General features: G+C 53.8%; 116 protein-coding genes and 2 tRNA genes (2 of these 118 only partly in view). 45 read left to right on the top strand and 73 right to left on the bottom strand.

Annotation, left to right across the window (positions count from 1 at the left end):
• From flgK to flgB, 10 genes are all read right to left on the bottom strand, one after another.
• Positions 1 to 1,515, bottom strand: partial view of a flagellar hook-associated protein FlgK gene (flgK, locus tag OGY62_RS13185; RefSeq protein WP_115626606.1) — the 5' portion only. The gene continues 120 nt to the left of window position 1, outside the view; only the first 1,515 of its 1,635 coding nucleotides appear in the window; it begins with the start codon at positions 1,513 to 1,515; the stop codon falls past the left edge of the window.
• Between the two features lie 64 nt (positions 1,516 to 1,579).
• The gene (flgJ, locus tag OGY62_RS13180; RefSeq protein ID WP_286460071.1) at positions 1,580 to 2,530 is read right to left on the bottom strand and encodes a flagellar assembly peptidoglycan hydrolase FlgJ; all 951 of its coding nucleotides are present in this window, start codon (positions 2,528 to 2,530) and stop codon (positions 1,580 to 1,582) included.
• Positions 2,530 to 3,627 carry a flagellar basal body P-ring protein FlgI gene (locus tag OGY62_RS13175; RefSeq protein WP_012132841.1) on the bottom strand — a complete coding sequence of 366 codons (1,098 nt, stop codon included), beginning with the start codon at positions 3,625 to 3,627 and terminating at the stop codon, positions 2,530 to 2,532. Before OGY62_RS13175 ends, flgJ begins: the two co-directional genes overlap by 1 nt.
• 12 nt (positions 3,628 to 3,639) lie before the next feature.
• On the bottom strand, positions 3,640 to 4,338 hold the full coding sequence (gene flgH, locus OGY62_RS13170) for a flagellar basal body L-ring protein FlgH (RefSeq protein ID WP_024130441.1): 699 nt from the start codon (positions 4,336 to 4,338) through the stop codon (positions 3,640 to 3,642).
• A 54-nt stretch (positions 4,339 to 4,392) separates the two neighbouring features.
• The gene (flgG, locus tag OGY62_RS13165; RefSeq protein ID WP_012132843.1) at positions 4,393 to 5,175 is read right to left on the bottom strand and encodes a flagellar basal-body rod protein FlgG; all 783 of its coding nucleotides are present in this window, start codon (positions 5,173 to 5,175) and stop codon (positions 4,393 to 4,395) included.
• 13 nt (positions 5,176 to 5,188) lie between these two features.
• Positions 5,189 to 5,944 (bottom strand): flagellar basal-body rod protein FlgF, encoded by a 756-nt coding sequence (gene flgF / locus OGY62_RS13160; RefSeq protein ID WP_012132844.1) that lies wholly within the window; start codon positions 5,942 to 5,944, stop codon positions 5,189 to 5,191.
• 20 nt (positions 5,945 to 5,964) lie between these two features.
• Positions 5,965 to 7,170: a flagellar hook protein FlgE gene (gene flgE, locus OGY62_RS13155; protein WP_012132845.1), complete on the bottom strand. Its 1,206-nt coding sequence runs from the start codon at positions 7,168 to 7,170 to the stop codon at positions 5,965 to 5,967.
• A 26-nt stretch (positions 7,171 to 7,196) separates the two neighbouring features.
• Complete coding sequence (flgD, locus tag OGY62_RS13150; protein ID WP_012132846.1) at positions 7,197 to 7,895, bottom strand: flagellar hook assembly protein FlgD; 699 nt, start codon at positions 7,893 to 7,895, stop codon at positions 7,197 to 7,199.
• 11 nt (positions 7,896 to 7,906) lie between these two features.
• Entirely contained in the window at positions 7,907 to 8,311 is a 405-nt protein-coding gene (gene flgC, locus OGY62_RS13145; protein WP_012132847.1) for a flagellar basal body rod protein FlgC, read from the bottom strand.
• Positions 8,312 to 8,314: 3 nt separating this feature from the next.
• Positions 8,315 to 8,731: a flagellar basal body rod protein FlgB gene (flgB, locus tag OGY62_RS13140; RefSeq protein WP_012132848.1), complete on the bottom strand. Its 417-nt coding sequence runs from the start codon at positions 8,729 to 8,731 to the stop codon at positions 8,315 to 8,317.
• 157 nt (positions 8,732 to 8,888) lie between these two features.
• On the opposite strand from flgB, the gene flgA reads away from it, so the two are divergent.
• From flgA to flgN, 3 genes are all read left to right on the top strand, one after another.
• A complete protein-coding gene (gene flgA / locus OGY62_RS13135; protein ID WP_049010759.1) occupies positions 8,889 to 9,548 on the top strand; it encodes a flagellar basal body P-ring formation chaperone FlgA in 660 nt (219 codons plus the stop codon).
• A 92-nt stretch (positions 9,549 to 9,640) separates the two neighbouring features.
• Positions 9,641 to 9,934, top strand: a complete 294-nt coding sequence (gene flgM / locus OGY62_RS13130; RefSeq protein WP_058668998.1) for a flagellar biosynthesis anti-sigma factor FlgM — start codon at positions 9,641 to 9,643, stop codon at positions 9,932 to 9,934.
• Positions 9,935 to 9,938: 4 nt separating this feature from the next.
• A complete protein-coding gene (gene flgN / locus OGY62_RS13125; RefSeq protein ID WP_286460069.1) occupies positions 9,939 to 10,358 on the top strand; it encodes a flagella biosynthesis chaperone FlgN in 420 nt (139 codons plus the stop codon).
• Positions 10,359 to 10,890: 532 nt separating this feature from the next.
• On the opposite strand, the gene murJ is transcribed toward flgN, so the two are convergent.
• The 4 genes from murJ to rimJ all read right to left on the bottom strand — a co-directional run bounded on the left by murJ (position 10,891) and on the right by rimJ (position 14,834).
• Entirely contained in the window at positions 10,891 to 12,426 is a 1,536-nt protein-coding gene (gene murJ, locus OGY62_RS13120) for a murein biosynthesis integral membrane protein MurJ (protein WP_049011711.1), read from the bottom strand.
• A gap of 240 nt (positions 12,427 to 12,666) precedes the next feature.
• On the bottom strand, positions 12,667 to 13,590 hold the full coding sequence (locus OGY62_RS13115; RefSeq protein ID WP_286460067.1) for a Gfo/Idh/MocA family protein: 924 nt from the start codon (positions 13,588 to 13,590) through the stop codon (positions 12,667 to 12,669).
• A gap of 1 nt (position 13,591) precedes the next feature.
• Positions 13,592 to 14,239 (bottom strand): YceH family protein, encoded by a 648-nt coding sequence (locus tag OGY62_RS13110; RefSeq protein ID WP_230011307.1) that lies wholly within the window; start codon positions 14,237 to 14,239, stop codon positions 13,592 to 13,594.
• A gap of 10 nt (positions 14,240 to 14,249) precedes the next feature.
• A complete protein-coding gene (gene rimJ, locus OGY62_RS13105; protein ID WP_024130443.1) occupies positions 14,250 to 14,834 on the bottom strand; it encodes a ribosomal protein S5-alanine N-acetyltransferase in 585 nt (194 codons plus the stop codon).
• A gap of 360 nt (positions 14,835 to 15,194) precedes the next feature.
• Between rimJ and mdtH the strand changes: the two genes are divergently transcribed.
• From mdtH to OGY62_RS13055, 10 genes are all read left to right on the top strand, one after another.
• Entirely contained in the window at positions 15,195 to 16,403 is a 1,209-nt protein-coding gene (gene mdtH, locus OGY62_RS13100; RefSeq protein ID WP_012132860.1) for a multidrug efflux MFS transporter MdtH, read from the top strand.
• A 63-nt stretch (positions 16,404 to 16,466) separates the two neighbouring features.
• A complete protein-coding gene (gene grxB, locus OGY62_RS13095) occupies positions 16,467 to 17,114 on the top strand; it encodes a glutaredoxin 2 (RefSeq protein WP_286460066.1) in 648 nt (215 codons plus the stop codon).
• A gap of 122 nt (positions 17,115 to 17,236) precedes the next feature.
• Positions 17,237 to 17,797, top strand: coding sequence for a lipoprotein (locus tag OGY62_RS13090; protein ID WP_024130445.1), 561 nt, complete (start codon positions 17,237 to 17,239; stop codon positions 17,795 to 17,797).
• 103 nt (positions 17,798 to 17,900) lie between these two features.
• Positions 17,901 to 18,944: a dihydroorotase gene (pyrC, locus tag OGY62_RS13085; protein WP_286460065.1), complete on the top strand. Its 1,044-nt coding sequence runs from the start codon at positions 17,901 to 17,903 to the stop codon at positions 18,942 to 18,944.
• Between the two features lie 78 nt (positions 18,945 to 19,022).
• Positions 19,023 to 19,268 carry a DNA damage-inducible protein I gene (gene dinI, locus OGY62_RS13080; protein WP_012132864.1) on the top strand — a complete coding sequence of 82 codons (246 nt, stop codon included), beginning with the start codon at positions 19,023 to 19,025 and terminating at the stop codon, positions 19,266 to 19,268.
• Positions 19,269 to 19,556: 288 nt separating this feature from the next.
• The gene (gene bssS, locus OGY62_RS13075; protein ID WP_012132867.1) at positions 19,557 to 19,811 is read left to right on the top strand and encodes a biofilm formation regulator BssS; all 255 of its coding nucleotides are present in this window, start codon (positions 19,557 to 19,559) and stop codon (positions 19,809 to 19,811) included.
• A gap of 194 nt (positions 19,812 to 20,005) precedes the next feature.
• Complete coding sequence (solA, locus tag OGY62_RS13070; protein WP_286460064.1) at positions 20,006 to 21,124, top strand: N-methyl-L-tryptophan oxidase; 1,119 nt, start codon at positions 20,006 to 20,008, stop codon at positions 21,122 to 21,124.
• Positions 21,125 to 21,174: 50 nt separating this feature from the next.
• Entirely contained in the window at positions 21,175 to 21,288 is a 114-nt protein-coding gene (locus tag OGY62_RS13065) for a YceO family protein (protein WP_047457560.1), read from the top strand.
• Positions 21,289 to 21,550: 262 nt separating this feature from the next.
• Positions 21,551 to 22,123 (top strand): cytochrome b, encoded by a 573-nt coding sequence (locus OGY62_RS13060; RefSeq protein ID WP_012132871.1) that lies wholly within the window; start codon positions 21,551 to 21,553, stop codon positions 22,121 to 22,123.
• Positions 22,120 to 22,695 (top strand): YceI family protein, encoded by a 576-nt coding sequence (locus tag OGY62_RS13055; RefSeq protein WP_012132872.1) that lies wholly within the window; start codon positions 22,120 to 22,122, stop codon positions 22,693 to 22,695. The genes OGY62_RS13060 and OGY62_RS13055 overlap by 4 nt, the downstream gene beginning before the upstream one ends.
• Positions 22,696 to 23,064: 369 nt before the next feature.
• Here the strand turns inward: OGY62_RS13055 and trhO are convergent, their stop codons facing one another.
• Positions 23,065 to 24,117: an oxygen-dependent tRNA uridine(34) hydroxylase TrhO gene (gene trhO, locus OGY62_RS13050; protein ID WP_012132873.1), complete on the bottom strand. Its 1,053-nt coding sequence runs from the start codon at positions 24,115 to 24,117 to the stop codon at positions 23,065 to 23,067.
• Between the two features lie 218 nt (positions 24,118 to 24,335).
• Between trhO and OGY62_RS13045 the strand changes: the two genes are divergently transcribed.
• The 3 genes from OGY62_RS13045 to OGY62_RS13035 all read left to right on the top strand — a co-directional run bounded on the left by OGY62_RS13045 (position 24,336) and on the right by OGY62_RS13035 (position 27,097).
• Complete coding sequence (locus OGY62_RS13045; protein WP_047457570.1) at positions 24,336 to 25,256, top strand: Kdo(2)-lipid IV(A) acyltransferase; 921 nt, start codon at positions 24,336 to 24,338, stop codon at positions 25,254 to 25,256.
• A gap of 164 nt (positions 25,257 to 25,420) precedes the next feature.
• Positions 25,421 to 26,641 (top strand): multidrug efflux MFS transporter MdtG, encoded by a 1,221-nt coding sequence (gene mdtG / locus OGY62_RS13040; RefSeq protein ID WP_286451616.1) that lies wholly within the window; start codon positions 25,421 to 25,423, stop codon positions 26,639 to 26,641.
• 81 nt (positions 26,642 to 26,722) lie between these two features.
• Positions 26,723 to 27,097 carry a MysB family protein gene (locus tag OGY62_RS13035; protein ID WP_012132878.1) on the top strand — a complete coding sequence of 125 codons (375 nt, stop codon included), beginning with the start codon at positions 26,723 to 26,725 and terminating at the stop codon, positions 27,095 to 27,097.
• Here OGY62_RS13035 and OGY62_RS13030 read toward each other — a convergent pair whose 3' ends face one another.
• From OGY62_RS13030 to mdoG, 3 genes are all read right to left on the bottom strand, one after another.
• Positions 27,098 to 27,325, bottom strand: coding sequence for a YceK/YidQ family lipoprotein (locus OGY62_RS13030; protein WP_286460062.1), 228 nt, complete (start codon positions 27,323 to 27,325; stop codon positions 27,098 to 27,100).
• A gap of 124 nt (positions 27,326 to 27,449) precedes the next feature.
• The gene (mdoH, locus tag OGY62_RS13025) at positions 27,450 to 29,978 is read right to left on the bottom strand and encodes a glucans biosynthesis glucosyltransferase MdoH (RefSeq protein ID WP_200075399.1); all 2,529 of its coding nucleotides are present in this window, start codon (positions 29,976 to 29,978) and stop codon (positions 27,450 to 27,452) included.
• Positions 29,971 to 31,506: a glucans biosynthesis protein MdoG gene (gene mdoG / locus OGY62_RS13020; RefSeq protein ID WP_077956924.1), complete on the bottom strand. Its 1,536-nt coding sequence runs from the start codon at positions 31,504 to 31,506 to the stop codon at positions 29,971 to 29,973. Before mdoG ends, mdoH begins: the two co-directional genes overlap by 8 nt.
• Before the next feature lie 271 nt (positions 31,507 to 31,777).
• Here mdoG and mdoC point away from each other — a divergent pair, with 271 nt between their 5' ends.
• The gene (gene mdoC / locus OGY62_RS13015) at positions 31,778 to 32,938 is read left to right on the top strand and encodes a glucans biosynthesis protein MdoC (RefSeq protein WP_012132882.1); all 1,161 of its coding nucleotides are present in this window, start codon (positions 31,778 to 31,780) and stop codon (positions 32,936 to 32,938) included.
• Positions 32,939 to 32,956: 18 nt separating this feature from the next.
• On the opposite strand, the gene OGY62_RS13010 is transcribed toward mdoC, so the two are convergent.
• The 6 genes from OGY62_RS13010 to csgB form a co-directional block, all read right to left on the bottom strand.
• Complete coding sequence (locus OGY62_RS13010) at positions 32,957 to 34,387, bottom strand: phospholipase D family protein (protein ID WP_286449642.1); 1,431 nt, start codon at positions 34,385 to 34,387, stop codon at positions 32,957 to 32,959.
• Positions 34,380 to 34,913: an O-acetyl-ADP-ribose deacetylase gene (gene ymdB / locus OGY62_RS13005; RefSeq protein WP_047457580.1), complete on the bottom strand. Its 534-nt coding sequence runs from the start codon at positions 34,911 to 34,913 to the stop codon at positions 34,380 to 34,382. The genes OGY62_RS13010 and ymdB overlap by 8 nt, the downstream gene beginning before the upstream one ends.
• A 97-nt stretch (positions 34,914 to 35,010) precedes the next feature.
• The gene (locus OGY62_RS13000; RefSeq protein ID WP_047457582.1) at positions 35,011 to 35,334 is read right to left on the bottom strand and encodes a YmdA family protein; all 324 of its coding nucleotides are present in this window, start codon (positions 35,332 to 35,334) and stop codon (positions 35,011 to 35,013) included.
• Between the two features lie 156 nt (positions 35,335 to 35,490).
• Positions 35,491 to 35,823, bottom strand: coding sequence for a curli assembly chaperone CsgC (gene csgC, locus OGY62_RS12995; RefSeq protein WP_024130449.1), 333 nt, complete (start codon positions 35,821 to 35,823; stop codon positions 35,491 to 35,493).
• A gap of 60 nt (positions 35,824 to 35,883) precedes the next feature.
• On the bottom strand, positions 35,884 to 36,339 hold the full coding sequence (gene csgA / locus OGY62_RS12990; protein WP_024130450.1) for a curli major subunit CsgA: 456 nt from the start codon (positions 36,337 to 36,339) through the stop codon (positions 35,884 to 35,886).
• A gap of 40 nt (positions 36,340 to 36,379) precedes the next feature.
• Positions 36,380 to 36,835 (bottom strand): curli minor subunit CsgB, encoded by a 456-nt coding sequence (gene csgB / locus OGY62_RS12985; protein WP_024130451.1) that lies wholly within the window; start codon positions 36,833 to 36,835, stop codon positions 36,380 to 36,382.
• 769 nt (positions 36,836 to 37,604) lie between these two features.
• Here csgB and csgD point away from each other — a divergent pair.
• Genes csgD through csgG form a run of 4 tightly spaced genes read left to right on the top strand, consistent with a single transcriptional unit; the run spans position 37,605 to position 39,957 of the window.
• Positions 37,605 to 38,255: a biofilm master transcriptional regulator CsgD gene (csgD, locus tag OGY62_RS12980; RefSeq protein WP_012132891.1), complete on the top strand. Its 651-nt coding sequence runs from the start codon at positions 37,605 to 37,607 to the stop codon at positions 38,253 to 38,255.
• A gap of 4 nt (positions 38,256 to 38,259) precedes the next feature.
• Complete coding sequence (gene csgE, locus OGY62_RS12975) at positions 38,260 to 38,655, top strand: curli production assembly/transport protein CsgE (RefSeq protein WP_012132892.1); 396 nt, start codon at positions 38,260 to 38,262, stop codon at positions 38,653 to 38,655.
• Positions 38,656 to 38,680: 25 nt separating this feature from the next.
• On the top strand, positions 38,681 to 39,097 hold the full coding sequence (csgF, locus tag OGY62_RS12970; protein ID WP_012132893.1) for a curli production assembly/transport protein CsgF: 417 nt from the start codon (positions 38,681 to 38,683) through the stop codon (positions 39,095 to 39,097).
• Between the two features lie 26 nt (positions 39,098 to 39,123).
• Complete coding sequence (csgG, locus tag OGY62_RS12965; RefSeq protein ID WP_024130452.1) at positions 39,124 to 39,957, top strand: curli production assembly/transport protein CsgG; 834 nt, start codon at positions 39,124 to 39,126, stop codon at positions 39,955 to 39,957.
• 117 nt (positions 39,958 to 40,074) lie between these two features.
• Here csgG and OGY62_RS12960 read toward each other — a convergent pair whose 3' ends face one another.
• From OGY62_RS12960 to ghrA, 4 genes are all read right to left on the bottom strand, one after another.
• Positions 40,075 to 40,557, bottom strand: coding sequence for a DUF1097 domain-containing protein (locus tag OGY62_RS12960; protein WP_065422796.1), 483 nt, complete (start codon positions 40,555 to 40,557; stop codon positions 40,075 to 40,077).
• Between the two features lie 101 nt (positions 40,558 to 40,658).
• Positions 40,659 to 41,213 (bottom strand): TorD/DmsD family molecular chaperone, encoded by a 555-nt coding sequence (locus tag OGY62_RS12955; RefSeq protein WP_012132896.1) that lies wholly within the window; start codon positions 41,211 to 41,213, stop codon positions 40,659 to 40,661.
• Between the two features lie 23 nt (positions 41,214 to 41,236).
• Complete coding sequence (locus OGY62_RS12950) at positions 41,237 to 41,974, bottom strand: phosphatase (protein WP_286460060.1); 738 nt, start codon at positions 41,972 to 41,974, stop codon at positions 41,237 to 41,239.
• A gap of 86 nt (positions 41,975 to 42,060) precedes the next feature.
• Positions 42,061 to 42,999, bottom strand: a complete 939-nt coding sequence (gene ghrA, locus OGY62_RS12945) for a glyoxylate/hydroxypyruvate reductase GhrA (protein WP_286460059.1) — start codon at positions 42,997 to 42,999, stop codon at positions 42,061 to 42,063.
• Positions 43,000 to 43,234: 235 nt separating this feature from the next.
• On the opposite strand from ghrA, the gene OGY62_RS12940 reads away from it, so the two are divergent.
• A tRNA-Ser gene (locus tag OGY62_RS12940) sits at positions 43,235 to 43,322 on the top strand.
• 386 nt (positions 43,323 to 43,708) lie between these two features.
• Here OGY62_RS12940 and phoH read toward each other — a convergent pair.
• From phoH to OGY62_RS12925, 3 genes are all read right to left on the bottom strand, one after another.
• Entirely contained in the window at positions 43,709 to 44,497 is a 789-nt protein-coding gene (phoH, locus tag OGY62_RS12935) for a phosphate starvation-inducible protein PhoH (protein WP_012132901.1), read from the bottom strand.
• 562 nt (positions 44,498 to 45,059) lie between these two features.
• Positions 45,060 to 46,568, bottom strand: a complete 1,509-nt coding sequence (gene putP / locus OGY62_RS12930) for a sodium/proline symporter PutP (protein WP_024130454.1) — start codon at positions 46,566 to 46,568, stop codon at positions 45,060 to 45,062.
• Positions 46,569 to 46,725: 157 nt separating this feature from the next.
• Positions 46,726 to 46,992, bottom strand: a complete 267-nt coding sequence (locus OGY62_RS12925; RefSeq protein ID WP_286460058.1) for a hypothetical protein — start codon at positions 46,990 to 46,992, stop codon at positions 46,726 to 46,728.
• Between OGY62_RS12925 and putA the strand changes: the two genes are divergently transcribed.
• Both putA and OGY62_RS12915 read left to right on the top strand, forming a co-directional pair.
• Positions 46,991 to 50,953: a trifunctional transcriptional regulator/proline dehydrogenase/L-glutamate gamma-semialdehyde dehydrogenase gene (gene putA / locus OGY62_RS12920; protein ID WP_286460056.1), complete on the top strand. Its 3,963-nt coding sequence runs from the start codon at positions 46,991 to 46,993 to the stop codon at positions 50,951 to 50,953. The two genes, OGY62_RS12925 and putA, sit on opposite strands and share 2 nt — an antisense overlap.
• Before the next feature lie 127 nt (positions 50,954 to 51,080).
• On the top strand, positions 51,081 to 51,476 hold the full coding sequence (locus tag OGY62_RS12915; protein ID WP_071258246.1) for a lysozyme inhibitor LprI family protein: 396 nt from the start codon (positions 51,081 to 51,083) through the stop codon (positions 51,474 to 51,476).
• Here OGY62_RS12915 and rutR read toward each other — a convergent pair.
• On the bottom strand, positions 51,473 to 52,111 hold the full coding sequence (gene rutR, locus OGY62_RS12910) for an HTH-type transcriptional regulator RutR (RefSeq protein WP_012132906.1): 639 nt from the start codon (positions 52,109 to 52,111) through the stop codon (positions 51,473 to 51,475). The two genes, OGY62_RS12915 and rutR, sit on opposite strands and share 4 nt — an antisense overlap.
• A gap of 201 nt (positions 52,112 to 52,312) precedes the next feature.
• Positions 52,313 to 52,486 (bottom strand): con-10 family general stress protein, encoded by a 174-nt coding sequence (locus tag OGY62_RS12905; RefSeq protein ID WP_012132907.1) that lies wholly within the window; start codon positions 52,484 to 52,486, stop codon positions 52,313 to 52,315.
• A gap of 385 nt (positions 52,487 to 52,871) precedes the next feature.
• On the opposite strand from OGY62_RS12905, the gene wrbA reads away from it, so the two are divergent.
• Together wrbA and OGY62_RS12895 are read left to right on the top strand one after the other, a co-directional pair.
• Complete coding sequence (gene wrbA / locus OGY62_RS12900) at positions 52,872 to 53,468, top strand: NAD(P)H:quinone oxidoreductase (protein ID WP_047457630.1); 597 nt, start codon at positions 52,872 to 52,874, stop codon at positions 53,466 to 53,468.
• A 20-nt stretch (positions 53,469 to 53,488) separates the two neighbouring features.
• Entirely contained in the window at positions 53,489 to 53,716 is a 228-nt protein-coding gene (locus OGY62_RS12895; RefSeq protein WP_047457633.1) for a YccJ family protein, read from the top strand.
• 36 nt (positions 53,717 to 53,752) lie between these two features.
• Here OGY62_RS12895 and agp read toward each other — a convergent pair whose 3' ends face one another.
• The 14 genes from agp to OGY62_RS12825 all read right to left on the bottom strand — a co-directional run bounded on the left by agp (position 53,753) and on the right by OGY62_RS12825 (position 67,905).
• Positions 53,753 to 54,994: a bifunctional glucose-1-phosphatase/inositol phosphatase gene (agp, locus tag OGY62_RS12890; protein WP_115609397.1), complete on the bottom strand. Its 1,242-nt coding sequence runs from the start codon at positions 54,992 to 54,994 to the stop codon at positions 53,753 to 53,755.
• Positions 54,995 to 55,115: 121 nt separating this feature from the next.
• The gene (locus tag OGY62_RS12885; RefSeq protein WP_000874189.1) at positions 55,116 to 55,601 is read right to left on the bottom strand and encodes a hypothetical protein; all 486 of its coding nucleotides are present in this window, start codon (positions 55,599 to 55,601) and stop codon (positions 55,116 to 55,118) included.
• Positions 55,602 to 55,625: 24 nt separating this feature from the next.
• On the bottom strand, positions 55,626 to 56,111 hold the full coding sequence (locus OGY62_RS12880; RefSeq protein WP_012132911.1) for a TlpA family protein disulfide reductase: 486 nt from the start codon (positions 56,109 to 56,111) through the stop codon (positions 55,626 to 55,628).
• Positions 56,098 to 56,793, bottom strand: a complete 696-nt coding sequence (locus OGY62_RS12875; RefSeq protein WP_000117262.1) for an ABC transporter ATP-binding protein — start codon at positions 56,791 to 56,793, stop codon at positions 56,098 to 56,100. Before OGY62_RS12875 ends, OGY62_RS12880 begins: the two co-directional genes overlap by 14 nt.
• A gap of 4 nt (positions 56,794 to 56,797) precedes the next feature.
• Positions 56,798 to 57,928 (bottom strand): ABC transporter permease, encoded by a 1,131-nt coding sequence (locus OGY62_RS12870; protein ID WP_000729219.1) that lies wholly within the window; start codon positions 57,926 to 57,928, stop codon positions 56,798 to 56,800.
• Entirely contained in the window at positions 57,918 to 59,201 is a 1,284-nt protein-coding gene (locus OGY62_RS12865) for an ABC transporter permease (protein WP_110494356.1), read from the bottom strand. Before OGY62_RS12865 ends, OGY62_RS12870 begins: the two co-directional genes overlap by 11 nt.
• Before the next feature lie 2 nt (positions 59,202 to 59,203).
• The gene (locus OGY62_RS12860; RefSeq protein ID WP_199971447.1) at positions 59,204 to 60,583 is read right to left on the bottom strand and encodes a Fe-S-containing protein; all 1,380 of its coding nucleotides are present in this window, start codon (positions 60,581 to 60,583) and stop codon (positions 59,204 to 59,206) included.
• A gap of 103 nt (positions 60,584 to 60,686) precedes the next feature.
• On the bottom strand, positions 60,687 to 61,214 hold the full coding sequence (locus OGY62_RS12855; protein ID WP_012132914.1) for an iron transporter: 528 nt from the start codon (positions 61,212 to 61,214) through the stop codon (positions 60,687 to 60,689).
• Between the two features lie 40 nt (positions 61,215 to 61,254).
• Positions 61,255 to 63,141 (bottom strand): FTR1 family iron permease, encoded by a 1,887-nt coding sequence (locus OGY62_RS12850; RefSeq protein ID WP_012132915.1) that lies wholly within the window; start codon positions 63,139 to 63,141, stop codon positions 61,255 to 61,257.
• 349 nt (positions 63,142 to 63,490) lie between these two features.
• Positions 63,491 to 64,306, bottom strand: coding sequence for a Na(+)-translocating NADH-quinone reductase subunit C (locus tag OGY62_RS12845; RefSeq protein ID WP_286460054.1), 816 nt, complete (start codon positions 64,304 to 64,306; stop codon positions 63,491 to 63,493).
• A 182-nt stretch (positions 64,307 to 64,488) separates the two neighbouring features.
• Entirely contained in the window at positions 64,489 to 64,995 is a 507-nt protein-coding gene (locus OGY62_RS12840) for a protein disulfide oxidoreductase (RefSeq protein ID WP_012132917.1), read from the bottom strand.
• Positions 64,985 to 65,608: a DsbA family protein gene (locus OGY62_RS12835; RefSeq protein ID WP_286460053.1), complete on the bottom strand. Its 624-nt coding sequence runs from the start codon at positions 65,606 to 65,608 to the stop codon at positions 64,985 to 64,987. The genes OGY62_RS12840 and OGY62_RS12835 overlap by 11 nt, the downstream gene beginning before the upstream one ends.
• Entirely contained in the window at positions 65,605 to 67,491 is a 1,887-nt protein-coding gene (locus OGY62_RS12830) for a cytochrome c biogenesis protein CcdA (protein WP_286460052.1), read from the bottom strand. The genes OGY62_RS12835 and OGY62_RS12830 overlap by 4 nt, the downstream gene beginning before the upstream one ends.
• Positions 67,492 to 67,539: 48 nt before the next feature.
• On the bottom strand, positions 67,540 to 67,905 hold the full coding sequence (locus tag OGY62_RS12825; protein WP_047457658.1) for a hypothetical protein: 366 nt from the start codon (positions 67,903 to 67,905) through the stop codon (positions 67,540 to 67,542).
• 229 nt (positions 67,906 to 68,134) lie between these two features.
• Between OGY62_RS12825 and cbpA the strand changes: the two genes are divergently transcribed.
• Both cbpA and cbpM read left to right on the top strand, forming a co-directional pair.
• Positions 68,135 to 69,055 carry a curved DNA-binding protein gene (cbpA, locus tag OGY62_RS12820; RefSeq protein ID WP_286460050.1) on the top strand — a complete coding sequence of 307 codons (921 nt, stop codon included), beginning with the start codon at positions 68,135 to 68,137 and terminating at the stop codon, positions 69,053 to 69,055.
• A complete protein-coding gene (gene cbpM / locus OGY62_RS12815; protein ID WP_047457663.1) occupies positions 69,055 to 69,360 on the top strand; it encodes a chaperone modulator CbpM in 306 nt (101 codons plus the stop codon). The genes cbpA and cbpM overlap by 1 nt, the downstream gene beginning before the upstream one ends.
• A gap of 139 nt (positions 69,361 to 69,499) precedes the next feature.
• Here cbpM and OGY62_RS12810 read toward each other — a convergent pair whose 3' ends face one another.
• Positions 69,500 to 69,841, bottom strand: coding sequence for a HigA family addiction module antitoxin (locus OGY62_RS12810; protein WP_012132926.1), 342 nt, complete (start codon positions 69,839 to 69,841; stop codon positions 69,500 to 69,502).
• Between the two features lie 87 nt (positions 69,842 to 69,928).
• On the bottom strand, positions 69,929 to 70,234 hold the full coding sequence (locus OGY62_RS12805; protein WP_012132927.1) for a type II toxin-antitoxin system RelE/ParE family toxin: 306 nt from the start codon (positions 70,232 to 70,234) through the stop codon (positions 69,929 to 69,931).
• Positions 70,235 to 70,462: 228 nt separating this feature from the next.
• Between OGY62_RS12805 and OGY62_RS12800 the strand changes: the two genes are divergently transcribed.
• Positions 70,463 to 71,569 carry a 4Fe-4S binding protein gene (locus OGY62_RS12800; protein ID WP_112002286.1) on the top strand — a complete coding sequence of 369 codons (1,107 nt, stop codon included), beginning with the start codon at positions 70,463 to 70,465 and terminating at the stop codon, positions 71,567 to 71,569.
• Between the two features lie 33 nt (positions 71,570 to 71,602).
• On the opposite strand, the gene OGY62_RS12795 is transcribed toward OGY62_RS12800, so the two are convergent.
• The 6 genes from OGY62_RS12795 to OGY62_RS12770 all read right to left on the bottom strand — a co-directional run bounded on the left by OGY62_RS12795 (position 71,603) and on the right by OGY62_RS12770 (position 77,187).
• Positions 71,603 to 72,379: an ABC transporter ATP-binding protein gene (locus OGY62_RS12795; RefSeq protein WP_012132930.1), complete on the bottom strand. Its 777-nt coding sequence runs from the start codon at positions 72,377 to 72,379 to the stop codon at positions 71,603 to 71,605.
• A complete protein-coding gene (locus tag OGY62_RS12790; protein WP_199971443.1) occupies positions 72,379 to 73,149 on the bottom strand; it encodes an ABC transporter permease in 771 nt (256 codons plus the stop codon). Before OGY62_RS12790 ends, OGY62_RS12795 begins: the two co-directional genes overlap by 1 nt.
• On the bottom strand, positions 73,146 to 74,153 hold the full coding sequence (locus tag OGY62_RS12785) for a taurine ABC transporter substrate-binding protein (protein ID WP_012132932.1): 1,008 nt from the start codon (positions 74,151 to 74,153) through the stop codon (positions 73,146 to 73,148). The genes OGY62_RS12790 and OGY62_RS12785 overlap by 4 nt, the downstream gene beginning before the upstream one ends.
• A gap of 28 nt (positions 74,154 to 74,181) precedes the next feature.
• Positions 74,182 to 74,901: a cysteate racemase gene (cuyB, locus tag OGY62_RS12780; RefSeq protein WP_110494362.1), complete on the bottom strand. Its 720-nt coding sequence runs from the start codon at positions 74,899 to 74,901 to the stop codon at positions 74,182 to 74,184.
• Entirely contained in the window at positions 74,898 to 75,911 is a 1,014-nt protein-coding gene (cuyA, locus tag OGY62_RS12775; RefSeq protein ID WP_012132934.1) for a D-cysteate sulfo-lyase, read from the bottom strand. The genes cuyB and cuyA overlap by 4 nt, the downstream gene beginning before the upstream one ends.
• A 253-nt stretch (positions 75,912 to 76,164) precedes the next feature.
• A complete protein-coding gene (locus OGY62_RS12770; RefSeq protein ID WP_286460048.1) occupies positions 76,165 to 77,187 on the bottom strand; it encodes a malate/lactate/ureidoglycolate dehydrogenase in 1,023 nt (340 codons plus the stop codon).
• Between the two features lie 242 nt (positions 77,188 to 77,429).
• Here OGY62_RS12770 and OGY62_RS12765 point away from each other — a divergent pair, with 242 nt between their 5' ends.
• The 3 genes from OGY62_RS12765 to OGY62_RS12755 are packed head-to-tail and all read left to right on the top strand — an operon-like array spanning position 77,430 to position 80,139.
• The gene (locus OGY62_RS12765; protein ID WP_012132938.1) at positions 77,430 to 78,437 is read left to right on the top strand and encodes an ABC transporter substrate-binding protein; all 1,008 of its coding nucleotides are present in this window, start codon (positions 77,430 to 77,432) and stop codon (positions 78,435 to 78,437) included.
• 21 nt (positions 78,438 to 78,458) lie between these two features.
• Entirely contained in the window at positions 78,459 to 79,301 is an 843-nt protein-coding gene (locus OGY62_RS12760; protein WP_047457691.1) for an ABC transporter ATP-binding protein, read from the top strand.
• Positions 79,273 to 80,139, top strand: coding sequence for an ABC transporter permease (locus OGY62_RS12755; protein WP_115609407.1), 867 nt, complete (start codon positions 79,273 to 79,275; stop codon positions 80,137 to 80,139). Before OGY62_RS12760 ends, OGY62_RS12755 begins: the two co-directional genes overlap by 29 nt.
• A 54-nt stretch (positions 80,140 to 80,193) precedes the next feature.
• On the opposite strand, the gene OGY62_RS12750 is transcribed toward OGY62_RS12755, so the two are convergent.
• The 7 genes from OGY62_RS12750 to pgtC form a co-directional block, all read right to left on the bottom strand.
• Positions 80,194 to 81,300, bottom strand: a complete 1,107-nt coding sequence (locus OGY62_RS12750; RefSeq protein ID WP_012132941.1) for an acyltransferase family protein — start codon at positions 81,298 to 81,300, stop codon at positions 80,194 to 80,196.
• Between the two features lie 93 nt (positions 81,301 to 81,393).
• Positions 81,394 to 81,972, bottom strand: a complete 579-nt coding sequence (locus OGY62_RS12745) for a PhoP regulatory network YrbL family protein (protein ID WP_012132942.1) — start codon at positions 81,970 to 81,972, stop codon at positions 81,394 to 81,396.
• Positions 81,973 to 82,136: 164 nt separating this feature from the next.
• The gene (locus OGY62_RS12740) at positions 82,137 to 84,191 is read right to left on the bottom strand and encodes a TonB-dependent copper receptor (RefSeq protein ID WP_115181745.1); all 2,055 of its coding nucleotides are present in this window, start codon (positions 84,189 to 84,191) and stop codon (positions 82,137 to 82,139) included.
• Between the two features lie 84 nt (positions 84,192 to 84,275).
• Positions 84,276 to 84,716, bottom strand: a complete 441-nt coding sequence (locus OGY62_RS12735; protein WP_248623302.1) for a DUF2946 domain-containing protein — start codon at positions 84,714 to 84,716, stop codon at positions 84,276 to 84,278.
• A 125-nt stretch (positions 84,717 to 84,841) separates the two neighbouring features.
• The gene (gene pgtA, locus OGY62_RS12730; RefSeq protein ID WP_286460043.1) at positions 84,842 to 86,089 is read right to left on the bottom strand and encodes a two-component system response regulator PgtA; all 1,248 of its coding nucleotides are present in this window, start codon (positions 86,087 to 86,089) and stop codon (positions 84,842 to 84,844) included.
• A complete protein-coding gene (pgtB, locus tag OGY62_RS12725) occupies positions 86,079 to 88,073 on the bottom strand; it encodes a two-component system sensor histidine kinase PgtB (RefSeq protein ID WP_371320446.1) in 1,995 nt (664 codons plus the stop codon). Before pgtB ends, pgtA begins: the two co-directional genes overlap by 11 nt.
• An 11-nt stretch (positions 88,074 to 88,084) precedes the next feature.
• Positions 88,085 to 89,317, bottom strand: coding sequence for a phosphoglycerate transport regulator PgtC (pgtC, locus tag OGY62_RS12720; RefSeq protein ID WP_172962719.1), 1,233 nt, complete (start codon positions 89,315 to 89,317; stop codon positions 88,085 to 88,087).
• 394 nt (positions 89,318 to 89,711) lie between these two features.
• Between pgtC and pgtP the strand changes: the two genes are divergently transcribed.
• Complete coding sequence (gene pgtP / locus OGY62_RS12715; RefSeq protein WP_024130464.1) at positions 89,712 to 91,103, top strand: phosphoglycerate transporter PgtP; 1,392 nt, start codon at positions 89,712 to 89,714, stop codon at positions 91,101 to 91,103.
• Positions 91,104 to 91,238: 135 nt separating this feature from the next.
• On the opposite strand, the gene OGY62_RS12710 is transcribed toward pgtP, so the two are convergent.
• A tRNA-Ser gene (locus OGY62_RS12710) sits at positions 91,239 to 91,326 on the bottom strand.
• A 370-nt stretch (positions 91,327 to 91,696) separates the two neighbouring features.
• On the opposite strand from OGY62_RS12710, the gene yccA reads away from it, so the two are divergent.
• Together yccA and tusE are read left to right on the top strand one after the other, a co-directional pair.
• Positions 91,697 to 92,356, top strand: coding sequence for an FtsH protease modulator YccA (yccA, locus tag OGY62_RS12705; RefSeq protein WP_012132952.1), 660 nt, complete (start codon positions 91,697 to 91,699; stop codon positions 92,354 to 92,356).
• A gap of 90 nt (positions 92,357 to 92,446) precedes the next feature.
• Positions 92,447 to 92,776: a sulfurtransferase TusE gene (tusE, locus tag OGY62_RS12700; protein WP_012132953.1), complete on the top strand. Its 330-nt coding sequence runs from the start codon at positions 92,447 to 92,449 to the stop codon at positions 92,774 to 92,776.
• Here the strand turns inward: tusE and yccX are convergent.
• Positions 92,773 to 93,054: an acylphosphatase gene (yccX, locus tag OGY62_RS12695; protein WP_012132954.1), complete on the bottom strand. Its 282-nt coding sequence runs from the start codon at positions 93,052 to 93,054 to the stop codon at positions 92,773 to 92,775. The two genes, tusE and yccX, sit on opposite strands and share 4 nt — an antisense overlap.
• Positions 93,055 to 93,148: 94 nt before the next feature.
• Here yccX and rlmI point away from each other — a divergent pair, with 94 nt between their 5' ends.
• Positions 93,149 to 94,339 (top strand): 23S rRNA (cytosine(1962)-C(5))-methyltransferase RlmI, encoded by a 1,191-nt coding sequence (rlmI, locus tag OGY62_RS12690; protein ID WP_049008455.1) that lies wholly within the window; start codon positions 93,149 to 93,151, stop codon positions 94,337 to 94,339.
• A 57-nt stretch (positions 94,340 to 94,396) separates the two neighbouring features.
• Entirely contained in the window at positions 94,397 to 94,714 is a 318-nt protein-coding gene (gene hspQ, locus OGY62_RS12685) for a heat shock protein HspQ (protein WP_012132956.1), read from the top strand.
• A gap of 60 nt (positions 94,715 to 94,774) precedes the next feature.
• Here hspQ and OGY62_RS12680 read toward each other — a convergent pair whose 3' ends face one another.
• Positions 94,775 to 95,188, bottom strand: a complete 414-nt coding sequence (locus OGY62_RS12680) for a CoA-binding protein (protein ID WP_049008447.1) — start codon at positions 95,186 to 95,188, stop codon at positions 94,775 to 94,777.
• Positions 95,189 to 95,361: 173 nt separating this feature from the next.
• On the opposite strand from OGY62_RS12680, the gene OGY62_RS12675 reads away from it, so the two are divergent.
• Both OGY62_RS12675 and mgsA read left to right on the top strand, forming a co-directional pair.
• Complete coding sequence (locus OGY62_RS12675; RefSeq protein WP_012132958.1) at positions 95,362 to 96,024, top strand: DUF2057 family protein; 663 nt, start codon at positions 95,362 to 95,364, stop codon at positions 96,022 to 96,024.
• 115 nt (positions 96,025 to 96,139) lie between these two features.
• Positions 96,140 to 96,598 (top strand): methylglyoxal synthase, encoded by a 459-nt coding sequence (gene mgsA / locus OGY62_RS12670; protein WP_012132960.1) that lies wholly within the window; start codon positions 96,140 to 96,142, stop codon positions 96,596 to 96,598.
• Positions 96,599 to 96,629: 31 nt separating this feature from the next.
• On the opposite strand, the gene helD is transcribed toward mgsA, so the two are convergent.
• Positions 96,630 to 98,684, bottom strand: coding sequence for a DNA helicase IV (helD, locus tag OGY62_RS12665; RefSeq protein WP_101744358.1), 2,055 nt, complete (start codon positions 98,682 to 98,684; stop codon positions 96,630 to 96,632).
• Between the two features lie 123 nt (positions 98,685 to 98,807).
• On the opposite strand from helD, the gene OGY62_RS12660 reads away from it, so the two are divergent.
• Both OGY62_RS12660 and yccS read left to right on the top strand, forming a co-directional pair.
• Positions 98,808 to 99,254, top strand: a complete 447-nt coding sequence (locus tag OGY62_RS12660; protein WP_012132963.1) for a YccF domain-containing protein — start codon at positions 98,808 to 98,810, stop codon at positions 99,252 to 99,254.
• An 18-nt stretch (positions 99,255 to 99,272) separates the two neighbouring features.
• Positions 99,273 to 101,420, top strand: a complete 2,148-nt coding sequence (yccS, locus tag OGY62_RS12655; protein WP_047463712.1) for a YccS family putative transporter — start codon at positions 99,273 to 99,275, stop codon at positions 101,418 to 101,420.
• On the opposite strand, the gene OGY62_RS12650 is transcribed toward yccS, so the two are convergent.
• On the bottom strand, positions 101,389 to 102,012 hold the full coding sequence (locus tag OGY62_RS12650) for a TfoX/Sxy family DNA transformation protein (RefSeq protein WP_047457713.1): 624 nt from the start codon (positions 102,010 to 102,012) through the stop codon (positions 101,389 to 101,391). The genes yccS and OGY62_RS12650 overlap by 32 nt on opposite strands.
• Before the next feature lie 216 nt (positions 102,013 to 102,228).
• Between OGY62_RS12650 and sulA the strand changes: the two genes are divergently transcribed.
• The gene (gene sulA, locus OGY62_RS12645) at positions 102,229 to 102,738 is read left to right on the top strand and encodes an SOS-induced cell division inhibitor SulA (protein ID WP_012132966.1); all 510 of its coding nucleotides are present in this window, start codon (positions 102,229 to 102,231) and stop codon (positions 102,736 to 102,738) included.
• 355 nt (positions 102,739 to 103,093) lie between these two features.
• The gene (ompA, locus tag OGY62_RS12640; protein WP_047463714.1) at positions 103,094 to 104,140 is read left to right on the top strand and encodes a porin OmpA; all 1,047 of its coding nucleotides are present in this window, start codon (positions 103,094 to 103,096) and stop codon (positions 104,138 to 104,140) included.
• Between the two features lie 74 nt (positions 104,141 to 104,214).
• Here the strand turns inward: ompA and matP are convergent, their stop codons facing one another.
• Positions 104,215 to 104,667 carry a macrodomain Ter protein MatP gene (gene matP, locus OGY62_RS12635; RefSeq protein ID WP_012132968.1) on the bottom strand — a complete coding sequence of 151 codons (453 nt, stop codon included), beginning with the start codon at positions 104,665 to 104,667 and terminating at the stop codon, positions 104,215 to 104,217.
• Between the two features lie 185 nt (positions 104,668 to 104,852).
• Here matP and OGY62_RS12630 point away from each other — a divergent pair, with 185 nt between their 5' ends.
• Positions 104,853 to 106,613 carry an AAA family ATPase gene (locus OGY62_RS12630; protein WP_101744357.1) on the top strand — a complete coding sequence of 587 codons (1,761 nt, stop codon included), beginning with the start codon at positions 104,853 to 104,855 and terminating at the stop codon, positions 106,611 to 106,613.
• Positions 106,614 to 106,681: 68 nt separating this feature from the next.
• Positions 106,682 to 107,200, top strand: a complete 519-nt coding sequence (fabA, locus tag OGY62_RS12625) for a bifunctional 3-hydroxydecanoyl-ACP dehydratase/trans-2-decenoyl-ACP isomerase (protein WP_012132970.1) — start codon at positions 106,682 to 106,684, stop codon at positions 107,198 to 107,200.
• 142 nt (positions 107,201 to 107,342) lie between these two features.
• Here the strand turns inward: fabA and rmf are convergent, their stop codons facing one another.
• From rmf to OGY62_RS12600, 5 genes are all read right to left on the bottom strand, one after another.
• On the bottom strand, positions 107,343 to 107,510 hold the full coding sequence (gene rmf, locus OGY62_RS12620) for a ribosome modulation factor (RefSeq protein WP_012905338.1): 168 nt from the start codon (positions 107,508 to 107,510) through the stop codon (positions 107,343 to 107,345).
• A gap of 256 nt (positions 107,511 to 107,766) precedes the next feature.
• A complete protein-coding gene (gene pqiC, locus OGY62_RS12615; protein ID WP_012132972.1) occupies positions 107,767 to 108,330 on the bottom strand; it encodes a membrane integrity-associated transporter subunit PqiC in 564 nt (187 codons plus the stop codon).
• Positions 108,327 to 109,967 carry an intermembrane transport protein PqiB gene (gene pqiB, locus OGY62_RS12610; protein ID WP_047457720.1) on the bottom strand — a complete coding sequence of 547 codons (1,641 nt, stop codon included), beginning with the start codon at positions 109,965 to 109,967 and terminating at the stop codon, positions 108,327 to 108,329. Before pqiB ends, pqiC begins: the two co-directional genes overlap by 4 nt.
• A gap of 4 nt (positions 109,968 to 109,971) precedes the next feature.
• On the bottom strand, positions 109,972 to 111,225 hold the full coding sequence (gene pqiA / locus OGY62_RS12605) for a membrane integrity-associated transporter subunit PqiA (protein ID WP_047457723.1): 1,254 nt from the start codon (positions 111,223 to 111,225) through the stop codon (positions 109,972 to 109,974).
• A 14-nt stretch (positions 111,226 to 111,239) separates the two neighbouring features.
• Positions 111,240 to 112,174, bottom strand: partial view of an ABC transporter ATP-binding protein gene (locus OGY62_RS12600; RefSeq protein WP_024130472.1) — the final stretch only. The gene runs 973 nt beyond the window's last position; only the last 935 of its 1,908 coding nucleotides appear in the window; its start codon lies beyond the right edge, outside the window — the gene reads right to left on this strand; its stop codon occupies positions 111,240 to 111,242.

Genomic DNA, 112,174 nt, shown 5'->3' with positions numbered 1-112,174 from the left:
GGAAATCGATTGCTGCTGGTTGTACAATTGAGTCACGACATTGCCCTGCGCCGTGCTGCTGGTTTTCAACGTGGCGGTTTTGTTCCCCACATCGCTGACCAGCGTCGCGTAAGCATCATTAAAGGACTTATTGCCTACCGTTTTCTGGGTTTGTAAATCCAGCAGTGCCTGACCGTTACGGTTATCACTTTCACCCGCATCAGCATCAGAGGCCATTGCGATTTTGGATTCATCAGTCACCAGTACGTTCATGTTCACAATGGCATCGCTAACCGGCTTCAGGGTAAAGCTGTCATTCACATTTGCCCCTGCCCCGACCGTCACTTCCAGCCCGTCAAACGTCAGTTTCCCGTTGGTTTCAACCGCCTTAAAGCTGGTGTTGTCTGACAAGCGCGTGACCTGCCAGTCCTGACCATCAAATACCAGCTTATAATTGGTAGCCTGTACTGCGGAACTGTCGGTGACTTCCGCAGACAAGGTTCCGCTACCCGTATTTTTCGCATTACTCAATACGGACGGTTTACCGATGGAAAAGAAGTCCTCGCCCTGATCGCCATTGGCATCATATCCCTGTTTATGCTGGGCATTAAACGCTTCGGCAAAGGCCAGCGCCAGCTGGTTGAGGGTATTGCGAGTCTGATCCAGATCCTGAGAGCGGAACGTCAGCAACCCGCCAAGCGAGCCGCTATTGAGCAATTTTTCTGGAATTTCAACGTTTCCGGCAGTCGCATCAACATAGGCGACCGTGGTGCGTGACGGATCGGCGCTGGACGGCACCGCGGCCAGTTGACGAGCACTGCTGCCCTGCACCAGGGTATAGCCATTCGCCATCGTCAGGTTATAGGTGCCGCCGTCCTGGACGCTAACTTCCACACCAACAATCTGGTTCAGCTCACTCACCAGTTGGTCGCGTTGGTCGAGAAGATCGTTCGGTGAAGCGCCCGCGCCCACCCCGGTCAGACGGGAAATCTGATCGTTCAGGCTGGCGATCTGCTTCGTGTAATTATTGATCTGCTCAACGCTGGAGCCAATGGCAATATTGACCTGCTTATCCTGATCGCGCAGGTACTGATCGGTCGTTTTAAACTGGTTTACCAGGCCGTCGGCTTTACCGATAAGCGCCTGACGCGCCGCCGGATCCTCCGCGTTGCTGACCAGCGTTTGCAGGCTGGAGAAGAAATCCTGCAAGGAGGTCGAAATTGAGCTGGTGGTACTGGAGAGCAGGTTATCAATTTTCGACATTTGCTCATACCGCACGGTCAAACCACTGCTCTGATTCTGCGCTGCGCGTAACTGATTGGTAATAAAAGAATCATACTCACGCTGTACGCCAGAAACGTAGACGCCATTACCGACCCAACCGCCCGCTCCCAGCGTACTGTTGGCCTGCGCCATAATCGTCGTCTGTCGGGTATACCCGGCAACGTTATAGCTGGAGATGTTATTACTGGCAGTATTTAACGCAGCCTGGGCTGCGCTAAGTCCGCTCATGGCGTTGTTAATTAAGCTGGACATGGAGGTTCCTTGTAATCCTTCAATACTGGTTATTATCGGCAGCAGGTTTCTGGACTTGAGCTATTTAAAAGAGATTGTCGAGATTCGCACTGTACGTTTTGCTCACCTTGTCGCTCATGGATTTCAGCTGTTGAATCATGTTGGTTAATTTACGCGCATAGTCAGGATCGGTTGCATAACCGGCATTTTGTAACGCCTGTGCGCCCTGTTCAGCGGTAGACGCGGCGGTCACCGCGGCATAGCGCGGGTTACGGGTCAGCAGCCCCACATAATCCGATAGCGCCTCCAGATAGGAGCTGTAAACGCGGAATTTCGCTTTTACCTTCTTCGCTTCGCCGTTCTCATATTCGGTGGTGGTGATCTCTGTTACCGGCCCCTTCCAGTTGGACGAGGCCTTAATACCAAACAGGTTAAAGCTCGGCTCGCCATTTTCACGGCGGATCTGTCGCTGACCCCATCCCGACTCCAGCGCCGCCTGCGCCAGAATCAGATGATGCGGCACGCCGCTTTGTTCACTTGCCAGGCGTGCCGGAAGCGAAAGCTGGGCCAGGAAGTCTTTGCTGTCGCCGGACAGCGGCTCATCATTATTTTCCGGCGCTTTTGGCATCGCCTTACGCACCAGCTGCGTCAGCGCCTGATTTTGATAGCTGGTCACCGTTTCCAGAGGGAACTTCATTGGCACCTGCGGCGCGTCTTCCGCAGGCTGCGTCTGCCCCTCGGTCATCTGCCTGACCATCATCTCCGCCAGTCCCAACCCTTTACCGGCGGTCATCTGCTGCGCAATCTGCTGGTCATACATGCTGGTGTACAGTCGCGTTTGATCGCTGCTGAATATGCCGTCTTTCGGCAGCGCTTCACGCATGCTTTTCAGCATCATCTGCACAAACATCCCTTCAACCTGACGAGCGACCGGGCGGATATTCGCCGCCGGATCTTGCCCCGCTTTGGCTTTCAGCTCATTGAGCGATTGCGCATCCCAGGCCGCGCTGGCCAACAGTTTGCTGTCACCAATCATCAGATAATTTCCAGTTTGGCGCGCAGACAACCCGCGCTCTGCATGGATTGCAGGATGGACATCAGATCCATCGGCGTGGCGCCCAGCGCATTCAGCGCGCGGACGACGTTGTTCAGGTTGGCGCTGGAACGGACGCTTTGCAGCGAACCGCCGCTCTGACGTAAATCAATCTGCGTTTGTGGCGTGACGACCGTCTGCCCCCCGCCAAACGGCGTGTCCGGCTGGCTGACGTTCGCCTGGCGATTCACCGTTACGGACAAATTGCCTTGCGCGACGGCGCAGCTGTCCAGCGTCACTTCACGGTTCATCACCACGGAACCGGTACGGGAGTTAATCACCACCTTCGCGTCCTGTGGTGTGACGTTCACCTCCAGATTCTGGATATCCGCCAGGAAACGGACCTGCGAGCTGTTGCCGCTGGGTACGCGAACCTGAATCGTGCGCGCATCCAGCGCGGTCGCACTGCCATAGCCACGGGCGCGGTTGATGGTGTCAGTGATCTGCTGCGCCATTGCGAAGTCTTCGTTGTTCAGTTGCAGATTGAGGGTATTTCCGCCGCCAAACTGGCTGGGCAGCTCGCGTTCAATAATTGCGCCATTGGTGATACGCCCGCCATTGAGCTGGTTAACCTGTACGCTGCTGCCGCCCGCAGACGCCCCTGCGCCGCCGACTAAAATATTTCCCTGCGCCAGGGCATACACCTGGCTATCGACCCCTTTCAGCGGCGTCATCAGCAATGTACCGCCGCGCAGACTTTTCGCGTTCCCCATTGAGGACACCACCACGTCGATCGTTTGCCCCTGGCGACCGAATGCCGGAAATTGCGCAGTGACCATTACCGCCGCAACGTTTTTCAACTGCATATTGGTGCCCGTCGGGACGGTGATCCCCAACTGAGACAGCATGTTATTCAGCGTCTGGGTGGTAAAGGGCGTCTGGGTCGTCTGGTCGCCCGTCCCGTCCAGGCCGACCACCAGCCCGTAACCAATCAGCGAGTTTTCCCGCACCCCCTGCACGCTGGTCAGATCCCGAATACGATCGGCATGCGCCAGGGTGGTTGCCAGTATCAGTACAATTCCAACAAGAGATTTAAACACTGGAGACCTCGCTTACATCGGCGACAAGTTAAGGAAGAAACGTTGCAGCCAACCCATATTTTGCGCCTCGTTGATATAGCCGTTGCCGACATATTCAATGCGCGCATCCGCAACCTGTGTTGACGGAACGGAGTTGCTGCCGCTGATGGTGCGTGGGTTCACGACCCCGGAGAAGCGGATGAACTCAGTGCCCTGATTAATGGCGATCTGTTTTTCACCCACGACGTGTAAATTGCCATTTGCCAGTACCTGATCGACGGTCACGGTCAGCGTGCCGCTAAAGGTATTGCTGGCGTTCGCGCCGCCTTTACCGTTGAAGGAGTTCCCGCCAGAGGCTTCCATATCTGCACGCGCGTTGCCGAACAATCCCTGCAAATAACGAGGAACCGTATCAAAGCCGAAGTTGGTTTTACCATCACGGCTGGCATTGGCGGAGGAGCTCTTACTGGCGCTGACGTTTTCCTGCAATACAATCGTCAGCGTATCGCCGATATTGCGTGGACGTCGGTCTTCAAACAGCGGCTGATAGCCATAGTTGATCGGCTGCGCAGACTGAAAAATGGAACCATTCGCCACCGGAGTCGGGCCCGGTATGGGCTGTGCAGTGGTCGCGCCCTGCACGAGCGGTGTGGAAGGTATCCAGGCACATCCTGTCAGTGAAACCACCAGCAGGGCCATAATCGGGTAATGGTGCGCAGCGTATTTTTGCATTGCCTTCATCTTCAAAATCAGTGTGCCGGTGAGGTTTCCCTCACCGGACGACACTTAGAGTTGCGTCAGTTTTTGCAGCATCTGATCGGTAGTCGATACCGCTTTGCTGTTAATTTCGTAAGCGCGCTGAACCTGGATCATATTCACCAGTTCTTCCGCCACGTTTACGTTAGAGGTTTCGACATAGCCCTGATACAGCAGACCCGCACCGTTAAGCCCTGGCGTACTCTCATTCGGCGCACCCGAGGATTGCGTTTCGGTGTACAGGTTTTCACCAATGCTTTCCAGACCCGTATCGTTCATGAACGTGGTCAGGTTAAGCTGCCCCACCTGTACCGGCGCGGCCTGCCCCTGCTGAGTTACGCTTACCACGCCATCGCGACCCACGGTGATGCTCAGCGAGTTCGCCGGAATGGTGATCGCTGGCTGTACCTGGAAGCCGCCCGCCGTGACCAGTTGGCCATTCTGATCCACCTGGAAAGAACCGTCACGGGTATAAGCAGAAGTGCCATCCGGCAGCATCACCTGAAAGAAGCCCTGCCCTTTGATGGCGACATCTTTACTGTTGTTGGTCTGAGACAGGTTACCCTGACTATGCAGACGCTCGGTGGCGACCGGGCGAACGCCCGTACCGATTTGCAGACCAGAAGGTAAGGTCGTCTGTTCTGACGACTGCGCGCCAGGCTGACGAATCGTCTGGTACAGCAGGTCTTCAAACACCGCGCGTTGACGCTTAAAACCATTGGTGCTGACGTTTGCCAGGTTGTTGGCAATCACATCCATGTTGGTTTGCTGCGCGTCCAGGCCGGTTTTGGCGATCCATAATGAACTGATCATAAAATGTCCTGTATTAACTCATCGACAGCAGTTGGTTAGCGCGCCCGGCATTGTCATCCACGCTGCTGATAACCTTCATCTGCATTTCAAAACGGCGGGCGTTAGCGATCATATCGCTCATGGCGGACACCGCATTCACGTTACTGCCCTCCAGTACGCCAGACATCACGCGAATGGACGGGTCAGCCTGCAACACCGGGCCACGCGCAGCCTGTGTCGCCGCGCTTAAACGGAACATACCGTCATCGCCGCGTTGCACTTCGCTGCCAAGCGCTTTCACCAGCTTCAGACGTCCTACCGGTGCGACGGTATTGGCCGGATCGCCAGGGTTAAGCGCAGAGATAGTCCCGTCTGCCGCGATAGTGATTTCTGAACCTTCAGGAACGGCAATCGGCCCGGCTTCACCGATAACCGGATGCCCCTGAATTGTCAGTTGCCCGGTCGGGTCTACCTGAATGCTGCCGTTACGGGTGTATCCCTCGTTACCATCAGCGGTCTGAACAACCAGCCAGCCATCCTGTTGCAGCGCCACATCCAGCGGGCGCGAGGTGTAATCCATCTGCCCGGGCGTCATATCGGCTCCCGGCGTGGACGCAGCCACCAGCGTACGCGTCGGTAAAGAGAGACCTTCCACCGGCACCGCGCGCAACGCATTAAGTTGCGCACGAAAACCCGGCGTGGAGGCGTTCGCCAGGTTGCTGGCCGTCACCGCTTGTTGATTAAGCGTCTGACTGGCCGCGCCCATGGCGGTATATATTGCGTGATCCATTAAGCCATCCCGTCAGGCGCTTAGCGCAGGTTAACCAGGGTGTTGAGGATCTGATCCTGGGTTTTGATGGTCTGCGCGTTTGACTGATAGTTACGCTGCGCGACGATCATATTCACCAGCTCTTTACTCAAATCCACGTTTGAGGATTCCAGCGCGCCGTTGGTCAACTTACCGAAGTTACCCGTACCCGCCGTACCAAGCAGCGCAACGCCTGAAGCCTGCGTCGCCGCCCAGACGTTATCGCCCTGAGAAGCCAGACCTTCATTGTTGGCGAAGTTAGCCAGCACGATCTGCCCCAGAACCTGCGTTTGTTCGTTGGAATAGTTACCCACTACGGTGCCGTCATCGTTGATCTGATAGCTCACCAGATCACCCGGCTTATAGCCGTTCTGGTTGGTCGCGACGATGTTGTTCGCACCAGTGTTCTGCTGCATGGAGTTCAGGAAGCTCAGGGAGAAAGAGGCTGGGTCCGCACCATTAATTGCGCCAGTGACGATATTGGCGGAACCACCAGAAACCAGCATCCCGTTTTCATTGAATTCCATCGTGGTAGACAACGTCGGCGTCGCGGTTGGATCGCTGCTGTCCATGGTGTGAACTTCCCAGGTGTTGTCCTGCGTCTTAACAAAGAACACATTCACATCATGGGCATTACCCTGACTGTCAAAAACGGTAACGGTACCCTTTTTGTTGTAGGAATCCGCATCGCTCGGATCAAACGGCGTTTTCGACGGCAGTTCATCGCTGGAGTTAAGGTTGATCTGCATAGACGCCGTGGTAGTCGCCTTCGCGGCCATCAGGGTGTTCGGGATGGTGATCGGGCCTGGGTTGGCACCCTGCTGGATCGTCGGCGGCGTTCCGGTTGCCGGATAGCCGGTCAGTTGCAGCCCCTGCATGTTAACCAGATTGCGGTTCTCATCCAGTTTGAACTGGCCGTTACGGCTGTAGAAAACGGAGCCGTTGCTGTCAACCAGACGGAAGAAACCGTTCTGGCTAATCGCGACATCCAGACCACGCCCGGTGTTGGTGGTAGTGCCGTCGGTAAAGTCCTGGGTAATCCCGGCGACTTTAACGCCCAGGCCCACTTTGGAGCCCGCGAACATATCAGCAAAAGACGCCGTACCGGATTTAAACCCGTAGGTGGCGGAGTTGGCGATGTTATTACCAATAACATCGAGGTTGGTCGCTGCTGCGTTCAGACCGCTGACCGCTTGAGAAAAGGCCATGACTTACTCCTGATAAGTGTAAAGGCTTAAATGATCTGCCGTACTTCGTCGAGTGTGGTGGTTCCGTAGGTCCCTAAATCCAGGGTATTACCGCTACTGTTGCGGATAACCCCCTGAACCAGCGCAAACTGAAGCGGTTGCGCCACAAGCTGCGTACTGCCGTTGCTGGCGGCGATCGCGACGTTATAGGAACCGTTTGGCGCGCTTGTGCCATCCTCCAACGTACCGTCCCAGGTAAAGGTATGAACGCCAGCCTTCAGCTCGCCGATATTGATCGTGCGCACCACCTTGCCGTCTTTGTCGGTAATGGTGGCGGTGACTTTATCCGCTGCCTGCTGCAACTCCACGCCAAACGGCGTCGTGGTGATGGTCGCGCCCTCTTCGGTGCCCGTACCGGCCAGAATGGTGGTGCCGGGGATCATGACGCCATGACCAATCAGGGTGCTGGCCTGTAGCGACTGGCTGTTGTCGATCTGCCCGGAAATCGCGCCCAGCGTGGTGTTCAGTTTTTCAATTCCGCTAACGGTGCTGATCTGCGCCAGTTGCGTGGTCAGCTCGTTGTTTTGCAGTGGGTTGGTCGGGTCCTGATTCTTCAACTGCGCGACCAGCAATGTCAGGAAGCTGCTTTGTAAATCACTCGCGCTGCTTCCCGTCAGCGAACTGCCACTGCTGGTGGATGCGACTCCCGAGTTGGTCGAGTCATTCATATTTACGGCAATAGACATACGCGCCTCCTTTACTGGCCTAATGTCAGCGTTTTAAGCATCATGCTTTTCACGGTATTAAGAACTTCGACGTTTGCCTGATAGCTGCGCGAGGCTGACATGGTGTTGACCATTTCACCGACCACGTCCACATTAGGCATTTTTACGTACCCATTGGCGTCCGCCAGCGGGTTGCCAGGCTCATACACCAGTTTGTCCGGCGCCTGACTTTCAATGACGTCCGCCACTTTTACCCCACCGGTTGCCGCCCCTGGCGCCGCGTCTACCTGAAAGACCACCTGTTTAGCGCGATACGGTTGACCGTCCGGCCCGGTGACGCTATCGGCGTTCGCCAGGTTACTGGCCGCCACGTTAAGACGTTTGGACTGCGCGGTGAGCGCCGACCCGGCAATATCAAAAATGTTTAACAGCGCCACGAATTAGTTTCCTCCCTGTAGCACATTCATCATGCCTTTGATTTGTCCACCCAACACGGTGAGGCCCGTCTGGTATTTCAGACTGTTATCCGCAAACTGCGTACGCTCGCGGTCCATATCGACGGTATTGCCATCAAGGGACGGCTGGTCAGGAATACGGTAGAGCAGATCCACCGAAGGAGACGCGACGGTCTGGGCCGGAATGTGTTGTGCAGAGGTGAGCTTCAACGCGATCCCGCCGGTTTCTTCCCGGCCACGCACCATGACTTTTTTGAGTTCGCTGGCGAAATCCATATCACGCGCCTGATACCCAGGGGTGTCGGCGTTAGCGATATTGGCGGCCAACACCTCCTGGCGTTGAGCGCGCAGATTCAGCGCTTCCTGTTGAAAACGTAAGGCGGCATCGAGCTTATCGAGCATATCTCCTCCGCAAATGACAAAATTCAGCCGACAGCTTAAATCCCATCACGCGCGCGTTATCGCCGGAATAAACGCAAAATGCGTCGCTATTTGTTGCGTTGATGCTTGTGGTACGCAGGTAGAATCCTGTCATTGCTTAAACTGGCGGGAAGTGACGATGCAAACGTTAAAACGTGGAATAGCGCTGCTGGCGCTGCTGTTCAGCCCCCTGACGATGGCCCAGGATCTGAATGCCCAGTTAACGGACTGGTTTTCTCAGCGTCTGGCAGGGTTCAGCGATGACGTCGTCGTCACGATCCGCACGTCGCCCAATCTGTTGCCGAATTGCGAACAGCCCGCGCTGAGCGTAACCGGAAGCGCGAAGTTATGGGGGCATGTGAACGTACTGGCGCGCTGCGCGAACGAAAAGCGCTATCTACAGGTAAATGTACAGGCAACGGGGAATTACGTTGTTGCCGCGGCCCCCGTCGCCCGTGGCGGTGCGCTTGGCCCGGCTAACATCACGCTAAAACGCGGACGGCTGGATCAGCTTCCCCCGCGAACCGTCCTGGACATCAACCAGATTCAGGACGCCGTCAGCTTGCGCGACCTCGTTCCCGGGCAGCCAATACAGCTCAGTATGTTGCGCCAGGCATGGCGGATAAAAGCCGGTCAGCGCGTTCTGGTGGTGGCGAGCGGCGACGGATTTAGCGTCAATGCGGAAGGCCAGGCACTGAACAATGCCGCCGTCGCGCAAAACGCGCGCGTACGCATGTTGTCAGGCCAGGTCGTGAGTGGAACCGTCGATCCTGATGGGAATATTCTTATTAATCTATAATGAGTTAAAGATTTTGTAGTGGCTGCCGATAAATAATCAACCAATGATGATAGCTGGCTGCTACAGCGTAACCCCTCGATGAGGATAAATAAATGAGCATTGACCGTACCTCACCTTTGAAGCCCGTTAGCACTGTCCAACCGCGCGAAACCAGCGATGCGCCGGTACAAAAAGCGCGTCAGGAAAAAGCGTCAACCACGACCAGTACCAGTGTGAAGTTAAGCGATGCTCAGGCGAAACTGATGCAACCCGGCACCGGCGATATCAATATGGAGCGCGTGGAAGCCCTGAAAACGGCGATTCGTAACGGTGAGTTGAAGATGGACACCGGTAAAATTGCAGACTCGCTGATCCGCGAGGCGCAGAGCTACTTACAGAGTAAATAAGCGTATGACTCGTCTGTCAGAAATTCTGGATCATATGACGGCTGTCCTCAATGACCTGAAAAAGGTGATGGATGCCGAGCAGCAGCTCTCCGTAGGTCACATTAACGGTAGCCAGTTACAGCGTATTACAGAAGAAAAAAGCTCTTTACTGGCGACGCTGGATTATCTGGAGCAGCAGCGCCGTCTTGAACAAGATGCGCAGCGTAACGTTAATGATGATGTCGCCAGGCGCTGGCAGGCGATTACGGAAAAAACGCAGCATTTACGCGATCTCAACCAACATAATGGTTGGCTGCTGGAAGGGCAGATTGAACGGAATCATCAGGCGCTCGACATGCTGAAACCGCATCAGGAACCGACGCTGTATGGCGCGAACGGTCAAACCGCCTCTCCCCACCGTGGCGGGAAAAAAATCTCTATCTGATTGCCGGATGGCGGCTACGCCTTATCCGGCCTACACGATTACAGAACAACCCTGTAGGCCCGGTAAGCGGCAGCACCACCGGGCAATTGCCGTAATCCGGCCGACACAATCACAGAACAACTCTGTAGGCCCGGTAAGCGACAGCGCCACCGGGCGATTGACCGTAATCCGGCCGACACAATCACAGAACAACTCTGTAGGCCCGGTAAGCGACAGCGCCACCGGGCGATTGGCCGTAATCCAGCCGACACAATCACAGAACAACCCTGTAGGCCCGGTAAGCGACAGCGCCACCGGGCAATTGCCGTAATCCAGCCGACACAATCACAGAACAACTCTGTAGGCCCGGTAAGCGACAGCGCCACCGGGCAATTGGCCGTAATCCGGCCGACACAATCACAGAACAACTCGTATGCCCGGTAAGCGACAGCGCCACCGGGCAATTGGCCGTAATCCAGCCGACACAATCACAGAACAACCCTGTAGGCCCGGTAAGCGGCAGCGCCACCGGGCGATTGGCCGGATAGAGGCTCTATGCCGTCCGGCGAGTAAATTCCTTCACTTTAAAGCCCAACACCGCCAGCGCGGCGAAATAGGCGGCAATCCCCACAACCACAACCGCCATCAGTCGGGCCAGACGCCACAGCATTGTCCCTTCTGACCACTCAGGCATAATATGCAACATGCCAACCAGCGCGGCGGACATCACCAGCACGGAAATCACCAGGCGGGTCAGGAACCACGTCCAGCCCGGCTGCGGAGTAAAGATTTTCTGTTTGCGCAGTTGCCAGTACAGCAGCGACGCATTCAGACACGCCGCCAGACCAATAGACAGCGACAGACCGGCATGCTTCAACGGCCCGATAAACGCCAGGTTCATCAACTGAGTCATGATCAGCGTCACAATGGCGATTCTGACCGGCGTTTTGATATCCTGGCGCGAGTAAAATCCCGGAGCCAAAACTTTCACCACGATTAAACCAATCAGACCAACGGAATAGGCCACCAGCGCGCGCTGGGTCATCGACGCATCAAAGGCGGTGAACTTGCCGTACTGGAACAGCGATACCGTCAGCGGTTTGGCCAGAATGCCCAGCGCGACGGCGCTCGGCAATGCCAGCAGAAAACACAGACGCAGCCCCCAGTCCATCAGACGGCAATACTCATCATGATTGCCGCTGGCAAAACTTTTAGACAGTGAAGGCAGCAAAATGGTGCCCAGCGCCACGCCCAGAACTCCTGACGGGAACTCCATCAGTCGGTCAGCATAATACATCCAGGAGACCGAACCGGAAGCCAGAAACGAGGCGAAAATGGTGTTGATGATCAGAGATATCTGGCTTACCGAAACGCCGAGGATCGCCGGGCCCATTTGCTTCACAACGCGCATCGCGCCTGCGTCACGAAAATTGATGCGCGGCAATACCAGCATCCCAATTTTCTTCAGATGAGGAAGCTGGTAAACCAGTTGCAGCACGCCGCCCACCGTCACCGCCCAGGCCAGCGCCAGTACGGGAGGATTAAAATACGGCGCGGCAAACAGCGCAAAGCCGATCATACTGATGTTCAGAAATGTGGGCGCAAACGCAGGAATCGAGAAACGGTTCCAGGTGTTGAGGATCGCGCCCACCAGCGAGGCCAGCGAAATCAGCAGAATATACGGAAAGGTGATTTGCAGCAGTTTGGTGGTCAGGGCGAATTTATCAGCGGTATCAGCAAAACCCGGCGCGGTTACCATAATCACCCACGGCGCGGCGAGCATACCGGCCACCGTCACCACGGCTAACGCCAGAGTCAGCAGCCCGGAGACATAGGCGACAAAAACCCGGGTCGCCTCTTCGCCCTGCTTGCTCTTGTATTCTGCAAGGATCGGCACAAACGCCTGGGAAAATGCCCCTTCGGCAAAAATGCGCCGCAACAGATTCGGTAACTTGAATGCCACGAAAAAGGCGTCGGTCGCCATCCCTGCGCCAAAAATTCTGGCGACAATCGCGTCACGCGCAAAACCAAGCACGCGCGAAAACATGGTCATCGAGCTGACGGCAGCCAGCGATTTTAATAAATTCATCAGTGTTGTATTCCAGACCCTGGAGCAAAACCCTTGCATGGCCGACCGCAGGCCGGATAAAGGCGTTTACGCCGCCATCCGGCAATATCGCTGTGCCTGATAACCACGTAAAAACGTCTTATCAGGCCGACAGAACGATCCACGGTTTGCCATCATTCTCTGTCAGAAAGAGGTGTTATTTTGAGTTGGCATATAGTACCTGGATTATGATGAATTACTACAGCCAGATGTTACAGGGCGTTATTCGCTCATTGCCTCGCGCCAGAGTTTCTCTACGACGCGCTGCGCCAGAATTGCCTGTTCGTCCGCCGTTTCAGGAACCGTCTGATTTTGCACGCATTCAATAAAATGACGGGCGCATCCGGCAAATCCACGTTGTTCCTGGGTTGTCTGCCAGCCCGGAATGGGTTTATGCACCACGCCCTGACCGCGTTCCTCGCGCCATTCGCGCATGTCCGTCACATCAAACAGGCCGCCGTCCGTCACCGCCTGCACACATTCACGCTGACTCCCGGCGCGACGGTGCATACTGGTGGTGATTTGCAACTGATCCGCCCCAAAATGGTGCTCGGCATACAGCATCTCACCAAGATCGTTGGTCTGCAACGTGCCGCCGTTCAGTTGCGCCTTGCCGTCCGTCAGCCACAGCGCGGTGTCCACAACGTGCAGGTAGTCATCCAGCAGCGTGAAACGCAAATCATGCGGCCCGACGCTGTCCGTCCGGTGTTTATCCATACGGACAGAAGCGGCGGCGCCCAGTTGCGCTTTCAGATCGCGGTAGAGCGGAGCGAAGCGTCGGTTAAACCCGACCATTAGCGTCAAATTTTTGCGCGCGGCCAACGCCACCAGCCGTTCCGCATCGCGCAGGTTTTCCGCCAGCGGTTTATCGACGCAGACATGAACCCCGGCATTGAGCAGTTCGCTCACCACCTCATAATGCGTCGCCGTGCTGGAGTGGACGAAAATGGCGTCGCAGGTTGACGCCAGCGCTGGCAACGACTCAACGTACGGCATCCGCCAGCTTTCACAAATGCGCAGCGCCTTATCCCGCGAAGGAGACCAGGCCCCCTGTAGCGTCCAGTCGCCGGATGCGCCCAGTACGGGCAACCAGGCTTTTTGGGCGATCCCCCCTAACCCAACAACACCGATACGTAATTTTTTCACGTTAGTCTCCCAGGTGCGCCAGGAGCGAATCAAGGCGCTGTTTCAGTTCCGCGACTTCGCCTTCCAGCGCCTCAACGCGCGCATGCAGATCGCCCGACGCCGCCTGCGGCGCGTCATCTGAACTCACCGGTTCATCGACTTCGCCGCAAAACAGGTGCATATACCGGCTTTCACGCTTACCCGGTTCGCGCGCCAGGCGCACAACGTAAGGGCCATCGTCACGGGCGGCAAGCTGTTCCAGCGTCGTTTCCACTTCTGCCATATCGCTGAATTCATACATGCGGGATGCACGGCTGCGCAGTTCACCTGGCGTCTGGGCGCCGCGCAGCAGCAGCGTAGCGATCAGCGCCACCTCCGCCGGACTCAGTTTAAGATTGCCAAACTCGGAGTTGCAGAAGCGCTGTTCATATTTGGTGACGCGATTGCCGAAGCCGCTCACCGTTCGCAGAAAATGGCGTTTCACTAAGTTATCAAGCTGTTCCTGCACCTCATGTTCCGATAAGTTCATTACCGGTTCACGGTTGGTTTTTTGATTGCAGGCGGTAACCACGCCGTTAACCGAGAGCGGGTACTGCTCCGGCGTTGTCACCTGTTTTTCCAGCAGGCAGCCAATCACTCGCGCTTCAGTGGCGGTTAGTTCGTATTTCATCGTCCTCTCCTTAGCGACCGGGGGTCCATTCAGTCGTCGTCAACGCCGTCAGCACATGATCGCGCCACTGTCCGTCAATCAACAGGTAATCTTTCGCATACCCTTCTTTTTCAAAGCCGAGTCGCGCCAGCAAGTCGCCGCTGCGCTTATTATGCGGCATATAGTTCGCCATAATACGGTGAATATGTTGCGTACGCTGCATATAGCGAATCGCCGAGGTTAAGGCCTCATACATCAGCCCCTGCCCCTGCCACTTTTGTGCGATGGAGTATCCCAGATAACAGGCGTGGAATGAGCCACGCACCACGTTAGAAAAATTGGCCACGCCGATGATCTCTTTCTCTTCCGGGTCGAGCAGCGCGAAATAGAACGCTGAGCCCTGTTTATGAAACTCGGCGATCATGCTCAGACGCGCCTGCCAGCCCGAAGGATAGCAGTGGCTTTCATCACGAACGGGTTCCCAGGGTTTTAAAAAATGACGATTTTCCGCGTAATAATCGGCCAGACGCCAGGCATCACGCTCATGTACTAAACGCACAACCAGACGGTCGGTTGTTAAGCGTACTTTTGGCACGTTACTGCGATAGCCAAACATTCTATACCTACTCCTTCCCGTAACGTCTTCACACCCTGATAACGTTACTATACCTGCGCCTGTACGCTCTGTGAAAAGTGCAAATCGTCATTTTTTGGCTTATTCACACATTTTGATGAAAACTCTCTATCAAGATGGACTTTTGATAAAAAAATATTGTCCCGGCAAAGGTGGGAAAAAACGCGCCGACACCGCAGAATAGAAGGTGCTCACCTTTTAAACTCAACAGAATTCGAGTTGCAGGACGGCGGCAAGCGAATCACTCCCTGAAAGCGCACAGAAATACGTGGCCGGGGAGCGCTAACGCCGCCGACGCGCCTGCGACGTGAAGGATGACGAGTGTCTTTCCCGGGAGGGGAAATGTCGCGTGTCTCGCAGGCCAGGAACCTGGGTAAATATTTCCTGCTCATCGATAATATGCTGGTCGTATTAGGCTTTTTCGTGGTGTTTCCACTGATCTCCATTCGCTTTGTCGACCAGATGGGCTGGGCGGCATTGATGGTCGGCATTGCGCTCGGACTGCGCCAGTTCATCCAGCAAGGGCTGGGCATTTTTGGCGGCGCGATTGCCGACCGTTTTGGCGCGAAGCCAATGATTGTTACCGGGATGCTTATGCGCGCAGCCGGATTCGCGACGATGGGGATCGCCCATGAGCCCTGGCTGCTCTGGTTTTCCTGCTTTCTTTCCGGGCTTGGCGGCACCCTTTTCGATCCGCCGCGCTCTGCGCTGGTCGTCAAGCTGATTCGCCCTGAACAACGCGGTCGTTTCTTTTCGCTGTTGATGATGCAGGACAGCGCGGGCGCCGTGACTGGCGCGCTATTGGGTAGCTGGTTGTTGCAGTACGATTTTCGTCTGGTATGCGCGACGGGGGCGGTACTGTTCGTTTTGTGCGCCGCGTTTAACGCCTGGCTGCTTCCGGCGTGGAAGCTGTCAACGGTGAAAATCCCGGTACGCGAGGGCATGGGGCGCGTCATGGCGGACAAACGGTTCGTGACTTACGTACTGACCCTGGCGGGATACTACATGCTGGCCGTACAGGTGATGCTGATGCTGCCCATCATGGTCAATGACATCGCGGGATCACCGTCCGCCGTCAAGTGGATGTATGCGATCGAAGCCTGCCTCTCGCTGACGCTGCTCTACCCAATCGCCCGCTGGAGCGAGAAACGTTTTCGCCTCGAGCACCGCCTGATGGCCGGACTGCTGCTGATGTCGCTCAGTATGTTGCCTGTCGGGCTGGTCGGTAATTTACAGCAGCTCTTCACGCTCATTTGCACGTTCTATATCGGCTCGGTCATTGCGGAACCGGCGCGTGAAACGCTCAGCGCCTCGCTGGCCGATGCGCGGGCGCGCGGCAGCTATATGGGCTTCAGTCGACTGGGTTTAGCCATTGGCGGCGCGATAGGGTATATCGGCGGAGGATGGTTGTTCGATATGGGGAAAGCGCTGCAACAGCCTGAACTGCCCTGGATGATGCTTGGGGTAATCGGAATCATGACCTTTCTTGCGCTCGGTTGGCAATTCAGCCACAAACGGACGCCACGCGGCATGCTGGAGCCAGGCGCCTGATTTGATACCTGCTTTCATCTCCTCCATACTGAAAGAGAACCGACAGTTAAATGGAGGAGAAACGTGAAGCTTTATATTTACGATCACTGCCCTTTCTGCATCAAAGCCCGCATGATTTTCGGCCTGAAAAATATTCCCGTTGAGCTAAACGTCCTGGCAAACGACGACGACGCAACGCCCACCCGCATGATCGGCAAAAAAATGGCGCCCATTCTGCAAAAGGACGACAGCCGTTATCTGCCCGAAAGTATGGATATCGTCCATTATGTGGACAACCTTGACGGCAAACCCTTGCTGATCGGAAAACAGAACCCCGCGATTGAGGAGTGGTTACGCAAAGTTAACGGTTACGCCAATCGCCTGCTCCTTCCGCGTTTCGCAAAATCGGCATTTGATGAGTTTTCCACGCCGTCGGCGCGGAAATACTTTACCGAGAAAAAAGAGGCCATGATTGGCGACTTTGGCGAAAATCTGGCGCATTCCAGTGGGCTCATCAAAAACATCAGCGACGATCTGCGCGCGCTGGATAAATTGATTGTGCAGCCCAATGCCGTGAACGGTGAACTGTCTGAAGACGATATTCATTTGTTCCCGTTATTACGTAACCTGACGCTGGTCGCAGGCATAAACTGGCCAACCCGGGTCGCTGATTACCGTGATAACATGGCAAAACAGACGCAAATCAACCTGTTATCGTCTATGGCCCTCTAATGCTTGTGGGTGGAGGCGCCATGCCGCCACCCTTTCAGTTTTTTCTGCTGGTGCGCGGCGTGCTGGTGCCACATGCTGCTTTGTGTCAGGATTACGACACGGGCATCATGTTGAGGAACCCCATGAAAAAGATTGTCTTTGCCGCTGCATTGTTGGTTAGCGGCCTGTTGGTTGGCTGCAACCAACTCACGCAGTACACGGTAAGCGAGCAAGAAATTAATCAGGCGCTTGAAAAACGGAATAATTTTTCCAAAGACATTGGCTTACCGGGCATCGCGGATGCGCATATTGTACTGACGAATCTCAGCAGCCAGATTGGCCGGGAAGAGCCCAACAAAGTCACGCTAACCGGTGATGCGAACCTGGATATGAGCTCCCTGTTTGGCAGCCAGAAAGCCACCATGAAACTGAAGCTGAAAGCGCTACCGGTCTTTAACAAAGAAAAAGGCGCGATTTATCTGCAAGAAATGGAAGTGGTGGATGCAACCGTAACGCCGGAAAAAATGCAATCGGTGCTGCAAACGCTGATGCCTTACCTGAATCAGTCGTTGCGTAATTATTTTAATCAACAACCGGCCTACGTTTTGCGTGAAGACAGCAGCAAAGGCGAAGCGCTGGCGAAAAAATATGCCAAAGGCATAGAGGTTAAACCGGGCGAAATCATCATCCCGTTCACCGACTAACGCACCAGGGCGCATTTGCGCCCTTTTTTTCGTGCAAACGAAAACGTTTCCGCTTATCCTTGGTTTCCGGCAAAAATGACTATCCCCCAGCCGGAGCATATTAATGACTGCACCATCCCAGGTTTTAAAGATCCGCCGCCCAGACGACTGGCACGTTCACCTTCGCGATGGCGACATGTTAAAAACTGTCGTGCCTTACACCAGTGAAATTTATGGCCGCGCGATAGTGATGCCGAACCTGGCGCCGCCTGTTACGACGGTCGATGCGGCCATCGCATACCGCCAGCGCATTCTTGATGCCGTTCCTGCCGGGCATGACTTTACCCCACTGATGACCTGCTACTTAACGGATACGCTTGATCCTGATGAGCTTGAGCGCGGATTCCGCGAAGGCGTCTTTACCGCAGCAAAACTCTATCCGGCCAACGCGACCACCAACTCCAGCCACGGCGTCACCTCTGTCGATACGATCATGCCGGTACTGGAGCGCATGGAAAAACTCGGTATGCCGTTGCTGGTACACGGCGAAGTTACCCATGCTGATATCGATATTTTTGACCGCGAAGCGCGGTTTATTGAAACGGTGATGGAGCCGCTGCGCCAGCGTCTGACGGCGTTGAAGGTCGTGTTTGAGCACATTACCACCAAAGATGCCGCAGAGTACGTTCGCGACGGCAACGAGCTGTTAGCCGCCACCATCACGCCACAGCATCTGATGTTTAATCGCAACCATATGCTGGTCGGCGGCATTCGCCCGCATCTGTATTGCCTGCCGATCCTCAAACGTAACGTCCACCAGCAGGCCTTGCGTGAACTGGTCGCCAGCGGATTTAGCCGCGCCTTCCTCGGTACCGACTCCGCGCCGCACACCCGTCATCGGAAAGAAACCAGCTGCGGCTGCGCAGGCTGCTTTAATGCCCCGACGGCGCTTGGCAGCTACGCTACGGTCTTTGAAGAGATGAACGCCCTCGCGCATTTTGAAGCGTTCTGCTCACTCAATGGGCCACGGTTCTACGGCCTGCCGGTCAATGAAACCTACGTTGAACTGGTACGCGAAGAACAGCTCGTCCCGGAAAGCATCACGCTTGCCGATGACTCACTGGTGCCCTTCCTGGGCGGCGAGCGCGTACGCTGGTCAGTAAAATAATAAAAAAAATGTGGCCAACTGTTGTAAGCCGGAAAGGTTAACTGTATAAATACACAGTATATTCAACAGGGGGCCATTATGCGTATTGAAGTCACTATAGCGAAAACGTCACCTTTGCCTGCTGGCGCGATTGACGCGCTGGCTGGTGAACTCTCCCGCCGTATCCATCACTCTTTTCCAGATAACGCGGGCAATGTTGTCGTCCGTTATGCCGCAGCCAACAATTTGTCGGTCATTGGCGCGACAAAAGAGGATAAAGAACGCATCAGCGAAATCCTACAGGAAACCTGGGAAAGCGCGGATGACTGGTTCGTCAATGAATAAAAAATGATATGCAGTAATGTTCGTTTTTGCCGGGTCGCCCCGGCTTTTTTATTTGCGCAACTGGTCGCTTTTTAATCCATTACTCAAAATAACTGCACAACATGCCAAAAAAATATGAATAACATGCTGTTTTATTGTGCACATAATTCTTAAAAAGAAGAAATTTATTCTGTCACCCTTTAAATTTCCAGTGAATAGCCTTATTTATTGATATACTGAAGTTGCTTCAGAAAAAACACGCATTGAACCTCGAAAACCGTTGTCTTGTAACACGTATTAGGGGGCATAATGGAAAAGAATAATGAAGTCATTCAGACTCATCCGCTTGTAGGATGGGACATCAGCACCGTTGACAGCTATGATGCGCTGATGTTGCGTTTGCACTACCAGACCCCGAATCGCCCTGACCCTGATGGGACTGAAGTTGGTCAGACGCTCTGGTTAACCACCGATGTTGCCAGACAATTTATTTCGATATTAGAAGCAGGCATCGCCAAAATTGAATCTGGCGATTACCAGGAAAATGAGTATCGCCGTCATTAACGTGACGCGACCCCTCCACCCAAAGGCACCTTAAAAGGTGCCTTTATCGTTTCATACTCTCAATAATTCCACTGACAGAAAGTCGGCCGACAAACGCGCCGCCGCGACGGCAATCCGAAAGTATGACGAGTATAACTTGTATATCTCAATTCACTTATTTACCCTGCAATAATCGCGATAGCAGAGAGAAGCTGATGAAATACGACTTAATCATTATTGGCAGCGGTTCCGTCGGCGCCGCAGCCGGATATTATGCCACTCGCGCCGGACTGAAGGTTCTGATGACAGATGCCCATATGCCGCCACATCAACAGGGCAGCCATCACGGCGATACCCGGTTAATCCGCCACGCTTATGGCGAGGGTGAGAAATACGTTCCTCTGGTGCTGCGTGCGCAAACGTTATGGGAAGAGCTTTCAACGCATAATGAAGATCCCATCTTCGTTCGCTCCGGCGTCATAAACCTCGGCCCGGCGGACTCGCCATTTCTGGCGAACGTGGCGCACAGCGCACAGCAATGGCAGTTAAACGTTGAGCAACTGGATGCCGCCGCCATCATGGCGCGCTGGCCTGAAATTCGCGTCCCTGACAACTACATTGGCCTGTTCGAAACGGACTCCGGTTTTCTGCGCAGTGAACTGGCGATCAAAACCTGGGTTCGCCTTGCCGAAGAGGCTGGCTGTGCGCAGCTCTTTAACTGCCCCGTCACTGCCCTTCACCACGATAACGACGGCGTTACCGTTGAAACCGCTGACGGCGAATACCGCGCGAAGAAAGTGCTGATCAGTGCCGGTACATGGGTACAGGCGCTGGTGCCAGAAGTCCCCATCCAACCCGTTCGTAAAGTTTTTGCCTGGTATCAGGCTGACGGGCGCTACAGCATGAAAAATAACTTCCCGGCGTTCACTGGAGAACTCCCGAACGGCGATCAGTATTACGGTTTTCCCGCCGAAAACGACGCATTAAAAATAGGAAAACACAACGGTGGTCAGTTGATTCACTCACCGGAAGAGCGCAAGCCGTTTGCCGCCGTCGCCAGCGATGGTTCCGAAGCGTTCCCCTTCCTGCGCACTATCCTGCCCGGCATTGGCTGCTGCCTGAACGGCGCCGCCTGTACCTATGATAATTCCCCGGATGAAGATTTTATTATCGATACATTGCCGGGACATGATAATACGCTGATCGTCACCGGTCTGAGCGGCCACGGCTTTAAGTTCGCCTCGGTATTGGGCGAGATTGCCGCCGATTTCGCACAGGGTAAATCGCCGGCTTTTGACCTGACGCCATTCAAACTGAAGCGCTTTACGCAATAATGACCCAATGGCCTCGCAAACGGGGCCGTTTCTTTTTGAGGAGTCAGGCTGTGCGTCGTATTTTTCACTATCTGATCAATAATATTCGTGAGCATTTTATGCTCTACGTTATTTTATGGTCGCTGCTGGCCATCATGGACATTATTTATATCATGTTCTTTTAATTTATTTCAGCTGACAAAAATTGACAAAACCTGAGATTACTCTAACTTTCATTGTAATAATTTGACCAATAAGAAACCTCCCGCCCTCCTGCCCCATATAGATAAAACCGCTAATCACCTCGAATCTTCTGACGCACAATGACAAATTCAATCAATTTTATTGAAATAAAAACAAATATCGCCAGGATTGTTATTTATTAGTTGCATTAATGTCTCTAACAGGTCATTTTCATTCTCTCCTGAAATATCCATTGGTGTGTTTATGCAATTCAAAAATACTCCTCAGCGCTATGGCGCCATTTCTGTATTGCTTCACTGGCTGGTCGCCATTGTTGTATACGGCATGTTTGCCCTGGGTTTATGGATGGTGACGCTCAGCTATTACGATGGCTGGTATCACCAGGCGCCGGAATTGCATAAAAGTATCGGCATCCTGCTAATGATGGGGCTGGTTATACGTGTTTTCTGGCGTTTCGTCTCACCACCGCCAAAGGCGCTGAAAAGCTATTCACGCCTGACCCGTCTGGGTGCGGCGGTGGGCCACCTTGCGCTGTATCTTCTGCTCTTCGCCATTGTGATCAGCGGCTATCTGATCTCAACCGCCGACGGCAAACCGATCAGCGTGTTTGGGTGGTTTGACGTGCCCGCCACGCTGGCCGACGCGGGCGCTCAGGCCGATCTTGCCGGTAGTCTGCACCTGTGGCTGGCCTGGAGCGTTGTGATTTTGTCTGTTCTGCATGGGCTAATGGCCCTGAAGCACCATTTCATCGATAAAGACGACACCCTGAAGCGTATGCTGGGGAGATCGTCGCCTGACTATGGAGTTGAAAAATGAAAAAAAGCCTGCTGGGACTGACTTTTGCTTCCCTGTTATTCACCACTGGTTCTGCAATCGCGGCAGACTATAAAATTGATAAAGAGGGACAACACGCCTTCGTTAACTTCCGTATCCAGCACCTGGGTTACAGCTGGCTGTACGGGACGTTCAAAGATTTCGACGGGACATTTACCTTCGATGAAAAAAATCCGGCTGCGGATAAAGTGAACGTCACCATTAACACCAACAGCGTTGATACCAACCATGCAGAGCGTGATAAGCACCTGCGTAGCGCTGATTTCCTGAACGTGGCGAAATTCCCGCAGGCGACGTTTACCTCGACCAGCGTGAAAAAAGATGGCGACGAGCTGGATATCACCGGCGACCTGACGCTCAATGGCGTCACCAAACCGGTCACGCTGGAAGCGAAGCTGATCGGCCAGGGTGACGATCCGTGGGGCGGGAAACGCGCGGGCTTTGAAGCGGAAGGTAAAATTAAGCTGAAAGACTTTAACATCACTACCGACCTCGGCCCTGCATCGCAGGAAGTCGATCTGATTATCTCGGTGGAAGGCGTACAGCAGAAGTAACGAATGCCGGATGGCGGCTTCGCCTTATCCGGCCTACAGCAACACACATTGTAGGCCCGGTAAGCAAAGCGCCTCCGGGCGTGATGCCGGATGACGGCATTGCCTTCAGCACATATTGTAGGCCCGGTAAGCGGAGCGCCACCGGGCGCAATGCCGGATGACAGCGTCGCCTTCAGCACATATTGTAGGCCCGGTAAGCGGAGCGCCACCGGGCGCAATGCCGGATGACAGCGTCGCCTTCAGCACACATTGAACGCCCGGTAAGCAAAGCGCCACCGGGCGTAATGCCGGATGACAGCGTCGCCTTCAGCACACATTGAACGCCCGGTAAGCAAAGCGCCACCGGGCGTAATGCCGGATGGCGCTACGTTATTCCGCCGGGTCGGGAATGCCCAGTTGGGTATTCAGGCGGCCACGCGATTTATTGAAGATTTTATTGCCATTTTCACGGCCAGCGCGGCGACGGCGCTGTTCCTCTTCCGGCAAACTGCTCTCTTCACAGCACAGCTCGCTACAGCAGCCTTTAAACTTCTCGGCGCAAGCCGGGCACTGAATAAACAGCAGATGGCAACCATCATTTTTACAGTTGGTATGGCTGTCGCACGGAGCGCCGCACTGGTGACAATGCGCGATAACCTCATCAGAGATCCGCTCTCCCATGCGCTCATCAAACACAAAGTTCTTACCAATGAAACGCACCGGCAGCCCCTGCTCGCGCGCCTTACGCGCGTACTCAATGATGCCGCCCTCAATGTGCCACACTTTGTTAAAACCGTTATGCTTCATCCAGGCGCTGGCTTTTTCACAACGAATACCGCCCGTACAGTACATGACGATTTTCTTGTCTCTATGCTCCTGCATCATTTCAACAGCTTTCGGCAACTGCTCGCGGAACGTGTCAGCCGGAATTTCCAGCGCATTTTCGAAATGCCCCACTTCATATTCGTAGTGGTTACGCATGTCGATAAACACGGCATCAGGATCGTCCAGCATGGCGTTCACTTCCGCCGCTTTCAAGTACTCGCCAACGTCGCTGGCATCAAAATTCGGATCGTCGATACCATCGGCCACAATCCGCTCGCGTACTTTCATACGCAACACCCAGAAGGACTTACCGTCATCGTCCAGCGCAATATTCAGACGCAAGCCGTTTAATGCGGGATCAAACGCATACAGCTGCTCACGAAACGCCGCGACCTGACTTTGCGGCACGCTGATCTGTGCGTTAATGCCTTCACGCGCCAGATAAACGCGACCAAAAACATTCAGCGAGGTAAACATCTGGTACAACGCGTCGCGCGTGCTCTGCGGATCGACGATCGTGAAATATTTATAAAAAGAGATGGTCGTGCGCGGTTCCGTTTCAGCTAACATCCGGGCTTTAAGCGCATCGTTCGAAATGCGGTTGTGTAACACTGGCATGGTGTACGTATCCTGCAATCAGTAAAAATGAAATCGGGCGGCATCATAAAGCAAACATCGCCAATTTACATCCACACATTTTGCGCTACATTTCATTCTTCATACTAAGAAATTAACAACAATTGCCGCTTTTATCGTCGTTCTCCAACCACAAATTTTTGCTGTACACGAAAAAATGCGACAATACAGGGAATTGCTCGTTTACAGACAGGATAGAGATGACGAATTTACCTAAGTTCTCCGTTGCGCTACTGCATCCACGTTATTGGTTAACCTGGCTGGGTATTGGTGCTCTTTGGTTGGTCGTGCAATTGCCCTACCCGGTGATTTACAAACTGGGTTGTGCAATGGGACGTCTGGCGTTGCGTTTTATGAAGCGCCGCGCCCGCATCGCCTATCGTAATCTTGAATTGTGCTTTCCGCAGATGAGCGAGCAAGAACGCCACCAGATGGTGGTGAAGAACTTCGAGTCTGTCGGGATGGGCGTGATGGAAACCGGCATGGCCTGGTTCTGGTCCGACCGCCGTATTTCACGCTGGACAGATGTCAGCGGCGTTGAGCATATCCGCGACGTTCAGGCCCGGGAGCGAGGGATTCTGCTGGTTGGCCTGCACTTTCTGACGCTGGAGCTGGGCGCGCGCCAGTTTGGTTTGCAACAGCCTGGCATTGGCGTTTATCGTCCGAATGACAATCCGTTGCTCGACTGGCTACAAACCTGGGGACGTATGCGCTCCAACAAATCGATGCTCGATCGCAAAGACCTGAAAGGCATGATCAAAGCGCTGAAAAAAGGTGAAGTGGTCTGGTATGCGCCGGATCATGACTATGGCCCGCGCGCCAGCGTGTTTGTCCCGCTGTTTGCCGTGGAACAGGCCGCCACCACGTCAGGAACCTGGATGCTCTCCCGAATGTCCAACGCCTGTCTGGTGCCGTTTGTTCCGCGTCGTAAACCCGATGGCAAAGGCTATGAGCTGATTCTCCTGCCGCCGGAATGCTCACCACCGCTGGATGACGCCGAAACCACCGCAGCCTGGATGAACACGATCGTAGAGAAATGCATCATGATGGCGCCCGAGCAATACATGTGGTTGCACCGCCGTTTCAAAACGCGTCCTGAAGGTATGCCTTCCCGTTACTGATTCATCAGGTGCAGCCGGGCGACGGTTGCACCTTCTCAATCGCCTCTTTTAGCTTTAAAAGCTACTCACATTGCCGCCCTCAGCAGGCAGGCGCATAATAAGAGAGTATTGCCTTATTTTTATTCTGATGATAGCGCAAACAGCGCATCACACTGCGGATCGCTATGTCACCCTCTGATGTCCCCATAAACTGGAAACGCAATCTCACCGTAGCCTGGCTGGGCTGTTTTTTGACCGGCGCGGCGTTTAGCCTGGTGATGCCATTTTTACCCCTCTACGTTGAGCAGCTCGGCGTAACGGGCCACAGCGCGCTGAATATGTGGTCGGGGCTGGTTTTCAGTATCACCTTCCTGTTTTCCGCTATTGCCTCGCCTTTTTGGGGCGGGCTGGCCGATCGCAAAGGGCGAAAGATCATGCTGCTGCGTTCAGCCCTCGGCATGGCGATAGTTATGCTGCTGATGGGGCTGGCGCAGAACATCTGGCAGTTTCTGCTCCTGCGCGCATTGTTAGGTCTGCTCGGCGGATTTGTGCCAAACGCAAATGCGCTTATCGCCACTCAGGTGCCGCGTAATAAGAGCGGCTGGGCGTTAGGAACGCTTTCTACTGGCGGCGTCAGCGGCGCGTTGCTCGGCCCTCTGGCGGGCGGATTGCTTGCCGACCAGTACGGATTACGCCCTGTCTTTTTCATCACCGCCAGCGTGCTGTTGGTCTGTTTCTTACTGACGCTCTTTTTTATTCGCGAGCGTTTTCAGCCTGTCAGCAAAAAGGAGATGTTGCACGTCCGGGAGGTCGTTGGCTCACTAAAAAACCCAAAGCTGGTTTTGAGTCTGTTCGTCACCACGCTGATCATTCAGGTTGCAACCGGATCGATCGCGCCTATTCTGACGTTATATGTGCGAGAGCTAGCCGGTAACGTCAGCAATATCGCATTTATCAGCGGAATGATCGCCTCGGTGCCCGGCGTGGCGGCGTTGCTCAGCGCGCCCCGGCTCGGCAAACTGGGCGATCGCATTGGCCCCGAAAAGATCCTGATTACCGCCCTGATTATCTCTGTCCTGCTGCTGATCCCGATGTCATTCGTACAAACGCCCTGGCAGCTTGGCGTGCTGCGCTTTTTACTTGGCGCGGCGGACGGCGCCCTGCTCCCTGCCGTACAGACTCTGCTGGTCTATAACGCCAGCAATCAGATCGCCGGGCGCATCTTCAGTTACAACCAGTCATTTCGCGATATTGGCAACGTCACAGGCCCGTTAATGGGGGCGGCTATTTCTGCCAGCTACGGTTTTCGCGCCGTGTTTTGCGTCACCGCAGGCGTCGTGTTGTTCAACGCAATTTATTCGTGGAACAGCCTGCGGCGGCGCAGAGAGACCCTCGCGGCAAAATGATTTTTGCGCTTTCATACTTGCAAAACCGGAGAATCAGCTATTCTTTCCCTGAATACCTCATCAAATCAAAGGGAGACAGTGATGACTATGTACGCCACGCTGGAAGAAGCCATTGATGCAGCCCGTGAAGAGTTTCTGGCTGACAACCCGGAACTCGAACAAGATGAAGCCAATGTTCAACAACTCAATATCCAGAAATACGTGCTACAGGATGGCGACATCATGTGGCAAGCCGAGTTTTTTGCCGATGAGGGCGAAGAAGGCGAATGTCTGCCAATGCTGAGTGGCGAAGCGGCGCAAAGCGTCTTTGACGGCGATTATGATGAGATAGAGATTCGTCAGGAGTGGCTGGAAGAGAACACTCTGCATGAGTGGGATGACGGTGAATTTCAGCTCGAGCCGCCTCTGGATACCGAAGAAGGCCAGACTGCGGCGGATGAGTGGGATGAGCGTTAACTACTCATAAGGGCCGTGGTGTATATCCAGCGGCAGCAGCAGCGTATCAAAAACCAGTGAAAACGGCAGATCGAGAACCGTGACATAGCGCCACGCGGAATCCCGGACATCCCACTGCACGCCGGGATAGTATTGATTGCCGTGCCCTTGTCCGGGGATCGTCCTGCTAATGATGCTGCCGCACCCGCTCAGAAGTAGCGCCATTATGCCAACCACGATTATTCGCACCGGATACCTCATTCGTCGTTTTGTTCAGTATAAAAAAATACCGGCAGCAGGCCGGTATTTTCAGATAATTGTCAGCGCATATTTGTCGGCCCGATAAACGCCACGTTTATCAGGCCGCTACGGCTTACTTCTTCCGCAACGCCAGTGGGTTCAGATTGATACCCTGATAGTAGTTAACCCACGATGAGTATCTTTCCGGTGAATTCCAGACGCGATAGTGTAAACGCGCCATCGTCACCGGATCGCTCAACAACACCAGACGGCGGTCGCGATTCAGTTTTTCCGGCGTTTCATTCAGCGCCTGCTCCACATGGCGGTCGCGCGCAATCTCCAGCACCTTACTGGCGCGGTGACGGGCCGTAGCCATCGCCGTAGCCAGCGCGTTAAACGACGGGTTAAACACCGCGTGCATAAAGCCGTCATCCAGCGTGCGATTGCGGTTCATCGCCAGGTACTTGTCAGTATCCACCAGCACCTGCGGCGGGGAATACTCTTCCGGGATGAGGAACAGTTTCCAGCGTTTGGTGCGCAAGCCCACCGTTGAACGGCTGGAAACCACGGACACAAACGGCGACAGGATCAGCGAGAAAACAATCGGCGCCAGCCAGAACAGGAAACGTAAATCCAGCCAGGCCATGCCAACCGCCCATACCAGGCCGAGCAGCAGCTGGGAACCGTGACGCATGAAGGCTTCACCCCACGGGGTAGAGTCATCGTCACGCTGCGGTGAATTCCAGACCACTTCCCAGCCGAGGAATGCGCTCACCACAAACACCGTGTGGAACAACATGCGTACCGGCGCCAGCAGCACAGAGAACAGCACTTCCAGCAGCAGCGACAGCGTTACGCGCACAAATCCGCCATACTCTTTTGTGCCCTTACACCAGATGAGCATAATACTCAGCAGCTTCGGCAGGAACAGCAGCACCATCGTGGATGCAAACAGCGCAATCGCCAGCTCGGGGCGCCACTGCGGCCAGACCGGGAACAGCTGGCGCGGTTGCAGGAAGTATTGTGGTTCGGTCAACGCATGAACCACCTGCAAGGCGGTGGAAAGCGCCAGGAACATGAACCACAGCGGTGCCGACAGGTAAGACATAACCCCCGTCAGGAACACCGCACGGTGAACCGGGTGCATTCCTTTCACCAGGAACAGGCGGAAGTTCATCAGGTTGCCATGACACCAGCGGCGGTCACGCTTAAGTTCATCCAGCAGGTTCGGCGGCAGTTCTTCATACGAACCCGGCAGGTCGTAGGCAATCCAGACGCCCCACCCTGCACGACGCATTAACGCCGCTTCCACGAAGTCATGCGAGAGGATGGAACCCGCGAACGATCCTTCGCCCGGCAGCGGCGCAAGCGCACAGTGTTCGATGAATGGCTTCACGCGAATAATCGCGTTGTGGCCCCAGTAATGCGATTCGCCTAGCTGCCAGAAGTGCAGCCCGGCGGTAAACAGCGGGCCGTACACGCGGGTAGCAAACTGCTGGCAACGCGCATACAGCGTATCCATACCGGACGCTTTCGGCGACGACTGGATGATCCCGGCATTCGGGTTCGCTTCCATCAGACGTACCAGGCCGCTCAGACACTCGCCGGTCATCACCGAGTCAGCGTCCAGCACCACCATGTAGCTGTACTGGTTGCCCCAGCGACGGCAGAAGTCATCGATATTGCCGCTTTTGCGCTTCACACGACGGCGGCGACGGCGATAGAAAATCTGTCCTTCGCCCTGCACTTCAGCAATCAGCTCCATCCACGCTTTTTGTTCCGCCACGCAGATATCGGGGTTGTAGCTATCGCTCAGGATATAGACGTCGAAATGTGCTGCGTTGCCGGTGGCTTTAACCGATTCCCACGTAGCGCGTAGCCCCGCGAACACGCGGTCAACGTCCTCGTTGCAGATAGGCATAATCAACGCGGTACGGTGCTCTGGATTCAGCGGCTCATTTCCCACCGTTGACGCCGAAATACTGTATTTATCGCGGCCAATCAGCAGTTGCAGGAAGCCCATAAGCGCGGTCCAGAACCCCGCAGACACCCAGCAGAACAGCACGGCGAACAGGATCAGGATGCCGGTTTGCAGCACATACGGCAGCAGTTGCATAAAGGAGACCCACAGATCCTGCCCGATCATGTCGGCAGGATTAATGAGCGCCCAGCCCTGATAAGGAAGAATGGTCTTCATATACCAGGTCGCAACCACCGTCTGCGCCAGCGTCAGCAGCAACAGGATGTAGCGGCGGATTGTCCCGACGGTACGCCATTTTTGCTCGTTCTCCTGCTCTTCTTTCGTCAGGCGGGAGAGATAACGCGGCGTCACGTCCCGGCCGCGCAAGCGATCCCAGAAACGACCCAGCGGGTTGGTGCGCCAGGGATCGGGGAACATAGAAGAACGCGTCGCTTTCGGCATTGCCTGCAACTGATCGCGTCCCTCATCATCCTTAATCAGTTGCCCTTCGGCCAGCGAATCCGGCCAAGCCTGCTCAAGGCGCGCTTTAACAGATCCCTGCGGTGAATCGTCTTCTCGCGAGTAAGCTCGATGCTCAACATCCAGCGCCTCATGGACGGCGCGGATGTCCGTTTTCGGCAGCGCCGCTTTCTCACTGTCTGAAAGCGGCATTGCGTCAATATACTCAGTTGTCTTATTCATTGGCAGGTAACTGGTAGCTCCAGGTTTCACTCAACGGCTGATCGGCATTCACCAACGCAGCACGCATTTCAGTGGTTTTCTTCGCGTCTTTCACTTTTACGCGCAGCGTCAAACGCCAGCCTTTCGTCACCGGGTTATAACGCACTGAGTTCTCAACGATTTCACCGTTATCGCCAATACTGGTTTGCGCCGTGACAGGGGTATCCTGCGGCAGCTTTTTCATATCTGTGCCGACAAAATCCACGACGAAGGCGATGGTGCCGTCAGGCTGGCGAATCAGGTTAGACTGTTTGACATCGCCCGTAGAGCGACGCGTCTGCTGAACCCAGGCATTCTCCGGCGCATGAAGTTTCTCTTCATCGCGGGTAAACGTCATGGTGTACTTGAAGTTCATCTCTTTGCCTGCTTCAGGCAGTTGATCCGGCGTCCAGTAGGCCACGATGTTATCGTTAGTTTCATCGTTGGTCGGAATTTCCACCAGTTCGATTTTCCCTTTGCCCCACTCGCCTTTCGGCGTGATCCAGGCGCTTGGGCGCAGGTCGTAACGATCGTCTAAATCTTCAAAGCGCGAGAACTGGCGGCCGCGTTGCAGCAAGCCGAACCCTTGCGGGTTTTCCATCGCATAGCTGCTCACCGCAAGATGTTTCGGGTTATTCAGCGGGCGCCAGATCCATTCACCGTTGCCCGCATGGATAGACAACCCGTTAGAGTCGTGCAATTCCGGGCGATAGTTGGTTGCCGGAGACGGCTGGTTCGGCCCAAACAGGAACATGCTGGTTAACGGCGCAACGCCCAGTTTACCGACTTTATCACGCAGGTAGACTTTCGACTGAACGTCCACCACGGTGTCACGCCCAGGGATGATGACGAAGCGGTATGCCCCGGTCGCACGCGGGGAATCGAGCAACGCATAGATGGTCAAACGTTTGTCAGTCGGTTTTGGACGCTCAATCCAGAACTCGCGAAAGCGGGGAAATTCCTCACCGGAAGGCAGCGCGGTATCAATCGCCAGACCACGCGCGGAAAGACCATAGACCTGGCCTGCGCCAATGACGCGGAAATAGCTGGCACCGAGCATGCTGACGATTTCATCGTTTTTGTCTTTGCTGTTGATCGGGTACAGCACTTTGAACCCGGCGAAGCCGAGGTCTTTGACGGTGTCTTTATCATGCTGAACATCGCCAAAATTGAAATAGTCCGGGTTGTATTTGATTCTTTTTACCGTCGTCGCGGTAACTTCGTTGATCCTGACCGGTGTGTCGAAGTACATACCCTGGTGGTAGAACTCGAGTTTGAATGGGGTCTTGATATTGCTCCAGTACGCTTTATCACGGTTAAACTGGATCTGCTGATAGTCCGCATATTTCATGTCGCGGAAAACGGAGGGCAAGTTACTTTTCGGCGCCTCATAGCCTTTACCGGCTAAGGATTGAGCTTGTTTTGCAACATCATCGATGGTGAACGCCCAACTCGACGATGTGTACAGCGTTAACATTACCGCCGCGCCCAACCAACGCATTTTCATCATTTGTCGTTTATGTTTCATAATAAGTAAGCACTTCCCCCTTTGTGTGCTTATATCGATCCGATCCATTTTAATGGATAATCAGGCAATCCGACAACTGAATCCCGGCTTTGTTCAGCGCGCTGGCTCATGGATTAAGCAGGTTTTGCTCCTGTTTTCACTTTGCGTGCTTATCCTGGAGACAGGTTGTTGGACTTCGTGTAGGGTTGCCCCCGAATGTAAACATTATTCGTCCCAGGGATAAGACGAAAAGTCTGAGAATATGTATCTATCTATGAATCCAGTACCTCCACAGCGTGAATATTTTCTTGACTCCATCCGCGCCTGGCTGATGTTGTTGGGGATCCCCTTTCATATCTCGTTGATCTATTCAAGCCATACCTGGCATATCAACAGCGCAGAGCCCTCATGGTGGCTGACCCTGTTTAACGATTTTGTCCACGCATTTCGCATGCAGGTCTTTTTTGTTATTTCCGGTTATTTTTCGTACATGTTATTCCTGCGTTATCCATTAAAACGCTGGTGGAAAGTGCGTGTTGAACGCGTAGGTATTCCTATGCTGACGGCCATTCCTTTACTCACCTTGCCGCAATTTATCATGCTGCAATTTGTCAAAGGAAAAACCGAGAACTGGCACACGCTTTCTTTGTATGAGAAATACAATACGCTGGCCTGGGAATTAATTTCTCATCTGTGGTTTTTATTAGTGCTTGTTGTATTAACAACCCTGAGCATGTGGGCATTCAGCCAAATCAAAAAAAGCGCGGAACGCACAACGAAGCCGTTATTCGCCGCCGTTTCGATGACCAAATTGACGCTTATCTTCTTTATCCTTGGCGTCGGTTACGCCGCGCTGAGACGCGCCATTTTTATCATTTATCCCTCTATTCTTAGCGATGGCATGTTCAATTTCGTCGTCATGCAAACGCTGTTTTATCTCCCTTTCTTTATCCTGGGCGCGCTGGCATTCATCAACCCGGCGCTGAAAGCGCTGTTTACCGTACCGTCACGCGGATGCACGCTGGCTGCGGCGCTCGCCTTCGTTGCCTACCTGCTGAACCAGCGTTATGGCAGCGGCGATGCCTGGATGTATGAAACAGAATACGTCATTACCATGCTGATGGGATTGTGGATGGTTAACGTGGTCTTTTCGCTGGGCCACCGTTTACTTAATTTCCAGTCCGCTCGCGTCACCTATTTTGTGAATGCATCGCTTTTCATCTATCTGGTGCATCATCCACTAACGCTGTTTTTCGGCGCGTATATTACGCCGCATATTACGTCGAATCTGCTGGGTTTTTTATGCGGGCTGGTCTTTGTTATCGGTATTGCGCTGGTCCTGTATGAACTGCATTTACGGGTTCCCGTACTGAAATTTTTATTTTCGGGCAAACCCGCGGTTAAACGTGATAACAGCAAGGCTGTCGCCAGTTAAGCTGCCCGCTGAAGGACGTTAAAGCAGCCATTCGACGGGCAAGACAGACGCCAGTCGCACCAGAACCCGCTTCCAGAATCCTGTGGCGGGTTCTTTTTTCAGTACCACCTCGTCACGCAGGTGGCGATCAACCCAGTTAATTCTTCCCCAACGATCCAGCCGCAGTTGCCAGGCGTCATCACGCTGGCTCTGCATAAAACGGTTATGAATCAGCGTTGCCAGCGTTTCGCTTTCAATCACAAACCCCATTTCGGTATTGAGTAACGTCGATCGGGGATCGAAATTGAGCGAACCGATAAAAACCTTATTCCCGTCAATGCTGAAGGTCTTCGCATGCAGGCTGGAGCCTGAGTTACCGGTTAAACCACGATCGTGAAGTTCAGCCGCATGCCCGTTAGTGGGTTTAAGCTCATAGAGCTCAATGCCGTAGCGCAGAAGTTTTTTACGCCACCGCGCATAGCCCGCATGGACGACCGCCACATCGTTCGCCGCCAGTGAATTGGTAAGAATCGCGATCCTGACCCCTTTTCTCACCAGTTGCAGCAGTTGCGCGACGCCCGCCCGGGTGGGGACAAAATAGGCGGAAATAATGTCGATACGTTCCGTTGGCGACCCCATCACATCGAACAGGCGTTGCGGCAGAAGCGAATGACGCTGCGCTTTCCCCTCGCCTTTTAAAGGATCGTCGCTGAGCAAACGGGTTTTCGCCCATATCAGCGGTAAAGCGCCGCGATCAAGATGGGACATAAAGTGGCTGGTTTTCAGCTTATGCAAATAGCGGCGCGTAATGTCGTCGTTGTACCAGGAATCCGGTAAGTCAATGCGTCGGGTGATTTCCTGCTCAGACAGCGACAACACTTTTTGCAGCGTTGAAACCGATTTGCAGTGCCAGTAACGTTCAAAATCATCCGCCACGTCTTTTACGACAGGGCCAATCGCCATCACGTCGAGATCGGAAAACAGCGGCTCTTCACCTACGCCAAAATAGGCATCGCCAATATTCCGCCCGCCGACAATGGTGACTGCGCCATCTGCCGTATAGCTTTTATTATGCATACGCCGATTAAGCCGGGCAAAGTCGGTTAAATACCCCAGCGCGCGCAGCATACGAAAAGAGAAAGGATTAAACAGGCGCACTTCGATATTGGGGTGGCTATCCAGCAGTTGCAGCGTATCATCAAGCCCCGGCGTGTTGTTATCATCCAGCAGCAGGCGAACATGAACGCCGCGCTTTGCCGCCGCCAATAATATCGAAAACAGCAGGCGCCCGGACATGTCGTCCTCCCAGATGTAATACTGCACATCCAGGGTGCGCTCAGCCATTTCCGTTAATCGATAGCGTGCGGCAAAGGCATCCAGGCTGTCATCCAGGGCGAGAATGCCGCATTCGCCGGGATGACGTTCACACAGCGGGGTAACAGCGCGCTCAAGTCGGGTCAACTCACTCATCACCTTGTTGGGTCAGTAATCGCTCGTAAAGTCGGGCAGTTTCTTCATCATAACAGACAAAGTATACCTGCTCAGGTAGCGCGTGGCGGGCAAGAAAATCCGCGACCGTATTGACCGCTATCTCTGCGGCGGCGGGGCGTGGGTAGCCGTAAGCGCCGGTGCTGATCGCCGGAAACGCGACAGACCGGTAGCCATTGGCCAGCACCAGTTGCAAACTGTTGAAATAGGCATCTTCCAGGAGCTGGGATTCGTTGTGATCGCCGCCACGCCAGACGGGCCCCACCGTATGGATCACCGCTTTCGCCGGCAGATTGCCTGCCAGAGTGATGACCGCGTGTCCTGCCGGGCACTCGCCCTGCTGCTGCCTGACTTTTTTGCAGGCTTCCAGTAGCGCCGGACCCGCTGCACGATGAATCGCGCCGTCAACGCCACCGCCCCCCAGTAATGAAGCGTTGGCGGCATTAACAATCACATCTACCGTGAGTTGGGTTATGTCGCCATGTTGTACATGAATACGCGATTTCATAGATCCCCCTTACCTTAGCCTATAGCCTAAGTGTACAGCAGGGCTTTCAATGAAATCGCGTTTTTTAATCGAACGATTTTATCTCTGACAGATGCGTTTATTGGTATTCAATACTCATAATTGCCAGACGTTGTTGCGGATCGAGATAGTTGACTCTCACAGATGCAATTTGTCGAAGGCTTTGCGGGGCGGTTGTAACCTGTTGCAGGGTAAAACGGTTAGTTTTCATCTGGCCATTATTCACGCATGTCATGTCAATATTTTGCTGCCGGGCACTGACCTCACAGGGAGGTTCGACAATCTGACCACGAAAATGAATAACGCCGCCGGTAGTGATTTGTTGAGCTGTAACAGAGGAAGAAAAGAGAATGCAGACGCCAAGGCCTGCTCCGAGGATATTTTTCGAACACAACGCAAACATACAATAGCTCCTCAATGATCAATCATACTTGAAGGATCGGAGTTTTCCTTCCACTGCGACGCTCGCGGTGAACGGAAACGACGTTGTTGCCTCTCTATAATTCATAGAACAGTAATCCATCCCCTGCCACAAACAATCACCAAATAAATCAAATGATTAAGATGATTTCTCAGGAGATGGCCATTGCTGCGACAAATGCAACGACTGCCCGTCGGAAACGGTAACGATAATTTTTACCGAGTCCTCCGGGGAAATATTTAAACTGAGTTTCGTTAAATCAATGGGTTGATTAGCGGGCAAAGAAAGGGTTGTTTTCTGCTGTGTACGGCTTTGCCCTCCTTTCCCATCACGAACGGCAAAAATTTGGACTTCGCACACGCAGGGTTTACTGAGCGTAACCTGGGGGACAATGGTGTAAATTTCACCTTGTTGCGTGGTATTAAATGTAATCTGGCTGGAGAGCGCGGCAAGGAGTAATAGCGTATTCATCATATCCTCACGAAAAAAAACAGGGCTTTCGCCCTGTTTATTATGAGTACCCGACCTGAATCAGTACTGGTTAGCCGTGGCGTTGTTGCCGAAGCCGACCTGAGTAACCGATACCTGGGAGTCGGACGCAGTCTGGTTAACCAGCGCGCCGTTGCGGCCACCAAACTGGCTCACAACGATATCAGAGTTTTTGGCATTCCACTGATCGATAGTCGCGCTGTTTCTGTACCCATTCTGGGTCAGGTCAATGCCGCTGTTGTCAGCGCCCTGGCCTACGTCTGCGCCGTTACCATGACCATATTGTTTGATGGACAGATCTGATTTACGAGCATCGCTTTGCAGAGCAAGAGCAGAGTTTGCGCTACCGTACTGGAAAATACTCAGGGTAGATTCAGGGCCGGAATTATTACCGCCATTATTATGACCGCCGCCACCGCCCCACTGCGGAACAACACCTGCCAGAGCACTGCCAGAAACTACGATTGCTGCGAATGCTGCCACTTTTAAAAGTTTCATGGTAAACCCCCATCGGATTGATTTAAAAGTCGTCATGGTATTAACGTTGCGTAACGCGAATAGCCATGCGCGACTGTCTCTGCACTACAACTGCTGTTTTTTGCGTACCGTACTGCGTAATATCTGCTTTATTACCAGAACCTTTCTGAATAATCATTGCAGTATTACCATAAGAGCCTTGCGATATACTTGCATCATTGGCGTAACCCGCCTGATCAATATATGCAAGGTTATAAGCTCCTGACTGGTCAATCTTCGCCCGGTTATTTCCGCCTTCTTGTGAAATAACAGATAAAAGTTTTGAGCCGTCCTGGCGTGTTTTTGCACTATTATGAGTGCCCTTTTGACCAATAATGGCTGCCTGATTAAATGAAGACTTGCTTAATTCATTTACCGCAAAATTATATTCCGCATTTGCCAGATCATAACTTGTCGCGGCTGCAATCCCAGGCGCACCCAGTATTGTTAACATCATAAATAACAATTTGTTTTTCATGTTGTCACCCTGGACCTGGTCGTACATTACGTTAATTTAAAAGCATTTCAATTTGACTGTTAACGCGATTCGTTTTTTGTTAACGCCGCGTTACGATGAAGAGTATGTCCGTGGAAACATTTTAAATAACTCACCCGCGAGTGGTATTTTGATATTCAGCGTCACACCAAAGTGCTAATTCACTGTTGACTCCACTGTTATTTACGAAAAATTTATTTTCTTATCTGTAGCGGGCTAAACATTTCTGCCAGTGAGAGGGAAAAACCGTTTTCTGCATATCATTATGCGTTTCTCCGGGCATCACACTGCATCGCCGTCACAACTCGTGACAAACATCATTTTTTTCTCACTAAAAATGTCCAAGCGGCCCTGAGTCGAACGTTTTAAAATTAACTTGTCAGAAAAACTCAAAAATAATTTTAAATTATGATTTAAAATCAATCAGTTATTATAATTTGTATGATTTTTTAAATCTATGCAATAACAGCAACATGTACAACTTTTCTATCAAATCTAATCTCTAAAAAATCCACGCATTAACATATGAATATATAATTTTACATTTTGTTACAAGTTTAACACTTGCTTTAAGGTTTGTAATGACTAGATTGAAATCAGTTGTAGTCCATCTGTTTTAATATTTTTACCCTTTTTGGGTCGATGTTTTATTTCTACACACAGCAGTGCAACATCTGTCAGTACTTCTGGTGCCTCGTATTTTAGCTGAGGCAGCTGTCAGATGTGCGACTAAAAAAAGTGGGGTTTCATCATGTTTAATGAAGTCCATAGTATTCATGGTCATACATTATTGTTGATCACAAAACCATCTTTGCAGGCCACTGCATTATTGCAGCATTTAAAGCAATCACTGGCTGTTACCGGAAAACTACATAATATTCAACGTTCTCTGGATGATATATCCGCCAGCTGCATTGTTTTACTGGATATGATGGAAGCGGATAAAAAAATTATCCATTACTGGCAAGACAATTTGAGTCGGAAAAACAACAATATCAAGACGTTATTGTTGAATACTCCCGACGACTATCCCTTCCGTGATATTGAAAACTGGCCACATATCAATGGCGTGTTTTACGCAACGGAGGATGAAGAACGTGTCGTTAACGGCTTGCAGGGGATCCTGCGAGGCGAATGCTATTTTTCGCAAAAGCTGGCCAGTTACCTGATCACCCATTCAGGGAACTACCGTTACAACAGCACGGAATCAGCGCTTCTCACTCATCGTGAAAAAGAGATCCTCAATAAACTGCGAATCGGCGCCTCAAACATTGAAATCGCCCGCTCGCTTTTTATCAGCGAGAATACGGTAAAAACACATCTTTATAATCTTTTCAAAAAGATAGCTGTTAAAAACCGTACTCAGGCGGTCTCGTGGGCAAACGATAACCTCAGGCGATAAAGCCATGAAACGCTATCTGACCTGGATTGTGGCAGCAGAATTACTGCTTGCCGCAGGGAATCTTCACGCTGCGGAAGTTGAAGTGGAAGTTCCCGGACTCTTAACTGACCATACCGTCTCATCAGTCGGCCACAATTTTTATCGCGCCTTCAGCGACAAATGGGAAAGTGAGTACACAGGCAATTTGACCATCAATGAAAGACCCAGTGCGCGTTGGGGAAGTTGGATCACGATAACGGTAAATCAGGACGTTATATTCCAGACTTTTTTATTCCCAACGAAAAGAGACTTCGAGCGAACCGTTGACTTCGCGCTGGCGCAAACTGAAGAAGCATTAAATCGTCGGCAAATAGATCAAACGCTATTAAGCACGAGTGATTTAGCGCGCGATGAATTCTAAAATATGATTTAGTCTGGAGGCTGCCATGCGTGTCAAACATGCAGTAGTTATGCTCATGCTTATTTCACCATTAAGTTGGGCCGGAAATATGACATTCCAGTTCCGAAATCCTAATTTTGGTGGAAACCCAAATAACGGCGCATTTTTATTAAATAGCGCTCAGGCACAAAACTCTTATAAGGACCCAAGTTATTACGACGACTTCGGGATTGAAACCCCGTCTGCCCTGGATAACTTTACGCAGGCTATTCAATCGCAAATCCTTGGCGGATTGCTGACGAATATTAACACCGGCAAACCAGGCAGAATGGTGACCAATGATTTTATCATTGATATCGCCAACCGGGATGGGCAACTGCGACTTAATGTCACGGACAGGAAAACCGGGAAAACCTCGACGATTGAAGTGTCAGGTTTGCAAACACAGTCAACCGATTTCTAAGCCCCAGCTACCAAAGGACAATAATCATGCAGCGCTTACTTATTTTGGTTGCAGTATGTTTACTGAGCGGATGCTTAACCGCCCCGCCTAAAGAAGCCGCGAAACCGACATTAATGCCTCGTGCGCAAAGCTATAAAGATTTGACGCACCTGCCGATGCCAACGGGTAAGATTTTTGTCTCGGTTTATAATATTCAGGATGAAACGGGCCAGTTTAAACCTTATCCGGCGAGTAACTTCTCGACTGCCGTTCCGCAGAGCGCCACCGCGATGCTGGTGACTGCGCTGAAAGACTCCCGCTGGTTTATCCCGCTGGAGCGTCAGGGACTGCAAAACCTGCTGAACGAACGCAAAATTATTCGTGCAGCGCAGGAAAACGGCACGGTAGCTATCAATAACCGAATCCCGCTTCAGTCCCTCACCGCCGCGAATATCATGGTGGAAGGGTCGATTATCGGTTACGAAAGCAACGTGAAGTCAGGCGGGGTCGGCGCGCGGTACTTCGGTATCGGTGCGGATACGCAGTATCAGCTTGACCAGATTGCAGTAAACCTGCGCGTGGTTAACGTCAGCACCGGCGAGATCCTCTCTTCGGTCAATACCAGCAAGACCATCCTTTCCTATGAGGTGCAGGCCGGGGTGTTCCGCTTTATTGATTACCAGCGACTGCTGGAAGGTGAAATCGGCTACACCTCTAATGAACCGGTGATGCTGTGTCTGATGTCAGCGATTGAAACGGGCGTTATCTTCCTGATTAACGACGGGATCGATCGCGGCCTGTGGGATTTGCAGAACAAAGCGGAGCGTCAGAACGACATTCTGGTGAAATACCGCCACATGTCCGTACCGCCGGAATCCTGATATTTCGCCAACCGTAGAATGCCCGATGGCGCAGGCTTATCGGGCCTACAGCAGGCAGGATAAGTTTGCGCCATCAGGATTGACATCATATGAGCGTGGGGGAAACCTCACGCTTTTTTATTTGCTGACCGCCGTCGGCGAAGAATCTCTTACCCGACGAGACGCCAGCCACAGCCCGCTATTTTTCATCGCATAGCCAAACACGAGTCCCAGCGCCAGCGAAGGCAGAACCAGTCGCCAGTCCCCCTGCCCTGCAAACGTCGCGCATGCGCCGATAAAGGTGCCAGGCACAAAAGAAAGCAACAGTTGCTTCGCCTGAACGCACATCAAAAACGCGACGATTCCCGTCATGACGTAACTGACGATCTCCAGATGCGGAGCCAGCGCGCTGCCGTGAATAATCACCAGCGCCCACACCACGCCGCTCAGGAGCGTACATGCAGAAATCAATAACCCTTTCAGGCCGCCCTGCGGGCAGGCAAAATAGGCCGTACAGCCCAGAAAACCCGCCCAACTGAGCAGGCCAAAGGAAACGGCCACCCATCCCCAGATACCGGAGAGAATGCCCGTTGTGATTGCAATGGAGATAAGTATATTCATGCCGCGCATCATAGCAGAAAAGCGGCATACGAATGAGATCACGCACACATTTTATGCAAGGAAATTAATCACGTTGCACAACAAAGTGACTATGATCACATTTACTCTTCAGCGCCTTCCTGTAACTCATCCCACATTGCGCCGATCGCATCGCGCGTCAACGGCGCCATCGTACGCCAGAATGGCGTCGCGGCATGGGCTTCCACTTTGCCAAGGAAAGTACCGCACCAGGGAAGCAGGTATTCAATAAACAGCGTTTCCAGCGCTTCGCTCTCATCTTCAGCAGACTGATCCTCCAGCCAGGAGGCGGCCAGCAGCAGCGTACCGATATGGTCGGCAGGGGTATCCGCCAACGGCATACCGCGAGCGGAAAGAAACGCGCGAACATCGGATTCCTTCGCCCCTTCCACCCAGGCGCTGCGATAAGGCGACACGGCGCACTCGTCACCGACAAACAGCGCATTGTAGTCTGCCGCCAGTTGGGTCATGTCGCAACTTTTCTGCAACCGCGCCAGAAGCTCATCCTGCTCCAGCGGCCAGCTTGCCGACAATTTACCCTCGCGGATCAGCGTAAACAGAGGAACCAGCAGAGGGTCCTGCGGTTGGCGGTAATACAGCGATCCCAGCACACGACACAGGATAGAAAACTCATTCATTGATATATTCCAGTTATCAGCAATTAAAGTTCAGCAAACTCCGGGATCGGCGCCATACCGCGCGATTCCAGAAATCTCAGTAAGCGTCCTGGCGAAACGTTTAAAACGCGTTCTTCCGGGAAATCCACTTCATCCAGGATCTTCCGGCATTCGGCAAATTCACCGAGTGTAAACGCAGTATGGGAATCCGACCCTAACGCTACCCATCCGCCAGCGTCACGCACGGCTGCGGCCACCGCGCGGCAATTATCTTCACTGCCTTTGCGCGAATGCAGGAATGACGAGTTATTGATTTCCAGCGCCACCTGGTATTTAGCCGCCGTCTGCGCAATCGCGGTGATATCGACAGGATACTTCGGGTTACCCGGATGGCTGATAATATGCACATTTCCGCTGGCCATCGCGGCAATCATCGCCTGGGTATTGGTCTCTTTATCGTGCGGCGCGAAAACCGGTTCATGGAAACCGGCGATAATCACATCCAGCGAGTTCAGCATCGGGCCCGTGCAGTCAATCTCGCCATCGATATTCTTGATGTTGGCTTCAATACCGCGAAGAATGCCCACCCCGTCAACCAGACGCGGCCAGATACGCATGTTGATAAAGTGCCAGTGATGCGGAGCATCGGCCATATCCGGGCCGTGATCGGTAATGGCAAAGAGCTTAATACCTTTGCGTTTTGCTTCGGCAATATAATCGTGCAAGGTACTGTATGCGTGGGTGCTGGCGACGGTATGCATATGCAAGTCAACGGGATACATAACTCACTCCTGTAGTCGTTTTCCGACAAGGATAGCAGGTATCGTCGCCATTTATTAGTCGAAACCCGGCGCTAACCGGGTTGTCATCAGTAGCCGCGAACGCGATCGACCTGACCCGTCACGGATTCGCCGCGTTCCAGATGCGTAATGGTGCGCGAAATATAGTCCACGGCTTCCGCCGGGCGGGTGACGGCGGCAATGTGCGGCGTCATCGCCACGCGAGGGTGTTGCCAGAGCGGACTCTCTTTTGGCAACGGCTCGCGGCTGAAAACATCCAGCATCGCCCCTTTGAGTTTTTCGCTATTCAACGCGGCAAGCAGATCGTCCTCATTAACATGCACGCCACGCGCCAGGTTAAGCAGGTAAGCGCCATCCCGTAACTGACTGAGCAAGCCGGAATTGATAATGCCCACCGTCTCCGCCGTATTTGGCAGCAGGTTGATCAGCACCCTTGTTTGATTCAGGAATGCGCCTAACTCCTCAGCTCCCGCAAAACTCTCTACGCCAGGCCAGGATTTACGGCTACGGCTCCAGCAGCGAAGCGGGAATCCCCATGCCTGGAGCGCTTCAGCGACTTTGGCGCCCAGCACCCCCGCCCCCATAATACCGACGGTGAATTCATCGCGATCATATTCCGGCAGCGGCTGCCATGTTGACTGGTTTTTCAGCGCCTGATAATCATCGAAACGGCGGAACCAATGCAGCACCTGGCTCACGGCATACTCCTGCATTTGCAGGCCCATGCCGGTATCTTCCAGGCGGAACAGCGGGATAGAGGCATCCAGCATTTCCGGGTGCGCTTTGAGCTTACTCAGAATGGAATCCACACCTGCGCCAAGCGCAAATACGGCTTTTAGCTTCCGTCCTTCAAGCATCTCCACCGGCGGATGCCACACGAGCGCATAATCCGCAGGTTCGTTATCACCGGGTTTCCATTCACGAATATTCGCGCCGGGAATCGCCTTTGCCAAAGCGTTAAGCCACCAGGCCGTATCGAAGGTCGGGTGATAGAACATTATCTCCATGTTGACTCCTGAGTGTTGTTATGCGGAATTTACTCGCACTTATTATCATCATTTTCATAGGGATCATCAGCATAACAAATTTAGAGATGCTGGCAAAAAAAGCAGTTTCCGCTTATTTAAACTGCATGTTGATTGAAGTTTGTGTAATTGCACGATTTTTTAGAAAAGGTGATTGACGCCGGGGGCGTATTTCCCTAAATTAGCGCCCGTTCCAGCAACACTGGAACGACAATATGGTGAGGTGTCCGAGTGGCTGAAGGAGCACGCCTGGAAAGTGTGTATACGGCAACGTATCGGGGGTTCGAATCCCCCCCTCACCGCCATATTCAGAAAAAGAGCTCGTACGAAAGTACGGGCTTTTTTTTTGCATGTTGCACGCGCTGTGGGGGGATGAGAACCCACGACCGGGGTTCGACAACTGGCGGCAGCCAGTTGGACAGACCGCGAACGCAGAGAGCGGGCTGCCCGCAGGGCGAGCGAAGCGAGTCAATCTCCCCCTCACCGCCATATTCAGAAAAAGAGCTCGTACGAAAGTACGGGCTTTTTTTTCGCATGTTGCACATTCTATCCGGCTGACAAGAACACCCCAGGACCGGTAAGCGTTAGCGCCACCGGGCACCCGCACATCGCCGGATGGCAGCGCAAGCGCCTTATCCGGCCTACAAAAAAACAAAGCCCGGTTTCCCGGGCTATGAGATCTGACGACGCTTCAGTTGTAGGCATGAAGGGTTCGTTGGCACAATGCCGAACGCACGCAGTCGTCTTTATGGAAACGGACAATACCTATCATCTCATCTTCTTCAAAGCGAGCTAACGCATCACTTAACCCTGATTGAACATGAGCCGGTAAATCGCACTGGGTAATGTCGCCATTTACGATAACCGTCACGTTCTCCCCGAGGCGCGTTAAGAACATCTTCATTTGCGCAGCAGTCACATTCTGAGCCTCGTCAAGAATGACGACTGCATTTTCAAATGTACGTCCGCGCATATAGGCGAACGGCGCGATTTCCACCTTACCAATCTCAGGCCGCAGGCAGTATTGCATAAAAGACGCGCCCAGGCGTTTCACCAGCACGTCATAGACGGGCCGGAAATAAGGCGCGAACTTCTCGGATATATCGCCTGGTAAGAAGCCGAGATCTTCATCGGCCTGCAAAACCGGACGGGTAACAATAATCCTGTCTACATCTTTATGTATCAGGGCCTCTGCTGCTTTTGCCGCACTGATCCAGGTTTTTCCACACCCGGCTTCGCCAGTGGCGAAGATCAGTTGTTTACTCTCGATAGCATTCAGGTAGTGCTCCTGAGCCTCATTTCGCGCTACGATTGGTGTGGCGTCACGGCTATCACGCGCCATGCCTATCGCTTCTACGCCGCTCATCTGCACAAGCGAGGTGACCGATTCTTCTTCACGTTGTTTGTGGCTACGCGAATCCCGTCTCAGCACACGTTTTGCTTCACGACGAGCTTTGATCACTGCTTTTTGTCTTCCCATGGATAGCACCTTGAGTTGTTGGTATACATCACACGCGCCGTTGGCGGCACGATTATGCGCACGAACATCTGAGGGTTGGCTTCCTTGTAAGCCATAGCTTGCTTTTTGAAAAGACGCCCTACACGGCTACGCGCACCGAATACGGCGTCAGTAACAGGGATAAAAAGAGGAAGTGAGAGGAATTTAGCGGTGACGACAGGGCTACCGGAGGAGAGGCATCCGCATAAGTTATTGCTGTTACTGCGAAAAACGTGTCCAGTGCAGGACCTTACCATTCGCGATCTCCATAGTGAAAAGTGTCATCACTGCCGGGAACTACCGCTATTACGTATTAGTACAACATAATTTATCATTAATGCAACAACATATTTACCATGCATTAACTAAAGTTCCCCTTTGCACTGGCAATAGTCTCTTACAGAGATATTACAAAATTATTTCACCCGAACGCTCATAGTAAAAATTAATACTTTCATTCATCGACATACAGAGAAACACGCCACAATTCTGAATAAAAAGCCCGCGCATGGCGGGCGATGAAAGTAAACGGGCAGCGGTCAGATTACTCTGCCTGTAAACGCGACGGCGGTGCGGAGTGGTAATACGCATCCGCTTTCGCAAAACGTTCTTGCATAGCTGACGACGGCGCTTTGCCCAGCAGGCTAAAGACCACAATCCCGATGCTGCCGAAGATGAAGCCAGGGATGATTTCGTACAGATCCAGCCAGCCAAACTGCTTCCAGACAATAACCGTCAGCGCCCCGATAACCATTCCGGCCAGCGCGCCGTTACGGGTCATACGCGACCACATCACCGAGAACAGCACGACCGGGCCAAACGCCGCGCCGAAGCCCGCCCACGCATAGCTCACCAGACCGAGCACGCGGTTTTCAGGGTTAGCAGCCAGCGCGATAGACACCAGCGCAACCACCAGCACCATAATGCGCCCTACCCATACCAGCTCTTTCTGGCTCGCGCCTTTACGCAAGAAGGCTTTATACAAATCTTCGGTAATCGCGCTGGAGCACACCAGCAGCTGGCAGCTTAACGTCGACATCACCGCCGCGAGAATAGCGGACAGCAGAATACCGGCAATCCACGGGTTGAACAGGATTTGCGCCAGTTCAATGAACACACGCTCCGAGTTCTGGTTCACCGCTCCGGCCAGTGCCGGGTTATTGTTAAAGTAAGCAATGCCGAAGAAGCCGACAGCCACCGCCCCCGCCAGACACAGGATCATCCAGCTCATACTGATGCGACGCGCGTGCACGATGCTGTGGTGAGAATCCGCCGCCATAAAGCGCGCCAGAATATGCGGTTGACCAAAGTAGCCCAGCCCCCAGCCCATCAGGGAGATAATGGCGACAAAGTTCAGCCCCTTGAGCATATCCACATTCTCAATGCTCTTTTGTTTAATCACTTCCAGGGAGTCACCAAAACCGCCGACGCTGATGATCACCATAACAGGCGTTAGAATCAGGGCGAAAATCATCAGGCTGGCCTGGACGGTGTCGGTCCAGCTCACGGCCAGGAAGCCGCCAATAAAGGTGTAGATAATGGTGGCTGCCGCCCCCGCCCACAGCGCGGTTTCATAGCTCATGCCAAAGGTGCTTTCAAACAGACGCGCCCCTGCCACAATCCCCGATGCGCAATAAATGGTGAAAAACAGCAGGATAACCAGGGCAGAGATAATGCGCAGAACGCGACTTTTATCTTCAAAACGCCCGGTAAAATAATCCGGCAGAGTCAGGGCGTTATCATTAAATTCAGTGTGGACGCGTAAACGTCCCGCCACCAGTTTCCAGTTAATCCATGCCCCTAACGTCAGACCAATCGCGATCCAGCTTTCAGAAATCCCCGACAGGAAAATCGCCCCCGGCAGACCCATCAGCAGCCATCCGCTCATATCAGATGCGCCAGCGGATAATGCCGTCACAAACGGCCCAAGGCTGCGGCCGCCGAGAATATAGTCATCAAAGTTTTTGGTCGAACGCCATGCAATAAACCCTATCAATATCATGCCAAAGATATAGACACAAAACGTCACCAACATCGGTGTGCTAATAGCCATCAAAAGTCTCCAGATTTTATGTGCCGGCAATAATAAGAGCTGCCGTTTTATACCCTGCCGGAACGTGGCAATGGTGTTTATGTTTACCAGGGCGACCGTATCCTGCCGGAAGCGGTGGTCATTCACAATCGATTTAACACATCATTTACATCAAATTTTATTCGGGTGGGATACTATTTTTCCCCAGGTTGCACTCTCTCACATTTTTTAAGGTTGCACCTTTCAAAAGTGTTAACTGCCGCAGAGAAAAAGATTTGGTTATTGTTTTTATCCCATCCAGAAGCGTCTCTTCTTTTAACATTTCATTCATTTTTAAGCTTGCAAGGCAGGTCACATTTAACGAGGTTGCACAAAGTTGCAACATGGTGGATATTTCTCGATAACTATCAGCAGCACATATCAGAACAACAGGAGTAGACGGCATGGGAACCACCACGATGGGGGTTAAGCTGGACGACGCGACGCGCGAACGTATTAAAACAGCAGCAACACGAATTGATCGCACCCCACACTGGCTGATCAAACAGGCAATCTTTAATTATCTGGAAAAACTGGAAAGCGACGAGGCGTTACCGGAGTTGCCCGCCCTGCTGGCTGGCGCCGCCAATGAAGGCGATGAGTCAACCGCACAGCAGGAAGAAAACCACCAGCCTTTCCTTGAGTTTGCCGAGCAGATCCTGCCTCAGTCGGTCTCCCGCGCCGCGATTACCGCAGCTTACCGTCGCGCCGAAACCGATGCGGTGCCGATGTTAATGGAGCAGGCGCGTCTGCCGCAGCCGGTGGCTGAGCAGGCCCACAAGCTGGCCTATCAACTGGCGGAGAAACTGCGTAACCAGAAAACGGCCAGCGGTCGCGCCGGGATGGTGCAGGGGCTGTTGCAGGAGTTCTCCCTCTCCTCGCAGGAAGGCGTCGCGCTGATGTGCCTTGCGGAAGCGCTGCTGCGTATCCCGGATAAAGCGACGCGTGACGCGCTCATCCGCGACAAAATCAGCAACGGCAACTGGCAGTCGCATATTGGCCGCAGCCCGTCGCTGTTTGTTAATGCCGCCACCTGGGGTCTGTTGTTTACCGGCAAGCTGGTCTCTACCCACAACGAAGCCAATCTCTCTCGCTCGCTGAACCGGATTATCGGTAAGAGCGGCGAGCCGCTGATCCGCAAAGGCGTGGACATGGCAATGCGCCTGATGGGCGAGCAGTTCGTCACCGGCGAAACCATCGCCGAAGCGCTGGCGAATGCGCGTAAGCTGGAAGACAAGGGCTTTCGCTACTCCTACGATATGTTAGGCGAAGCGGCGCTGACCGCTGCCGATGCGCAGGCTTATATGGTTTCGTATCAGCAGGCTATTCACGCCATTGGTAAAGCGTCTAACGGACGCGGAATTTATGAAGGGCCAGGGATCTCCATCAAGCTTTCCGCCTTGCACCCGCGCTACAGCCGCGCGCAGTATGACCGCGTGATGGAGGAGCTGTATCCGCGCCTGAAATCACTGACGCTGCTGGCGCGTCAGTATGATATCGGCATCAACATCGACGCCGAAGAAGCTGACCGTCTGGAAATCTCCCTCGACCTGCTGGAAAAACTTTGTTTTGAGCCGGAACTGGCTGGCTGGAACGGCATCGGTTTCGTGATTCAGGCTTATCAGAAACGCTGCCCGTTTGTGATTGATTATCTGATTGATCTCGCCACGCGCAGCCGTCGCCGCCTGATGATCCGCCTGGTGAAAGGCGCGTACTGGGACAGTGAAATCAAACGCGCCCAAATGGACGGACTGGAGGGATACCCGGTTTACACCCGCAAGGTCTATACCGACGTTTCTTATCTGGCCTGCGCGAAAAAACTGCTCGCCGTACCGAATCTGATTTACCCGCAGTTTGCGACCCATAACGCCCATACTCTGGCGGCGATTTATCAACTGGCGGGGCAGAACTACTATCCAGGCCAGTATGAATTCCAGTGTCTGCACGGCATGGGCGAACCGCTGTACGAGCAGGTCACCGGTAAAGTGGCGGATGGCAAACTCAACCGTCCGTGTCGTATTTATGCCCCGGTCGGCACGCATGAAACGCTGCTGGCGTATCTGGTGCGCCGCCTGCTGGAAAACGGCGCTAACACCTCCTTCGTTAACCGTATTGCCGACGCCACGCTGCCGCTGGATGAACTGGTCGCCGACCCGGTGGAGGCCGTGGAAAAACTGGCGCAGCAAGAAGGGCAAACCGGCTTGCCGCATCCGAAAATCCCGCTGCCTCGCGACCTCTACGGACAAGGCCGGGAAAACTCCGGCGGGTTGGATCTGGCTAACGAACACCGTCTGGCTTCCCTCTCCTCCGCCCTGTTGAACAATGCGCTGCAAAAATGGCAGGCCAAACCGATGCTGGAACAGCCGGTCGCTGACGGAGAGATGACGCCGGTGATCAACCCGGCAGAGCCGAAAGACATCGTCGGCTACGTGCGCGAAGCCAGCGCTGCGGACGTTGAACAAGCGCTGCAAAACGCGGTTAACAACGCCCCTATCTGGTTTGCCACGCCACCGCAGGAACGCGCCGCCATCCTGCAACGCGCAGCGGTATTAATGGAAGGCCAAATGCAACAGCTGATTGGCATTCTGGTACGCGAAGCCGGGAAAACCTTCAGTAATGCCATTGCAGAAGTACGCGAAGCGGTGGATTTCCTTCACTACTACGCCGGGCAGGTACGCGATGACTTTGATAACGAAACGCATCGTCCTTTAGGCCCGGTCGTTTGTATCAGCCCGTGGAACTTCCCGCTGGCCATCTTCACCGGACAAATTGCCGCTGCGCTGGCGGCGGGCAACAGCGTCCTGGCGAAACCGGCGGAACAAACGCCGCTGATTGCCGCTCAGGGCATCGCCATCTTACTGGAAGCTGGTGTTCCGCCGGGCGTAGTGCAGTTGCTGCCCGGCCAGGGTGAAACCGTTGGGGCGCAGTTAACCTCCGATGAGCGCGTACGCGGCGTGATGTTTACCGGCTCGACCGAAGTCGCCAGCTTATTGCAGCGTAACATCGCCACCCGTCTGGATGCGCAGGGTCGCCCGATTCCGCTGATTGCGGAAACCGGCGGGATGAACGCCATGATCGTGGACTCCTCCGCCCTTACCGAACAGGTGGTTGTGGATGTGCTGGCATCTGCGTTTGACAGCGCCGGGCAGCGCTGCTCGGCGCTGCGCATACTGTGCTTGCAGGATGATATCGCCGACCACACCCTGAAAATGCTGCGCGGGGCAATGGCGGAATGCCGCATGGGCAATCCGGGCCGTCTGACCACCGACATTGGCCCGGTTATCGATAACGAAGCCAAAACCAATATTGAGCGCCATATTCAGGCGATGCGTACGAAAGGTCGTCCGGTATTCCAGGCCGTACGTGAGAACAGCGATGATGCGCGCGAATGGCAAACCGGCACCTTTGTTCCGCCAACGCTGATTGAGCTGGAAAGTTTTGATGAGCTGCAAAAAGAGATCTTCGGGCCGGTGCTGCATGTGGTGCGTTACACGCGTAATCACCTTCCCGAACTGATTGCGCAGATCAACGCCTCCGGCTACGGTCTGACGCTGGGCGTACATACCCGAATTGACGAGACCATTGCGCAGGTCACCGGTTCAGCGCACGCAGGCAACCTGTACGTCAACCGTAATATGGTCGGCGCGGTCGTGGGCGTCCAGCCATTTGGCGGCGAAGGCTTGTCCGGCACCGGGCCGAAAGCGGGCGGTCCGCTCTATCTCTACCGTCTGTTGGCAAATCGCCCGGAAAACGCGCTGGGCATAACGCTTGCCCGTCAGGATGCGGACTACCCGGTAGATGCCCAGCTTAAAGCCGCGCTGACTCAGCCGCTTAACGCGCTGACCGAGTGGGCGGCGGATCGCCCGGCTTTGCATACGCTCTGTCAGCAGTTTAGCGAGCTGGCGCAGGCCGGAACCCAGCGTTTGCTGCCTGGCCCTACCGGTGAGCGCAATACCTGGACGTTACTGCCGCGTGAACGCGTATTGTGTCTGGCTGATGACGAGCAGGACGCTCTGGTGCAGGTCGCCGCCGTAACAGCGGTCGGGAGTCTGATTTTGTGGCCGGACGATGCCTTCCATCGCGAACTGGCGAAGCGCCTGCCTGCTGCGGTTTGTGAACGTATTCAGTTTGCGAAAGCGGACACGCTGACTTCGCAGCCGTTCGATGCGGTGATCTTCCACGGCGATTCCGATCAGCTACGGGCGCTGTGCGAGGCGGTAGCCGCCCGTGACGGCGCGATCGTGTCAGTACAGGGCTTTGCCCGTGGTGAAACCAATATCCTGCTGGAGCGTCTGTATATCGAGCGCTCGCTCAGCGTTAACACCGCTGCGGCAGGTGGTAACGCCAGCCTGATGACAATTGGTTAAGGCTGTGGTTAATTAAGGCTTTAGAAAATGCCCGGTGGCGCTACGGCTCACCGGGCCTACAAAACACATTTGTAGGCCGGATCAGGCAAAGCCGCCATCCGGCAATGTTTTAGAGCCAGAGGGAAGTATGAAGCGAATTATATTCACATGCGCTGCGCTGCTACTCAGCGCTCCGGCACTGGCCGATGACTGCGCCAACGCCAGCACGCAAATGGAGATGAACACCTGCGCCGCCGCGCAATTTCAAACCGCCGATAAAAAACTCAATGAGACGTACCAGAATGCGCTAAAACGCGCCGAACCGCCGCAGCGTGACTTGCTGAAAAAAGCGCAAATCGCCTGGATTGCCCTGCGGGACGCCGACTGCGCGCTGGTCAGTTCCGGCACGGAAGGCGGCAGTATACAGCCGATGATCGCCAGCCAGTGCATGACGGACAAAACGGACGAACGCGAAGCGTTTTTAGCTTCGCTGCTGCAATGTGAGGAAGGTGATTTGAGCTGTCCGTTGCCGCCAGCCGGTTAACGTACGCGAATGCCTTCAATAATCATCCGCTGTACGCTTTCGACCGTTTGATTGAAAAAGGCTTCATCACGCAGCGTTGCGCCCGTTACCGCTTCGACCTGAGGCGCAAAATCGGCGTAATGCTGCGTTGAAGCCCAAATCATAAAGATCAGGTGATGCGGATCGACGGGCGCCAGTTTTCCACTGTTTACCCATCCGGCAATCAATGCTGATTTTTCGTCAATCAGCGCCTTCAAATCCCCGGTCAGTTCTTCCATCAGCAACGGCGCGCCCGCCAGCATCTCCATGCAAAAAAGCCGGGAAGCCTGCGGATAATCACGGGAGACCTCCAGTTTAAGACGGATGTACTCTTTGATCGCCACCAGTGGCGCGAAGTCTTCACGAAAGGCCTTTAACGGCGCCAGCCAGATATCAAGGATTTGCCGCAGTACGGCGACATAAAGCGCCTCTTTCGACGGGTAATAATAGAGCAAATTGGTTTTGGACACTCCCGCCTGCTCAGCCACCTGCTCCAGACGTGAACCATGAATACCGTACTGGGAAAACGTGTTTAATGCAGCGGTTAAAATCGCCTGGCGCTTGGCGCTGACGGCCTGTGAACGTTTACCTGTTTTTTTCTCTGCGCGTTGAACCATGCGCCCTCTCCTTGTTTTATTGCCGCCAGGATACCGTGGCAACGGCGCTTTTTTCTTTTTGAACGTCAGGACGCTTAGTTTGCGTCGCCTGCGGCGACACTTCAATCTTACGGACAAAAAAACCGCCGGAGGAACCGGCGGCGGTGGCATCATAACGTTTACCAGCGGCATGCGCTAAACATTATGGCGTTAACTTACAGGCTAGCTGTTACGGTTACCGTGACTGCTTTTGCCCCCTTTTTTGCCTGCTTCTGATGCACGCTGCGGGTCATTCTTAAAGTTGCCCCCGCTGTGCTGGCCACCTTTACGACCTGCTTCTGATGCTCTTTCGCGGTCTTCCGCAAAATTACCGGAACCGCCCCGATGGTTTGCCATTACTGACCTCCGTCATAGATTAGACATCATATTGCATCGGTGTTGAGGAAGATCTCCTCACGCGGCATATGGCAGACGCCACAATTATTGCCACGCGGAACTAAGCTTAGCGAAGTTACCCCGGCTGACCAGTAAATCGTAATATTCTGCAACAGGTTCGTCAGGGGGACAGGAATAATCCCCCCAGGAAATCAATAAGCCTCTCTTATGGTTAAAGAAATCCGAACGGCGAAAAATGTATCATTTTGCAACAAAAACGACGCTGATAAATCTTGTTATAAATCAAAGAAATGGTTGTGATATTTGCACTCTCTCCAGGACGTCATATCTTTAAATAGAGGTAGCGAATCGCTACGGACACGGTTAACTCGAGGAGTAGTGCAAAATGGCAAAAATTCTGGTGCTTTATTATTCCATGTACGGACACATCGAAACCATGGCGCATGCGGTGGCGGAAGGGGCAAACAAAGTGGACGGCGCAGAAGTCATTATCAAACGCGTACCGGAAACGATGCAGCCTGAAATCTTCGCAAAGGCCGGAGGTAAAACACAAAACGCACCAGTCGCAACCCCGCAGGAACTGCCTGATTACGACGCCATCATTTTTGGTACGCCGACGCGCTTTGGCAATATGTCAGGCCAGATGCGCACCTTCCTGGACCAGACGGGCGGTTTGTGGGCATCCGGCGCGCTGTATGGAAAACTCGCCAGCGTATTCAGCTCGACAGGCACCGGCGGCGGTCAGGAACAAACCATTACCTCAACCTGGACCACGCTGGCTCACCACGGCATGGTGATTGTCCCTATCGGTTACGCCGCGCAGGAACTGTTTGACGTCTCGCAGGTTCGCGGCGGTACGCCATACGGCGCCACCACAATTGCCGGGGGCGATGGTTCACGCCAGCCAAGCCAGGAAGAACTTTCTATCGCTCGCTATCAGGGTGAATATGTTGCAGGTCTGGCAGTAAAACTCAACGGCTAATCTTCAACAGGAGGATTCGAATGCCAACTCAAGAAGCGAAGGCTCATCACGTCGGCGAATGGGCAAGTCTGCGTAATACATCACCAGAAATAGCCGAAGCCATTTTTGAAGTCGCGAAGTATGACGAGAAACTGGCTGAAAAAATTTGGGAGGAAGGCAGCGACGAAGTGTTGCTTAAAGCCTTTGAGAAGACGGATAAAGATTCGCTATTTTGGGGCGAACAAACCATCGAACGTAAAAATGTCTGACCTTTTCTCCCCCGCCTGCGCGGGGGAGAACCTCTGCTATTTTGCCGCGCTGTTCAACACGTTATCGAACTTATCAAGAGGACAGAAGCCGTTTGCGTCTATCGGGCATCCTGCCAGTTCCAGCGTGACGCGCTGCGCCGGTGATTTCAGCGTCAGGACGTCCGCGTTACGCAACTGCTGCGAGCTCTGATACACATACTCGATTTTCATCAGGTCGCGATTGCCTTTGCTGTCATGCCAGCGCTGGAACACAATCTTGCCGCCAATCGGGGTGCGTTCATACTGATCGTGCAGCTGGTAGGGTTTGAAATCCAGCGCCGTCAGCAGCGAAGCAATATTCGAGTCATGCCCCACCAGAACGGTAATTTTCGGCGCGCTGCTACGGTCAGTCACCAGCGCTTTATCAATATATTTGACCAGCGGTTTGGCGACGTTGCGCGCCACTTCACCCGAGGTAAACAGGCTGTCCTGATACCCGTTCTTCAGCTTTGACAGGACTTTCCACTGCTGATCGGATTTAATCTCGCCCCAGGCGACCTGGTCCATCGGGAAGCCTTCGTAGTATTGCAGCGTAAACGCATCCACCAGCGAGTTGCCGACTTTCAGCGGCCCCGAAACGCCAGGCTCCTCCTGATACTTCGCGCTAAAGGCGTCTTTGGCTTCGGTCAGCGAACACTGCTGTTTTTCTTTGCAGGACGGTGAATCTTTGTAGTCCGTCATCTGCGCCAGCAGTTGATAGCTGTCGTCAAGCTGCATCTGGCTGCGCTCTTTTTCCATCGCCTGCACCGCTTTCTGACTAAACGCTGCGGAGTCATCGGTGATCACCGGATTAAACGTTGGGTCCATCGTGCCCATTTTTTCCTGATGATGTACCGGAATGTCGCACCCAGGAAAAGCGCCTGTGATAAAGAATTGTGCCGTCGCAACGGTGCGTTGCAGACTGTTGGCATAGGTATATACCGTGTCCGGCGTCGGGCATTCGCCTGACGTGACCATCCCCTGCTCCGCCAGCCATTCTCGCATGTAGTGGCCCATATAAATTTCCAGCACACCGCCTTTCGTGGTGAGCTGCCCGCCGGGCACATCCCACTCCGGCCACTGATTCGGCGTGGACTGCTCCAGCACGCTGCCATTATTGGCCAACGGCGCGCGCAAGTTGTGTCGGCTCATCATCAACACTTGTTGCAGTTGATAACCTTCCGGCGTTGTCTGCGCTTGCGCGGCGGACGACAATAAAACAGCCCCTGCCACAGCGGCGGCGAGTATCAATTTTTTCATCCCTACAACCTCTTGTTGTTATCAATCCTCATAGAGTGTGACAGAAATATGACATTTTTCCGGGAACGGTTTCGCAAAACGGAAGATTCCAGAAGATAACCGGCAGGTCAGCGTGTTCCGGTTATTCCGAGATAAAAACCTCATACTTAATATTGCGGGCGCAATAAAAAGTGCCATCCGTCAGATACAGTTCACGAAATCGCGTGTTATCAGAGATGTTGTCCAGCAGGGAACGTTCCGTATCGACAAATTCTTTTTGCACGCGGTAATGAACGGCGTTCTCCGTTTCAAAAGAGACATATTCCGTAGTGGCGTAAGGCTTATTTTTTGATTTCACGTACACGATATATTGCACGGTACTGGCCGTCAGCCCCGTTTTCGCCGCGATCTCTTTGAGACTCAACGTCTCAGAGGCATAAAGCGCCTGAACCTGCGCTATGCGTCGGTGATTATACGCCGTCACCCGAAGGCTCAGTTTCAGCCGATAGGCCATATTCCGCACGGCGGTAATATTGGTGTGAAGCAGTTGCGCTATCTGCTCTGTCGTGAGGATGCCCGCGTTTTCCCGCAGAATCGCAAGGCTTTCGTCGTTCCAGATAAATGCCATTGGGTATCTCTCCGTACGCGTCGTTCATCGCGCCGCCAGGCGCGCAAACGTGGCCTCTAACTCTGGCGGCTTACGCATACCCTGGTGTAGCTCCAGAACGCGTCCTTCGGGGTCAATCAGTACGGAGGTCGGCGTGCCGATCACCTGATAACGTTCCTGGGTAATGTTGAGCTGATCGCGCACCACCGGATAGGTTATCTGATGCTTTGCCAGCAGATCGTTAATCCTGACCGTTTCAGGGTCGGTATTGACCGCCACAACCACCACTTTATCGCCCCATTTTTTGCTCAGCGCTTCCAGCGTGTCCATTTCCGCCAGACACCCCCCGCATCCCGCAGACCAAAAATTCAGGTACACCGCCTTTCCTTGCCAGCGTTCAAGGCCTGACTCCTGGCCTTGCAGATCAAACGCCGCCAGCGCCGGGGCCGGTGCCCCGACCGCCAGCTTTTCTTCTTTACACCCGCTTATCAGGATCGCCGCCGCGAGTAGCAGCACATTATGCCAGCGCATGTTGATTGGCCTCCTCACCCAGATATTTACCGTGTTGCAGCCGCAGAATACGGTCGGCAAACTGCCCAAGCGCAGGGTTGTGCGTCACCATCACAATCGTGCGCCCCTGACGATGCAGATCGGTGAGCAGATCCAGCACCCGCTGCTCATTCTCTTCATCCAGGTTGCCCGTCGGTTCATCCGCGAAAATAACCGGCGGTTCGTTGACCAGCGCCCGGGCGATACACACACGCTGCTGCTCACCACCGGAAAGCTGGCTCGGCAGGTGCGTCACACGATGCCCAAGCCCTACCTGTTCCAGCACCTTCCTCGCCGCCGCTTCATCCACCACGCTGTGGTAATGCTGGGCGAGCATGATGTTTTCCAGCGCAGTTAAGAACGGGATCAGATGGAACTGCTGAAATACCAGGCCGATTTTCTCGGCACGAAAGCGACGCCGCCCCTCTTCATCCAGCGCGGCGGCATCGGTGCCGTCAAGAAACACCTGCCCTTCCGTCGCCGTATCAAGGCACGTCAGAATATTCATCAGCGTGGTTTTACCAGAACCAGAAGCGCCCATAATGGCGACAAATTCACCCTGCGCAATGCGCAGATTAATGTCATCCAGGGCGGTAACGTCACCGAACCGTTTGTATAAGTGGCGGGTTTCGATCGCCACCTGAGGGATATGCGTAACGGACATGGCGCTACTCTCCTTTCAGCACTTTAGCAGGCTCGACGCTTACCGCGCGTCGCACCGGAACAATCGCCGCCAGAATGGCGACCAGTAAAGACAACACCAGAGTAATGGGCAACACCGGCAGACGCAGCGAAATGGCGGCATTAAACACCGTTAATCCCAACAGTTGCGCCAGCAAATATCCCAGTACCCAGCCGCACGCCACCGCCGCCAGCGCGATGATGCTGGTTTCCAGCAGAATTTGCCGCACAATATCGCCGTTGCTGGAACCAAGCGCTTTTTGCAGCGCAAACTCGCGCGCCCGCTCGCCGACAATCGCCATCAGCGTGGTATTCACGCACAGCGAAGAGAGCGCCAGAATCACGATCGAGACCAGTCCCATCAGACCTTTAATTTTATCCAGCACCTGCCCTTCGGAAGCAGAGACCTTACGCACCGGACGAATCTCCAGGTCAGGATACTGCGCCTGCAACCGGCTGGCGTAGTTCTCCACCTGGCCGACATCGTTACTGACGCTCAGCAAGCCGTGGCTGATTTTGCCCGGCTGATGCAGCCAGGCCTGCGCCACGTCGAGGCTGACGATCAGCATGTTGTCCGTCGCATCGCCAGACTCCACAATGCCTTTAATCTGCAAATTCTTACGCTGATTGTGATCCACCAGCGTGATGCTGTCGCCCGGCTGCACGTTAAGGCGCTCCGCCAGTTTGACGCCGATCATTGCATTACGGTCGTCAAAGCTGACGCCAATCCAGCTACCGGTGACCTGCCAGTACGGCACCAGTTTTTGCAGCGACTCGAACCACACGCCAACCATCACCACTTTTTCCAGCTCGGTACGCGCCATGCCGTACAACCACGGACTGGCGCCATGCACCAGCCCCTGCGGCGCCTGATCGAGAATGCTCTGCAACTCCTGCTGCGGCATACTGGAACCGTGCCCCGGCCCGATGTAAAAATTCGCGCCGAAGGTGCGCAGTTCTTCGCTCATTTTGGTATTAATGTCGAACCAGACGGCAGAAAGCGCCGTCACGATCGTCGCCCCCACCATCAGCGCGGCAAACACCACGCTGACCCGCTGAAAACGCAGACGCAGCGCCCGCCACACCAGCAGCCAGAGCATGGTACGTTTAGCGGCCATACAGCACCTCCACAGGATACAGTCGGGCGATCCGCCGGGCCGGGAACCAGGTGCCGATCAACGCAATCAGTACCGCAATCACCAGTACGCACGGCACCACGATCCAGGCAAAATTAAGCGGCGCGTCGAAGAGCATGACGCCAATCGCTTTCGCCAGCCCCCACCCGGCAATACATCCCAGCGCGCCGCCAGCCAGCCCGCTGGACGCCGCTTCCAGGTAGAACAACAGCATAATTTGCCACTGTCGCGCACCCAGCGCCTTCATCAAACCGATCTCTTTGGCGCGTTCCATAATGGTGCTGGTCATCAGCGAGGCGATCCCCATTGCGGAAGCCGCCAGCGCCGCGACGGTAACGACCGCCATCAGCAGCTGAATTTTATCGATCACCACCCCTTCGGACGCCGCGACCTGCCATACCGGGCGCACTTCCGCGCCGGAAATCGCCTCTTCCAGCTGATGCGCGATCGACGACACATAGGCCGTGCAATACCAGAGGTCGTACTCTTCGGCATTGAGCGCGTCCAGGTTTTCCCGCGCGCGGCGGGACAGTTCGTTTTCCGGCACCGTCAGCGCCGAGACGCGAATCGCCTGCACTTTTCCGGGGAGCCCCAGCAGGTGCTGTACCGTGCTTAGCGGCATCACCAGTTGGTTATCTTCATCGCCGCCGCTGGAGAGGATACCGCTGACGGTGACCTGCGCCGCTTCGCCTTCGGTACGTAATGTCAGCTTATCACCAGGTTTCCAGCCCATTTGCCGCGCCAGCGCGTGCCCGACTAAGGTCTGCGGCTCTGCGCCTGCCGGTTCCTGCGGCCAGTCGCCGGTCACCTGCCAGTAAGGGCTGACCGTTTTCTGCCCCGTCTCATATCCCTCTTCATCAGGAATATCCACTGGCTGACTGAAGAAGGTGCCCAGAATCCGCACCGGTTCTCCCTCCACGCTGGCTTCGCCGCCGAGCATCGGCGCAAACCCGACAATGTTGTTTCGCCAGAAGATATCTTTGATGTTCGGCAGCTCGGCTTCATCAAGAAAATCCTGACCGGAAAGCGGATTACTGCTCTCACTAAACAGCGCGGGCAGCGCAGCCTGTCCGGCGGGTTCAATCAAAATGTTCGCACCATAAGACTTCAGCTCTCTGGACATTTTGTCGCCGATATCAATGGACACCGCCAGCAGCGCCGAGATCAGGCTGGAGGCCAGAAAAACGGTGATTATCGCCAGCACTTTGCGGCGTAAATTGCGCCCCCAGGATTGTCGTAGCATCCGCCACAGCATGATTATTCCTCCCTCATGTCGGCAGGAACAAACTGCTCCGGCGTTTCACGGAAGCGTTCATAGTTAGCCTCTGACGAGAAGAACCAGGTCTTGCCGCCATAGCTGTATTTGTAATCGGCTGAGGTATTGGTCAACGTTGAACCATCGACCGGATCGGTCACTTTAATGGTCATGACCGTCGAGAAGTAGTTCACCCCTGTCGCCAGTTCTTTACCGGGGATCACCAGCTCTTTTTCATCATTGTGCCAGTTTTCAATCGGCACCGGGTTACAGCCACCGGCCTTGCCGATAGACGGAATAAAAATATGCACTCCGCAGGCGACGCAGATAACCTGATTGCCCTCCATGACATAACCCTGATCGCCGCACAGCAGGCAGGCGTCGAACACCACGCCAAAACGCAGCTTGTCGGGATAGCGGTTAATCACGAAGAAGCGCACCGCTTTGCCATCGTCCGCCACCCAGACGAAACGATGCAGTTTACCGTCACGAAGCTGTTCGACCGGCAGGCGCACCATGCCATCGCTCCCCAGCGTTACGGGCACGGCTTCAGAGAGTTGCGGCGGCTGCGAGGCCACTTTATCCCACCACAGCTGGCCTGCGATAACGACCACTGCGCAGCCGATTGTAACCAGCCACAGCCGTAAAGCGTTGCGACGCTGCGCCAGCGCCAGACGGTGAGCGATCGGTTCTTCGGTTTCCCGCGTCTGTCGAAAAGCCTGCAACAGCGCCGGAAGCCAGCACAGTGCCAGGGCCAGCAGCAGCGCGGCTCCCGCCCAGTTATACAGCGCCGTGTTATTTGTGACTTTCGCCACGAAGCTCAGCAGCGATTTACCCAGCGGAACAACCTGTAATTTCATCAGCAACAGCAGCAGGTTGCCGCTCAACGGCAGCCAGATCATCACCAGCAGAATCAGCGTTAACGGCCAGTACAGGCCGCGAATACGCCGCAGCAGCATCGCGCAGAGTACGCCCGCCAGACAGAGGATCGCAAAAGCGAGAACGACGGCCGTCAGGTTTAACAGCAGGTCAGTATTCAGCACATGCGTACTGGTCAACCCGCCCAGATTAGGGTCCAGCGCCCAATGGCGGGCAGCACCAAAAATCAGAATCCCCTGCCACAGATAGCGGATACGCGTTGAAGCCCACCAGAAACTGAGGACAAACAGCAGCGATACCATTACCTCCGCCCCAACCAGCAGCAGTTGTACCGGTTGGCTGCCGTGAATAAACAGTCCCGCCAGTACGCCGGCAATCAGCCCGGTCAGCAGCGTCCAGGTCAGTGGACGTAAAGAGGGAGGATCGTTTCGACTCCAGAGAACACCGGAAAGAAGCGCAATGCAGAAAAAGACCTGTAGCGTCGTGACGAAAAAGTAACTCATAACTTCGACTCTGTACGGCGGGTTGAATTAAGCGACGGGCATATGATCGGTCTGACCAACGCGCCAGAAGGGGGAATCCTCCTGGCGCGTTGGTTAGTCGGTTTTAGTTCAGACCGACATATTTAAACTCGTAGCTCACATCAAACGGTTTCCACCAGCGGCCTACGCCTGTTTCGCTGTCAGTATGGCGATGCATCCCGGCTTTTGACGGCGGTTCAATGTGGTAGGTCACTTTATAGTTGCCCACGCCCATCATTTTGATGTTCGCGCCATAGTGCGGGCCATCGCTGGCAACCATCGGCATGAAGGTGCCTTCCTGTTTTTCGCCCGTGTCGTTGTTGACCAGGGTGTAGCTGATGGTCAGGTACGGGATCCATTCCCCTGCGCCAAAGCCGTTTTTATTGCCTTCTACAGCGTGGATATCCGCTTCAAGGTGAACATCGGCTTTTGCTGCCGGTAAGCCCATGCCGCGCGGTTCCATATCAATCGGTTGCAGGTAAACGGCCGCCAGCTCCATTTCATTCATGGTGACAGGCTCGCCTGCCGGGTACTCTTTAAAAGCAAACGCGGCTGGCGCCGTGAAAATGCTGGCCATCACTGCGCTGGCAATCAGGGTTTTCTTCATGGTCATCAAACGTATCCTCTCGTCTAAAACAACGGCTATACAACGATTATGGGTTATTTTTTATCGTCTCCCCGGGAACCGCGCTTTTGCGCCGCATCACCCACAGCGCCACCAGCGCCGCGAGCAGCAATACGACCTGCGGTAACAACGTTTCCACGTAGGGATAAATCCCCAGCCAGCTGATTTCAGGGAAGCCGTTAATCAACGTAGGCTGGAACAGTTTGCCTTCCACCAGTTCCAGAACGCCTTTGCCCGCAAAGACGAAGGCCATCAGATACATGAAACTGCCGGTAAACATAAAGAAGGGTTTCAGCGGCAGGCGCACCACTGAGTAACGCATCACCAGCCAGGCGAGCAGCAGCACCACGCAGCCAATCACAAAACCGGCGCCAATCGCCATATGGCCGGATACCGTGTTTGCATCGCCAATCAGAGCGTAATAGAACAGCACCGTTTCCGCCCCTTCGCGGTACACCGCCAGGAAGCTGGTCAGCCATAGTCCGACCAGGGAGCCTCGCGACAGGGAATGAGACAGTTTGCCTTCCAGCCAGGCTTTCCAGTGGCGCGCTTCCACTTTGGACAGCAGCCAGTAGCTCATAAAGAACAGCATCACAACGGCAATCAGCATCGTTATGCCTTCCAGCAGTTCACGGCTGGCGCCGGAGTTAGTAAACAGCATCTGGAAGATAGCGGCGGTGATGACGCTGGCGATCAGCGCCACAATTACCGACTGACGAATAAGCGGCAACTTATCCTGATGATTGTTTTTCACCATGTAAGCCACGATTGCCGCCACAATCAGCAGCGCTTCCAGCCCCTCGCGCACGATGATCATCAGACTATAGAGCAGCAGACTCCACTGGGTTTCTTCGCCTTCGCCCAGCATCGTCACGGCTTTTTGCAAATCCTGCGCCAGCGCGCTGGCCTCCGCATTCAGGCGCTCAACCGGCTGACCGGCCTTCATCAGACTGACCAGGCGGGTAAAATACGCCTCCAGCGTGGTTTTAAATGCCGAATCGCGAGAGCCGATTTTGTTTTCCATGCCGCTGGCTTCGAAGCGGTCGAAGTAGGTATCCTGGATATCCAGAATCGCATTCTTCGCATCGCCGCCCTGATAGCGCGCTATCGCGTCCTGAATGCTCTGGTTAATTCCCGTCGTCACCTCAGCCCAGTCGGTGCGGTTATTTCCCTCGTCCGCCGCCGGAATGTTGTCTGCGCTTTGCGCTGCGGCAACCTGCTGATCGTCACGGGTAGTTGGCAAGCCGGGTAAGATATCCTCGATATCCTGTAGCAGCGTAGTGACCTGATAGGAGACATCGTTGAGATGGTCAGGTTGCGCGGTCAGCGCAATCAGGGATGAGAATTGTTGGTTAATGGCGGCGGCATCTTTTGCAGAACGGTTTTGTCTGAGGGACATCTCCATCTCAGAGTTTTTAAAGCCCTGATAGTGCGCCTGTTGAACGTGCTGACTGGCAACGCTGTAGTTCCCGGCCTGATATTCAGTGACCGCCTGCGCCAGCAGATCGTCGATCGTCCTGAAACTCTCCTGCCAGTGAACGGCAATGTCGTCCCTGGACAGCGCGTTGTGCTGCTCTTCGGCCACCAGACGATGTCCGCCATCCAGCACCGGTTCAACTTCGCGCAGTGCGGCTTTCAGCCAGTCAATGCGCGCCTGAACGTCAGCGAGCGGTTTTTTCTCGCCAATCATTCGACGGATCTCGCCGAATGCGCTCTCCATCTCGTAACTTTTGCGCGCGGAAATGTTGATGCGGATCGGCCCTTCCAGGTTCTCGAACACCTCAAAATAGGCCATTTGTACCGTGCGGCGCGCCTCGTCGGTATGCTGTTGCTGATAAAGTTCCGCTGTTTTATCAAGACGTTGTTCGATATCTTCAATCAAAGGCGCATAATTCGTCGACGCCCAGACACTCATGCTTATAAACAAGCCAAAGAGAGTAACCAACAAAGAGTTACGGAAGTTACGCACGTGCACACCGCCAAAGAATACAAATGATAATTATTATCATTATATCTTTTTGTCGCGTTGTACATGACCTGGATCATAAAAATGTCAGCAGACGACAAGTTATGTAAACTTATTTCATCAAATCGTGATGAACACACACATTATGCGTTGATAAAAGGGACGTTATCTCCCTGTTTTTCTCATGGAATTAACGGCAAGGCAGGCGCGGTAACAGAGGAATAAATTCCCCTGCCGACAGTGATGTTATTCATTGTCGGCAGGCAGAAATAAAACGCGTTATTGCGTACAGCAATATTCAAAGATTAAGGTTATTTCGATCGCTGGCAAGACGCTGTAAGAATTGACCATATCCCTGCGGCCCCATCCAGTAGTTAATACTTTTCTCAACGCCGGTTGATGTCAACGTCGCGCCGGAAATCCCGTCAACGGTATATTCATCGGCATGTTCAGGTTTATCCTGTACTATTTTCAATGCAGGATGTCCGCTGTTATCTAATAATCGTTTCCCTGGCCACTGTTTGCGCCAGCTGGCGTCTTCCACCCGGGCCCCCAGAAACGGCGTTTCCCGTTGCTGATAATAATACAGATTTCTCACCGTACGACCGTCCAGCCCCAGAGCAAGAAACGCATGCATCATGGATTTCGCGCCCTTACCGGTAACTGGAATGATAACCTGCTGAATTTCATTATTTTTATCTTTCACAAAGAACACATCCGCCACCGTACAGCGCTGACGAACCTGCGCTGGGTCGCGTTCAGGGGCAAGTTTTTCACACTTCTGGCGCGCGGCGTCCGCGCTGCTGTCAGCCACCAGCTCGCCGGAATCTAAATTAACATGGCGTTGAATAATATAACGATGATAGAGCGTTTCGACTGATTTTTTATCCCGGGCCCCTGATTTCATCAGGCCCGCAGCGTGTAAAATCGCCGCCTGTTTTTCCTCCCCTGTCGGCTCCGTCATTTCTCCCTGGAACAGCATAAACCATGCCGCCGCCGCAACAAAAATAAGGACACAAAGCACCATCATTGATGCAACAATAATTTTACCCTTGCGCATTGAATTGTTATCCCTGTCAAAATGGAAATCGAAAAAATCGCCTGAACGTATCACAGACTTTCATTCAATTAAAACAGATATGCCATTATCAATTCAGGTTTGCAACGTCAGGCAGCGGTAAAAAATAATAACTGGCGTCAGTAAAAAAACAGTAAAAATAACAGAAAACACGCTCTCCGCTCGTTTTACACATCCTGACAATGGGTTAAAAAATGCCGGGTTTCCCCGGCACGCTATCAAAACATGGCTGCCCGCCACAGACGTAACTTCATGCCCCAGTAGCTGGTCCAGCCGCTGGTCGTAGTTACCACCTGCCCCTTCGACACCACCACCAGCGTTGGCGTGACGCTGATTTCCCAGTTTCGTGATATCTCACCGCCGCTATCATTCACGACGGGGAACGTCACCCCTTTACGCGATAACCAGCGGGAAACCTCCCCGTCATTACCGGAACGCAGCGCGATGGTCATGACGTTCTCCCCTTCCGACTGCAAACGGGCGACATCCGGCGTGGTGAAACGGCAGATACCGCACCAGCTCGCCCAGAAGTAGAGCAGCACCGGGCGCTCTTCACTGATCGACGCCAGCGTTACGGTTTCCCCGTCCAGCGTATGCAGCGGCGTGCTGTCAAACATGGCTGGCATCTGCGGAGAACGCCAGACATCCAGCAGGATTATCACGCCAGCCAGCAGAACCAGTAAGATCGCGCCTTCACGCAGCCAGCGGCGCAGTTTACTGAGCATGGGCCACCGCCAGTTTTTCTTTCACCACTGCCTCAAGGGTCTCCCACGATACCGCGCCGGGGATCATCTCGTCGCCAATGATGGTTGCCGGCGTCCCCTGAACGCCAACCAGCCGGGCGAGTTGCAGATTGGTGCTCAACGTCTCCATGCTTTTCTCATCCAGCGTAACCGGCGTGGCGGCGGACTTTTCCTGCGCCTGTTTAATACTGGCGGTGGTGTGGTAGCCCTTTTTCTGCATCAGTTTCTCATGCAGCGCTAAAAACTGCTGCGGATGCTCACGCCAGGTGGTTAACGCGGTACGCGCCGACAGTACCGAGCTTTCGCCCTTAAACGGCAGCGGCTTAATCACTACCGCGACCTGCGGATACTTTTGCACGATCTTCTCCAGCAACGGATCAAGCTGCTTGCAGTACGGACAGTTGTAGTCCGTAAAGTTGACGAGCGTCAGCGTCGCCTTCTCCGCGCCTATCCGTGGGCTGGCAGGATCGTTAAACAGCGCTTCCTGGATCAGCGCTTCAATTTGCCTTTCCTGCTCCGGCGTAAACGGCGCGGGTTCTTTCGCCGCGCTCAGACCGGTAAACAGCGCTAACAGCATAATCATCAGATATTTCATGGCGTAACTCCTTTCGCATCGCGCAACGTTTGCAGCACCGCATCGCGCGTCAGCAGCGTGGGCAATGACTGACCCTGCGGTAAACCGGGGCCATAAATCTGGTTAAACGGCACAGCCACCTGGCCGCGTTTTTTCAAAAAGTTGGTGATGTCATCCGCAGGCAGCGTCCAGTCGCCGCGCAATGCGACAACATCCGGCTGTTGCAGCGCATCCTGTATCTCTTCTCGCTGTAACACGTTGTACTTATTGACCTTGCAGGTAATGCACCACTCAGCGGTAACGTCAATGAATACGCGTTTGTGCTGCGCAAGCGCGTCCTGGATCGCCTGTTCGCTCAACGGCTGCCAGACGACGCGCTCTTTCGCCGGGCTGCCTGTCGCGTATCCCAGATGCGGCAGCAGGAGCGTCGCCAGCCAGATTGCCGAACCGAGCATCATAACGCCCAGTACGCGCCGCAATCCGTTCATCCAGCGTCCGGGACGCGGCAGGCGCAGCGCCAGACCAGGGCGTAGCGCGACAAACAGCCACGGCAGGCTCATCCCCACCCCGAGCGCCAGAAACAGCCCCCATAACACCGGGAAGGAGGCCGTCAACGCCACCGCAACTGCCGTCCCGAGAAACGGCGCGCTGCACGGCGTCGCCAGCAGCGTGGCAAACGCGCCCTGCCAGAAATGACCGGCCATCCCGTTGCCGCCGTGGGTGGCAAGTCGGGTCGTCATCGCGGAAGGCAGACGGAATTCAAACAGCCCGAACAGGCTGGCGCTGAAGATCAACATCACCAGCACCATAAACCCGATAAACCACGGGCTCTGGAACTGAATGCCCCACCCGAGCGCCTGATGGGTCAGCCGCAGAGCGGTCATTAGCATCGCCAGCGCCATAAAAGAGGCAATAATCCCGGCAACCGACGCCAGAAACTGCCGCCGTATCCGCTGACGACTTTTCTCTTCGACGAGCAGAATCGAGCCGAGCTTCATCCCCAGCACGGGCAGCACGCAGGGCATCAGGTTGAGAATCAACCCACCCGCCAGCGCCATCAACATCACCTGCCAGAGCGGCAGTTCGGCGCTATCGGCCATTTTTGCCGTCGTACTGCCGATCGCCAGGGTACTTTCCTGAGCCACGCCGTCATTCGCCAGTACCAGCGTGACCGTTTGACCACGCAAATCGGGCGCCCCTTCTCCCCAGCCATCGCTGACAGGAACCGTCACCAGCAGTTTTTCGCCCTCAACACGCAGTTGCGGCTTGCCAAAATCAGCGTTATCAACGGCGTCGAGAAACAATGCTGGCGATGACCAGCCTCCGACACGCGTGGCTTCAACCACCAGCGCACCAGGACGAGCGCCCACGCTGAGCGTCTGCGTCAGCCCCCGGGAGAGCGGGATCTGCCCCATCGCCTGGGCATAGTCATGCGCGAACGCCGGGTCATGCGCCGAAGGTTTGAGGGTAAAGGGGTAATCGGTCAACAGGCAGACATTGCTGCAAGTAGACAAGGTCAGCACGCCGCTGAGCATCGCGGGTGACGGACCGCGAACCGCCATCGGGAAGGTCACGCGGTGGTGATAACCCTGAGTGGTCATACCGGCGACGTCAAAGCGCGACGGCGTCGGCCAGAACCAGTCAACCGCAGGCATATTTTCTTTCCAGGCAATGGCGGGCGCCACGCCCCCTTCCCCCGGCGAACGCCAGTAGGTTTTCCAGCCGTTTTCCAGTTTTACATCCAACAGTAGCCGGGTTTCGCCTTCCGGGGACGTGTCCGCGCGCAGGCGGACGCTGGCATGGTCGTTATCCGGCGAGCGCAGCCAGCCGCTTTCTGCCGCCCACGAGACGGGCAGCCATAGCAATAACAGACAGCACAAAGTCTGCCTGAAAACAGTGATCATATTTTTTCTCCGTGAACAGGTAATTAACAGTCAGCAACGGCCAGACTGTCATTCACGGAATACGCAGAAGCGTAGATGGACTCTGAGTGTGGGAGGCGAGATTGCTCGCGGTGGAAAGAATGGCAGGCGTACGGCGCGTACGGGTGCCAGCAGGGACAATAACAGACACAGCGCGAGAATCGCCCCTTCAAACAGCACGGGCGGCGCGGCAAGCAATGATTTCGCGCTGAGTTCGCATGGCGTCACGGGCGAGGCATCATCAGCAGACGAGCTATCCGCCTGAGTGACGACCGCCGTCGCGGCTGGCGCCATCTGCAAGGCGTGCAGACCCGCCATGCGCTGCGCGGTGCACACTATCACCACAACACATGCCAGGCAGAGGAACCACCATCCCAGTTGTTGACGTTTCGCCATGACATCCTCACTGATTGACGCGAGTTATCTTAGCCACTGACAAGGTTTTAGCAACCTTTGCGCTGTAAAGTTATGTCGGCGTCGCCCCGCTCATTACAGGCGAAACGCATTAGTTTTAATAATGATTTTGCTGTTTTCATACGCATCTTTCGGGTTTACCCTACACTTAACAACGATAACTTTTCCGGGGATTCCCTGCCGTATGTATTGATTTACGCGAGATAACGCTATGGAATTAAAGGATTATTACGCCATTATGGGCGTGAAACCGACGGACGATCTCAAGACTATCAAGACCGCCTACCGCCGACTGGCCCGCAAATACCATCCTGATGTCAGCAAAGAGCCTGATGCCGAAGCCCGCTTTAAAGAAGTGGCGGAAGCATGGGAAGTGCTGAGTGATGAACAGCGCCGCGCCGAATACGACCAGTTGTGGCAACACCGCAACGATCCGCAGTTCAACCGACAGTTCCAGCAGGGCGAAGGCCAGAGTTATAACGCCGAAGATTTTGACGACATTTTCTCGTCCATCTTTGGGCAACACGGCCGACAATCCCGCCAGCGTCAGGCGACGCGCGGCCACGATATTGAGATTGAAGTGGCGGTGTTCCTGGAGGAAACCCTTGCCGAACACAGCCGTACAATCAGCTATAACTTGCCAGTGTATAACGCGTTCGGTCTTGTGGAGCGTGAGCTCCCTAAAACGCTGAATGTGAAAATTCCCGCAGGCGTTGGCAACGGCCAGCGCATTCGTCTGAAAGGCCAGGGAACGCCGGGGGAAAACGGCGGGCCGAATGGCGATCTGTGGTTAGTGATTCATATCGCGCCGCATCCTCTGTTTGATATCGTCAATCAGGATCTGGAGATTGTGGTTCCTCTCGCCCCGTGGGAGGCCGCGCTGGGCGCGAAGGTCGCCGTACCAACGCTAAAAGAGAAGATTCTGCTGACCATCCCGCCAGGCAGTCAGGCCGGGCAGCGCCTGCGCATCAGAGGCAAAGGCCTGGTCAGTAAAAAACACACGGGCGATCTGTACGCTGTGATCAAAATCGTGATGCCGCCGAAACCCGACGACAGTGCCACAGCCCTGTGGCAGCAACTGGCGGACGCGCAGTCCTCCTTTGATCCACGCAAAGAGTGGGGGAAAGCATAATGGCTAACGTAACCGTCACCTTTACAATTACCGAATTTTGCCTACATACTGGGGTTTCGGAGGAAGAGCTTAACGAAATTGTCGGGCTTGGGGTGATCGAGCCCTGCGAGAACGAAACCGCATCCTGGTTATTTGACGATCATGCGGCGATCGTCGTGCAGCGTGCTTTACGTTTGCGCCAGGAGCTGGCGCTGGACTGGCCGGGCATCGCGATGACGCTGACCTTGCTGGAAGAAAATGACCGGCTACGCCAGGAAAACCGCTTGCTGATACAGCGTCTTTCCCGCTTTATCAAACACCCATAAAATAATAAACGGGGGTTGGCACACTGCCCGCCCCCTTATTTTTATCACCGCTATACGGTAAAAAATTCACATTAACGTCACAGGGAAGCTGCTGGCCGCAACGGTTAAACCTTGCAGCCTTTTCCATTCTTTCGGCTGGTCACGCGACTTTCTTTTCTTGTTTCTGACGTTCCGCAAGAAAATCGCTCGCCGTAATCACCCTGCTCATCTCTACCTGAAGGCGGGCATTGTTTTCAGTTTCCCATACATCTACAGCAGTTTGCAGGTTCATCCAGAACTCTACAGAGGTATCGAAAACTTTAGACAGGCGAAAAGCCATGTCAGTCGTGAGTTTACGATTGTTGTTAACCAATGCGCTGGCGGTATTGCGATGCACCTGCAACATTTCCGCGAGATCATTAATTTTGAGGTCAAGCGGTTCCAGGTATTCATACAGAAGGATATCACCAACTGTCGTGGGTTTTCTGGTTGCCTGGTTCATGAGTTAGTCCATCCATTTTGAGGGCAATTAAGCCGCTGACTCGGCTTAACCTTATACAAATGGCTAAGCCGATAGTTTCACGCTTGTTTAATACTCATGTGGATCAAGGTAGAGGTCTTGTGCCTTGCCGTTCACCCATTTGAATATCAAACGATATTGCTTGTTAACTCTTATCGAAGAATATTCCTGCAATTTACCTTCCAGTTCTTCGTATCTGTTACCCGGCGGTGACTTCAAATCCTTGTAGCTAACTGCCGCGTTTATGATATCGAGCTTACGGGCCAATGCTGAATGTATATCCGGGGGAATTTTCTTATGTGGTGCAGAGTACATAAAAAAATCATCCAGCCACTGGTCACGGAAGTCTTCAATACTGACAAGTTTCTTTGGCATTCCAGGTTGCCTTCCGTTTCCTCAGGACAGGAACATTGTAACGCACATATGCACTGTGCACAAGTGCATCCATTTTAACTCAACTCCAAAAGCAGACGCTCGCAAAACTGCTCCATCGTCATTATTCCGTGGCAAAAGCTGTTAATCCGATATAAATCAAACCCTGCCCCCGGGAACCGCCGTAGCATAGTGGCATTCTGAATACATGTTCACAGGGAAATAAAGATCATGGGTGGGATGAAAAGAACGCGCTGGCAGCGTCGACCAGGCACCATCGGCGGTAAATTGCCGTGGAATGACTGGCGAAATGCATCGACCTGGCGCAGGGCGACACAATTTCTGCTCCTGCTGATCAATATTTATATTGGCATCACATTCTATTTTTGGGTCCGGTATTACGAAACTGCCGCCGCCAGCGTTTACGTCCCCAGACCCGGTGGTATTGAAGGCTGGCTTCCTGTCGCCGGTTTGATGAACATCCGATACACCTGGGAAACCGGTCTGCTCCCTCCTGTTCACGCCGCCTCCATGCTGCTTCTGGTTGCATTTATCGTCATCAGCCTGCTGCTAAAAAAATCTTTTTGCTCATGGCTGTGTCCTGTTGGCGCGTTGTCAGAGCTGATCGGCAAACTCGGGGAAACGCTCTTTGGGCCGTCGATTACCCTGCCCCGCTGGCTGGATATTCCCCTGCGCGGTCTGAAATATCTGTTATTGAGCTTTTTTCTTTATATCGCGTTATCCATGCCTGCTCAGGGTATTCAGATGTTCCTGATGTCAGCTTATGGCATTATTATCGACGTTAAAATGCTCGATTTTTTCCGCAATATTGGAACAACCACGCTTATCTGCGTCATATTTTTCGCCGTCGCCAGCTTATTTATTCGTCATTTCTGGTGTCGTTATCTGTGCCCTTACGGCGCTCTGCTTGGTCTGTTTTCGTTTTTTTCTCCCTTTAAAATCCGCCGCAATGCCGACAGCTGTATTGATTGTGGAAAGTGCGCTCAAAATTGTCCCTCCCGTATCCCGGTAGACAAGCTGATTCAGGTCAGAACCGTTGAATGCACAGGCTGCATGACCTGCGTGGAGTCCTGCCCGGTTGCCTCGACGCTCAACTTTTCACTACGCACGCCTTCTGGCGCGCCGGAAGGAAAACGCGAAGCGATAAAACCGTTATGGCGACAGGCCGCGCTCTCGGGCGTCGCCATGACAATATTGATACTCGGGATACTTTTTGCCGCTATCGCGATTGCGATGTATGCCGGCGCCTGGGATAGCCCGGTGCCGGAGCATCTTTATTTCCGCTTAATTCCCCAGGCGAGGATGATTGGGCATTAGTTAAGAAATAACGCGCCCACGCTGGCGGTGTTTTCATCCTAAATGGCGCTTCGCCTCCTGGCGCACCCGGTGCAATACGTGATGTTTGATCCCACTGTAAGCCGGGTGTTCAGCCAGGGTTTCGATATCGCGTTCGCGGCCAAAAGGCAGGATAACCTCCTCAACGATTTTTCCGGGCTTCGCCGACATAATCAGAATACGATCGGCCAGGAACAGCGCCTCTTCTACGTCGTGAGTCACAAACAGCAGCGTGGTGCCGGTGGCAAGCCAGGCATCGCGCAGGAGTTCCTGCATCATCAGACGCGTTTGCGCATCCAGCGCGCCGAACGGTTCATCGAGTAGCAACACCTCCGGCTCCGGCAGCCAGGCGCGGGCCAGCGCTACGCGTTGTTTCATCCCGCCGGAGAGTTGCCAGGGCGCATGATGTTCAAAGCCTTTCAGCCCTACCCGCGTCAGCCAGTCCAGCGCCTGGGCGTTGACCTCATCTTTGTGGTATTTCCCCAGCCGTGGGCCAAAGGTGACGTTTTCCAGAACCGACAGCCAGGGAAACAAATTTGGCTGCTGGAAGATCATTCCCCGGTCTGGCCCTGGCAGCTTCACTGTCTTTCCGCCTGCCGCTACGCGCCCGCGATCCGGCTTGTTGAATCCGGCGACCAGATTCAGGATCGTGGACTTCCCGCAGCCGGACGGCCCCAGCAGTACAACAAATTCTCCTTTCTCCAGAGACAGGCTGATATCGTCCAGCACCGTGAACGGCTGCGGTTTTGCCGCAAAAGAGAGCGATACGTTTTCCAGTGTGATGGCACTCATTACTCTTTCCCCGCCCAGGGCACAAAAAAGCGTTGCAGCCCCAGCAGCAATAAATCCAGTAAATAGCCGATACCGCCGAGCAGCAGAATCCCCAGCATCACGATATCGGTTCGCAGATACGAGCTGGCGTTAATCACCATCCAGCCGAGACCCGAACTGGCCGCCACCATTTCCGCCGCGATGAGCGATGTCCAGCCGATCCCTATCGACAGCCTGACGGTGGTAAACAGTTCCGGCAGCGCATCCGGCAACACCACGCGCAGAAAAATCTGTTTGCGCGACGCGCCGAGCGTTTGCGCCACACGAATGCGCGAGCGGCCAATACGATCGACCGCAGCAGATGCCCCCACGACCACGCTCAGGAAGGTGGCGATGAAGATCAGAAAGAACTTCGACGCCTCACCGATCCCCAGCCAGACGACCGCCAGCGGAATAAGCGCAATCTTGGGTAGCGGGCGCAAAAACTGCACGAACGGATTCAGTACCGCCGCCAGACCTTCCGACAACCCCATCAGCAACCCCAGGGGGATGCCGATGATAATTGCCACAGAAAAAGCGCTTAAGGCCCGGGCCAGGCTGACTGCGACATGCTCCCACAACGGCACCTGACGATAACCATCAGCCAACAGCTCTTCGGTTGTCAGACCGATATCCTGTAGCGACGGCAGCAGCAGCGGGTCCACCCATTGCCGCATCGTCGCCACTTGCCAGATGATAAAGAAAATAGCCACCGAAACGACGCTGATGGCGATGTGATAACTCAATCTCATTGCGCTGCTACCGCCGCGTCACGGATGTAGCGGGAGTTAATAGCGCTGTCCCAGTTCGCCGGGATATCACGTTTGCGGATCTCGCCAATCCCCGCCAGGAAGTCAGAGGTCTTGGTCAGCGCTTTGCCAATACCGCTGTCAGTCGTCTGGGTTCCATTGCCAAGCCAGTCCGCCGTACCCTGCTGCGTCAGGGTTGGGTATTCCAGCCCACCCAACGTATTCACGGCAGTCGTCACCGGCGCGCCCACCTCTTTCGCCACAATCGCCGCCGCGCGTTCCGGGTCTTTCTTAAACTCATCAACTTTTTCCTGATGAACGCGCAGGAACGCGCTGACGGTTTGCGGATACTGCTCGGCAAAGGCTTTACGCACGACGTAGTTGTTGTAAATCAGGTAGCCGTCCTTTTGCAGATCTTTGGTCGCGAATACCTGATGCCCGCCGGAGGCTTCAAGTTCCTGAGCAAACGGCGCCCAGACATAGCCCGCGTCGATATCGCCGCGTTTCCAGGCCGCGACCATTTCCGCCGGACGCAGCGGCAATAAGGTTATTTTGCTGCGATCGAGATGGTTAACGCTGATGGCGGCTTCAAGCGCATATTGCGCCGTTGAGTTTGGCGGATAGGCTACGCGTTTGCCTTCAATATCGTTAATACGGGTAATGCCATCTTTACCAATTAAACGCTCGTAGCTGGCAATCACCCCGGAGACGCCGACAATCTCCACCGGCAGTTTTCTGACAATGCCTGCCGTTGCCGGGCTGGAGCCGAAATTGGCAATATCAATCGCGTTGCTGGCAAAATAATTTAACGCGTCCGCACCGGACGCAAATTGCACCCATTTGACCTTGCTGTGTAAAGCGTTATCCAGAGAACCATCGGCTTTTGCCAGCATCAGCACCTGAGAACCGCCGCTGTATGCCACGCGGACTTCTGCGGGTGTTTCGGCAACGCTGGTATTGACCCACAGGCCACCCGCTGCAAGTAATACGCAGAGACTTTTTTTCATTTAATTTATCCTTTAAATAATAACGTTATTAATGCCATGCTTCGCGCTGCGTTAGCCATAACCGGGCACACTGTTGCGCCAGCGCTTCTGCGGGATCAATCGACACGGCTAAATGCGGGGATGTCACCTCTGCCAGCGCAACCGGCACTTCCGTACAGGCCAGTACCAGCCTCTCTGCGCCGCGATCGCGCAATGCCTGAGCCTGTAAACTCAGCAGTTCACCACCGGTACGCAGTTCGCCGCGTTTTACCGCATAGCACCCCGGCACAAACCACTGCCGTAGCTCCTCTGGCGTCGGCTGCACGCTTTCAATCCCCATAGAGGCGAAACCGTGCTGGAACCAACCGGCATCCAGCGTGCCCTGCGTAGCGATAAGCCCGACCCGGCGGGGCTTCTCTTTCCCTTCAAATACCGCCAGCGTGGCGTCCACAATATGCAGCAACGGCGCGTCGCTGTGCTGCGCCAGCGCCTCATACCAGTGGTGCGCCGTATTACAGGCGATCACAATGTGGCTGGCGCCCGCGCGGTTCAGCTGTTCCACACCGTGCAAGAGCTGCGGCAACGGCGAAGGCCCTGTTCCCGCCAGCGCCTGTTGGCGATCCGCAATTTGCGGCACATTCCACACCACATGGGGGATTTGCTGTTGATCGCTGCTGGCGGGCGTTGCGCGCAGCAATTTATGCATTAAATCAAGCGTCGCCAGCGGCCCCATGCCGCCAAGAATCCCCAGCAGAAAAGGTGTGCTCATGATGACAAAGAATCTGCGATGACCTGACGATAGCCAAACAGACCTGCGCTTCCTCCCGTATGGATAAACACCACATTCTCATCCTTGCGGAAATGGCCTTGACGGATCAGATCAATCAATCCGGCCATGCCTTTACCGGAATAGACAGGGTCGAGCAGAATCCCCTCGTGCTGCGCCAGCAGTTGCAGCGCTTCAAGCATCCCCTCGGTGGGCAGACCATAGCCTTCGCCCACATAATCACTGTTGGCGACCACCGCCTCACGCGGCAATTCACCCGGCACGCCGAGCAGTTCCCGGGTCTGCTGCGCCAGACGCCAGACGTTGTGTTCCTGTTTATCACGCGGGGCGCGTACGCTAATCCCGAGGAGAGGAATGCCGCTGTGCGTGGCGGTTAAACCCGCAATCAGGCCAGCCTGCGTGCCAGCGCTGCCGGTGGCATGGACGATATGATCGATACGCAGCCGTAACTGGCTGGACTGCCAAAGCAACTCTTCCGCGCAGGATACGTAACCCAGCGCCCCGATTGCGTTCGAACCGCCACCGGGGATGACATAAGGGGTATGGCCCTGCGCACGCAGGCTTTCCGCATGATGCTCCATTGCCTGCTGCATATCCGTACCGCCGGGCAAATGGGCAATAATTTTGCCGCCGAGCAAACCGTCCAGCAGCACATTGCCGGATTGCTGATACTCATCACCCAGCGTCGTGACCCGTTGTTCGAGAAAAATATGCGCTTCCAGACCCAGTCTGGCCGCCGCCGCGACGGTCTGACGCACATGGTTAGACTGCGTGGCGCCCTGGGTAATGATAATATCCGCCTGTTTCGCCTGGGCGTCGCCGAGCAAAAACTCAAGTTTGCGGGTTTTATTGCCGCCAGTGGCAAGGCCGGTGCAATCGTCTCGTTTTATCCAGATATTTGGCCCCCCCAGCAAGCGTGAAAGTTGAGTGAGAGGCTCCAGTGGAGTCGGGAAATGGCCAAAATGAAGCCGGGGAAAACGCGCCAGATGCATAATAACTCCTGTAAAGAATAACGACGCCGCACATTAAAATTCGGCAGCGAGGATAAAAAAGGTTCGTGGAATATAAGAATGACTATATTGATTTTCTCACTCGCGGCTTACCAAGTTTTTCAGCTATGGATATGAGGAAAAAAGATAAAACAAAAAACGATCGCTTTATTTATTCGCCAGCATTCATTAACTGACCATCATGCCGATCCGTTTAAACAAATAACCAAATATGTCTTTTGGTGCGCAGGCACGCTCAGGTATTTAATGCTTCCAGGGCGACAAACGCCTGCCAGCTGACGTCATCAATCCAGACGCCCTCTTCCTGGCGCCGGGCATACGCGCGCAATTCCGGTTCTCCGGGGATCTGCACATCGTGCCCTTCCTGCCCGCTACGAACCCAGTCAACCTGCGCTAACAGCGCCTGTGAGTAACGCTCCTCCGCGCCCAGCCGCGCGGGGTCAAATAGAATCGACAGCATATTGTTGATGATTCCGGCACGCGGCGGAATCTGCTGGCTTTCGGTCTCGCCGCCGGTCAGCGCAGCGCCAAGTAAGCTACATATTAGCGACAATCCCGCACCTTTATGGCCGCCAAAAGGCAGCAAAGCGCCGAGCGGCTCAGTCATTAATACGGCAGGGTCGGTCGTGGGTTGCCCGTTCGCATCTACCGCGCATCCTGCCGGGATGGCGCGCCCTTCATTCCAGGCGATGCGCGCTTTATTGCCCGCAATGGCGCTGGTCGCGAAATCAAGGATAACCGGAGGGCGGTTCTGTAGCGGTACGCCCACGCAAAAGGGGTTTGTACCAAGCCTGGCGCGCAGCCCATCGAACGGCAACACGGCCGACGGCGCCGCCACGTTAGCAAAATGGATCGAGACCAGCCCGGCGCTCGCCACCTGCTCAGCCCATGCGCCGATCCGCCCGAGATGGTGGGTATTAGACAAGCCAATTATTGCCACCCCAAACTGGCGCACACGCTCAATACCCACGGTCATGGCCTGTTCACCCAACGCCTGGCCGAAGCCATGTCCCCCATCAAAAGAGACAATCGGCCCGGCATCAGACAAGGTGGTCAGCGTGGCGCCAGGGTTCAAATCTCCCGCCAGAATGGCCCGAATATAGCGAGGCAACAGGGTCACGCCATGCGAGTCGTGGCCTTTTAATGAGGATTCGACCAGGTTATCCGCTACTTTTTGCGCGATATCAGATCCCGTACCCGCCCGTACCAGATAGCGTTGTAAAAGCGAACGTAAGTGATGATGTGAAAATAATGGCATGATTCTACTCACGGACATTGCCCCTGCAATGGCAAGGGCTATTAAAGAGGTGAGTCCGACTATAGCGAGGATGTATTTGTTACATAACCATGAATAATGACTAAGCTTTTCCGCTTATTAACTAACACGCCATGAATATCGTTATTCATTTTCCTGATATTCATTGCCATTTAAATCATTTCCTTTCCCTCTCGCCTCTGCCCATGATTTTTTGCTGAGAAACACCTTTCTGGGGAACAGATATGAATAAAAGAAACAGGGTATTTGCCTGGACGCTGGCGTTTTCCGCCCTTGGCGGAGTCAGCCAGTCGGCATTTGCGGAAGGGAACATTAGTATCGCGCAGCAATTTGGCATCGGTTATTTAATTCTTGATGTGGTGCGAGACCAGCAGCTTATCGAAAAAGAGGGGCAAAAAGAGGGGCTGGATATCAAAGTAGAGTGGCGCACGATTTCAGGCGCAACCGGGATGAATGAAGCGTTGCTATCTGGCGCTCTGGACGTTGCGTCAGCAGGCGTTCCCCCGGTACTCACCCTATGGGATCGCACCAAAGGTAAGCAAAATGTGAAAGCGATAGCCTCGCTGGGATCGATGCCCAATTATTTATTGAGTAATAACCCGGCGGTAAAAAGCATTAAAGATCTGACCGAAAAAGACCGTATTGCCGTTCCGGCGGCTGGGGTCGGTTTTCAGTCTCGTACATTACAAATCGAGACGGCGAAATTATATGGCGACCAGGACTTCAAACGCTTCGATAAAATTAGCGTCAGTTTACCGCACCCGGACGCCAGCGCGGCCTTAATTGCCGGTGGCTCGGAAATTACCACGCATTTTTCCAGCCCGCCGTTTCAGTATCAGGCGCTGGAGCACAGCAACGTGCATAAAGTGCTCAGTTCCTATGATGTGCTGGGTGGGCAGGCGACATTTAATGTTCTCTATACCACCCAGAAATTCCATGATGAAAATCCAAAAACCTATAAAGCGTTTTATCGCGCCCTCAGTGAAGCCGCAAATATCATTAACCGTGACAAAAATGCGGCTGCCGAAACGTATATTCGCGTCGAGAAATCGCGGCTGCCCTTACCGCTGGTACAAAAAATTGTTAACGATCCAGAAATCAGCTTTACGGTTTTCCCTGAGCGTACTGGCGTATATGCCGAAAAACTCCATGAGCTTGGCGTACTGAAAAATAAGGCCGACTCCTGGAAAGACTATTTCTTTAACGAAGCATGGGAAAACCCAGGCAGTTAAACCGCGACACCGGAGGCTCTGATGGTCACTCAGCAAATCGACGGCCCGCTGCTACAGGTCAGCAATGTTGATATTGAATACCGTACCCGTGAACGGCAAGTGCGCGCGACGCATGATGTCAGTTTTGATGTCTGGCCTGGCGACCGCTTTATTTTGCTTGGGCCGTCAGGCTGCGGGAAATCAAGCCTGCTGAAAGCTACAGGCGGTTTTCTCGCCCCGCGCAGCGGCCACATTTCACTTTCGGGAACGCCGGTTAGCGCTCCCGGCCCGGAACGCATGATGGTATTCCAGGAGTTCGACCAACTGCCGCCGTGGAAAACCGTGCTGGAAAACGTCATGTTTCCTCTGCTGGCCAGCCGGAAAGCCAGTCGTTCACAAGCGAAAGAGACGGCGCTGCATTTTCTCCACAAAGTCGGGCTGGCAGAATTTGCCGACGCTATGCCCCATATGCTCTCCGGCGGGATGAAGCAGCGCGTCGCCATTGCGCGGGCGCTGGCGATGAAACCACGCATCCTGCTGATGGACGAGCCTTTTGCCGCGCTGGATGCGCTGACCCGACGCACAATGCAGGAAGAACTGCTTGCGCTCTGGGAAGAAGAGCGCTTTACCCTGCTGTTCGTCACCCATTCGATTGAAGAGGCGCTGGTGGTGGGCAGCCGTATCCTGGTGCTTTCGCCGCATCCAGGGCGCGTCAGGGCGGAGCTTAACTGTCATCAGTTCACGCTTAATGATTTCGGCAGCGAGGCGTTTCAGCACGCTGCGCGTCATATTCACCGTCTGTTATTCCCGACAATCGGGAACAGTCCGTCTCACTCATCCGGCGAGGAGCCAGAGTATGTCCCAGCCACCGTACATTCGTCCTGAATTCGAACGCGAATTACCGCCGCTGCGCAATCTGCCGGTGGAAACGCCGCTGCCTTTAAGCCAGCGCCTGTGGAATCAGACGTGGCTGCGCAAGTGTCTGATTGTCGTCCTGGTGCTGGCGCTATGGGAGATCGCCGCGCGCATCCAGCAAAACGATCTGATGTTGCCCGGGGTACTTCAGACGTTGCAGGCGTTTAGCGAAGACATGCGCAATGGCGAACTGCCGGAAAAAATCGTCAACTCACTCAGTACCCTGTTGAAAGGGTATCTGGCAGGCAGTGCGCTGGCGCTGATTGCCAGCGCGCTGGCCGTGACCACCCAGTTTGGCCGCGATCTGCTCAGCACATTAACCGCGATGCTAAATCCGCTGCCGGCAATTGCGCTGCTGCCGCTGGCTTTGCTGTGGTTTGGTCTGGGGAATGCCAGCCTGATATTTGTGCTGATACATTCAGTGATGTGGCCAATCGCGCTGAATACCTGGTCTGGCTTTAGCAGCGTACCGGAAACGCTACGCATGGCGGGGCGCAACTACGGCCTCAGCGGGCCACGCTATGTGATCACGATTCTTATTCCGGCATCGTTGCCCGCTATCCTGTCCGGGCTCAAGATCGGCTGGGCGTTCGCCTGGCGCACGCTGATTGCCGCCGAACTGGTATTTGGCGCATCCAGCGGCGAAGGAGGCCTGGGCTGGTATATCTTCCAGAATCGCAATGAGCTGTTCACCGACCGGGTATTTGCAGGACTGTTAACGGTAATCGCGATTGGCCTGCTGGTGGAAGGCGTGGTATTCGCCAGTCTGGAAAAGATCACGGTGAAACGCTGGGGGATGCAGCGTTAACCCCTCCCCGCGTTCTTTGCAGCCGGACGTTGTCCGGCTTAGAGCGAAATGGTCTTAGTTCCCTTTTTGCTTTTCACGTAGCCACGGCGTTCTGGCGATCAAGACCTGCTCACACTTTACCGATAGCGGTTTCATGAAAGACGACAGCCTTTCGATGCAAATCAGAATCCCAAAATACAGCATCACCGCCTGGGTCGCATTCAGTACCGACATATCGATATTGGCGCTGACAAATATCACCACCACATGCTGCAACAGCATAATAATGTAGGCCCGCGACGCCAGGCTGGATAACCCCTGCCGGAAGCGATCCAGATTAAACAGGGGATGAATCAGCGGGTATCCCGCCAGCAGAATGAAGAGGAAGGCCGCAGCAAACAGCAGGCTTGAGGGTTTCAGAGGAAACAGCACTTCCCGAACCGGTAGCTGATCGATATGCGCCACAATCACCCCGGTAACCACCAGCAGCAAGCTGACTGACGCCGCCTGAAGACGGTAGCGCGTGAACCACGGCTGAAAGTGTATGAACAGCATCCCGAAGGTAAAATCACTCACCCGAACCTGTGCTGACCAGTAAGGGTTCACGATGCTTTTATCATATGCCAGTAGCGTAACGACGACCGCCGCCAGCATCGTACAGACCGGAAAACGGACAATGGCCCAGTAGATCACCGGAGAAACGGCGTACAGCAGGATAATACAGCCAATAAACCACTCTCCGGTGAAGTACGCGGTATTAATGTCGTAGACACCGTGCAGATAATGGTCAAACCCGAGAACGGAAGGCAGCAGCGAGTGAAATGCACGCTTCCCGGCGAGCACGTCAGCCAGCGGATTGCCTGGATAGAGGAAAAACACGCTCAGGATGAGGAACAGGATCGCCATTGAGAAATAAGCGATGTTGTAGGGAAGCAGGATCGAATAGACGCGTTTCAGGTAATACTCCTGCACAGAGTATTTACGCAGCGACAGGTAAGCCAGCGCGCCGGATATCATGAAGAAGAAAGAGACGCCCAGCCGCCCTATTCCTCCGGTCAGGTATTCGCGCGGGAACGTCAACACGGTACTGGTATCGAACATGTAGCTGTAATGCGAGGTGACAACCAGCAGTACAGCCAGAATGCGGAGAATATCAAAAAAATAATTACGTGTTGTTTGCATACTCTTTCTTGTTAACAAGCCAGCAGACAACATGACAAAGGTCCGGTTGCATACTGGGAAAATGACCAGGCCTGTTCAAGGATAACGTGTAGATTACGCTTGCGTGATACTTTGCAGATCCCTCAGCATCCTTCTGAGGCACTTAAGTTTGTTTTTATCCCGTATAACGCTCCAGAACTTGCTCAACTGAAAGAGCGTCTTATCCCCAAAGCCGTCAATAACTTTGAAGCGGTACTCCTGACGAGCATCGTCCCAGGCATAAACAATATTTTTGCAATGCAGCGAGTTGATAATGACGTCTGTATGAATAAACCACGCTAAAAAAGCGTTGAGCTTACTGAATTTCTCTGCGTCCAGTTCGTTGTGCTTTGCAAGGTCATACAATGTTCTGGCAATGTTGCCCTGTTGGTCATGCTCTTTGACGATAACCTGCCCAATCCCTTTATCTGTCTCCACTAGCCCTTCAATTTTCTGGATGAAGAGCGAGTCGGTTTCGTCGCGCGGCTTGCACTCTTTGACGTCCCGATAGACTTCACGAAGCTTACTTTTATATTTGGGAATGCTCGGGATGACGACTTTGATCAGTAGTTGATGATTGTGCGGATGCTGAAAGACGTAACGATCGTTCCCTCTGGCCAGTAAATCATTTTCGGTCAAGGTAAGCTTTTTCATACAGTGTTGACTCATAAAAGAAAAAAACAGACTGGCCCATGCAAACGAAGAGATGGCGTTACGTCATATCCTGGTTACAGCCGAGACAGTTTAATGTTAATAACCTAAACGGCAGGTCAATGAGTCATGAAGTCGGCGGACGGTTCACGTCCGCCGGAAGGCTATCAAAACGTCACGTTCACTTTTCCCCAGAATGTTCTTCCCGGTTCATTCACTGACGTATTCGCGGAGTAACCAAAGCTGCTGTTACCGGCAAGGTTCAGGTGTTCGCTGTAGGCTTTATCAAACAGGTTATCAACGCCCGCGCTGAGTTTCACAGACTTGTTCAGCCGGTAGGCCGCATTCGCGGAGAATATGGCGAACCCCGCGCTGCTATCAAAATCTTTACCCACGACGTTCCCTTCGTTAATCGCGACGCGATGCTGGCTGCTGACCAGACGCAGCAGACCGGTACTGCTCCAGTCGCCGCGTTCCCATGTCAGACCCAGGCGCGCTTCAAGCGGTGGAATCTGCGGCAATGGCTGATGGTCGTCGGTATTTCGCCCCCAGGAATAAGCAAGGCTGGCATCGGTTTTCCATGTTTCGGTCAATTGATAGCCGATGCCCGCTTCTCCCCCCATGATGGTCGCATTGACGTTATCAACCTGACTTATACGGGGATGATGAGGGTCGTAACGGAACAGAATAAAATCATTAACCCGGCCAATATAGGCAGAAACCCAGCCGTTAAGACGCTTACCGGTATACTGCGCGCCAATATCAAGCTGAGTCGTCTTTTCCGTTTTGACGTTATCGAAAACATCTGCCGACCCGCCAGGGCCATAAGTGGGAGAAAAAAGCTCCCAGTAGTCGGGGAAACGCTCGGTATAGCCGATCCCCGCGTAAAACATCACGGGCGTCTCCGCCAGGTTATGCTCAACGCGCACAAACCCGGCCGGTAGTAGATCAGTGCGCTGCGAGGAGCCGGTGTCAGTGAAATTGTCCACCAGCACGCGATCAAGACGCGCGCCGCCTGTCACTTTGCTTTGCTCCGTCGCAAGCCAGGTCAATTCACTGAATAAACCATAGTCGTGAAAACGGGCGTCTTTGTCCCAGCGATCATCATCTTTACTGCGATGCGTGCTCAGTTGCGTATCAACGCCGCTGCGTAACTCATAGTCTGACCACAACCACGTTCCCATCATCCGTCCGCCAACGGTACGGCGATCCAGCTGCATTGCCATTGGCATACTCATCGAATGCATGGCAGAACCGTGTTCCATTGCCGAACCCATCGCCGAACCCATGCTTCCTGACATATTCATGCCGGGAGCGCGCAGCGAGTAGTTATCCATAACGTGATTCGCATAGTTGTAGTAGATATTCGCTTCTAACTTATCAAATACCTCGCCGATGCCGGATTTCTCAAACCGCATCCCCAGGCTTTCACGCCTGAAGCGGGAGCCGTCCATACTGCGCCCGGCATAGCGAGCTTCACCGTCGCCTTTACCCGCCGTCATTTCCAGCAGCGTGTCTTTGTCTGGCGTCCAGCCCAGCGCCATATCGCCGTTCCATTTATCCCATTTCGACGGCACGCGGTCGCCATTGCCATCTTTGTAGTCACCCGCCCGGGATTTGTTGCCGATAAGCCGCAAATAGCCGTCCTCACTTCCCAGACTGATGTCCGCATTTTCATCCCAGCGGTTATTCGAGGCGGCAAGGACGCTGGCCGTTCCCTGAATACCGGGTTTATCAAAACGCGGCTGTTCCCGGTCAAAGCGGAGGGTTCCCGCAGAGTTACCCGGCCCCCAGAGCACGGTTTCCGGCCCCTTTATCAGGGTCAGCACATCAAAACTTTCCGGGGAGATATAAGAACTCGGCGCATCCATACGTGCCGGGCAGGCTCCCGGCATTTCGCCGTTATCGGTCAAAATTCGCAGACGAGAGCCAAACATCCCGCGAAAGACCGGATCGCCGTTTGTCCCGCCATTGCGAATTTGCGAGAACCCAGGGATCGTTTTCAGATAATCAGAGCCATCGCTGGCGGGAACGGGCTGACGAGGCGTTTTTGGCGACGTGACGATTTCCAGCGGAGAAGCGACCGGCGCGGTCACAATCATTACCGAATCATCCGCCATTTTTGCATGATCGTGCTGTTCGCTTGCCCACGCCGCCTTTGCGGTCAGCGCGATCAGAACCAGAGAAGCCAGAGGAGTAAGCCCGAAGTATTGCCGTTTCATAACATTCCTTACTGTTTTTCAGGCGCAACAACGCATTGCCCGTCAAAAGGGCAAAACGCTACGCAATGTCTGTTTTTTTATTGTTTAAAACGAAAACGGAAATACAGCAGGCGGCGCGCGAGCGCGCTGAGGCGCCCACGGGCGGAAGATAACGGAAAGGTGTAATGGCCGTACTGAACAACAGATAACAAACAGCAGCAACAGCCAGAGCAAGAACACCAGCGCAAACTGGACAAACGGCAGATGTACCAGCAACTGACAGTACCCGCAGACGATCTCTTCCACGGGCGACATCGCTTTGCCGGACATCATCTGGTGAGCGACCGAAAGAGAAGGCTCACACGGTGCAGAAGCCGCCATGTCATGGTGCGAGCCTGACGACATCATCACCATTGAGTGCGACGAGTGCTCACAGTCGGCCTGGCGGGCAATTGATTTTGAAATAACGGGCGCAATAAACAACATGGCGACGGCAAATAATGCCAGCCATGCTGTTATTCGGTTGATTCGCGTTCGCCCGTGCAAAACGTTACCCGGAGTTGAGGTGTTTGCCAGATTGTAACTGATTTACATTCGCAATATCACAACTAATTACAGGGGAACAGGTGATTCATAGCCCCACACATCACATCTCGCTTCCCTGACCTGCGCTAAAACTTATAGTGCTCTTTACTCAGGCCATATTTCTTCATTCTGAGATAGAGCTTTTTACGGGGAATTTGCAGGTACTCTGCCACTTCGTTAATGCGCCCCTGATGGATATTCAGCGCTTCGGTGATGATCTGCCGTTCAACGTCTTCAACCCGCTGGTCAAGCGGCGTCGGCTCACCGACGTGCATCTGTGGATTCGCCGTTTCCGCGAGCGGCAATACCCCCACGGCAAACAGTTCGGCGGCGTTCGCCAGTTCACGGACGTTGTTCGGCCACACCCGGCGCATCATCCCCTTCAGCAGGTCGTTATCCACCTCCGGCACCGGATGATTCAGCCGTTGACAGGCTTTCTGCAAATAATGATGGAACAACGGCCCGATATCATCAGGTCGCTGTGACAGGGGCTGACAGGCGATTTGCGTCATAGCGAAACAGTAATAAAGCTCCGCCACAATCTGGTTGCTGGCCGCCAGTTCCACCAGCGAAGCGTTGCCGATACCGATCAGGCGAAAAGGCCGCCGCTCCAGACTCTGCAACTGCACCAGTTGATGCTGCTGTTCGCGGGTCAGATTCTCCGGGTGACTTAATACCAGCGTCCCGCCCTGAACCTGCGCGATAAGCTCATTAAGTTTTTGGGCACTGTCAGGGGTCAGTTCGCAGTAAATAAAAGGGCCCCCGGCGTTACGCCCCAACTGGTGCAAATAGCGCGCGCCGGTCATGCGGCCGGTTCCCGGTTCGCCGTAAAGCCAGACCGCAATATCCGTTTCTGCCAGTTGCTGTAAGCGCTGACGATACTGATGCGTCCATTGGCTGCGCCCAATTAGCTCAACCTGCAACTTCTGCTGGCAGTACTGGCGACGCGCTATCACCGATTGCCTATGGCGTAACGCCGCCTCAACCAGCGAGAGTAACTTGCCCGGGTCTGCCGGCTTTTGCAGGAAGTCCCAGGCTCCTTTTTTCACCGCATCCACCGCCATAGGCACATCGCCATGCCCGGTGATAAGCAGAATCGGCAGTTGCTCGTCATCCTGATGAAACAGCGTCATCAAATCGATGCCGGAGCAGCCAGGCATGCAGACATCGCTCAACACGATACCGGGCCAGTCCTTCTGCACCCACTCCCGCGCATCAAAGGGATTATTGCAGACACAGACACAATAGCCCGCCTGCTCAAGCAGTTGTGTATAGGCATCAAGCACATCGGCATCATCATCAATCAGCAGAATCGAACATTCATTACTCAACATCTTTTACATCCGTCACATTGAATTGCAGCACCACGCAGGCATTTCGCGTCAACGTGGACGCCAGGCGCAACGCGCCTTCCATTTGCGTCATCAGCGAAACACAAATCGAAAGCCCAATGCCCAGCCCCACATCTTTACTGGTCGTAAACGGCTTCAGTAATGAGGGTAGCAAGGCCGCAGGCCAGCCGGGGCCATTGTCGGCAATCAACACGCACAGCGTGTCGCCCTGAATTTGCCAGCTCACCGTAATTGCCGCCGCGTTCGGGCAGGCGTCGAGCGCATTCGCCAGCACGTTCACCAGCACCTGCTGGATGCGTACTTCATCACCGCTGACCCAAACGGTTTCATCCGGTATCGCGAGCGCCCCCTGCTGAGGCTTATGGCGCATCGCCAGCAGTTCCCACGCCGCCGTAAACGTCTGGCGCAAATCAACCGGATGCAGCGGCGTTTCCAGTTCAGCACGACGGGTAAACTGGCGCAGCGAGCGGATAATCGCGTCAATGCGGTTAATCAGCCCTTCCGCTTTGCTTAACGTCGTTCGCGCCTGTTCCGTCTGCCCCTGTTCAATCGCCCGTCCTGCCGTAAACAGATACATCGACAGCGCATTCAGCGGCTGGTTGATCTCATGCGCCAGCGTGGTCATCGTCTGCCCGACCACCGCCAGTTTTGCCGTCTGGATCAGCTCGTCCTGGGTGGCGCGCAGATCGGCCTCAATCGCTTTTCGTTCGGCGATCTCCTGCTCAAGTTGCTGTTTTTGCGCGTTAAGCTGCCCCAGCGTGTGGCGAAGCAAACCCGCAATACGCCCCAGTTCATCCCGCCCATACACCGGAATCGTGGCATCCGTTCGCCCTAAACCAATCTGCACCACCGCCTGATTCAGCGCGGTAAAGCGTTTCACCAGCCGCGAACGGATAAAATAATGGTTCAACACCCACGCCAACAGCAGCGCCAGCAGCGTCGCCACCAGAATCAACCCGCCGCTAACGCGGACAATCTGCTCCATACGCTGATTAAACATCTGCATTTGCTGGTGACTGCTGCCAAGCTGGGCCTCAAGCAGCGTCCTGAAGCGCCCCAGCGTCGCTTCTCTGGCACGGCTGGCATCCACTAACGCTTTTTGCGCGGCGACATAGTCGCGCATGGTGTCCGGCATTTTATTTTTCACCATGCCAATTTCCAGCAGCTCATCAATGGTTTGTCGCAGGGTGATCGTACTCGGCCAGTCATTCAGCGCACGAATATTTTCATCCGCCGTTTTTTTCAGGTTTTCGAGATAGCGGATATGCGTCTCAACCAGCATGCCATCATCATTTCCAGACTTCAGTTCATTGAGCCTGTCGCGCAGGTCGTCAACAATTTGATTCTCAATGCGCGCCAGCGTATAGACCTGCTGCTGCTCGTTCTGTACTTCACGGGAGCGTTTCAGATACTGCGCCGCATCGCCTTGCCGGGCTTCAATCTGATCCAGCAGCGTTCCCTGCTGCCAGGTGAAATCCTGCACCAGAGAATTCAGTTCAGTGGTGAAATCGTCGTGCAGCCAGTCAATACGCGCAGACAGTTCCCCCACCTTTTCACGTACCAGAAACATGTTGTAGAGCACGCGATCCAGTTCCGACAGCAGCGCGCGGCTGTCCTGCAAAATCACCGCCAGCTGCTGGCGTTCTGCGGGTGACAGCCCCTGGCTCAGCCGCTCGATTTTATCCAGATGCTGAATAATCTGGTTGCGCAGTTGCAGGCGCACCGTGGTGTTCGGCGCCAGCAAAAACTCATTCAACTGATCCACCACCAGATTGAGATTCCCTTCAATCAGAAAAGCAGAATGGATGCGGGGAAAATATTCATCCAGCGAATAGCGTATTTGCGAGCTTTGCTCATGCCATGAATAGAGGCTGACGCTGCTGACTATCAGCGTCAGCAGCGCGCCCATCAGGAAAGCGCCCCGTAAACTGCTGCTGATGCTGATTTGCCGCAGACGTTGCAGCATTGACCCGCCCTTCATTTCAGTTCTTCCAGTTTATTGATCGCCTGACGCTGGTTGTTGAGAAACCAGATCTGCCACTCCATCATTTGCTGCTCCGCAAAGCTCTTATTGTCGAACTGCGCCAGCCAGGCTTCATCTTCGCTGCTTGCCGGATCGACCGGCACACGGGTTAACAGCGCGCGTATTTCAGGCAACGGACGCTTAAGACGGGCTTCCGCGCTGTGCAGCGCTCGCCAGGCATCTTTCAACTGGGCGAGACGAAAGCTGATTGCCGTATCAAACATACGCTGAACCAGACGCTGACGTTTCAGGATCAGCCGATAATTTAACGGCGGTTGATTCATCAGTACCGCCTGTTGCGCTGCCCGTGGGTTTCCTGCCGCCAGCGGCGTAACCGGATATTTCCCCGTATTGGCGTCAGCGAGGATCCGCTGCCCTTCCGGGCTTAACAGATAGCGAATAAAACGCCGCGCTTCGCTGGCATGCTGGCTGTTTTTGAGTACCGCGACATAGGTAGGCGAAACGGCCGACTGCGGAAAGTAGGTAAAGGCCAGATGAGGATCGTTCAGCAACAGATTGGCATAGTTATCAATCACCGGGCCGGCCACGCCCAGCCCGCTTTTTATTTTATCCGCCACGCCAAAGCTGCGTGATGAAATCGTCACGAGGTTTCCCGCACTCGCCAACAACGTTTCCCATCCCTGCGCCCAGCCTTTTTGTTGCAACAGCGCCTCCACCATCAGGTGGTTGGTATCCGAGCGCGATGGGCTGCTCATCAGCAGCGCCCCCTGATATCTGGGATCGGTCAGGTCGTCCCAGTCCGTTGGCGAAGGCAGATGCCGTGCAGTCAGCGCCGAGCGATTAATCAGCAAACCGAATCCCGAGATAGCCACGGCAACGGAGGTTGAACGGATGGATTCCGGCACCAGATGTTGACTGACTGACGGCGCACCGTTGAACGGCGCCAGTTTTTGATGTTCCTGAAGATGCTGAAGCAACATCGGCGACGAGGTCAGAATCAGATCAACGTTTTCCGCATTTGCCGTATCAAGCAACTGTTCCAGCGAGGCGCTGGTGCGATTGAGCGTGCGGATCATCACCGACCCCGGCTCCGTCTGCCAGCGCTGGATAATCCACGCGGTGGCGCTGGGGGAAAATGTTGTCGCCATCACCAGTTCATTGCTTTGCGCCGCACAGGGTCTGAACAACGCGGTCAGCAGCAGCAACGCGAACGTTTTGCTAACCATCCCGCCCCGACGAAGAAACATGTTTGTGATCCCGTTCATAAATATTGAGATATCGAAAAAATAGCGTTGAGACAAAACTTACCCGTTTGTGACAATTAGCGGATGAATAACCACTATCGTAAAAATATTCGTGCTGGCATCCGAAAATACCAGCAAAGATTACCAGATAATGAATGTGGAATTTGTTAATATCCGCACAAGCCAGACATAAAACCAGCGTCTGATTAATTACGCCGCATTTCACTCATTCAAAACGTGTCAAAAATAACCTTTCAATTCATCATTTTGAGTCAATTTTGACACATTTCATCGACTTGAGTTTCATGGCCGCTTATTTCACTCTTCATGCCGAATACTCCTGATGTTCATACCAATATAAAATACAGGTGACGACATGTTATCAATATTTAAAACAGGGCCATCGGCGAATAAAGTTCCTGCTGAGAAAATTCAGGCAACTTATGGTCGATACCGTATGCAGGCGCTGCTTAGCGTATTTCTGGGCTATCTGGCGTACTATATTGTGCGCAATAACTTCACATTATCCACGCCTTACCTGAAAGAACAGTTAGACCTGAGCGCCACGCAGATCGGTTTGCTCAGTAGCTGTATGCTCATTGCGTACGGAATCAGCAAAGGCGTCATGAGCAGCCTCGCAGATAAAGCCAGCCCGAAAGTCTTTATGGCCTGCGGCCTGGTGCTGTGCGCTATCGTAAACGTCGGATTGGGGTTCAGTACCGCATTCTGGATCTTCGCTGCGCTGGTTGTCCTGAACGGCCTGTTTCAGGGGATGGGCGTCGGCCCCTCTTTTATCACTATCGCTAACTGGTTCCCGCGTCGGGAGCGTGGACGTGTGGGGGCGTTCTGGAACATTTCGCATAACGTTGGCGGCGGGATTGTCGCCCCGATCGTAGGTGCCGCGTTTGCAATCCTCGGCAGTGAACACTGGCAGAGCGCCAGCTACATTGTTCCGGCCTGCGTGGCGGTGGTTTTCGCCCTGATTGTACTGCTGCTTGGTAAAGGCTCGCCGCGTGAGGAGGGCCTGCCTGCGCTGGAAGAGATGATGCCGGAAGAGAAAGTGGTGCTGAAGACCAGACACGCCGTAAAAGCGCCGGAGAACATGAGCGCATTCCAGATCTTCTGCACGTACGTGCTGCGTAACAAAAACGCCTGGTATGTCTCCCTTGTGGACGTGTTCGTCTATATGGTGCGCTTCGGCATGATCAGCTGGTTGCCTATCTACCTGCTGACGGTGAAACATTTTTCCAAGGAACAGATGAGCGTCGCCTTCCTGTTTTTTGAATGGGCGGCCATTCCTTCTACCCTGCTGGCCGGCTGGCTCTCCGACAAACTGTTCAAAGGGCGTCGGATGCCGTTAGCCATGATCTGTATGGCGCTGATCTTCGTCTGCCTGATCGGTTACTGGAAAAGTGAATCTCTGCTGATGGTGACGGTTTTCGCGGCGATTGTTGGCTGCCTGATTTACGTCCCGCAGTTTCTGGCCTCCGTCCAGACGATGGAAATTGTTCCCAGCTTTGCCGTAGGTTCAGCCGTTGGCTTACGCGGATTTATGAGCTACATCTTTGGCGCCTCGTTAGGCACCAGCCTGTTTGGCGTGATGGTGGATAAAATGGGCTGGCACGGCGGTTTCTATCTGCTGATGGGCGGGATCGTCTGCTGCATTCTGTTCTGCTATCTCTCTCATCGCGGCGCGCTGGAACTTGAGCAACAGCGTAAGAACACTCAGCAGGAAGACGCCTCTTTAACACTGGCCGACGCACAATAATCACCTACACCAGGGAAAAGAAAACCCCGGATAGCTTTTGTTATCCGGGGTTCGGCATGATCTGAAAGAAGCGGGATACGATATTCTTTGATACAAAAACAAAGGGGCTACCTTTCGGTAACCCCTTGTTTAATCTGGCGGAAGCGCAGAGATTCGAACTCTGGAACCCTTTCGGGTCGCCGGTTTTCAAGACCGGTGCCTTCAACCGCTCGGCCACACTTCCGGAATGAGGCGCACTATAAACATCCCAATGCGCCGTGTAAAGCCCGAATGTGTTCGTTTGCCTGAAAAACAGGCAAAAAGCTGTTAATAGCCTGAAATAACAACAAATTGACCATTTATTCAGCATAAAAAAGAGGCCCGGCGGCAAATGTTCCGTTGCGCCTCTTTTGTTATGCGCTCATCATCAACCTTTACTGCCGCCTCTTCTCCCCCGTCACGTTTTATGTCGGGTGGGTTTCGCGACAACGCCTGAAATAACATGCTTAACCTGTTAGAGATCAAATGCGTAAAGATGGGTAAAACCGCTGTGTGATTATCAGCGGTTTTATTATCCTCTTTCGCTAACTACATCTGTCATAAGAGAGTGACTCATGGATCGTATTATTACTTCTTCACGCGACCGCACATCGCTACTCAGCACCCATAAAGTGCTGCGCAATACCTATTTCCTGCTGAGCCTGACGCTGGCGTTCTCTGCGATCACCGCCACCGCCAGTACGGTACTGATGCTGCCGTCTCCGGGTCTCATTCTGACGCTGGTAGGCATGTACGGTCTGATGTTCCTGACCTATAAAACGGCGAATAAACCCACCGGTATCCTGTCGGCGTTCGCCTTTACCGGCTTCCTGGGCTACATTCTTGGCCCGATTCTCAACGCCTACCTCTCAGCGGGTATGGGCGATGTTATCGGCATGGCGCTGGGCGGTACGGCACTGGTCTTCTTCTGCTGCTCCGCTTATGTCCTGACAACGCGTAAAGACATGTCCTTCCTGGGCGGTATGCTGATGGCGGGTATCGTTGTGGTGTTGATTGGCATGGTTGCGAATATCTTCCTGCAACTGCCTGCGCTGCATCTGGCCATCAGCGCGGTGTTTATCCTGATCTCTTCCGGGGCAATCCTGTTCGAGACCAGCAACATCATCCGTGGCGGTGAGACGAACTACATTCGCGCAACGGTCAGCCTGTATGTCTCGCTGTACAATATCTTCGTCAGCCTGCTGAGCATTCTGGGCTTCGCCAGCCGCGATTAAGATATAAGAACGCATTAACCAGGCCCCGCTTATGCGGGGCTTTGTTTTTTGGTAAACTGGCGCCAGTTTGACTAACGCTGTGAAGAATTTATGTTGATCTTTGAAGGCAAAGAAATCAGTACGGATAGCGAAGGCTATTTAAAAGAGACTGCGGAATGGAGCGAACCTCTGGCAGTCGCGATTGCTGAAAAGGAAGGTATTACCCTCTCTCCTGAACACTGGGAAGTGGTGCGTTTTGTACGTGATTTCTACCTGGAGTTTAATACGTCTCCGGCCATCCGCATGCTGGTGAAAGCAATGGCAAATAAGTTTGGCGAAGAAAAAGGCAACAGCCGTTACCTGTATCGCCTGTTTCCGAAAGGCCCGGCAAAGCAGGCAACGAAGATTGCTGGCCTGCCTAAACCGGTAAAATGTATTTAATAGCGGATACGGAAACCTGTTAACTCCTCGCCAGGACGATGTGGCTCACTCAGAACCCTGTCTACCCTGGCGCTACGCGGCCCGCCATCCTTCAGCCACTTCATCAGTTTGTCCACCTGTTCACTTTCGCCACAGGCCACCACCTCCACGCTTCCATCATCCAGATTGCGCGCATAGCCCGTCAGCCCCAGGCGCTGCGCTTCATGCTGCGTGGTATAGCGAAAACCAACGCCCTGAACCCGACCGTGTACCCAGGCGATTATGCAAACTTTCGACATTGTTGTGCTCCTTATCATCGCGGGGCGCGTTGCAAATCCTCGCAAAACTCAGGACAATGGCGCCCATTTCTTTGATTCGACAGAATAGCAAATTATGAGTGTACGTTTAGTGTTAGCCAAAGGGCGCGAAAAATCTTTACTTCGTCGCCATCCGTGGGTCTTTTCCGGTGCCGTAGCCCGAATGGAAGGTAAAGCCAGCCTCGGTGAAACCATCGATATTGTTGACCATCAGGGTAAATGGTTAGCGCGCGGCGCCTATTCTCCCGCCTCGCAAATTCGTGCACGCGTCTGGACATTCGATCAGGCGGAATCCATCGACATTGCGTTCTTCACTCGTCGTCTGCACCAGGCGCAACAGTGGCGCGACTGGCTGGCGAAAAAAGACGGGCTGGACAGCTACCGTCTGATAGCCGGTGAATCCGATGGCTTGCCGGGCATCACTATCGACCGCTTCGGTAACTTCCTGGTTCTGCAACTATTGAGCGCAGGTGCGGAATATCAACGCGCCGCGCTGATCAGCGCGTTGCAAACACAGTATCCCGAATGTGCGATCTACGACCGCAGCGACGTCGCCGTGCGTAAAAAAGAGGGGATGGAACTCACCCAGGGGCCCGTCACCGGCGAACTGCCGCCTGCCCTGCTGCCCATCGAAGAGCATGGCATGAAGCTGCTGGTGGATATTCAGGGGGGTCATAAGACAGGCTATTACCTCGATCAGCGTGACAGCCGCCTGGCGACGCGTCGCTATGTGGAAAACCAGCGCGTACTGAACTGCTTCTCCTATACCGGCGGTTTTGCCGTGTCGGCGCTGATGGGCGGTTGCCGTCAGGTGGTGAGCGTCGACACATCACAGGAAGCGCTGGATATCGCGAAGCAAAACGTTGAGCTGAACAAACTGGATCTGAGCAAAGCCGAGTTTGTGCGTGACGATGTGTTCAAACTGCTGCGCACCTATCGCGATCGTGGAGAGAAATTCGACGTCATCGTGATGGACCCACCGAAGTTCGTCGAAAATAAAAGCCAGCTGATGGGGGCCTGTCGCGGCTATAAAGATATCAACATGCTGGCTATCCAGTTGTTGAATCCGGGCGGCGTGCTGTTGACGTTCTCCTGTTCCGGCCTGATGACCACAGATTTATTTCAGAAAATCATTGCAGATGCCGCAATAGATGCCGGTCGTGATGTACAATTTATAGAGCAGTTCCGTCAGGCTGCCGATCATCCGGTGATCGCTACCTACCCGGAAGGGCTGTATCTGAAAGGGTTTGCCTGTCGCGTCATGTAACTTGAAAAGTGGAATGTTACCCTCATATTGAGAGTATCTATTTCCCGGGAGGTGACTATGATTGCCAGCAAATTCGGTATCGGCCAGCAGGTCCGCCATTCCCTGTTAGGTTACCTCGGAGTGGTCGTGGATATCGACCCGGAATATTCGCTTGATGAACCGTCACCTGATGAGCTGGCGGTTAACGACGAACTTCGCGCCGCTCCCTGGTATCATGTGGTGATGGAAGATGATGAAGGCCAGCCTGTACATACCTATCTGGCTGAAGCCCAGTTAAGCAGTGAAACGCAAGATGAGCATCCCGAGCAACCCTCGATGGATGAACTGGCGCGCACTATTCGCAAACAGCTGCAAGCGCCGCGTCTGCGCAACTGATTCAACGTAAAATGCCCGATAGCGCGACGCTTATCGGGCTTACACGCTATGTCTGAGCCCTTATTTCGCCAGCCCTAAACGCGGAATCTCTATTGCCGGACAGCGATCCATCACGACTTTCAATCCCGCATTTCGCGCCAGCACGGCGGCCTGCTCATTAATTACGCCCAGTTGCATCCATAAGGTCCTCGCGCCAATGGCGATAGCTTCCTGCGCGACGCCCCATGCGGCTTCTGAATTACGGAAGACATCAACCATATCGACCCTTTCCGGTATGTCCGTCAGCTTCGCATAGCCTTTCTGCCCCAACAACGTGGTTCCGGCCACCTTCGGCGAGACAGGAATAACGTGGTAGCCCTGGTCGAGTAAATATTTCATCACACGGTAACTTGGGCGCTCGGGCTTATCACTTGCCCCCACCAGCGCGATGGTACGCGTGGACGTCAAAATGCCAGCGATATCGGTCTCTTTCATCATCTTTCTCCAGGCTGTTTTGCAAAGTGTACGACAAACCTGACATTGCAACCATTCATCCCATACGGACGTATGAGAGCAAAAGCTAAAAATATGTCTATATGTTAGTAAACATGATTAGCGAAAAATTTTGATACATTATTAACCGGGCGGTTTTTGGACAGGAGAACCCTATGAAAACCGGCATTATAACCATGTTATTCGTTCTGTATTTGCCGGTAACCGCCTTTGCCACGACCCTTCGTCTTTCAAATGACATTGACCTTTTAGTGTTAGACGGCAAAAAAGTCTCCAGTTCATTGCTGCGCGGCGCGGACAGCATCGAACTGGACAATGGCCCGCATCAGCTTGTGTTTCGCGTTGAGAAGACCATTCGCCTGTCCAGCCACGAGGAACGACTCTACATTTCTCCCCCGCTGGTGATCAGCTTTAACACGCAACTCATCAGCCAGGTCAATTTTCATCTTCCGCATCTGGAAACCGAACGAGAAGCCGCGCATTTTTCCACCACGCCGCGTCTGGAACTGCTGGACGGCGACGCAATGCCGATTCCGGTCAAACTGGATATTCTGGCAATCACCTCGACCGCCAAAATCATTGATTACGAAACCGAAACCGAGCGCTACAACAAAGCCGATAAACGCGCCTCCTTGCCGCAGTTCGCCACGATGATGGCCGATGACAGCACGCTGCTTTCCGGGATCTCTGAGCTGGACGCCGTTCCGCCGCAGTCTCAGGCACTCACGGAGCAGCGACTCAAATACTGGTTCAAACAAGCCGATCCGCAAACGCGTAATAACTTCCTGCAATGGGCGGAAAAACAACCGCCCTCCTGACATTTTATGTCGACGCTGGCGAGTATGACGAGTCGGCGCGCATTTTTTTCGTCTTTCTCTTGCAGCGTCAAGCGCTTCCAGTACTCTGTAGCAAGGTTAACTACGGAATTGAACTATGGAACTGACGACTCGCACCTTGCCTGCGCGCAAACACATTGCTCTGGTGGCGCACGACCACTGCAAACAGATGTTAATGAGCTGGGTGGAACGCCACCAGCCGCTGCTGGAAAAGCACGAGCTTTATGCCACAGGCACAACCGGAAACTTAATTCAACGCGCCACGGGTATGAACGTTAACGCAATGCTGAGCGGCCCGATGGGCGGCGATCAGCAGGTCGGCGCCCTGATCTCTGAAGGGAAGATTGATGTGCTGATTTTCTTCTGGGACCCGCTCAATGCCGTTCCGCACGATCCAGATGTGAAGGCGCTCCTGCGTCTGGCTACGGTGTGGAACATTCCGGTCGCCACCAACGCGTCTACGGCTGACTTTATTGTCCAGTCTCCCCATTTTAACGATGCCGTGGATATCCTGATCCCGGATTATCAACGTTACCTGGCTGAACGCCTGAAATAACGCTCCCACAGGCGGCACAAGCCGCCTGCTCTTAAGGCTTCCTCGCCACCGGCACATCCAGATGCTTAAGATCGTCCACAAAGCGCGACGGATTCTCTTTGTTAAATAACAACCAGACCCGATGCCGGGCGCGCGTCAGCGCCACATACAGCAGTCGCCGCTCTTCCGCATCCGGGAAATCCTCCACCTGCGGCAGTAATGCTTCTTCCATAATCGACTCGCGCGCAGGCGCCGGGAAACCATCACTGCCTTCCTGTAACCCGACAATAATCACATAGTCAGCCTGCTGGCCCTTACTGGCATGGATGGTCATAAAATCCAGTCGCAGCTTAGGCCAGCGGGTCGCCGCTTTTTCAAAACTGGCTGGCTTCAGATGATGGTAGCGCGCCAGCACCAGAATGCGCTCATCCTCTTTCGCATATCCTGAAAGCTTATCCAGCAAGGCATCCAGCTGGTTTTCATCCAGTAACGTTACCGCTTTCTTATCGCCCGCCGTCAGACTGTTAAGCGGCTTTTTGAGCTGATGCGGATTTTGTTGGATAAAACGATTGGCGATTTCGCCAATGCGCCCGTTAAAACGGTAGGTTGTATCGAGGTCACAGCGATCGCCCTCGCCAAAAGTGTGATGAAACGCGGTCGTTAAAGAGAGCTGCGCCCCGCTGAAACGGTAAATCGCCTGCCAGTCATCGCCAACGGCAAACAGCGTGGTATGCGAATTTTGTTTGCGCAGCGCCGCCAGCAATGCCGCACGCTGCGGGGAGATATCCTGAAATTCGTCCACCAGAATATGTTTCCAGGGACTGATAAAACGCCCCTTTTCCAGGATAACGATCGCCTGGTGGATAAGCCCGGAGAAATCGACGGCGTTTTCCTCTTTCAGCGCGCCTTTCCACGCTTTCAGCAACGGCGCCATCAATTTGATGCGCTTACTGAACAGATCGCGAATCTCCTCAGGCGCACTGGCGATCATCTCAGCCTGAGCGCCGCCATGCATTCGCATCAGGCTCACCCAACGGTCCAGCCGGGAGGCCAGACGGCGCTGTAGCTTTTCATCATCCCAGAAATTGCCCTCAGGCAGCGGCCATTGCATTTCCTCTTCCAGCCACTGCCGCCACCCTTTCGCCTGCGCTTTTTTCTCGCTGCACTGCTGACGCCAGGTTTTGATAAACAGTTTATGTCGCGCGGCAGCGTCATTTTCCAGTTTGCTGATGGTCGGGACTTTCTTACTCCCCTGCTGAATGATATGCAGCGCCAGGGCGTGGAACGTACGGGCGGCGATCGCGTCCGTATGCAATCTTTCACGAATGCGTTCGTCCATCTCTTCTGCGGCCTTGCGGCCAAAGGCCAGCAGCAGAATTTGCTCAGCCGCCGCTTCTCCCCTGGCTAACAGCCAGCCTGCGCGCGCGACCAGCACAGACGTCTTACCGCTCCCGGCTCCCGCAAGCACCAGCAAAGAATGTTCACCATTGACCACTGCTCTGGCCTGCGCCGGATTCAGCGGCGAGGACTCAATGTTCTGAAAGAAGTCGGCATATTCCGTCAGCATCACCTCGGTATAGGCCTGATTATGCTGCTGGCGGCATCCCTCGATATCGTTCAACCATGCCAGACAGCTACGCCAGGCATCGCGGCAGTTCTCAAACTCCTCCAGGCGATTAACCGGCAGCGGTAACGCAGCAAAAGCGCGGCGAATGTGTTGCTGTAATCCTGACGTTTGCTCGCGCGTTAACCACCGTTTTTCTCCGGTTCGCTCGGCAATAAGATCCCGTTGTTCCTGTAAAACCCGGGCCGCCACCTCGCTCATCTCCTGGCTCCAGCGCTGCCAGTGCGCATCCAGGTAGTGATGAAAACGCTGCGTCTCTGCCCATTCAGTACCGTGCAGACGCACCACTTTGTCATCCGGGAGGACAAACTCAAGCTCCCCCCACACCAGTCCCCGTTTACAATGAATAGCCAGTAACTGATTGAATGGAATAAGATACTCGTGGCGATCGCCCGAGACTTTAATACCGGCATTGAGAATAACGGCCCGATCGTACGGGTGTTGCGCCAGACGTTTTCCAAGAGAAGTTGCTTTCAGTTCCATGACTCAGCGAATCCAGACGAAGAGTATTTCTTGTCAGTGTAACCGCCAGAGAAAACGTGCTCCAGCCCAAAAAAACGTTACAATTGCCTGCAATCACAGAAAACCAGAGTTAGCCGAGGGTTTATGCGTACTGTTCTGAATATTTTAAATTTTGTATTGGGTGGTTTTGCCACCACTCTGGCCTGGCTGCTGGCCACACTCGTCAGCATCGTGCTCATTTTCACATTACCGTTAACCCGCTCATGCTGGGAGATTACAAAACTTTCGCTGCTTCCCTACGGCAATGAGGCCGTTCATGTCGACGAGCTGAACCCGGCAGGGAAAAGCACGCTGTTGAATACCGGCGGTACGGTACTCAATGTTTTCTGGCTGATCGTCTTTGGCTGGTGGCTCTGCCTGATGCACATCGCCTCCGGCATTGCGCAATGCATTACGATCATCGGCATTCCCGTCGGCATCGCGAATTTTAAAATCGCCGCCATTGCGCTCTGGCCGGTAGGACGCCGCGTGGTTTCCGTAGAGACAGCTCGCGCGGCGCGTGAAGCCAGTGCGCGTCGCCGCTTTGAGTAATCAGGACTGATGGCCTTTATGTTAAGTCCCTTGCTCAAACGCTATACCTGGAACAGCACCTGGCTGTATTACGTTCGCATTTTTATCGCGCTGTGCGGCACAACGGCCCTGCCCTGGTGGCTGGGCGATGTCAAACTCACCATACCGTTAACGCTCGGTATGGTCGCCGCCGCCCTGACCGATCTGGATGACCGTCTCACCGGGCGTCTGCGCAATTTAATCATCACATTAATCTGTTTTTTTATCGCCTCCGCTTCCGTGGAACTGCTCTTTCCCTGGCCGTGGCTGTTCGCAATTGGATTAACGCTCTCTACCAGCGGATTCATTCTGCTCGGCGGTTTAGGGCAGCGTTACGCCACCATTGCTTTCGGGGCGCTGCTTATCGCTATTTACACGATGCTGGGCACCTCGCTTTACGACCAGTGGTATCAACAGCCCATTCTGCTCCTTGCTGGCGCCGTATGGTACAACCTGCTGACGCTGACCGGGCATCTGCTCTTCCCGATTCGCCCCTTACAGGATAATCTGGCGCGCAGCTACGAACAGCTGGCACGCTACCTGGAGTTGAAGTCGCGCTTGTTTGACCCGGATATCGAGGATGAAAGCCAGGCGCCGCTGTATGATTTAGCGCTGGCCAACGGACAACTGATGGCGACGCTGAATCAGACGAAAGTCTCTCTTCTTACCCGCTTACGCGGCGACCGGGGGCAACGGGGAACCCGTCGCACGCTGCACTACTATTTTGTCGCGCAGGATATTCACGAGCGTGCAAGCTCATCGCATATTCAGTATCAGACGTTGCGCGATCATTTCCGCCACAGCGACGTGATGTTCCGTTTCCAGCGCCTGATGTCGATGCAGGGGCAAGCCTGTATGCAGCTCTCACGCTGTATATTACTGCGTACGCCTTATCAGCATGATCCACACTTTGAACGCGCGTTTACCCATATTGATGCGGCGCTCGAACGTATGCGCGCCGCTGGAGCATCCGCTGACTTACTCAAAACACTGGGCTTTTTGTTGTCCAATCTGCGGGCGATTGATGCGCAACTGGCGACGATTGAATCCGAGCAGGCGCAGGCAATGCCGCGTAGCGAATCAGAAAACCTGCTTGCCGACGACAGCCCTCATGGATTCAGCGATATCTGGCTACGTCTGAGCCGTAACTTCACTCCCGATTCAGCGCTATTTCGCCACGCGGTGCGTATGTCGCTGGTGCTCTGCGTCGGTTACGCGCTGATCCAGATTACCGGCATGACTCACGGTTACTGGATCCTGCTCACCAGCCTGTTCGTCTGCCAGCCGAACTATAACGCCACACGGCACCGGCTGGCGCTGAGGGTCATCGGGACGCTGGTCGGCGTCGCCATTGGTATACCAATCTTGTGGTTTGTCCCCTCGCTTGAAGGCCAGTTGATACTGCTGGTCATCACCGGCGTCCTGTTTTTTGCTTTTCGAAACGTACAGTATGCCCATGCGACGATGTTCATCACCCTGCTGGTGCTACTCTGTTTTAACCTGCTGGGTGAAGGCTTCGAAGTTGCCTTGCCGCGCGTGATCGATACGCTGATCGGCTGTGCGATCGCGTGGGCCGCCGTCAGCTTTATATGGCCCGACTGGCGCTTTCGTAACCTGCCGTGCGTCCTGCAACGGGCCACGGATGCGAACTGCCGCTACCTGGACGCGATCCTTGAGCAGTATCATCAGGGGCGGGATAACCGGCTGGCCTACCGCATTGCCCGCCGTGACGCCCACAACCGTGATGCCGAGCTGGCCTCGGTGGTGTCGAATATGTCCAGCGAACCCGACGTCACTGCCGAAACTCGTGAGGCGGCGTTCCGGTTACTCTGCCTCAATCATACCTTTACCAGCTATATCTCTGCTCTGGGCGCGCATCGCGAACAGCTCACCAACCCGGATGTCCTGGCGCTGCTGGATGATGCAGTGTGTTATGTCGATGATGCGCTTCACCATCAACCCGCCGATGAACAGCGCGTTCACCAGGAGCTGGCAAGCCTGAAAGAGCGGATTCAGCACCTGGAGCCAAAACCAGACAGTAAAGAACCCCTGGTGGTGCAACAAGTCGGCCTGCTCATTGCATTACTGCCTGAGATCGGTCGTTTACAGCGGCAAATCACGCCGTCGTCTTCTGGTGCTCCGGCGTAAGCGACTGCGCCCACTCAGCAAGCTCCTGGCGGCGTACTGCCGGGAGCGCCGCTTCATGTACGCCAGCAATCGCCCCTTCTAACGCATAGAGAATTTTCACCGTCAGCAGCTTATTGCTCTCTCTTAACCGCAGCCAACACATTTTTGCGCCGAGTATCCGCAGTGTGTTTTCATCATTAATTCCGGCCTCATGCAGAAGGTTCTCCAGATGAAACGTTACGTTTGGCAGATTCTTCAATCGACGTTGTGAAAAACGGGTACGTTTTTCTTTTATGGCTGCATCCAGCGAATACTGCGATAAAAGCACCAGCTGTTGTTGATCGCGCCATAAGCTTTCATCCACCCGGTAATAATTCAACATAACGGGACGGCCACGTTTCATAAATGTTAACCAGACGGGGGAATGCTTCACGCAGTACGCGACGCTTTGCTCACAGGCGCGCAGGTATAGCTCTCCCTCAGCCACCATCGCAAACACCGTATCCTCGATTGTCAGGCTGTAGCTACCAAACAGCAAACGATAGTGAACCGTGCCCAGAGAGGCTAAATATTCTTGTGATTTATAGATCTTGTCATAGGAACGTAATTTCATAAAATCCCTTTTAAATCATAAAGTAAAAGAATGATTTGCAGTAACAGATCCGTTAATGACGAAAATAGGCAACTTATTCTCAGTGAGCAAGATGAATTTCATTTTTACGGTGACAACAGATAAAAATTGCGAGTCTGTTTCCGAAAATAGGGTTGATCTTTATTGGCGGCAGGGTTACTGTATATCCATACAGTAACTCACAGGGCTGGATTGATTATGTACACTTCAGGCTATGCAAATCGTTCTTCGTTGTTCTCTTCCACTGCGGGCAGCATTGCGCGCGTCTCTTCAGAGAACACCACCGCCGGGCTTATTAGCGAAGTGGTCTATCGCGAGGACCAGCCCATGATGACGCAATTACTGCTTTTACCGCTGCTGCAACAATTAGGTCAGCAATCACGCTGGCAGCTCTGGCTGACGCCGCAACAAAAGCTGAGCCGGGAATGGGTTCAATCTGCGGGGCTGCCTTTAACAAAAGTGATGCAGATTAGCCAACTTTCTCCATGCCATACGCTGGAGTCGATGATTCGCGCATTGCGGACGGGCAACTACAGCGTCGTTATCGGCTGGCTGGCGGATGAGCTTAGCGAAGAAGAACACACCCGGCTTGCGCAAGCGGCAGATGAGGGAAATGCGATGGGATTTATCATGCGTCCTGTGAGCGCACACGCTCATGCCACGAGACACCATTCCGGGCTAAAAATTCACTCAAATTTATATCATTGAGTGAAATTAGGATTTATCCTGGAATTTTTTTTCTGCTCTTTCATCTGCTCTGAAGCTTAATACTTTTTGTGTGTGAATGCTTGTCAGAAGCGGTTTCCGCGATTTTCGCTGAGCGATTTCTCAGCAGGAAATGTTAAATATTATGTATACAAGCCTTTTTTTTTCATATGCCTGACGGAGTTCACACTTGTAAGTTTTCAACTACGTTGTAGACTTTACATCGCCAGGGGTGCTCGGCATAAGCCGCAGATATCGGTAGAGTAACTATTGAGCTGATCCCCCGGTGAAGGATTTAACCGTGTTATCTCGTTGGAGATATTCATGGCGTATTTTGGATGATAACGAGGCGCAAAAAATGAAAAAGACAGCTATCGCGATTGCAGTGGCACTGGCTGGTTTCGCTACCGTAGCGCAGGCCGCTCCGAAAGATAACACCTGGTACACTGGTGCCAAACTGGGCTGGTCTCAGTTCCATGATGTTGGCAACAACCAGATCGACAACAACGGCCCGACCCATGAAAGCCAACTGGGTGCCGGTGCGTTCGGTGGTTATCAGGTAAACCCGTACGTTGGTTTTGAAATGGGTTACGACTGGTTAGGTCGTATGCCATACAAAGGCAACACTCAAAACGGTGCATTCAAAGCTCAGGGCGTTCAGCTGACTGCTAAACTGGGTTATCCGATCACTGACGATCTGGATGTCTACACCCGTCTGGGTGGTATGGTTTGGCGCGCAGACGCTCAGAACAACACTGGCTTCAAAGATCACGATACCGGTGTTTCCCCAGTATTCGCTGGTGGCGTAGAGTACGCTGTAACGCGTGACATCGCTACCCGTCTGGAATACCAGTGGACTAACAACATCGGCGACGCAAACACCGTTGGCGGTCGTCCAGATAACGGCCTGCTGAGCGTTGGTGTTTCCTACCGTTTCGGCCAGCAGGAAGAAGCAGCTCCGGTTGCTCCAGCTCCGGCACCGGCTCCAGAAGTACAGACCAAGCACTTCACTCTGAAGTCTGACGTTCTGTTCAACTTCAACAAAGCAACGCTGAAACCAGAAGGCCAGCAGGCTCTGGATCAGATGTACAGCCAGCTGAGCAACCTGGACCCGAAAGACGGTTCCGTCGTGGTTCTGGGCTTCACTGACCGTATCGGTTCCGACGCTTACAACCAGGGTCTGTCCGAAAAACGTGCTCAGTCTGTTGTTGATTACCTGATCTCCAAAGGTATCCCGGCTGACAAAATCTCCGCACGCGGTATGGGCGAATCCAACCCGGTTACTGGCAACACCTGTGACAACGTGAAAGCTCGCGCTGCACTGATCGACTGCCTGGCCCCGGATCGTCGCGTTGAGATCGAAGTTAAAGGCGTTAAAGACGTTGTAACTCAGCCGCAGGCTTAAGTTCCCGTCTAATAAAAAACCCCGCACTGCGGGGTTTTTTTCGTCTGAAACCAGAAGAAAGAAGAAACAAACCGCTACTCTTTCCCCAGTAATGCCTGCAAATCCTGCTTCAGGGTCGACATCTTGCTGGCGTATTTCTCTTTATGTTCCGCATCTTCAATCAACTGCACAATCGTTTCTGAAAGCGTTTTGCCACGTCGCTGCGCGAGTCCCGCCAGACGCTGCCAGACAATAAACTCCAGATCGATAGACTTCTTGCGCGTATGTTGATGCTCGGCATTAAAGTGTCGTTTACGCCGTGCTCGTATGGTCTGCTTCATACGGTTTAACAGCGCAGGATTCATATGCTCTTCAATCCAGGCATTTACCCGAACCGGTTCATTTTCGAGGGTTAGCAACAAATCAACGGCTTCTTTGGCAGCACTGGCTTCCACGTACCGGGTAATCAACTCCCCTTCGCGGTGCTTCTTCACCAGATACTTCCATTTCCAGCCGCTTTCAAGGTTTTCAAGTTGTTGATATTTCATTGCGCTCTCAACGTTACCGTGTAACTCCTATCAGAATATCAGTTTTTTGGGCATCTGAAGAAAAGAATATCCAGCCTGTGAACTCTCACGCGTCATCCCGCACGTTTACATTCGCTTTCCGCGTGTGCAGCGTTGCCTGTTACGGTATAATCGCGTTTTTTACAACAGACTAAAAAACCTCAACTTTGACCATTACGAAACTTGCATGGCGTGATCTGGTTCCTGATACCGACAGTTATCAGGAAATATTTGCACAGCCACACTTTACTGACGAAAGCGCCACCCTACTCAGCGATATTCAACCGCGACTGCAATTTGCGCTGGAACAACTTCTCCAGCCCTGGGCGTCGTCCTCTTTTATGCTGGCGAAAGCGCCGGAAGAGCCCGAGTATCTCACTCTCCTTTCTGATGCGGCCAGAACGTTGCAAGCCGATGCCGGTCAGCTGACCGGGGGCCATTACGAAATTTCGGGCCATACCATCCGTTATCGCGCAGCAGAAAAAGCAGAAGACAATTTTGCCACGTCGGCGCAGGTTGTCAGCGCTGACTGGGTTGAAGCCGAACAGCTGTTTGGCTGTCTGCGCCAGTTTAACGGCGAAATTACGCTGCAACCGGGTCTGGTGCATCAGGCTAACGGCGGCGTTCTGGTGATCTCCTTACGCACCCTTCTGGCGCAGCCGTTGCTGTGGATGCGTCTGAAGGCGATTGTCAGCCATAACCGATTCGACTGGGTCGCGTTTGACGAGTCGCGTCCGTTGCCGGTCTCTGTGCCGTCTATGCCGCTCAAGCTGAAAGTCGTGTTGGTCGGCGAACGCGAATCGTTAGCCGACTTCCAGGAAATGGAGCCGGAACTGGCTGAACAGGCGATTTACAGCGAATTTGAAGATAATCTGCAAATAGTGGATGCCGAAACCATGACCCAGTGGTGTCAGTGGGTTCAGCACACGCTTAAACGCAATAATCTGCCAGCGCCAACGCCTGATGCCTGGCAAGTGCTGGTACGCGAAGCCGTTCGCTACACGGGAGAACAGGACACGCTTCCACTGTGTCCGCTATGGATCTCCCGCCAGTTCAGAGAAGCTGCGCCGTTGTGCCAGGACGGGACATGCAGCGCCGAACAGCTCGCCCTGATGCTTGCCCAACGCGAATGGCGTGAAGGCTATCTTGCGGAGCGCATGCAGGACGAAATCCTGCAAGAGCAGATCCTGATTGAAACGGAAGGCGAGCGCATTGGTCAGATTAACGCCCTTTCCGTCATTGAATTTCCCGGCCATCCGCGCGCGTTTGGCGAGCCTTCACGTATCAGCTGCGTCGTTCATATTGGCGACGGTGAATTCACGGACATCGAGCGAAAAGCCGAGCTTGGCGGTAACATTCATGCCAAGGGGATGATGATCATGCAGGCTTTCCTGATGTCGGAACTACAGCTTGAACAGCAAATCCCGTTCTCCGCCTCGCTGACCTTTGAACAGTCCTATAGTGAAGTGGATGGCGACAGCGCCTCAATGGCAGAACTGTGTGCATTGATCAGCGCTCTGTCCAATGTGCCGGTAAATCAAAATATCGCGATTACCGGTTCCGTCGATCAATTTGGACGCGCCCAGCCTGTTGGCGGCCTGAACGAAAAAATTGAAGGCTTTTTCACAATTTGTCAGCAGCGTGAACTGACGGGTAAACAAGGCGTTATTATTCCGGCAGCTAACGTAAGACACCTCAGCCTCCAGCCTGCGCTGTTGCAGGCCGTGGAAGAAGAGAAATTCAGCATCTGGGCAGTAGACGACGTAACAGACGCACTGCCGCTTCTGCTTAATCTGGTGTGGGATGGCGAAGGTCAGACAACATTGATGCAGACCATCCAGGAACGTATTGCCCAGGCTACACAACAGGAAGGACGTCATCGTTTTCCCTGGCCGCTACGTTGGCTAAACTGGTTTATACCGAACTGATCGGACTTGTTCAGCGTACACGTGTTAGCTATCCTGCGTGCTTCAATAAAATAAGGCTTACAGAGAACATGGTAGATAAACGCGAATCCTATACAAAAGAAGACCTTCTTGCCTCTGGTCGCGGTGAACTGTTTGGCGCTAAAGGCCCACAACTGCCGGCACCAAACATGCTGATGATGGACCGTGTCATCAAAATGACAGAGACTGGCGGTAACTTCGACAAAGGTTATGTTGAAGCTGAGCTGGATATCAATCCAGATCTCTGGTTCTTCGGATGCCACTTTATCGGCGATCCGGTTATGCCGGGCTGCCTGGGTCTGGACGCAATGTGGCAGTTGGTTGGATTCTATCTCGGCTGGCTGGGCGGCGAAGGTAAAGGCCGTGCGCTGGGCGTAGGTGAAGTGAAATTTACCGGTCAGGTTCTGCCAAGCGCGAAGAAAGTGACCTACCGTATTCACTTCAAACGTATCGTTAACCGTCGTCTGATCATGGGTCTGGCGGATGGCGAAGTTCTGGTTGATGGCCGTCTGATCTACACCGCCAACGACCTGAAAGTAGGTCTGTTCCAGGACACGTCAGCGTTCTGATCGCGGACATCTCCAGGTCTGATAAGCGTTGCCATAAGCGCGGCGTTATTGCCGGATGGCAGCATAACCACGTTATCTGACCTGCCTGTAAAAAGGCGAAACCTCCGCACTGCGGAGGTTTCTTTTTTCTAAAGAGACAGAATCAGGCCATTACTACCCTGTCCGCCATGGCTTCTCGCCAACCTCCCAGCCAGTGCGACCTCTGATTCAGCGTCTGATAGGGACACATTTCTTTTGAGCGTCCGGCAATGCCGGCCTGATATCCACGTTGATGTGCCCGTTCCAGGCGATCTCGTTTTTGTCTCTTCATGCCTCGTTTCCCTCATCTTCATGTCTGGTGGAAAAGAAAACAGTGATTACGAAATGTGCAATCACAGTAAACGAATACCGCGAAAAAGTTGTCCCGTCAATGCGCAAAATTCACGCCATTGTCATATTTGTGAGCTACTCAATAAATCATTTGTACAAAAATTGTGAGCCAGAACAGCTATTTTCACCGGGCAGAAAAACAAAAAAACCGCCCCCGGCGACGTGCCGAAAGCGGTTAAATTTACAATATTTTTAACTTATGGTATTTGCTTCAGCGCCTGAGCGATAGCGGCGGCTTCCTGATTCCAGGCGGCTGCCAGCACCTTGACCATTTCGTCATACCCGTCCTGCTGCTGCGCGGTTTCGATGTGGAATGGGCGCTTAATCAACTGCCCCTGATGGTTCAGTAGCCACTCCCCGCTTACGATAACTTTGCCATCATAACGGCCATGAAATCCCGTCACCGTCACGTTAAGCGTATCCTGCACGCTGCCCAGCGGCTGTGAGGCAACCACCCAGCCCGGAAGCTGAGCGCTCAGATTCGCCACCAGCGTATTGCGCAACTGCTGGTCCAGCGGGCTGGCCCAAAGATTGTTACTCGCAATCACGTACTGCACATCACTGGTTTGATACACCACGCCGTTGCCCGCCAGGTAGTCCGGCACCGAAACCTGTTCCACCCACAATAAGCGGTTTCCCTGGCTTGCCGTACTCTGTACGCCCCCTTGCGCGACGGGTAGCTGGTAGTAGCTCTTGTTTTCTCCGCTACTACTACATGACGTTAACCAGAACGCCATCATCACCACTAGCCACTTTTTCATTGTTTCGCCCTCTTCGGCTCTGGATCTTTCTTGTCCTTCGCTTCAAATACCAGCGCGTTGCTCTTTTCGTTCAGCGTTTTCAATACCGGTTGCAGTTCGCGGAGAACCTGATCAAGACGCTGCATATCCGCCACCATCTTGTTATACGCCGCGGAGCCAGGCTGGAAGCCCTGCATGCTGCGGTTCAGTTCGCGCAAGGTGTTCTGCATATCCGCCGGGAGCTGCTGCATCGACTGGCTGGAGGTAATCTTGTTCATATTATCCAGCGTGGTTTGCAGATGCTTCATCGTCCGCTGGCTTTCCGACAGCGTATTGGTCGCCTGTTGAATCATCGGGTTCAGCGGCAGGTTATTAATTTTATCCAGCGCTTCCATCAGACGCTGCTGGATTTGCGCCAGACCGCCGCTTACCGTCGGGATGATCTGATAACCGTTGAACTCATGAATGCCCGTAATTGGCGGCTCTTTCGGATAGAAGTCCAGATCAACATACAACGCGCCAGTCACCAGATTGCCCGTTTTCAGTGAACCGCGCAGGCCACGTTTGAGCAGTTCGGCCAGATGCGCGCCGACATCCGTCTCTTCACCCAATTGTGCTTTCAGGCGTTCCGGCTCAATGCGTACCAGCACCGGAATACGGTAATCAGTGTTAAATACCTGACGCATATTCGGCGCAAAGAAAGGCACTTTGCTGACCGTCCCCAGACGAATCCCGCGGAACTCCAGCGGTGCGCCCGGTTGCAGGCCGCGAATCGAATCTTTGAAGAACATCAGATAGTCGATGTGGTCGGTATACAGCGAATCCTGAATGCTTCGCTGATCGTCATACAGGCTGAAAGCGGTTTTTTCCGCAACCGGCTGCCCCAGTTCAAGCCCTTCCGGCACGTCAAAGCTCACGCCACCGCCAAACAGCGTGCTGAGCGATCCCATTTCAACCCGCATACCGGCAGAAGTCAGATCCACCGCGATACCGCTGTCCTTCCAGAAACGGACGTTGCTGGTCACCAGGCGATCGTTTGGCGCATTAATGAAGAGTTGATAGCTGATGGAGCGTTTTTGCGGATCGAAGGTGCTGGTTTCAACCGAGCCAACGCGGTAGCCGCGGAAAAGCACCGGATCGCCCGGACTGAGCTGCCCGGCTTTTTTGCTGTCAAGAATAACGCGGATACCTTTCGCATCTGGCGGCGCCAGAGGTGGGGAATCCAGCAACTGGTAATCCTCCAGCCTGTTACCTTTCGTCCCCGGCTGCAACTCAATATAAGCCCCGGACAGCAACGTGCCTAAGCCGCTGATCCCTTCACGCCCGACCTGCGGTTTCACCACCCAAAAGACCGAATCTTTGTGCAGCAGTTTTTCCATGCCGGAATGCAGTCTGGCTTTGATCTCTACATGCGTAAGATCGTCGGTCAGCGTCGCGCTTTCCACCACCCCCACATCCACGCTACGGCTCTTGATGGTGGTCTTACCGCCTTCAATACCTTCGGCATTCGTGGTGATCAAGGTGACTTCAGGCCCCTGATGGCTGTAGTGATAAAACAGCACCCATGCCCCAATCAGCGCAGTGACGATAGGGAATATCCACACGGGAGACCAGTTTTTTACCTTCTGCACTTTGGCTTCCCCATTTTTAGATTCCATACTGTCAGGACTCCTCATGGCCTGGTTCAGGTTCACGATCCCACGACAGACGCGGATCAAAGGTCATCGCAGAAAACATTGTCATAATGACGACTAAAGCAAACATCAATGCACCCATCGCTGGATAAATATTCATTAACCCCCCCATGCGCACCAGCGCAGAGAGTACGGCAATTACAAACACATCAATCATTGACCAACGACCAACAAATTCCACCACCTCATAAATCAGGTGCATTCTTTCACTGTCACGTGTGCCATGCCCTTTCGCATCCCAGCACAGCCAGGCAATCGCAATCATTTTTAGCGTTGGCACCATAATACTGGCAATAAAAATAACCGCCGCCACCGGATAAGACCCTTCACTCCAGAGCAAAACGACCCCGGCGAGGATCGTAGAAGGCATCTTCGATCCCAATAAATCGGTGATCATGATCGGCATGATATTCGCAGGCAGATAAAGCATGATCGACGTAAATAACAGGGCCAGCGTCCATTGCAGGCTGTTTTTGCGTCGCACATGACCCTTTGCATGACAGCGCGGACACACTAATTCATTCTCCGGGAGAATGGCCGTACAGCAGGAACAGGAACGCAATCCCTGGCGAATGCCAGTAACGCCAGGTTTCAGCGGCTGCGCCAGCACAGGCATCGGCGTAATATCGTCCCATAACCAACGGCGATCGACGCACTGAAACGCGCGCAATTGCAGGATGCAGAAGAAGCACCACGGAATAAAACTGCTTCCAACCCCGATATCCCCGTAAGCCATCAGCTTAACAAAACTGACCAGCACGCCTGCGAGGAAGATCTCCGCCATTCCCCAGGTTTTTAGCTGGAACAGCACGCGCGCCAGAACCTTTTTCACACGTAGCGGCAATTCGACGCGATTCACAAGCAATAATATCGTTACCAGACAAAAAGCCGGAACCAGCTGGACAAACAGCAAAAAGAAGGTGCCAAGGCTGGCGTAATTTTCCGAAAACATGACGCCGGGGATTTCAAGCAGCGTAACTTCGCTCCTCACACCCGCGACGTTCATATTTACGAAAGGGAAAAGATTGGAAAGCAGCAGCATAAACAACGCCACTAACGAATAGGCGGTAGGACGCTGCCTTGGCGCGTCCCACTCGGTCGTCAGCGTTGTGCCACATCTTGGACATGCCGCTTTCTGCCCATGCTCAAGGTGGGGCAACGCCACCAGCATGTCACATTGCGAGCATAAAATGTGCTTCGCAGCATGATGATGTTCGCACATATGCGCTCCTTTAATTATGCGCCATTCTTCAAGGCTTCAAGATACTCCCAGCGCTCAAAGGCTTGTTCAAGTTCCTGCTCTGCGTGACTCAAATCGGCCAGAACTTTTTGCGTATGATCATGCGGTTGGCTGAAAAAGGCGGCATCCGCCACCTGCGCCTGCAACGCTTCCAGTTTGGCCTCCAGCTCTTCCAGTAATTGGGGGAGCTGTTCCAGTTCGCGTTGCAGTTTATAGCTTAGTTTGTTACTGCCGCGCTTTACAATTTCTGCTTTCGGGGCAACCACTTCCTCAGTTTTCTTGACGACGGGTTGTTTAAACGCCAGATGCTGTTCCTGCTGACCACGCGCATCATGATATCCGCCGACATAGCGACCAATCTTACCGCCGCCTTCGAAGATCCAGCACTCGGTCACGGTGTTATCCACAAACTGACGGTCATGGCTCACCAGCAGGACAGTTCCCTGATAGCCGTCAATCAACTCTTCCAGCAGTTCCAGCGTTTCAACGTCCAGATCGTTGGTCGGTTCATCGAGAATCAGCAAATTGCTGGGTTTCAGGAACAAACGAGCCAGTAAGAGACGGTTACGTTCTCCGCCAGACAGGGCGCGAACCGGCGTCATGGCGCGCTTAGGATGGAACAGGAAGTCCTGAAGATAGCCCAGCACATGACGCGGCTTACCGTTAACCAGCACCTCTTGCTTACCTTCAGCAAGGTTATCCATCACGGTTTTATCGGGATCCAGTTCCGCGCGATGCTGATCGAAATAAGCCACTTCCAGCTTCGTGCCGACATGAATACGTCCGCTGTCTGCCTGAAGCTGGCCCAGCATCAGTTTCAGCAACGTGGTTTTCCCGCAGCCGTTAGGGCCAATTAAAGCAATCTTGTCGGCACGCTGCACCTGCGCGGAGAAATCGTTTACCAGCTGCTTGCCGTCAACCTGATAGCTGA

The organism is Citrobacter sp. CK198 (genome assembly GCF_030333295.1).
In the GTDB taxonomy this organism is placed as follows: Bacteria; Pseudomonadota; Gammaproteobacteria; order Enterobacterales; family Enterobacteriaceae; genus Citrobacter_B; species Citrobacter_B koseri.
Note: the sequence above shows the minus strand (reverse complement) of the source record. Positions and strands in the feature narration are given on the sequence as shown.

What these genes read in the sequence shown, in the direction of transcription:
- flgJ (WP_286460071.1), bottom strand. Translation starts at nt 2,530, where the DNA reads ATGATTGGTGACAGCAAACTGTTGGCCAGCGCGGCCTGGGATGCGCAA.
- flgH (WP_024130441.1), bottom strand. Translation starts at nt 4,338, where the DNA reads ATGCAAAAATACGCTGCGCACCATTACCCGATTATGGCCCTGCTGGTG.
- flgG (WP_012132843.1), bottom strand. Translation starts at nt 5,175, where the DNA reads ATGATCAGTTCATTATGGATCGCCAAAACCGGCCTGGACGCGCAGCAA.
- flgF (WP_012132844.1), bottom strand. Translation starts at nt 5,944, where the DNA reads ATGGATCACGCAATATATACCGCCATGGGCGCGGCCAGTCAGACGCTT.
- flgE (WP_012132845.1), bottom strand. Translation starts at nt 7,170, where the DNA reads ATGGCCTTTTCTCAAGCGGTCAGCGGTCTGAACGCAGCAGCGACCAAC.
- flgD (WP_012132846.1), bottom strand. Translation starts at nt 7,895, where the DNA reads ATGTCTATTGCCGTAAATATGAATGACTCGACCAACTCGGGAGTCGCA.
- flgB (WP_012132848.1), bottom strand. Translation starts at nt 8,731, where the DNA reads ATGCTCGATAAGCTCGATGCCGCCTTACGTTTTCAACAGGAAGCGCTG.
- flgA (WP_049010759.1), top strand. Translation starts at nt 8,889, where the DNA reads ATGCAAACGTTAAAACGTGGAATAGCGCTGCTGGCGCTGCTGTTCAGC.
- flgM (WP_058668998.1), top strand. Translation starts at nt 9,641, where the DNA reads ATGAGCATTGACCGTACCTCACCTTTGAAGCCCGTTAGCACTGTCCAA.
- flgN (WP_286460069.1), top strand. Translation starts at nt 9,939, where the DNA reads ATGACTCGTCTGTCAGAAATTCTGGATCATATGACGGCTGTCCTCAAT.
- murJ (WP_049011711.1), bottom strand. Translation starts at nt 12,426, where the DNA reads ATGAATTTATTAAAATCGCTGGCTGCCGTCAGCTCGATGACCATGTTT.
- OGY62_RS13110 (WP_230011307.1), bottom strand. Translation starts at nt 14,239, where the DNA reads ATGAAATACGAACTAACCGCCACTGAAGCGCGAGTGATTGGCTGCCTG.
- rimJ (WP_024130443.1), bottom strand. Translation starts at nt 14,834, where the DNA reads ATGTTTGGCTATCGCAGTAACGTGCCAAAAGTACGCTTAACAACCGAC.
- mdtH (WP_012132860.1), top strand. Translation starts at nt 15,195, where the DNA reads ATGTCGCGTGTCTCGCAGGCCAGGAACCTGGGTAAATATTTCCTGCTC.
- OGY62_RS13090 (WP_024130445.1), top strand. Translation starts at nt 17,237, where the DNA reads ATGAAAAAGATTGTCTTTGCCGCTGCATTGTTGGTTAGCGGCCTGTTG.
- pyrC (WP_286460065.1), top strand. Translation starts at nt 17,901, where the DNA reads ATGACTGCACCATCCCAGGTTTTAAAGATCCGCCGCCCAGACGACTGG.
- dinI (WP_012132864.1), top strand. Translation starts at nt 19,023, where the DNA reads ATGCGTATTGAAGTCACTATAGCGAAAACGTCACCTTTGCCTGCTGGC.
- bssS (WP_012132867.1), top strand. Translation starts at nt 19,557, where the DNA reads ATGGAAAAGAATAATGAAGTCATTCAGACTCATCCGCTTGTAGGATGG.
- solA (WP_286460064.1), top strand. Translation starts at nt 20,006, where the DNA reads ATGAAATACGACTTAATCATTATTGGCAGCGGTTCCGTCGGCGCCGCA.
- OGY62_RS13060 (WP_012132871.1), top strand. Translation starts at nt 21,551, where the DNA reads ATGCAATTCAAAAATACTCCTCAGCGCTATGGCGCCATTTCTGTATTG.
- OGY62_RS13055 (WP_012132872.1), top strand. Translation starts at nt 22,120, where the DNA reads ATGAAAAAAAGCCTGCTGGGACTGACTTTTGCTTCCCTGTTATTCACC.
- trhO (WP_012132873.1), bottom strand. Translation starts at nt 24,117, where the DNA reads ATGCCAGTGTTACACAACCGCATTTCGAACGATGCGCTTAAAGCCCGG.
- OGY62_RS13045 (WP_047457570.1), top strand. Translation starts at nt 24,336, where the DNA reads ATGACGAATTTACCTAAGTTCTCCGTTGCGCTACTGCATCCACGTTAT.
- mdtG (WP_286451616.1), top strand. Translation starts at nt 25,421, where the DNA reads ATGTCACCCTCTGATGTCCCCATAAACTGGAAACGCAATCTCACCGTA.
- OGY62_RS13035 (WP_012132878.1), top strand. Translation starts at nt 26,723, where the DNA reads ATGACTATGTACGCCACGCTGGAAGAAGCCATTGATGCAGCCCGTGAA.
- mdoH (WP_200075399.1), bottom strand. Translation starts at nt 29,978, where the DNA reads ATGAATAAGACAACTGAGTATATTGACGCAATGCCGCTTTCAGACAGT.
- mdoG (WP_077956924.1), bottom strand. Translation starts at nt 31,506, where the DNA reads ATGATGAAAATGCGTTGGTTGGGCGCGGCGGTAATGTTAACGCTGTAC.
- mdoC (WP_012132882.1), top strand. Translation starts at nt 31,778, where the DNA reads ATGAATCCAGTACCTCCACAGCGTGAATATTTTCTTGACTCCATCCGC.
- OGY62_RS13010 (WP_286449642.1), bottom strand. Translation starts at nt 34,387, where the DNA reads ATGAGTGAGTTGACCCGACTTGAGCGCGCTGTTACCCCGCTGTGTGAA.
- ymdB (WP_047457580.1), bottom strand. Translation starts at nt 34,913, where the DNA reads ATGAAATCGCGTATTCATGTACAACATGGCGACATAACCCAACTCACG.
- OGY62_RS13000 (WP_047457582.1), bottom strand. Translation starts at nt 35,334, where the DNA reads ATGTTTGCGTTGTGTTCGAAAAATATCCTCGGAGCAGGCCTTGGCGTC.
- csgC (WP_024130449.1), bottom strand. Translation starts at nt 35,823, where the DNA reads ATGAATACGCTATTACTCCTTGCCGCGCTCTCCAGCCAGATTACATTT.
- csgA (WP_024130450.1), bottom strand. Translation starts at nt 36,339, where the DNA reads ATGAAACTTTTAAAAGTGGCAGCATTCGCAGCAATCGTAGTTTCTGGC.
- csgB (WP_024130451.1), bottom strand. Translation starts at nt 36,835, where the DNA reads ATGAAAAACAAATTGTTATTTATGATGTTAACAATACTGGGTGCGCCT.
- csgD (WP_012132891.1), top strand. Translation starts at nt 37,605, where the DNA reads ATGTTTAATGAAGTCCATAGTATTCATGGTCATACATTATTGTTGATC.
- csgE (WP_012132892.1), top strand. Translation starts at nt 38,260, where the DNA reads ATGAAACGCTATCTGACCTGGATTGTGGCAGCAGAATTACTGCTTGCC.
- csgF (WP_012132893.1), top strand. Translation starts at nt 38,681, where the DNA reads ATGCGTGTCAAACATGCAGTAGTTATGCTCATGCTTATTTCACCATTA.
- csgG (WP_024130452.1), top strand. Translation starts at nt 39,124, where the DNA reads ATGCAGCGCTTACTTATTTTGGTTGCAGTATGTTTACTGAGCGGATGC.
- OGY62_RS12960 (WP_065422796.1), bottom strand. Translation starts at nt 40,557, where the DNA reads ATGAATATACTTATCTCCATTGCAATCACAACGGGCATTCTCTCCGGT.
- OGY62_RS12955 (WP_012132896.1), bottom strand. Translation starts at nt 41,213, where the DNA reads ATGAATGAGTTTTCTATCCTGTGTCGTGTGCTGGGATCGCTGTATTAC.
- OGY62_RS12950 (WP_286460060.1), bottom strand. Translation starts at nt 41,974, where the DNA reads ATGTATCCCGTTGACTTGCATATGCATACCGTCGCCAGCACCCACGCA.
- ghrA (WP_286460059.1), bottom strand. Translation starts at nt 42,999, where the DNA reads ATGGAGATAATGTTCTATCACCCGACCTTCGATACGGCCTGGTGGCTT.
- phoH (WP_012132901.1), bottom strand. Translation starts at nt 44,497, where the DNA reads ATGGGAAGACAAAAAGCAGTGATCAAAGCTCGTCGTGAAGCAAAACGT.
- putP (WP_024130454.1), bottom strand. Translation starts at nt 46,568, where the DNA reads ATGGCTATTAGCACACCGATGTTGGTGACGTTTTGTGTCTATATCTTT.
- putA (WP_286460056.1), top strand. Translation starts at nt 46,991, where the DNA reads ATGGGAACCACCACGATGGGGGTTAAGCTGGACGACGCGACGCGCGAA.
- OGY62_RS12925 (WP_286460058.1), bottom strand. Translation starts at nt 46,992, where the DNA reads ATGCCGTCTACTCCTGTTGTTCTGATATGTGCTGCTGATAGTTATCGA.
- OGY62_RS12915 (WP_071258246.1), top strand. Translation starts at nt 51,081, where the DNA reads ATGAAGCGAATTATATTCACATGCGCTGCGCTGCTACTCAGCGCTCCG.
- rutR (WP_012132906.1), bottom strand. Translation starts at nt 52,111, where the DNA reads ATGGTTCAACGCGCAGAGAAAAAAACAGGTAAACGTTCACAGGCCGTC.
- OGY62_RS12905 (WP_012132907.1), bottom strand. Translation starts at nt 52,486, where the DNA reads ATGGCAAACCATCGGGGCGGTTCCGGTAATTTTGCGGAAGACCGCGAA.
- wrbA (WP_047457630.1), top strand. Translation starts at nt 52,872, where the DNA reads ATGGCAAAAATTCTGGTGCTTTATTATTCCATGTACGGACACATCGAA.
- OGY62_RS12895 (WP_047457633.1), top strand. Translation starts at nt 53,489, where the DNA reads ATGCCAACTCAAGAAGCGAAGGCTCATCACGTCGGCGAATGGGCAAGT.
- agp (WP_115609397.1), bottom strand. Translation starts at nt 54,994, where the DNA reads ATGAAAAAATTGATACTCGCCGCCGCTGTGGCAGGGGCTGTTTTATTG.
- OGY62_RS12885 (WP_000874189.1), bottom strand. Translation starts at nt 55,601, where the DNA reads ATGGCATTTATCTGGAACGACGAAAGCCTTGCGATTCTGCGGGAAAAC.
- OGY62_RS12880 (WP_012132911.1), bottom strand. Translation starts at nt 56,111, where the DNA reads ATGCGCTGGCATAATGTGCTGCTACTCGCGGCGGCGATCCTGATAAGC.
- OGY62_RS12875 (WP_000117262.1), bottom strand. Translation starts at nt 56,793, where the DNA reads ATGTCCGTTACGCATATCCCTCAGGTGGCGATCGAAACCCGCCACTTA.
- OGY62_RS12870 (WP_000729219.1), bottom strand. Translation starts at nt 57,928, where the DNA reads ATGGCCGCTAAACGTACCATGCTCTGGCTGCTGGTGTGGCGGGCGCTG.
- OGY62_RS12865 (WP_110494356.1), bottom strand. Translation starts at nt 59,201, where the DNA reads ATGCTGTGGCGGATGCTACGACAATCCTGGGGGCGCAATTTACGCCGC.
- OGY62_RS12860 (WP_199971447.1), bottom strand. Translation starts at nt 60,583, where the DNA reads ATGAGTTACTTTTTCGTCACGACGCTACAGGTCTTTTTCTGCATTGCG.
- OGY62_RS12855 (WP_012132914.1), bottom strand. Translation starts at nt 61,214, where the DNA reads ATGACCATGAAGAAAACCCTGATTGCCAGCGCAGTGATGGCCAGCATT.
- OGY62_RS12850 (WP_012132915.1), bottom strand. Translation starts at nt 63,141, where the DNA reads ATGAGTGTCTGGGCGTCGACGAATTATGCGCCTTTGATTGAAGATATC.
- OGY62_RS12840 (WP_012132917.1), bottom strand. Translation starts at nt 64,995, where the DNA reads ATGCTCAGTAAACTGCGCCGCTGGCTGCGTGAAGGCGCGATCTTACTG.
- OGY62_RS12835 (WP_286460053.1), bottom strand. Translation starts at nt 65,608, where the DNA reads ATGAAATATCTGATGATTATGCTGTTAGCGCTGTTTACCGGTCTGAGC.
- OGY62_RS12830 (WP_286460052.1), bottom strand. Translation starts at nt 67,491, where the DNA reads ATGATCACTGTTTTCAGGCAGACTTTGTGCTGTCTGTTATTGCTATGG.
- OGY62_RS12825 (WP_047457658.1), bottom strand. Translation starts at nt 67,905, where the DNA reads ATGGCGAAACGTCAACAACTGGGATGGTGGTTCCTCTGCCTGGCATGT.
- cbpA (WP_286460050.1), top strand. Translation starts at nt 68,135, where the DNA reads ATGGAATTAAAGGATTATTACGCCATTATGGGCGTGAAACCGACGGAC.
- cbpM (WP_047457663.1), top strand. Translation starts at nt 69,055, where the DNA reads ATGGCTAACGTAACCGTCACCTTTACAATTACCGAATTTTGCCTACAT.
- OGY62_RS12810 (WP_012132926.1), bottom strand. Translation starts at nt 69,841, where the DNA reads ATGAACCAGGCAACCAGAAAACCCACGACAGTTGGTGATATCCTTCTG.
- OGY62_RS12805 (WP_012132927.1), bottom strand. Translation starts at nt 70,234, where the DNA reads ATGCCAAAGAAACTTGTCAGTATTGAAGACTTCCGTGACCAGTGGCTG.
- OGY62_RS12800 (WP_112002286.1), top strand. Translation starts at nt 70,463, where the DNA reads ATGGGTGGGATGAAAAGAACGCGCTGGCAGCGTCGACCAGGCACCATC.
- OGY62_RS12795 (WP_012132930.1), bottom strand. Translation starts at nt 72,379, where the DNA reads ATGAGTGCCATCACACTGGAAAACGTATCGCTCTCTTTTGCGGCAAAA.
- OGY62_RS12790 (WP_199971443.1), bottom strand. Translation starts at nt 73,149, where the DNA reads ATGAGATTGAGTTATCACATCGCCATCAGCGTCGTTTCGGTGGCTATT.
- OGY62_RS12785 (WP_012132932.1), bottom strand. Translation starts at nt 74,153, where the DNA reads ATGAAAAAAAGTCTCTGCGTATTACTTGCAGCGGGTGGCCTGTGGGTC.
- cuyB (WP_110494362.1), bottom strand. Translation starts at nt 74,901, where the DNA reads ATGAGCACACCTTTTCTGCTGGGGATTCTTGGCGGCATGGGGCCGCTG.
- cuyA (WP_012132934.1), bottom strand. Translation starts at nt 75,911, where the DNA reads ATGCATCTGGCGCGTTTTCCCCGGCTTCATTTTGGCCATTTCCCGACT.
- OGY62_RS12770 (WP_286460048.1), bottom strand. Translation starts at nt 77,187, where the DNA reads ATGCCATTATTTTCACATCATCACTTACGTTCGCTTTTACAACGCTAT.
- OGY62_RS12765 (WP_012132938.1), top strand. Translation starts at nt 77,430, where the DNA reads ATGAATAAAAGAAACAGGGTATTTGCCTGGACGCTGGCGTTTTCCGCC.
- OGY62_RS12760 (WP_047457691.1), top strand. Translation starts at nt 78,459, where the DNA reads ATGGTCACTCAGCAAATCGACGGCCCGCTGCTACAGGTCAGCAATGTT.
- OGY62_RS12755 (WP_115609407.1), top strand. Translation starts at nt 79,273, where the DNA reads ATGTCCCAGCCACCGTACATTCGTCCTGAATTCGAACGCGAATTACCG.
- OGY62_RS12750 (WP_012132941.1), bottom strand. Translation starts at nt 81,300, where the DNA reads ATGCAAACAACACGTAATTATTTTTTTGATATTCTCCGCATTCTGGCT.
- OGY62_RS12745 (WP_012132942.1), bottom strand. Translation starts at nt 81,972, where the DNA reads ATGAAAAAGCTTACCTTGACCGAAAATGATTTACTGGCCAGAGGGAAC.
- OGY62_RS12740 (WP_115181745.1), bottom strand. Translation starts at nt 84,191, where the DNA reads ATGAAACGGCAATACTTCGGGCTTACTCCTCTGGCTTCTCTGGTTCTG.
- pgtA (WP_286460043.1), bottom strand. Translation starts at nt 86,089, where the DNA reads ATGTTGAGTAATGAATGTTCGATTCTGCTGATTGATGATGATGCCGAT.
- pgtB (WP_371320446.1), bottom strand. Translation starts at nt 88,073, where the DNA reads ATGCTGCAACGTCTGCGGCAAATCAGCATCAGCAGCAGTTTACGGGGC.
- pgtC (WP_172962719.1), bottom strand. Translation starts at nt 89,317, where the DNA reads ATGGTTAGCAAAACGTTCGCGTTGCTGCTGCTGACCGCGTTGTTCAGA.
- pgtP (WP_024130464.1), top strand. Translation starts at nt 89,712, where the DNA reads ATGTTATCAATATTTAAAACAGGGCCATCGGCGAATAAAGTTCCTGCT.
- yccA (WP_012132952.1), top strand. Translation starts at nt 91,697, where the DNA reads ATGGATCGTATTATTACTTCTTCACGCGACCGCACATCGCTACTCAGC.
- tusE (WP_012132953.1), top strand. Translation starts at nt 92,447, where the DNA reads ATGTTGATCTTTGAAGGCAAAGAAATCAGTACGGATAGCGAAGGCTAT.
- yccX (WP_012132954.1), bottom strand. Translation starts at nt 93,054, where the DNA reads ATGTCGAAAGTTTGCATAATCGCCTGGGTACACGGTCGGGTTCAGGGC.
- rlmI (WP_049008455.1), top strand. Translation starts at nt 93,149, where the DNA reads ATGAGTGTACGTTTAGTGTTAGCCAAAGGGCGCGAAAAATCTTTACTT.
- hspQ (WP_012132956.1), top strand. Translation starts at nt 94,397, where the DNA reads ATGATTGCCAGCAAATTCGGTATCGGCCAGCAGGTCCGCCATTCCCTG.
- OGY62_RS12680 (WP_049008447.1), bottom strand. Translation starts at nt 95,188, where the DNA reads ATGAAAGAGACCGATATCGCTGGCATTTTGACGTCCACGCGTACCATC.
- OGY62_RS12675 (WP_012132958.1), top strand. Translation starts at nt 95,362, where the DNA reads ATGAAAACCGGCATTATAACCATGTTATTCGTTCTGTATTTGCCGGTA.
- mgsA (WP_012132960.1), top strand. Translation starts at nt 96,140, where the DNA reads ATGGAACTGACGACTCGCACCTTGCCTGCGCGCAAACACATTGCTCTG.
- helD (WP_101744358.1), bottom strand. Translation starts at nt 98,684, where the DNA reads ATGGAACTGAAAGCAACTTCTCTTGGAAAACGTCTGGCGCAACACCCG.
- OGY62_RS12660 (WP_012132963.1), top strand. Translation starts at nt 98,808, where the DNA reads ATGCGTACTGTTCTGAATATTTTAAATTTTGTATTGGGTGGTTTTGCC.
- yccS (WP_047463712.1), top strand. Translation starts at nt 99,273, where the DNA reads ATGTTAAGTCCCTTGCTCAAACGCTATACCTGGAACAGCACCTGGCTG.
- OGY62_RS12650 (WP_047457713.1), bottom strand. Translation starts at nt 102,012, where the DNA reads ATGAAATTACGTTCCTATGACAAGATCTATAAATCACAAGAATATTTA.
- sulA (WP_012132966.1), top strand. Translation starts at nt 102,229, where the DNA reads ATGTACACTTCAGGCTATGCAAATCGTTCTTCGTTGTTCTCTTCCACT.
- ompA (WP_047463714.1), top strand. Translation starts at nt 103,094, where the DNA reads ATGAAAAAGACAGCTATCGCGATTGCAGTGGCACTGGCTGGTTTCGCT.
- matP (WP_012132968.1), bottom strand. Translation starts at nt 104,667, where the DNA reads ATGAAATATCAACAACTTGAAAACCTTGAAAGCGGCTGGAAATGGAAG.
- fabA (WP_012132970.1), top strand. Translation starts at nt 106,682, where the DNA reads ATGGTAGATAAACGCGAATCCTATACAAAAGAAGACCTTCTTGCCTCT.
- rmf (WP_012905338.1), bottom strand. Translation starts at nt 107,510, where the DNA reads ATGAAGAGACAAAAACGAGATCGCCTGGAACGGGCACATCAACGTGGA.
- pqiC (WP_012132972.1), bottom strand. Translation starts at nt 108,330, where the DNA reads ATGAAAAAGTGGCTAGTGGTGATGATGGCGTTCTGGTTAACGTCATGT.
- pqiB (WP_047457720.1), bottom strand. Translation starts at nt 109,967, where the DNA reads ATGGAATCTAAAAATGGGGAAGCCAAAGTGCAGAAGGTAAAAAACTGG.
- pqiA (WP_047457723.1), bottom strand. Translation starts at nt 111,225, where the DNA reads ATGTGCGAACATCATCATGCTGCGAAGCACATTTTATGCTCGCAATGT.